Origin of the sequence: Hyalangium ruber (assembly GCF_034259325.1) — a bacterium.
GTDB lineage: Bacteria > Myxococcota > Myxococcia > Myxococcales > Myxococcaceae > Hyalangium_A > Hyalangium_A rubrum.
Genome location: NZ_JAXIVS010000001.1, coordinates 922747 through 1038089, shown reverse-complemented (window position 1 = coordinate 1038089; position 115343 = coordinate 922747). Strand labels below are relative to the sequence as shown.

Annotated in this window: 95 protein-coding genes (2 of these 95 only partly in view); 45 read left to right on the top strand and 50 right to left on the bottom strand. The window is 68.4% G+C overall.

Annotated elements, in window-relative coordinates:
- Together SYV04_RS04225 and pbpC are read left to right on the top strand one after the other, a co-directional pair.
- Positions 1–2207: the 3' portion of an alpha-2-macroglobulin family protein gene (locus SYV04_RS04225; RefSeq protein WP_321544279.1), read on the top strand. 3535 nt of this gene lie to the left of the window's left edge; only the last 2207 of its 5742 coding nucleotides appear in the window; its start codon lies beyond the left edge, outside the window; the stop codon is at positions 2205–2207.
- A gap of 9 nt (positions 2208–2216) precedes the next feature.
- Positions 2217–4589: a penicillin-binding protein 1C gene (gene pbpC / locus SYV04_RS04220; protein ID WP_321544278.1), complete on the top strand. Its 2373-nt coding sequence runs from the start codon at positions 2217–2219 to the stop codon at positions 4587–4589.
- Between the two features lie 3 nt (positions 4590–4592).
- Here the strand turns inward: pbpC and SYV04_RS04215 are convergent, their stop codons facing one another.
- A complete protein-coding gene (locus SYV04_RS04215; RefSeq protein WP_321544277.1) occupies positions 4593–5195 on the bottom strand; it encodes a DUF2378 family protein in 603 nt (200 codons plus the stop codon).
- A gap of 103 nt (positions 5196–5298) precedes the next feature.
- Here SYV04_RS04215 and SYV04_RS04210 point away from each other — a divergent pair, with 103 nt between their 5' ends.
- The 4 genes from SYV04_RS04210 to SYV04_RS04195 all read left to right on the top strand — a co-directional run bounded on the left by SYV04_RS04210 (position 5299) and on the right by SYV04_RS04195 (position 8377).
- A complete protein-coding gene (locus SYV04_RS04210) occupies positions 5299–5715 on the top strand; it encodes an MAPEG family protein (protein ID WP_321544276.1) in 417 nt (138 codons plus the stop codon).
- Positions 5716–5778: 63 nt separating this feature from the next.
- On the top strand, positions 5779–6363 hold the full coding sequence (locus SYV04_RS04205) for a TetR/AcrR family transcriptional regulator (RefSeq protein ID WP_321544275.1): 585 nt from the start codon (positions 5779–5781) through the stop codon (positions 6361–6363).
- 73 nt (positions 6364–6436) lie between these two features.
- Positions 6437–7189: an SDR family oxidoreductase gene (locus SYV04_RS04200; RefSeq protein ID WP_321544274.1), complete on the top strand. Its 753-nt coding sequence runs from the start codon at positions 6437–6439 to the stop codon at positions 7187–7189.
- 30 nt (positions 7190–7219) lie between these two features.
- The gene (locus SYV04_RS04195) at positions 7220–8377 is read left to right on the top strand and encodes an NHL repeat-containing protein (RefSeq protein ID WP_321544273.1); all 1158 of its coding nucleotides are present in this window, start codon (positions 7220–7222) and stop codon (positions 8375–8377) included.
- On the opposite strand, the gene SYV04_RS04190 is transcribed toward SYV04_RS04195, so the two are convergent.
- From SYV04_RS04190 to SYV04_RS04165, 6 genes are all read right to left on the bottom strand, one after another.
- Positions 8374–9216: an SH3 domain-containing protein gene (locus SYV04_RS04190; RefSeq protein ID WP_321544272.1), complete on the bottom strand. Its 843-nt coding sequence runs from the start codon at positions 9214–9216 to the stop codon at positions 8374–8376. The genes SYV04_RS04195 and SYV04_RS04190 overlap by 4 nt on opposite strands.
- A 92-nt stretch (positions 9217–9308) precedes the next feature.
- Positions 9309–12044: a PAS domain-containing sensor histidine kinase gene (locus tag SYV04_RS04185; RefSeq protein WP_321544271.1), complete on the bottom strand. Its 2736-nt coding sequence runs from the start codon at positions 12042–12044 to the stop codon at positions 9309–9311.
- Positions 12045–12314: 270 nt separating this feature from the next.
- Complete coding sequence (locus SYV04_RS04180) at positions 12315–13493, bottom strand: PPC domain-containing protein (RefSeq protein ID WP_321544270.1); 1179 nt, start codon at positions 13491–13493, stop codon at positions 12315–12317.
- Positions 13494–13755: 262 nt separating this feature from the next.
- The gene (locus SYV04_RS04175; protein ID WP_321544269.1) at positions 13756–14169 is read right to left on the bottom strand and encodes a hypothetical protein; all 414 of its coding nucleotides are present in this window, start codon (positions 14167–14169) and stop codon (positions 13756–13758) included.
- 85 nt (positions 14170–14254) lie between these two features.
- The gene (locus SYV04_RS04170; protein ID WP_321544268.1) at positions 14255–14692 is read right to left on the bottom strand and encodes a DUF1801 domain-containing protein; all 438 of its coding nucleotides are present in this window, start codon (positions 14690–14692) and stop codon (positions 14255–14257) included.
- Positions 14693–14709: 17 nt separating this feature from the next.
- Complete coding sequence (locus SYV04_RS04165) at positions 14710–16494, bottom strand: CotH kinase family protein (RefSeq protein WP_321544267.1); 1785 nt, start codon at positions 16492–16494, stop codon at positions 14710–14712.
- 296 nt (positions 16495–16790) lie between these two features.
- On the opposite strand from SYV04_RS04165, the gene SYV04_RS04160 reads away from it, so the two are divergent.
- Positions 16791–17264 carry a hypothetical protein gene (locus SYV04_RS04160; protein ID WP_321544266.1) on the top strand — a complete coding sequence of 158 codons (474 nt, stop codon included), beginning with the start codon at positions 16791–16793 and terminating at the stop codon, positions 17262–17264.
- A gap of 16 nt (positions 17265–17280) precedes the next feature.
- Here SYV04_RS04160 and SYV04_RS04155 read toward each other — a convergent pair whose 3' ends face one another.
- The gene (locus tag SYV04_RS04155) at positions 17281–20739 is read right to left on the bottom strand and encodes a tolB protein precursor protein (RefSeq protein ID WP_321544265.1); all 3459 of its coding nucleotides are present in this window, start codon (positions 20737–20739) and stop codon (positions 17281–17283) included.
- 185 nt (positions 20740–20924) lie between these two features.
- On the opposite strand from SYV04_RS04155, the gene SYV04_RS04150 reads away from it, so the two are divergent.
- A complete protein-coding gene (locus SYV04_RS04150) occupies positions 20925–22382 on the top strand; it encodes an LVIVD repeat-containing protein (protein ID WP_321544264.1) in 1458 nt (485 codons plus the stop codon).
- Between the two features lie 15 nt (positions 22383–22397).
- On the opposite strand, the gene SYV04_RS04145 is transcribed toward SYV04_RS04150, so the two are convergent.
- Complete coding sequence (locus SYV04_RS04145) at positions 22398–23240, bottom strand: hypothetical protein (protein WP_321544263.1); 843 nt, start codon at positions 23238–23240, stop codon at positions 22398–22400.
- A 287-nt stretch (positions 23241–23527) separates the two neighbouring features.
- Here SYV04_RS04145 and SYV04_RS04140 point away from each other — a divergent pair, with 287 nt between their 5' ends.
- Together SYV04_RS04140 and SYV04_RS04135 are read left to right on the top strand one after the other, a co-directional pair.
- Complete coding sequence (locus tag SYV04_RS04140) at positions 23528–25369, top strand: OmpA family protein (protein WP_321544262.1); 1842 nt, start codon at positions 23528–23530, stop codon at positions 25367–25369.
- Between the two features lie 77 nt (positions 25370–25446).
- The gene (locus SYV04_RS04135) at positions 25447–29262 is read left to right on the top strand and encodes an Ig-like domain-containing protein (protein ID WP_321544261.1); all 3816 of its coding nucleotides are present in this window, start codon (positions 25447–25449) and stop codon (positions 29260–29262) included.
- Positions 29263–29332: 70 nt separating this feature from the next.
- On the opposite strand, the gene SYV04_RS04130 is transcribed toward SYV04_RS04135, so the two are convergent.
- The 9 genes from SYV04_RS04130 to SYV04_RS04090 form a co-directional block, all read right to left on the bottom strand.
- Positions 29333–30646: a flavin monoamine oxidase family protein gene (locus SYV04_RS04130; RefSeq protein WP_321544260.1), complete on the bottom strand. Its 1314-nt coding sequence runs from the start codon at positions 30644–30646 to the stop codon at positions 29333–29335.
- A gap of 83 nt (positions 30647–30729) precedes the next feature.
- Positions 30730–31818, bottom strand: coding sequence for a serine/threonine protein kinase (locus SYV04_RS04125; protein ID WP_321544259.1), 1089 nt, complete (start codon positions 31816–31818; stop codon positions 30730–30732).
- A gap of 43 nt (positions 31819–31861) precedes the next feature.
- Entirely contained in the window at positions 31862–33598 is a 1737-nt protein-coding gene (locus SYV04_RS04120) for a hypothetical protein (RefSeq protein ID WP_321544258.1), read from the bottom strand.
- A 34-nt stretch (positions 33599–33632) separates the two neighbouring features.
- Positions 33633–35306 (bottom strand): hypothetical protein, encoded by a 1674-nt coding sequence (locus SYV04_RS04115; RefSeq protein ID WP_321544257.1) that lies wholly within the window; start codon positions 35304–35306, stop codon positions 33633–33635.
- Positions 35303–36082 (bottom strand): outer membrane lipoprotein-sorting protein, encoded by a 780-nt coding sequence (locus SYV04_RS04110; RefSeq protein WP_321544256.1) that lies wholly within the window; start codon positions 36080–36082, stop codon positions 35303–35305. The genes SYV04_RS04115 and SYV04_RS04110 overlap by 4 nt, the downstream gene beginning before the upstream one ends.
- 5 nt (positions 36083–36087) lie before the next feature.
- Positions 36088–37389, bottom strand: coding sequence for an ABC transporter permease (locus SYV04_RS04105; RefSeq protein ID WP_321544255.1), 1302 nt, complete (start codon positions 37387–37389; stop codon positions 36088–36090).
- Between the two features lie 4 nt (positions 37390–37393).
- Positions 37394–39502, bottom strand: coding sequence for an ABC transporter permease (locus SYV04_RS04100; RefSeq protein ID WP_321544254.1), 2109 nt, complete (start codon positions 39500–39502; stop codon positions 37394–37396).
- On the bottom strand, positions 39502–40245 hold the full coding sequence (locus SYV04_RS04095) for an ABC transporter ATP-binding protein (RefSeq protein ID WP_321544253.1): 744 nt from the start codon (positions 40243–40245) through the stop codon (positions 39502–39504). Before SYV04_RS04095 ends, SYV04_RS04100 begins: the two co-directional genes overlap by 1 nt.
- Positions 40246–40430: 185 nt before the next feature.
- Positions 40431–41042: a hypothetical protein gene (locus SYV04_RS04090; RefSeq protein ID WP_321544252.1), complete on the bottom strand. Its 612-nt coding sequence runs from the start codon at positions 41040–41042 to the stop codon at positions 40431–40433.
- Positions 41043–41304: 262 nt separating this feature from the next.
- Between SYV04_RS04090 and SYV04_RS04085 the strand changes: the two genes are divergently transcribed.
- From SYV04_RS04085 to SYV04_RS03975, 23 genes are all read left to right on the top strand, one after another.
- Positions 41305–41583 carry a hypothetical protein gene (locus SYV04_RS04085; RefSeq protein WP_321544251.1) on the top strand — a complete coding sequence of 93 codons (279 nt, stop codon included), beginning with the start codon at positions 41305–41307 and terminating at the stop codon, positions 41581–41583.
- Between the two features lie 158 nt (positions 41584–41741).
- A complete protein-coding gene (locus SYV04_RS04080; protein ID WP_321544250.1) occupies positions 41742–42308 on the top strand; it encodes a hypothetical protein in 567 nt (188 codons plus the stop codon).
- 104 nt (positions 42309–42412) lie between these two features.
- Positions 42413–42841 (top strand): tetratricopeptide repeat protein, encoded by a 429-nt coding sequence (locus tag SYV04_RS04075; RefSeq protein WP_321544249.1) that lies wholly within the window; start codon positions 42413–42415, stop codon positions 42839–42841.
- A 32-nt stretch (positions 42842–42873) separates the two neighbouring features.
- On the top strand, positions 42874–43269 hold the full coding sequence (locus SYV04_RS04070; RefSeq protein WP_321544248.1) for a hypothetical protein: 396 nt from the start codon (positions 42874–42876) through the stop codon (positions 43267–43269).
- Between the two features lie 7 nt (positions 43270–43276).
- On the top strand, positions 43277–44110 hold the full coding sequence (locus SYV04_RS04065) for a sigma-70 family RNA polymerase sigma factor (protein ID WP_321544247.1): 834 nt from the start codon (positions 43277–43279) through the stop codon (positions 44108–44110).
- Positions 44067–44558, top strand: a complete 492-nt coding sequence (locus tag SYV04_RS04060) for an ATP-dependent helicase HrpB (RefSeq protein WP_321544246.1) — start codon at positions 44067–44069, stop codon at positions 44556–44558. The genes SYV04_RS04065 and SYV04_RS04060 overlap by 44 nt, the downstream gene beginning before the upstream one ends.
- A 129-nt stretch (positions 44559–44687) precedes the next feature.
- A complete protein-coding gene (locus SYV04_RS04055) occupies positions 44688–45500 on the top strand; it encodes a type III secretion protein (RefSeq protein ID WP_321544245.1) in 813 nt (270 codons plus the stop codon).
- 65 nt (positions 45501–45565) lie between these two features.
- Entirely contained in the window at positions 45566–47485 is a 1920-nt protein-coding gene (locus SYV04_RS04050) for a hypothetical protein (protein WP_321544244.1), read from the top strand.
- Between the two features lie 24 nt (positions 47486–47509).
- A complete protein-coding gene (locus SYV04_RS04045; RefSeq protein ID WP_321544243.1) occupies positions 47510–48184 on the top strand; it encodes a FliH/SctL family protein in 675 nt (224 codons plus the stop codon).
- Positions 48185–48187: 3 nt separating this feature from the next.
- Positions 48188–49498: a type III secretion system ATPase SctN gene (gene sctN, locus SYV04_RS04040; protein ID WP_321544242.1), complete on the top strand. Its 1311-nt coding sequence runs from the start codon at positions 48188–48190 to the stop codon at positions 49496–49498.
- Positions 49499–49534: 36 nt separating this feature from the next.
- Positions 49535–50023 carry a flagellar assembly protein FliH gene (locus SYV04_RS04035; protein WP_321544241.1) on the top strand — a complete coding sequence of 163 codons (489 nt, stop codon included), beginning with the start codon at positions 49535–49537 and terminating at the stop codon, positions 50021–50023.
- A gap of 27 nt (positions 50024–50050) precedes the next feature.
- Positions 50051–50995 carry a flagellar hook-length control protein FliK gene (locus SYV04_RS04030; RefSeq protein ID WP_321544240.1) on the top strand — a complete coding sequence of 315 codons (945 nt, stop codon included), beginning with the start codon at positions 50051–50053 and terminating at the stop codon, positions 50993–50995.
- Positions 50992–52347 carry a type III secretion system cytoplasmic ring protein SctQ gene (gene sctQ, locus SYV04_RS04025; protein ID WP_321544239.1) on the top strand — a complete coding sequence of 452 codons (1356 nt, stop codon included), beginning with the start codon at positions 50992–50994 and terminating at the stop codon, positions 52345–52347. The genes SYV04_RS04030 and sctQ overlap by 4 nt, the downstream gene beginning before the upstream one ends.
- Before the next feature lie 94 nt (positions 52348–52441).
- Positions 52442–53071, top strand: coding sequence for a flagellar biosynthetic protein FliO (locus SYV04_RS04020; protein ID WP_321544238.1), 630 nt, complete (start codon positions 52442–52444; stop codon positions 53069–53071).
- Positions 53072–53082: 11 nt separating this feature from the next.
- Positions 53083–53910 carry a type III secretion system export apparatus subunit SctR gene (gene sctR, locus SYV04_RS04015; protein ID WP_321544237.1) on the top strand — a complete coding sequence of 276 codons (828 nt, stop codon included), beginning with the start codon at positions 53083–53085 and terminating at the stop codon, positions 53908–53910.
- Between the two features lie 10 nt (positions 53911–53920).
- A complete protein-coding gene (fliQ, locus tag SYV04_RS04010; RefSeq protein WP_321544236.1) occupies positions 53921–54187 on the top strand; it encodes a flagellar biosynthesis protein FliQ in 267 nt (88 codons plus the stop codon).
- The gene (locus SYV04_RS04005) at positions 54184–55002 is read left to right on the top strand and encodes a flagellar biosynthetic protein FliR (RefSeq protein ID WP_321544235.1); all 819 of its coding nucleotides are present in this window, start codon (positions 54184–54186) and stop codon (positions 55000–55002) included. The genes fliQ and SYV04_RS04005 overlap by 4 nt, the downstream gene beginning before the upstream one ends.
- A 13-nt stretch (positions 55003–55015) precedes the next feature.
- Entirely contained in the window at positions 55016–56080 is a 1065-nt protein-coding gene (gene sctU / locus SYV04_RS04000; RefSeq protein WP_321544234.1) for a type III secretion system export apparatus subunit SctU, read from the top strand.
- A gap of 31 nt (positions 56081–56111) precedes the next feature.
- On the top strand, positions 56112–56393 hold the full coding sequence (locus SYV04_RS03995; RefSeq protein WP_321544233.1) for an EscU/YscU/HrcU family type III secretion system export apparatus switch protein: 282 nt from the start codon (positions 56112–56114) through the stop codon (positions 56391–56393).
- Positions 56394–56443: 50 nt separating this feature from the next.
- Positions 56444–56923 (top strand): hypothetical protein, encoded by a 480-nt coding sequence (locus tag SYV04_RS03990; protein WP_321544232.1) that lies wholly within the window; start codon positions 56444–56446, stop codon positions 56921–56923.
- Between the two features lie 4 nt (positions 56924–56927).
- Positions 56928–57404, top strand: coding sequence for a SycD/LcrH family type III secretion system chaperone (locus SYV04_RS03985; protein WP_321544231.1), 477 nt, complete (start codon positions 56928–56930; stop codon positions 57402–57404).
- 100 nt (positions 57405–57504) lie between these two features.
- A complete protein-coding gene (locus tag SYV04_RS03980) occupies positions 57505–58077 on the top strand; it encodes a hypothetical protein (protein ID WP_321544230.1) in 573 nt (190 codons plus the stop codon).
- 128 nt (positions 58078–58205) lie between these two features.
- Positions 58206–58586, top strand: a complete 381-nt coding sequence (locus tag SYV04_RS03975; protein WP_321544229.1) for a hypothetical protein — start codon at positions 58206–58208, stop codon at positions 58584–58586.
- Between the two features lie 222 nt (positions 58587–58808).
- Here SYV04_RS03975 and SYV04_RS03970 read toward each other — a convergent pair whose 3' ends face one another.
- The 3 genes from SYV04_RS03970 to SYV04_RS03960 all read right to left on the bottom strand — a co-directional run bounded on the left by SYV04_RS03970 (position 58809) and on the right by SYV04_RS03960 (position 59817).
- The gene (locus tag SYV04_RS03970; RefSeq protein ID WP_321544228.1) at positions 58809–59030 is read right to left on the bottom strand and encodes a hypothetical protein; all 222 of its coding nucleotides are present in this window, start codon (positions 59028–59030) and stop codon (positions 58809–58811) included.
- Positions 59031–59145: 115 nt separating this feature from the next.
- A complete protein-coding gene (locus SYV04_RS03965) occupies positions 59146–59373 on the bottom strand; it encodes a hypothetical protein (protein WP_321544225.1) in 228 nt (75 codons plus the stop codon).
- 216 nt (positions 59374–59589) lie between these two features.
- Positions 59590–59817, bottom strand: coding sequence for a hypothetical protein (locus SYV04_RS03960; protein WP_321544225.1), 228 nt, complete (start codon positions 59815–59817; stop codon positions 59590–59592).
- Positions 59818–59963: 146 nt separating this feature from the next.
- On the opposite strand from SYV04_RS03960, the gene SYV04_RS03955 reads away from it, so the two are divergent.
- Positions 59964–60749, top strand: coding sequence for a carboxypeptidase-like regulatory domain-containing protein (locus tag SYV04_RS03955; RefSeq protein ID WP_321544227.1), 786 nt, complete (start codon positions 59964–59966; stop codon positions 60747–60749).
- Between the two features lie 40 nt (positions 60750–60789).
- On the opposite strand, the gene SYV04_RS03950 is transcribed toward SYV04_RS03955, so the two are convergent.
- The 3 genes from SYV04_RS03950 to SYV04_RS03940 all read right to left on the bottom strand — a co-directional run bounded on the left by SYV04_RS03950 (position 60790) and on the right by SYV04_RS03940 (position 63523).
- Entirely contained in the window at positions 60790–62715 is a 1926-nt protein-coding gene (locus SYV04_RS03950) for an Ig-like domain-containing protein (RefSeq protein ID WP_321544226.1), read from the bottom strand.
- Between the two features lie 136 nt (positions 62716–62851).
- A complete protein-coding gene (locus tag SYV04_RS03945; RefSeq protein WP_321544225.1) occupies positions 62852–63079 on the bottom strand; it encodes a hypothetical protein in 228 nt (75 codons plus the stop codon).
- A gap of 216 nt (positions 63080–63295) precedes the next feature.
- On the bottom strand, positions 63296–63523 hold the full coding sequence (locus SYV04_RS03940) for a hypothetical protein (protein WP_321544225.1): 228 nt from the start codon (positions 63521–63523) through the stop codon (positions 63296–63298).
- Between the two features lie 301 nt (positions 63524–63824).
- Between SYV04_RS03940 and SYV04_RS03935 the strand changes: the two genes are divergently transcribed.
- The 3 genes from SYV04_RS03935 (at position 63825) to sctV (ending at position 67307) form a co-directional block, all read left to right on the top strand.
- On the top strand, positions 63825–64289 hold the full coding sequence (locus SYV04_RS03935) for a tetratricopeptide repeat protein (protein ID WP_321544224.1): 465 nt from the start codon (positions 63825–63827) through the stop codon (positions 64287–64289).
- Between the two features lie 81 nt (positions 64290–64370).
- Positions 64371–65111, top strand: coding sequence for a tetratricopeptide repeat protein (locus tag SYV04_RS03930; protein ID WP_321544223.1), 741 nt, complete (start codon positions 64371–64373; stop codon positions 65109–65111).
- A 66-nt stretch (positions 65112–65177) separates the two neighbouring features.
- Positions 65178–67307 carry a type III secretion system export apparatus subunit SctV gene (gene sctV, locus SYV04_RS03925; protein ID WP_321544222.1) on the top strand — a complete coding sequence of 710 codons (2130 nt, stop codon included), beginning with the start codon at positions 65178–65180 and terminating at the stop codon, positions 67305–67307.
- A 51-nt stretch (positions 67308–67358) separates the two neighbouring features.
- Here sctV and SYV04_RS03920 read toward each other — a convergent pair whose 3' ends face one another.
- A complete protein-coding gene (locus SYV04_RS03920; RefSeq protein ID WP_321544221.1) occupies positions 67359–68492 on the bottom strand; it encodes an FHA domain-containing protein in 1134 nt (377 codons plus the stop codon).
- Between the two features lie 37 nt (positions 68493–68529).
- Positions 68530–69582 carry a tetratricopeptide repeat protein gene (locus tag SYV04_RS03915; protein WP_321544220.1) on the bottom strand — a complete coding sequence of 351 codons (1053 nt, stop codon included), beginning with the start codon at positions 69580–69582 and terminating at the stop codon, positions 68530–68532.
- Between the two features lie 101 nt (positions 69583–69683).
- Here SYV04_RS03915 and SYV04_RS03910 point away from each other — a divergent pair, with 101 nt between their 5' ends.
- Positions 69684–70199, top strand: coding sequence for a hypothetical protein (locus SYV04_RS03910; RefSeq protein WP_321544219.1), 516 nt, complete (start codon positions 69684–69686; stop codon positions 70197–70199).
- Here the strand turns inward: SYV04_RS03910 and SYV04_RS03905 are convergent.
- A complete protein-coding gene (locus SYV04_RS03905) occupies positions 70196–71008 on the bottom strand; it encodes an RDD family protein (RefSeq protein ID WP_321544218.1) in 813 nt (270 codons plus the stop codon). The genes SYV04_RS03910 and SYV04_RS03905 overlap by 4 nt on opposite strands.
- 90 nt (positions 71009–71098) lie before the next feature.
- Here SYV04_RS03905 and SYV04_RS03900 point away from each other — a divergent pair, with 90 nt between their 5' ends.
- Positions 71099–74203 (top strand): cyclic nucleotide-binding domain-containing protein, encoded by a 3105-nt coding sequence (locus SYV04_RS03900; protein ID WP_321544217.1) that lies wholly within the window; start codon positions 71099–71101, stop codon positions 74201–74203.
- Positions 74204–74213: 10 nt separating this feature from the next.
- Here SYV04_RS03900 and SYV04_RS03895 read toward each other — a convergent pair whose 3' ends face one another.
- Positions 74214–75392, bottom strand: a complete 1179-nt coding sequence (locus tag SYV04_RS03895) for a hypothetical protein (protein ID WP_321544216.1) — start codon at positions 75390–75392, stop codon at positions 74214–74216.
- 139 nt (positions 75393–75531) lie between these two features.
- Between SYV04_RS03895 and SYV04_RS03890 the strand changes: the two genes are divergently transcribed.
- A complete protein-coding gene (locus tag SYV04_RS03890) occupies positions 75532–77160 on the top strand; it encodes a bifunctional metallophosphatase/5'-nucleotidase (RefSeq protein ID WP_321544215.1) in 1629 nt (542 codons plus the stop codon).
- An 89-nt stretch (positions 77161–77249) separates the two neighbouring features.
- Here the strand turns inward: SYV04_RS03890 and SYV04_RS03885 are convergent, their stop codons facing one another.
- Both SYV04_RS03885 and SYV04_RS03880 read right to left on the bottom strand, forming a co-directional pair.
- On the bottom strand, positions 77250–79193 hold the full coding sequence (locus SYV04_RS03885; protein ID WP_321544214.1) for a lamin tail domain-containing protein: 1944 nt from the start codon (positions 79191–79193) through the stop codon (positions 77250–77252).
- A gap of 176 nt (positions 79194–79369) precedes the next feature.
- Positions 79370–81310, bottom strand: coding sequence for a lamin tail domain-containing protein (locus SYV04_RS03880; RefSeq protein WP_321544213.1), 1941 nt, complete (start codon positions 81308–81310; stop codon positions 79370–79372).
- A gap of 104 nt (positions 81311–81414) precedes the next feature.
- Between SYV04_RS03880 and SYV04_RS03875 the strand changes: the two genes are divergently transcribed.
- Positions 81415–82434 carry a stage II sporulation protein M gene (locus SYV04_RS03875; RefSeq protein WP_321544212.1) on the top strand — a complete coding sequence of 340 codons (1020 nt, stop codon included), beginning with the start codon at positions 81415–81417 and terminating at the stop codon, positions 82432–82434.
- On the opposite strand, the gene SYV04_RS03870 is transcribed toward SYV04_RS03875, so the two are convergent.
- The 5 genes from SYV04_RS03870 to SYV04_RS03850 are packed head-to-tail and all read right to left on the bottom strand — an operon-like array spanning position 82412 to position 88135.
- Positions 82412–83719, bottom strand: coding sequence for a DUF58 domain-containing protein (locus tag SYV04_RS03870; protein WP_321544211.1), 1308 nt, complete (start codon positions 83717–83719; stop codon positions 82412–82414). The genes SYV04_RS03875 and SYV04_RS03870 overlap by 23 nt on opposite strands.
- Positions 83716–84723, bottom strand: a complete 1008-nt coding sequence (locus SYV04_RS03865; RefSeq protein ID WP_321544210.1) for an AAA family ATPase — start codon at positions 84721–84723, stop codon at positions 83716–83718. Before SYV04_RS03865 ends, SYV04_RS03870 begins: the two co-directional genes overlap by 4 nt.
- Entirely contained in the window at positions 84720–86015 is a 1296-nt protein-coding gene (locus SYV04_RS03860; protein WP_321544209.1) for a DUF4350 domain-containing protein, read from the bottom strand. The genes SYV04_RS03865 and SYV04_RS03860 overlap by 4 nt, the downstream gene beginning before the upstream one ends.
- Positions 86008–87864, bottom strand: coding sequence for a DUF4129 domain-containing protein (locus SYV04_RS03855; protein WP_321544208.1), 1857 nt, complete (start codon positions 87862–87864; stop codon positions 86008–86010). The genes SYV04_RS03860 and SYV04_RS03855 overlap by 8 nt, the downstream gene beginning before the upstream one ends.
- Position 87865: 1 nt before the next feature.
- The gene (locus SYV04_RS03850; protein ID WP_321544207.1) at positions 87866–88135 is read right to left on the bottom strand and encodes a hypothetical protein; all 270 of its coding nucleotides are present in this window, start codon (positions 88133–88135) and stop codon (positions 87866–87868) included.
- A 166-nt stretch (positions 88136–88301) separates the two neighbouring features.
- Between SYV04_RS03850 and SYV04_RS03845 the strand changes: the two genes are divergently transcribed.
- On the top strand, positions 88302–89822 hold the full coding sequence (locus tag SYV04_RS03845) for a peptide MFS transporter (protein WP_321544206.1): 1521 nt from the start codon (positions 88302–88304) through the stop codon (positions 89820–89822).
- Between the two features lie 57 nt (positions 89823–89879).
- On the opposite strand, the gene SYV04_RS03840 is transcribed toward SYV04_RS03845, so the two are convergent.
- The 9 genes from SYV04_RS03840 to SYV04_RS03800 form a co-directional block, all read right to left on the bottom strand.
- Positions 89880–90137: a mersacidin/lichenicidin family type 2 lantibiotic gene (locus SYV04_RS03840; RefSeq protein WP_321544205.1), complete on the bottom strand. Its 258-nt coding sequence runs from the start codon at positions 90135–90137 to the stop codon at positions 89880–89882.
- A gap of 105 nt (positions 90138–90242) precedes the next feature.
- Positions 90243–92270 (bottom strand): S9 family peptidase, encoded by a 2028-nt coding sequence (locus tag SYV04_RS03835; protein ID WP_321544204.1) that lies wholly within the window; start codon positions 92268–92270, stop codon positions 90243–90245.
- A 94-nt stretch (positions 92271–92364) separates the two neighbouring features.
- On the bottom strand, positions 92365–93936 hold the full coding sequence (gene rho / locus SYV04_RS03830) for a transcription termination factor Rho (protein WP_321544203.1): 1572 nt from the start codon (positions 93934–93936) through the stop codon (positions 92365–92367).
- A 246-nt stretch (positions 93937–94182) separates the two neighbouring features.
- The gene (sppA, locus tag SYV04_RS03825; RefSeq protein ID WP_321544202.1) at positions 94183–96663 is read right to left on the bottom strand and encodes a signal peptide peptidase SppA; all 2481 of its coding nucleotides are present in this window, start codon (positions 96661–96663) and stop codon (positions 94183–94185) included.
- A 50-nt stretch (positions 96664–96713) separates the two neighbouring features.
- A complete protein-coding gene (locus SYV04_RS03820) occupies positions 96714–97922 on the bottom strand; it encodes a PEGA domain-containing protein (protein ID WP_321544201.1) in 1209 nt (402 codons plus the stop codon).
- A gap of 56 nt (positions 97923–97978) precedes the next feature.
- The gene (locus tag SYV04_RS03815) at positions 97979–99397 is read right to left on the bottom strand and encodes a PEGA domain-containing protein (RefSeq protein ID WP_321544200.1); all 1419 of its coding nucleotides are present in this window, start codon (positions 99395–99397) and stop codon (positions 97979–97981) included.
- Between the two features lie 124 nt (positions 99398–99521).
- Positions 99522–101450, bottom strand: coding sequence for a DNA gyrase/topoisomerase IV subunit B (locus SYV04_RS03810; RefSeq protein ID WP_321544199.1), 1929 nt, complete (start codon positions 101448–101450; stop codon positions 99522–99524).
- 12 nt (positions 101451–101462) lie between these two features.
- Positions 101463–103844, bottom strand: a complete 2382-nt coding sequence (locus SYV04_RS03805) for a DNA gyrase/topoisomerase IV subunit A (protein ID WP_321544198.1) — start codon at positions 103842–103844, stop codon at positions 101463–101465.
- A gap of 276 nt (positions 103845–104120) precedes the next feature.
- Entirely contained in the window at positions 104121–104813 is a 693-nt protein-coding gene (locus SYV04_RS03800; RefSeq protein WP_321544197.1) for a hypothetical protein, read from the bottom strand.
- Positions 104814–104925: 112 nt separating this feature from the next.
- Between SYV04_RS03800 and SYV04_RS03795 the strand changes: the two genes are divergently transcribed.
- A complete protein-coding gene (locus tag SYV04_RS03795; RefSeq protein ID WP_321544196.1) occupies positions 104926–105591 on the top strand; it encodes an MBL fold metallo-hydrolase in 666 nt (221 codons plus the stop codon).
- A gap of 9 nt (positions 105592–105600) precedes the next feature.
- Here SYV04_RS03795 and SYV04_RS03790 read toward each other — a convergent pair whose 3' ends face one another.
- Together SYV04_RS03790 and SYV04_RS03785 are read right to left on the bottom strand one after the other, a co-directional pair.
- Entirely contained in the window at positions 105601–107151 is a 1551-nt protein-coding gene (locus SYV04_RS03790; protein WP_321544195.1) for a hypothetical protein, read from the bottom strand.
- 72 nt (positions 107152–107223) lie between these two features.
- A complete protein-coding gene (locus SYV04_RS03785; RefSeq protein WP_321544194.1) occupies positions 107224–107964 on the bottom strand; it encodes a M50 family metallopeptidase in 741 nt (246 codons plus the stop codon).
- 117 nt (positions 107965–108081) lie between these two features.
- Between SYV04_RS03785 and SYV04_RS03780 the strand changes: the two genes are divergently transcribed.
- Positions 108082–110256 carry a S46 family peptidase gene (locus tag SYV04_RS03780; protein ID WP_321544193.1) on the top strand — a complete coding sequence of 725 codons (2175 nt, stop codon included), beginning with the start codon at positions 108082–108084 and terminating at the stop codon, positions 110254–110256.
- A complete protein-coding gene (locus tag SYV04_RS03775) occupies positions 110256–110909 on the top strand; it encodes a hypothetical protein (RefSeq protein WP_321544192.1) in 654 nt (217 codons plus the stop codon). The genes SYV04_RS03780 and SYV04_RS03775 overlap by 1 nt, the downstream gene beginning before the upstream one ends.
- Positions 110910–110922: 13 nt before the next feature.
- Here SYV04_RS03775 and SYV04_RS03770 read toward each other — a convergent pair whose 3' ends face one another.
- The 4 genes from SYV04_RS03770 to SYV04_RS03755 form a co-directional block, all read right to left on the bottom strand.
- A complete protein-coding gene (locus tag SYV04_RS03770) occupies positions 110923–111603 on the bottom strand; it encodes a Fe2+-dependent dioxygenase (protein ID WP_321544191.1) in 681 nt (226 codons plus the stop codon).
- Between the two features lie 2 nt (positions 111604–111605).
- Complete coding sequence (locus tag SYV04_RS03765) at positions 111606–113891, bottom strand: TonB-dependent receptor (protein ID WP_321544190.1); 2286 nt, start codon at positions 113889–113891, stop codon at positions 111606–111608.
- Between the two features lie 95 nt (positions 113892–113986).
- A complete protein-coding gene (locus SYV04_RS03760; protein ID WP_321544189.1) occupies positions 113987–115300 on the bottom strand; it encodes a PepSY-associated TM helix domain-containing protein in 1314 nt (437 codons plus the stop codon).
- 1 nt (position 115301) lies between these two features.
- A protein-coding gene (locus tag SYV04_RS03755; RefSeq protein ID WP_321544188.1) for an energy transducer TonB crosses the window boundary here: on the bottom strand, positions 115302–115343 show its 3' end. The gene runs 738 nt beyond the window's last position; 42 of the gene's 780 nt are visible here — the last part of the coding sequence; the start codon falls outside the window, past its right edge; the stop codon is at positions 115302–115304.

Sequence of the window (115343 nt, the reverse complement as noted above, 5' to 3'; positions counted from 1 at the left end):
TGGTGCCGCCAGGAGGCAACTCGCGCTCCACGGGTGGTGACGAGGGCGGCGCGGCGGGCCGGGTGCAGCCGGTCAAGCCGGTGGCGCTGTGGAGCGGCGTGGTGGCGGTGCCGGCCAGCGGCAAGGTGAGCATTCCCTTCCAGCTTCCGTTGTACCGCGGCGCGGTGCGGGTGATGGCCGTCACCACGAGCCCCAAGCGCGTGGGCAAGGCCAGCGCCCAGGTGGTGGTGAAGGACCCGCTGGTGCTCCAGGCCACGCTGCCGCGCTTCCTCACGCAGAACGACGAGATCCAGATCCCCGTGTTCCTCACCAACCTGTCGGGCAGCGCGCAGGACGTGAAGGTGACGCTCACGGCGGAGAACCTCCCGGTGCCGGGCCTGGCGATGCCGGCGGGCGCCATGAGCTCGCCGCTGCAGATGCTGGGCAAGAGCGAGGGCCGGGTGCGGCTGGAGGACGGCAAGGCCACCACGCTCGTCTTCCAGGCGCGGGCGGCCACGGCGGTGGGCGCGGCGCGGCTGAAGGTGACGGCCGAGGGCGGCGGGCACACGGCGTTCGAGCAGCTCGACGTGCCCATGCTGCCGGCGGGCCCGCGTGAGCGCCTGGTGCAGCGCATCGAGCTGGCCCAGGGCCGCACGGATCTGGCGCAGTACCTCCAGGGCTGGGTGCCCACCACCGAGCGCAGCACGTTCTGGGTGACGACCAACCCCTACGCCGAGTCCATGCAGCACCTGAGCTACCTGGTGCGCTACCCCTACGGCTGCATCGAGCAGACGACGTCCTCCACACGCCCGCTGCTGTTCGTCTCGCAGCTCATGGACAACGTGGACCCGACGGTGACGGCCAACAAGAAGGTGGAGGACATGGTGATGGCGGGCATCAACCGCCTGCTCTCCATGCAGACGCCCTCGGGTGGTTTCGCCTACTGGCCCGGCAACACCGAGCCGGTGGCCTGGGGCACCGCCTACGCCACGCACATGCTCCTGGATGCCCAGAAGCTCAAGTACCCCGTGCCGCAGGACCGGCTGGACGACGCGCTGGCGTGGATGGGCCAGGAGCTCAACCGCAAGGAGGGCGGCGTCAAGGACAACTATTACGGCCACGAGGCCGAGCCCTACATGCACTACGTGCTGGCGATGTCCGGCAAGGGCCGCAAGGCGCGGGTGCAGAAGCTCATCGACGGGCTGGCGGCGAAGAAGACGCTCGAGGGCGAGGAGCGCGAGCACGACCACATGCTCAAGGCCGCGCTCTACCTGGCCGGAGACCGGCGCTATGAGAAGGAGCTGCGCACGCCGGACCTCTCGCCCGTCACCGACGAGCGGCGCAACAACTGGTCGTTCTACTCGGACCGCCGCCGCCGGGGGCTCATGCTGAGCACCTTCCAGGACCTGTTCGGCAACGACGCGGCGGGAGAGCCGCTGGCCAACCAGGTGGCGCAGGCGCTCCAGGGGCACTCCAGCTACTGGTACACCACGCAGGAGCTGGTGTGGGGCATCACCGGCCTGGGCAAGCGCGTGTCCGGCGCGGCCTCCAGCTTCACGCCGCCCACGCTCATGGCGGACGGCAAGGAGGTGGCGGCCCAGGTGAAGGAGAACGCGAAGACGGCCCGGGCCTCCGACCGCACGTGGGCGCTGGCCCGCGCCAGCGAGCGCAAGGGGCTCACCCTGGATCTGAAGGAGAAGGGCGAGGGCAAGCTCTACCTCATCGTCAACAGCGACGGCGTGCGCACGAACAGCACCGTGAAGACGGGCGGGCAGGGACTGGCGATCAGCCGCTCGTACCGCAAGCTCGACGGCTCGACCTTCGGCGTGGGCGATGCGGTGAACCTGGCGGACATGGTCTACGTGGAGATCTCCATCAAGAACACCACCGGCGAGCGCGTCCAGAACATCGCGCTGGTGGACCGGCTGCCGGCCGGCTGGGAGATCGAGAACGCGCGCCTGGGCCGTGGGGGCAGCGTGGAGTGGGCGAGCGCCGATGAGATGTGGAGCGCCGACTACGTGAACATCCGCGATGACCGGATGGAGGTCTTCGGCAGCCTGGAGTCGGGCGAGACGAAGAAGGTGGTGTACGCGGTGCGCGCGGTGACGGCGGGCAAGTTCACGCTGCCGGCGGTGGAGGCGGAGGCGATGTACGACCCCCGCATCTGGGCGCGTGATGCGGGCCAGTCGGTGGAAGTGTCCGGCCCCTGGAAGGACTACCTGCTGTAGCGCGAACCCATGCGTCTTCCTCGCATCACGAAGAGACGGCTTGCCGTGGGGCTGATGCTCCTCCTCACCCTGGTTGGGGTGGGGCTGGCAGCGGCGTGGCTCGTGCCGCTGCCCGCACGGTTGTCGTCATCGCACTCGGTCGTCATCGAGTACCGGGACGGCACGCCCGCGCACGTGTTCCTCGCGCCGGACGAGCGCTGGCGCGTGCCCACCCGGACGCAGGACGTTGACCCTGCGTACCTCCGGGCGCTGCTGGCCCTGGAGGACAAGCGCTTCCCCTGGCACCCCGGGGTGGATCCGTTGGCCGTGGGGCGCGCGGTGGTGTCCAACGTGATGAAGGGCCGCCGGGTGTCGGGGGCCTCCACGCTCACCATGCAGTTGGTGCGTGTGCTGGAGCCCCGGCCTCGCACGCTCACCTCCAAGGTGATCGAATCCTTCCGGGCGATGCAGCTCGAGCTGCGCATGTCCAAGGAGGACCTGCTCGCGGCCTACCTCCAGTTCGTCCCCTACGGGCGCAACGTGGAGGGGGTGGAGGCCGCGGCGCTGGCCTACTTCGGGCACCGCGCCACGAACCTGAGCCCCGCGGAGATCGCCACCTTGCTGGCGGTGCCGCAGAACCCGAACCGGCGCTTCCCCACGCCGGAGAACGCGGCGCGGCTGAAGGCGGCGCGGGACGAGGTGGCGCGGCGGCTCCTGGAGGAGGGTGCGCTGCCGCTGGGGCCCACGGGAGCGGCGGCGGCCCCCGAGGCGGTGCTGGCCGAGGTGCGCTCCACTTCCGTGCCGAAGACCCTGACGGCCTTTCCCCGGGAGGCGCCTCACGCGGCCATGTGGCTGCGGGCACAGCGGCCGGACGAGTCCCGGCTGCGGACCACGCTGGATGCGGGCACGCAGCGGCTGGCCGAGCGGCAGATGCGAGACGCGGCGGCGGAGCTGGCCACGCGGGGCGTCCACAACGGGGTGGCGGTGGTGGTGGACCACGAGCGTGCGGAGGTGCTGGCGCTGGTGGGCAGCTTCGACTTCTTCGACAAACGGCACGGCGGGCAGATCATCGGCTTCGCCACGCCGCGCTCGCCCGGCTCGGCGCTCAAGCCGCTGCTCTATTCCATGGCGATCGACCGGGGCGTGGCGCTGCCGGAGTACCTGGTGGCGGACATCCCCGAGTCCTACGGCGGCTACATGCCGCGCAACTTCGACGGGCGCTTCATGGGGCTGGTGCGCATGGAGTACGCGCTGTCCCAGTCGCTCAACATCCCCTTCGTGCGGCTGCTGCGGAGCCTGGGCGTGGAGCGCTTCCTGGGCACGCTGCGGATGGCGGGCGTGGACAGCCTGCGGCCCGAGCCGGGCTACTACGGCCTCTCCGCGGCGGTGGGAGGCTTGGAGGTGACGCCGCTGGAGCTGGCCGGGCTGTACGTGGCGCTGGCGCAGGATGGGCGCTCCCGCCCGCTGAAGGTGCTGGAGGACGGCAAGCCGGACACCGAGCCCCGCGAGCTGTTCACCCCCGGGGCGGCCTGGCTCACCCGGCGGGCGCTGGCGCTGAGGGACCGGCCGGACTTCCCCTCGCGGCGCAAGCTCACGGGCATGCCCGCGCAGGTGCATTGGAAGACGGGGACGAGCTTTGGCCACCGGGACGCGTGGGCGGCGGGCTCGGGGCCTCGGCACACGGCGGTGGTGTGGCTGGGCAACTTCGACAGCTCACCCAGCGTACACCTGGTGGGCGCGGATGCGGCGGGGCCGATCCTCTTCGACCTCCTGGAGGCGGTGGGGCCTCGTGGGAAGGCCTCGGAGAGCGAGGACTCGGTGCCTCCGTCGGACCTGGCCCGGGTGGAGGTGTGCGCCTACTCGGGGCACCTGCCCACGGACGCGTGCTCCGACCGACGGGAGGTGTTCGCGCGGCGCTCGGCGGTGCCCACGCAGCCCTGCCCCTATCATCAGAAGGTGGAGGTGGACGCGAGGACGGGGCTGGCGGTGAGCCCTGTGTGCCGGGCCGGACGCGAGGTGGAGGAGCGGATGTACCTCACGTGGCCGGCGAGCATCCGCCGCTGGCTGACGGAGCAGCACCGCAGCCTGCCCACGCCTCCCGCCTACGCGCCCGGGTGCGAGCCGGGCGGCGCCGAGCACCCGCCGGAGATCCTCTCCCCGGCCGAGGGGCAGGTGGCGCTCCTCATCCCCGGCGTTTCTCCAGAGCAGCAGGAGGTACCGCTGGAGGCCGAGGCCGCGCATGACCGGGAGCTGACGTGGTTCGTCAACGGGAGCTTCCTGGGCAAGGCCCGCGCGGACGAGCGGCTGTGGTGGACGCCCGCACCCGGCACGCATGAGATCCTCGTGTCCGATGACCGGGGTCTCAGCTCTCGGCGGCTGCTGGTGGTACGCCAGCGTCGCTGAGGCTCAGGCGGACTCGCGGACGAGGTAGGTGGCGCGGCGGGCCTGACGGTCGACGCCGGTGAGCGTGAAGGTGGGGCTCTGCGCGCCGCGAATGAGCTCCGCCGACGCATCCAGGAAGCCGCGCATGAAGTTCGAATCCACGCCGGGGTGGCCGCCCAGGGCGGCGTGGAACTCCGGGAGGATCTCGACGCTCACCTCGAAGCCCCCACCGGGCAACTCGTTGGCGTGAGCCGCCAGGAAGTTGCCGCCCGTGCGGAGGGCTCTCGCCAGGTTGCCCACCGCGCGCTGCCAGCCCTGCACCCGGAGGTTGGCGAAGAGCGCCTTGCCCATGTTGGTGTGGGCGTAGCCGTGGGCGATCTTCTTGCCGATGGCGTACAGGGCCTCGGTCTGGGGCTGGTCCGGGAAGAGCAGCTCCGAGCAGGCCAGCACGACGTCGTACCAGACGGTGAGGGGGTAGGCGACCATGAGGGACTGGCTCAGGTCGATCCCCGCGGCCTCGATGCGCCGCAGGGCCGCGTCATTGAGCCGCCCCTGCATGGCGTAGACGATGAGCGCCTCCAGCATCTGGCTGAAGACCACGGGCTCGTTCTGGGGAGAGGCCGCCATGGGGGAATGCTGGTGAGTCGGGTTCCGGGCTGTCAAGGCTTGGCTGCGGGATGCGCCGGATGGTCTATGGTCCGGCGCTACCCTGCTGGAGGAGGTGAAGACGATGGCCAATCCGATTCTAGGAACGACGCTGATGTCCGTCCCGGTGACCGCGCTCTACGGAGCCTTCAGTGCCCTGATCTTGGTGGCGCTGGGCATCAACGTCAGCCGCGTGCGAGGCAAGTACAAGACGTTCCGCGGTGACGGAGGGCATGTGGAGCTGCAAGGGGCCATCCGCGCGCACGGCAACGCCACGGAGCACGTGCCGCTGATGTTGATCCTGCTGCTGGTCGCCGAGCTGTGCGGGGGGTCTTCGACGGTGCTCCACATCTTCGGTGGGGCGGTGGTGGTGGCGCGGCTGCTCCATGCGGGCGGTCTGATGGGGAGCATCCAGGCGGCACAGATCTCTGGCGCGCTGGGGACGTACCTCATCGAGGCGGGCCTGGCGATCTACGCCCTGGTGCTTCGTCCCTGGGGCTGACCTGGGGCCCCGACACATTCCGATTTGCTGGACAGGGCAGTCCAGAATCATTAGGTTTCCAGCATGGCGAGGTCCAAGGAATTCGACCGCGATGAGGCGGTGAAGCGCGCGATGGCCGTCTTCTGGGAGAAGGGCTACGAGGCCACCTCGACCGACGACCTGTTGCGAGCGATGGGCATTGGCCGCCAGAGCATGTACGACACCTTCGGCGACAAGCACCGGCTCTACCTGGAAGCGCTGCAGCGATACCAGACGGATGGGCAGATCGAGCTGTTCGAGCGGTTCCGAGCCTCCGCGTCACCATTGGCGGAGCTTCGGGAATTCCTGGTGGCTATCTCGAACGGCTCCCCGGCCGAGCGCATGCGTGGCTGCCTGGCCGTCAACGCGGCCACGGAGTTCGGCCGGGTGGATCCCGAGGTCGCGATGCTGATCGACGCCGGCACCACGCACTGCGAGGCGGTGTTCGCTCGGGTGGTGCAAGAGGCCAAGAAGAAGGGCGAAGTGGGCTCGGCGGTGGATGAACGGGCGGCGGCGCGCTTCATCCATTCGACGATCCGAGGGCTGCGTGTCAGCGCGAAGGCAGGAGCAAGCCGTGAAGCGCTTCGCGACATCGCCTCGTTCGCCATCGCGGGCCTGAAGGGCGCGTGACAGCAGGCCCGGCACAGCGCCGGGCTCTTTTTTTGAGTTGTTCTGGACTGATTAATCCAAAAAGGAGAAAGACATGAACCCTGAAGCTCCCTCCCATTCAGGCACCGTCGCGCTCGTCACGGGTGGTTCACGCGGCATCGGCGCGGCAATCGTGCGTCGGCTGGCAAAAGACGGCGCGGCGGTGGCCTTCACCTATTCGTCATCGCCAGAAAAGGCGGAAGAGGTGGTGCGTGAGGTCCAGGCCGCTGGGGGCAAGGCCCTGGCGATCCGCGCCGACAGCGCCGATGCCAAGGCGGTCCAAGCGGCGGTGGATGAGACCGTGCGAAAGTTCGGCCGCCTGGATGTGCTGGCGAACAACGCGGGCATCCTGCGCCTGGGCACCGTCGATGAGTATTCGCTCGAGGACTTCGATCGCATGGTGGCGGTCAACGTGCGCGCGGTGTTCGTCGCGGCACAGGCCGCCGCGAGGCACATGACCCGGGGCGGGCGCATCATCACGATTGGGAGCATCTCCGCGGTGCGTGCGGCCTTCCCAGGCTCCAGCGTCTATTCGATGACGAAGTCGGCGGTGGCGGGCATGGTGCGCGGCCTGGCGATCGATCTGGCACCGCGCGGCATCACCGTGAACAACGTGCAGCCCGGCCCGACAGCCACGGACATGAACCCCGAGGATGCGCCGTACTTGGAGGCCGTCAAGGGCATGATGCCGGTGCGCCGGCTGGGGGGGGCTGAAGAGATCGCCGGCATGGTGGCGTACCTGGCCAGTCCCGAGGCGGCCTTCGTGACCGGCTCGAGCCTGACCATCGACGGTGGTTACATCGCCTGAGGTGTCGAGCGCGTGTAACCTGTCGCGCTCATGTCGTCCCCAACTCCTCCGCGCCCCCAGACCCTGAAGGCGCGAGCGCGCCTCATCCTCCTGGGAGTCGGTACGCTCGCCGTGCTCGCCCTCGTGTTCTTCCTGAGGCGCTCGGGAGGGAGTGAAGGCGCGGAAGCCGCCGAGCGCAACACAGGGGCGGCGGCCAGCACGGCGGGGCAGAGCCAGGGCGGGCTGAAGGCAGGGGCCCCCGCTGGCTCTCCACAAGACAAGGGCAGGGCGCCGTCCACGCCGGCCACGGGGCCTCGCAAGCCAGAGAACCTGGCGGAGCTGGGCTGGGGCAGCGGTCCTTCCCAGCTCGGGCGAGAGCGCCTGCAGGAGGGCAACCCCGAAGCGCCCATGTCCATGACGGTGGATCCGTTCGGCAACGTCATGGTGCTGGATCAGGTCAATGGCCGGCTCCTGCGCATGGACTCGGAGGGCAAGGTCCAGGGCACCTTCCCCCTCACCCAGCAGACGCCGCAGGACATCGCCGTGGCCAGGGATGGCACCCTGGTGGTGCTCGACCGGCTGAGGGACAAGACGGTGGCCATCCTGGACCCGGCCACGGGCGCGCTGCGAGGCGAGCTGCCCGTGGAGGGCAAGGGCATCGACGAGCCGGGCCTGGTCACCGGCACGTTCGTGGATGGGGACTCGGTCTATGTCGAGCGGGAGCACGGCGCGCTGATCCGCATCGGCGACACCTCGGGCCGGGCCGACGCCGAGCGCCCGGAGATCCCCGGCCGCCCCACCCGCGATGGGCGCTCCTACCTGCTGGCCGGCATCATCGATAGGCGCGAGGGGCGCGTCTTCGTCAACGCCGTCGACCGCCAGAGCGGTCAGCACCGCTACACGCGGGAGTTCCGGCTCCGCTTTCCGCTGCTGACCATCGCCTTGCTCGACTCGGATCTCTCCGGCGTCATCTACCTGGGCGTTACGGGAGAGCTACCCACCGGGAAGGCCGAGCCCGCCTCCCAGCTCGGCCTGCGCGTCTTCTGCCTCGAGCAGCTGGACGGCAAGGTGCTCGGGCAGACGGATCTGCCCATCAACGCCATGCCCGAGGAGACTTTCCGAGACTTGGCCGTGCTGGATGAGGGCGGCGTGCTCTACCGCCACATCACCGAGGCCGGCGTCACGCTGATGCGGGCGAGCTGCCGCTAGAAGTGGCGGATGGCGTGGTAGGCGGTGGTGGCCGTGCGGCTGTTCTTCACGCAGCCGTACGCGCAGCCCTTGCACTCGTGCGCCAGGATGTTGCCCCAGCCATCACCGGACTCGTAGACGAAGGTGTGGCCGGCCGAGCCGTCGTTGTAGACGAGGGCGTCCGCCTTCAGCAGGCTGTCGCGGGAGATGGTGGACCACTGGCTGCTGTCGACGTTGAAGTGGATGGTGCCGTAGGGGTGGGAGTCGGTGGCGACGTTGGTGTTGCTGCTGGGCACCTGCCACACCTTGGCCAGGAAGCCGGAGCAGTCCGCGCCATAGCTGCCGGTGTGCGTGCAACTGCCGCAGTTGCCCGAGCACGAGCCCGCGGCCTGGTTCGGCTTCCAGGCGCCGTGGCCCCACCAGTAGGAGAAGCCCACGCCTCCGGGAGCGCCCTTCGTGCCGCCCTCGGCGCGGGCGATGGCCTCATTGCGCACCGAGGCCGTCTGCGTCACCACGCTGAGGTAGGTGCCCGAGGCCCAGCCCACCACGCCGCCCCAATACACCCGGTACCAGCCGCCGCTGTCGCAGCTCGGGTTGTCCCAGGTGATGACGGAGGAGCCCTGCGGCATCACCGCGATGATGCCGTAGCTCGTCGCCGGCCCGGAGCGCAGGTTCAGGCTGGTGGCCGTGGTGGACAGCATGGACTTGTAGCCCAGGCACCCGGTGAGGGCGCTCTCACTCGTGGCGAGCGTCTCATCCACGCCCTTCAGCTCGACGCTGTCCACCGAGGACTCGGCGCCGCCGCAACCGGCTGCGATGAGGGACAGGACCGCCAGACACTTCAGGAGATTGCTGCCCATGCGTGCTCCCGGGGAACAGGTTGTCGCTGGAATCGCCGGAAAGTAGGACAAACACTCTCCGTGCGACAACCTCTTCTTCCAGTCACTCTGACCTACGGGAGGGAATGGCTCAGCGGAAGACTGAAGCGGAAGGTGGCGCCGTGGCCCAGCTCGCTCTCCACCCAGATGCGTCCGCCATGGCGTTCGATGATGTCCCGGCAGATGTAGAGCCCCAGGCCCAGCCCTCCGAAGCCCGAGATGGGAGCGTTGCGCGCCCGGAAGAAGCGCTCGAAGAGCTGCGCCTGCTGATCCGCCGGGATGCCGATACCGGAGTCCGAGACCGAGACGATCGCCTCGGAGCCGGTTCGCGTGAGCGCCACGTGGATGGGACCTCCCTGAGGGCTGTACTTGAGGGCGTTCTCCAGCAGGTTCGTCAGCACCTGGGCGATGCGTCTGCGGTCTCCTTCGACGAGGAGCTCCTCCGGCCACTCCTCGTGTACCAGCCGGTGGTGGCTGGAGGGCGGACGGAACTCCGCCAGGACCTCGCGGACGAGCGCCCGGAGGGGCATGGGCCCGCGCACCACCGACAGCTGTCCCGCTTCGACCTGGGAGGCGTCCAGTAGATCGGAGATGAGCCCCGAGAGCCGGGCCACCTGGGAGAGCGCCTTCTCCGCGAGCTGGGGCGGGACGGGGTGCCCCGAAGCGCACCGCTGCTTGAGCACTTGCAGGTGGATCTTGAGGGGAGTGAGGGGAGTCTTCAGCTCGTGCGAGGCGATGGAGAGGAAGTCGTCCCGGATCTGGATGGCCTCGTGCGCCTCGCGCAACAGCCGCTCGCGCTCCTCCTGCGCGCGTCGCTCCTCCGTCACCTCGACCACCACGGCGCCCACGCCCACGATTCCGCCGCGCGGAGTCCGGATGGGGTAGTAGCTGACACGCCAGAAGCGAAGTGCGCCCGGAGTGGCGGGGACTTCTCCTGTCAGGTCCAGTCCGATGATGGGCTGGCCAGTCTCCAGGACCTGGCGCATGAGGGGCTCGACGGCGGCCGCCACGTGCGGCGTCATCTCGCGGAGCGTTCGACCCAGCTCCTCCTCTCGGCGGTGGCCGTGGAGCCCGGCCAGGGCGTCGTTGAGCCGGATGTAACGCAGGTCGCGGTCGAGGAAGCCCATGCCCATGGGCGCGTTGTTCAGGAAGGTGTCGAGCAGGGCGAAGGACTCCTCCAGCTGCGCGCGTGCCCGCTGCTCGGCCTCCAGCAACCGCTCCTGCGCCGCTTTGGCATGGCGCTCCTCGGTCACGTCTCGGTAGCTCCAGACGCGGCCGATGATGGTGTCTCCCAACCGTTGGGGCAGCGAGGTGCGCTCGAGGATGCGCCCGTCACGGAACTCGATCGTGTCGACATACTCCTGGTCGGAGACCTTGAACATCTCCTGGAGCTGCGCGACGAACCGCTCCGGCTCCTTCACGAGGGGCGCGGCGGCGGTGACCGATGCCATGGCGTCGAGGCCCGTGAGCAGGAGGTCATCGGGGAGTCCCCAGAGCCGCTGGAACCGCTTGTTGTAGGTGTTGATCCGTCCGTCCCGATCCACCGCGACCACGCCATCCGCGGTGGAGTCGAACGTGGCGCGCAGCAGCGAGACCGTCTGCTCCTGCTTCTCCCGGGCCTGGCGCTCCGCCGTGATGTCGCGGTAGCTACAGATGCGGCCGATGATGGTGTCCCCCAGCCGCTGGGGCCGCGTGATGCGCTCGAGGATGCGCCCGTTGCGGAGCTCGACGAGGTCGATCCCCTCCAGCTCGGGATCCGCGTAGATTTCGCGGACTCGCGCGGTGAAGCCCTCCGGATCCTTGACCAGGGGGAGTGCGAGACCGAGGGGCTTCTCGAGGTGCGGCTCCCCTTGCAGCACCTCGTCGGGGAAGCCCCAGATCTCCTGGAACTGCTTGTTGTAGGCGGTGATTCGCAGGTTCCTGTCCACCACGAACACGCCATCCGTGATCGAATCGAGCGTGGTGCGGAGCAGGGAGACGGTGCGCTCCTGCTGCTCCAGGGCCCGGCGTTGTTCGGTGATGTCCACCAGAAGGCCCCGGAGTCGGGTGGGGTGGCCTTCCTCGGCGAGTACCTTGATGGTGTTGCGTACCCAGACGGTGCCGCCGTCGGCGGCCACCATGCGGTATTCGAGCGCATAGGCCCTGCCCTCGCGGGTCCCCTTCTGACAGGATGCTTTGACCCAATCCCGATCCTCCGGGTGGAGGTGATTCACCCAGAAGTCCGGCTCCCGCCTCCACTGCTCGGAGGGATAGCCGAGGAGGCGCTCGGCCTGCTGGCTGATGAAGGTGATGCGGAAGTTGCTGGCAACGGCTTCCCAGACGACGCCATCGAAGGTGTCGATGAGCTCCTCGTACCGCTGCTGGAGCTGGGTGAACTCCAGGGCCAGCTCCTCGCGGAGGGCGGGGCCTGTCTTCGAGTTCTCGTCCGTGCTCAGGCAGGCACAGGCCCCCAGGAGCTGGCCTCCCTCTCCGAAAACAGGAAGGACGGGGGCTCTCACCTGAGCGGTCATGCCCACTGCCGCCTTGCCAGTGAGGGCGATGTCGAGTGCTTCCAGGAGCCAGGGGAGCGTGCCAAGCACTTCCTTGGCAGAGCGTCCTTGAGGGGCCTTGCCGGTCCACCCGCTGGCGAGCGTCAGTGCTTCATCCACTCGGGCGATGCGCTGGTGACGGTCGACAATCAACGTGGCGTGGAGGGAGGTGCCTACCTGCAGGAGCGTCTCGGGAAAGGGGGGGAGGGCAGCGTGAGAGGCGTCAGGCGAGAGGGGACCATCATGCGATGCCTCGCTCCCATGCATGTTGGCGGTCCTCATGCGTGCCTCACCCTCGGTGACCCGTTGGCCGCGTCCCTACGATGAAGGTGTAACACCCCCCTGGCGCTATAAAGTCGGGCTCCTTCTGAGAGGGCAGGCGCTCCTGAGGACGGAGAGGCGCATCGGCGCGCTGCCAATGGAGAGGGTGGTCGGTTGCTGGAGGCGGCCCTTGGCTCGCGCTTCCATCGGAACCGGAGGCCGCTGGAATCCCAGCGGCCTCCGGTCCCGGCCAACCTGCGCGGCTATTGATTTACAACCCGAGAGTTCGGCTCAGTATCGGCCCGTCAGGGTAATCCCCGACGCCGCGGCGTAGCCGTAGAGCCGCACGTAGTAGGTGCCCGCCGCCGGAGAGTAGATGGTGCAGACCTCGGTGTTGGTATTGCCCGCGGACTTGCAGTCATGCATGGCCTCGGTCGGCGTGTAGCCGGAGCGCACATACAGGTCCGCGTCACCCGTTCCGCCGGTGGTCTGGAACGTCACGCTCGACATCCCGGCGGGCACGGTCAGCTTGTAGATGCAGCTCCAGGCCTGAGACGCCGCGCTGACCCCGGTCTTGGGAGTGCCATTGGAGAGCGTATCGGTGACGTTGCAGCTCGTCGGGGAAGAGTTAGGGGTGTACGAGCCCCTCAGGCTGATGCCCGTCGAAGAGCCGTAGCCATACATCCGCACGTAGTAGGTACCCGTCACCGGGGCGGCGATGGTGCAGGTCTCGGCGCTGGTGCCGCCCGCGGACTTGCAGTCATGCGAGCTCTCCGTCGGTGTGGTGCCGAACTTCACATACAGGTCCGCATCACCCGTCCCTCCAGTGGTCTCGAACTTCAGGTCCGTGGCCCCCGTGGGCACGGACAGCGTGTAGATGCAGGACCAATAGCCGGCCACCGTGGTGACGCCAGTCCTCGTCACGCCATTGGAGAGGCTGTAGGTGGTGGTGCAGCTCGCCGGGGGCGGGGAGCCAGGGGTGTACGAGCCCTTCAGGGTGATGCCCGAAGATGCGGTGTAGCCGTAGAGCCGCACATAGTAGGTGCCGGTCTGCACGGTGGTGGGGCTGCAGGTCTCGACGCTGGTGCCGCCCGCCGACTTGCAGTCATGCTCGCTGCTCGTCGGTGTGGAGCCGAACTTCACATACAGGTCCGCGTCACCCGTCCCGCCGGTGGTCTCGAACTTCAGGTTCGTGGCTCCCGCGGGCACGGCCATCGTGTAGATGCAGGACCAACCCTGATCCGCCACTCCGAGCCCGGTCCGCGACGAGTTGTTGGAGAGCGTATAGGTGGAGCTACAGTCCGCGGCGCTCAGCTCCACTTCGTTCAGCGGTTCCTGGGCCACCTGGAACTCCTGTCCTGGCTCCGCGGACTCCAGGACCACTTCCTCATCGCCGGCCATCTCGGGACCACAGGCCACGAGGGCCGTCAGGCACGACATCATCACTGTCTTCGCAAACGTAGGGTTCAATGCTGATCTCCAAGAGTGTCGGAGCTGCGTGCTCCGTCCGCCGCTGAGCTTTTCGTCGCGGCGAGACAGCACCCTGATGCATCGGTCTGACAATTCGTAGCACTCGCGGGCCGAGGGAAATCGCCTCTTCTCCATCCCATCGAATGTCTATGTTTTCTCAACTCACAAGACCCATCCGGGAGGGGATGAGGCTCACTTCACTTTGCGAGCCCCAGGGCGCCGGCGGACATTGTCTTTGAGAGGGATTGGACGCCGGCTCCAGTCAGCCGGTACGCAAGGCTCTGGTGACCTCGAAGAGGGAGTCTGTATTCGTCCCAGGGCGGCGCTCTGGGACAGGCGCGCAGCCCCCGAGCCAGTCCCATTTCTCTCCCTCCCAGAGCTGCTCGCGCCAGTTCAGGCGCGCCGCGGCTTCGCGTGCTTTGGCGCCGTGAGCGATGAGCGCCCAGCCCACCCGAGACTGCTTGCACTCCCCGCTCTTGAACTTCAGCAGCCGGCGCTGTCCGCGTGCCTCCTCGAGGTCCGCGTCCCAGAGCGCCTGATGCTTGGGTCCTGCTCCCTGGTAGTCCACCCGGTTCCGGTCACACCAGGCGATGACATCCTTCGCCCGGACCAGCTTGGTGCCCTTGGACAGTTCCGTAACCGCGGCCACGAGGAGGGTGGAGGTGAGGACACGCATGGGAGGTTCACCTGGGCTGGGAGCGATGGTGACCAACCTACAGCGTGAGCCGAGTGGGAATGGCCATGAGGCCTTCATCTCTTTGTCATGGTTCTGTCATGACGCCGATCCACTGGCGCACGATGGCCTCCAAGGCCGCTCGCTTGGCCTTGACGTCCTTGCTGTCCCCCAAGGTCACGAGACAGCGATCCTTGGCGAGCCACTCGAGCAGGCCCTCGGGATCCTCGATCTTCAGCCCCTTCTTCGCGGTGTCCTTCACCTTGGCGCCCGTGTGGAGGATGAGCCGGACGCGGTCCTGGGGGCGCAGGTTGAACGTCGCGAAGTGGTCTGTTGTCCGGAAGCTCGGCGCGTTCCATTTGATCCCTTCGCTGATCTCGGGACTGATGCCGAGGATGATCTTCCGGACCGCCTCGATCTCCTTCTTCATCGGATGATCCAGCGCGCGCAGGAACGTGGGGACGTCGGGCTCTGTCTGCGAGCCCTGGGTCGGCTTGGCGGGCGCGCGCTTCGTCTTGGGGGGCATGCGTGTTCTCCAGGGTGTCAGCGGGCCTCCCACTCCCGCTCGCCACGAACGTAGCGCTGTCCTGCCGGCAGGGGGCCGTAGAAGAGCAGGTCGAAGACGCCCACCACGCCCACCCCGTCGAACACACCAATCTCGCCCTTCTCCGGGAACCTCAGGCCCAGCTCCGCCGCCATCAGGCGCAGGGTCTGTTTCGGCGCGAGCGTCACGTTCGGGAGCACGGCGCCCGTGGGCTGCGCCACCAGTGAGGCCAGGCTCACGCGCAGGTTGGTGGTCAGCGTCTTACCGCCCAGGGACACGGGCTGATTGCCTCGGTTGCCCAGGACGATGAAGCCCGCGCGCGGGTCGAACTCCTCGATGACGAGCCCCGGCTTGCGCGCCTCATAGCGCTTCAGCTCCGCGAGGACGAACTGGCGGCGCTGGGTGACGAAGTCACGCATGAAGGTCCGGCCGGCCCGGAACTTCTCGTAGCTCATGAACGGATCGCCCTTCATGTGCGGATCCACCAGCGCGTGGAGCGCGTCGATGTGCGGGTGCATCACCTCCGGCCTGAAGAGCTCGTCCAGCGCCTTGTGGAGACGGGCCTCCAGTCGCTCGCGCAGCTCCGGGTTCATCACCACGCGAGTGCCCAGGTTGGAGAACACCGGCAGGTAGCCCGGGTACTCGTTCTTGCGCCGGTTGTACATCGTCTGCGTCCACCCATCGGTGATGGTGAAGGGGAAGAGCGGGTGGTCGACGAGCGGCTCCGCGCCTTGCAGCGGAATGGTGTGCCACCAGCGCGCATCCACGTTGTTGAGGTCCCACGGCACGTAGGCCCAGCGCCCCGTCACCCGGTCGTGGATGAAGTAGCTCTCCGAGTCCTCCACGTAGTTGTTGGCCATCAGCGCGTCCATCACCATCGAGCGCAGCAGCCACTCCACCTCCAGGTGCTCCCCCAGGGTGGCGGCGAACTCGGGCTCGGGGGTGTGGTTGATGATGTCCAGGACCTTGTGGAGCTCGGTGTCCGGCTCCTTCTCGTTCGTCTTCTTCACCCAGTCGCCCTGGTAGGGCACCTTCCACGTCTTGAACTCGGAGTCCTTCCAACCGCAGCGATAGATGCTTGCGTCGTCGTCATCGAAGTCGTGCGCATCGAGGAAGGACTTGTTCACCTGCTCGATGTCGAGGAACGGCCCCTGGTACACGCCGTTGAGCCGGATGCGGACGAACTTCGCGCGTGGGGCGGGCACGCGCATGGCGGCCAGCACGTCATAGGCGAGCTTTTCGGCCAGCAGCGAGGCGTCGGCGTACTCCGCCACGAGGTTGAGGGAGGTACGCCCCTCGAACTTGGTCCCCTTGGGGAAGCTCACGTTCCAGCTCCGCTTGGGGAAGTAACGCGCCGAGGCCCCGCGCAGGCGCACTTTCACGTTGTAGCTGGTGCCTCCGGCCTTGAAGACGGCGTCCTGTTCCTCGGTCCACACGTCCTGCTCGAACTTCCGCATCGCCTCGGGGGGAATGAGGAGCTCGTATTCCTGCACCGACGCCTGTACCGGGGGCAGCTTGAAGGGCTGCTCGAGCTCCGGAACGGGCGGCGGTGGAGGAGGAGGCGGCGGCGGTGGAGGAGGAGGCGGCGTTTCTGGCACCGGGGGCGGATCGACCACGGGCGGTGGGCCCGCGGGGGGCTTGGGCGCCTCGGGAGGAGCCGGTGGCCCCTCGTTTTCCACCAGAGGCGTATCACCAGTCAGAGGAGGGCCATCGCCCGTGCCCCCGACCTGGCAAGCAAACAGGAGGGGCAGGCAAGCGGACAGGAACAGTCGCGAGAGTTTCATCGAGCAACCGTTCAGCAAGGCGTATGCCCTGCCGTACAAGAGGTCCGCTCCTCTATCCGAGCCTAAGAGAGGCAAAGGTGTCGGTCAGGCACGTGCGCGGCGCTTCCCGGACGTGCCGCGAGGTGGCCGTATCAGGGGAAGAGGACGACATGACCTGCGAAACGGTTTTCCCCACCGCTTGCCTGCCTGCCCCCCGATGAGGGGGCCGAGGCAGCGGGGGAGGGAGCGGGGGGGTGAGGCGCTGTCCTGGTGGCGCTCCTACCTTTGGGAGGCACCTGAGACAGCGAGGAGCGCGGATGGAGTCCTGGAACCAGACGTCGACGGATGCGATGCGCTCGCACGTTCCGGCTGAAGTGAACAAGCGGATCGATGAGCGAGTGGAGCGGTGCGTGCGCCATATGGCCCAGCAGGACCGGGCGGAGATCAGCCGCTACCTCGTGAAGCTTGAGCGGGAGTGGGACATCAACCGGGCGGTGACGGTGGTGGGCTCGCTGGTGGCGGTGGGCGGACTGGCCCTGGCGCGCCGGGACGGCAAAGGGTGGCGAGTGCTCGGAGGGGTGGCCGCGGGGCTGCTGCTGCAGCATGGCCTGCTCGGCTTCGGGCCGCTGTCCCGCCTGGTGCGCGTGCTGGGCGGCGTGCGCTCACGGCGGGAGATCGACCTGGAGAAGTTCGCCCTCAAGGCGCTGCGCGGGGACTTCGAGCGCATCCCGAAGAACGACGGGGGGCCACTGGCCCGCGCGAACGCCGCGCTCGTGGCCGCCCAGTCCTGAGCCGGCTCCCGCGTGGTTAAAGCCCCGGTCGCGTCCCACTTGTGAAGCCGGAGCCGAGGCTCGGCGGCCGTACGGGCCGGTCGCCGCGATGGTCGAAGAAGCCATTGAGCCCCGCCAGCCCGATCGAGAAGTTGGTCACCCAGCCGTCATCCGGTTTGCCGTTCCGGTTGCCGATGTCCATCGGTCGGGCGAAGTGCAGCCGCATGAGCAACGGTCCGAGCGCGATGTTGAAGCCCGCTACCAGGTCCAGGGTCCTGCGGGCCCACAGGCGATCGGCCGTGTTGCCCACGCCGCCCGCGTCCACGCCGGCGATGGCCTCCAGGTCGCTGAGGAAGGCCACGCGGATGAGGTCATTGAGCGGCACCTGCAGCTCGATCGTCGAGTAGACGAAGTTGCGGCCGAGCAGCCAGTCCTCGTCGCCGAAGTTCACCCCGCGCAGCGTGTCGAAGCTGGACAGGAAGTAGGAGCGCGCGTACCGGCCGCCGAACGCGGTGCCGCCCGCGGCGCGAACGAAGATGTTGGCGCGTCCGTAGATGGGGAAGTAGCGCTCGAGGTCCAGCCGCAGGTTGGTGTAGGCCTCGTCGTTGAAGGGCTGGGTGCCCACGGTGGCCTCCAGCAGCGCCGAGCTGCCGGAGAGCGGGCCGGTGGCGTAGTGGTAGCGGATGTCGTTGTAGCCCAGCTGCCCGGTGAGCTCCGCCTGGAAGCGCACGTCGTCGTTGGCGTCGATCCAGGGCGTATACAGGTCCCTGCCCGCGTTGTTGAACGAGGGGTTGTTCAGGCGGAAGGCCGTGTCCGAGCCGAGGAAGTACGAGGCGCCGCCGAGCGTCAGGTCTCCCTGCAGGTAGACGAAGCTGTTGAACGGGTAGCGCAGGCTGCCCACCGCGCCGAAGTAGCGCTCACCGGAGAAGAAGGTGACCCCCTCGCTCAGGAATGAGTCGTCGATCCGGAAGCGCAGCGACTGGAAGAGGCCCGTGCCCCATGTCGAGCGATGCTCCTGGTTGACGTAGAGCAGCACGCCGTCACTCAGCTCGAACGAGCCGTAGACCGCCAGGTTGAGCACCATGGCATGGTCGCGCATCTTGTCGCTCGCCATGGCGAAGACCTGGCCGAAGAAGCCTCCGCTGCCCGCGCCGGCCAGGCCGAAGATGGGACCCACCTCGATGTTCTGTCGGGCAAAGGGCCGGTAGTCCTCGGAGTCGGTCAGCGGTCGCAGCGCCAACGGCGAGGGAGGCGCGGCCGGGGGAGAGGCCTCCGTGGCCAGGCTCAGCATCTTCGGCGGGCGCAGCATCGCGGGCCGCCGCTCGCCGGACTGGTGGAGCAGCATCCACAGCCCTCCCTCGGGCCCGGGACCCGGCTCGAAGACGCCCGTGGTGACGTCCGTGCGTCGCGTAACGGAGCCGTCCGCCATCAGCTCGTGCAGCTCCGAGCTGCTCTGGTTGTAGGCCACGAAGAAGATGCGGCCATCCTCCAGGGCCAGCGGGTCCGCCTCGTCGCGCTCGCCCGTGGTGAGGCGCTCCACGACGCCAGGCGCTTCAGGCTTCACGCGGAAGAGGTTGAAGTGGCGGTGGGAGGTCGCATCCGAGGTGAAGACGATGCCGCTGGGGCCCCAGGTGAGCTGCCGCTCGGCGAAGATGTCGTCGGTGAGCTTGACCGGCTTGGCGTCCTCACCGTCCTTCAGCGCCAGCGCGTACACGTCGCGGATGCCCGCGTCGTTGATGCCGATGAAGGCCAGCCACTGCCCATCCGGGGAGAAGGCCACCGCGGGCACTCCCAGCAGTGCGTGTTGGCCCACCCGGTACGCGGTGCGGTCTCCCAGATCCAGGTCCACCGCGAAGACCGTCCGCTTCTGGTGGCCGGTACGCACGGCGTTGCGGCGCACCAGCCCCTGCTCCTCGCGTTGCTCGGCGGTGCGTGTGTAGCCCTGCACGTAGATGACGTCTCGTGCGTTCGACTCGGCCACGTACGCCAGCTTGTCCTTGGCCAGCGCGAAGTTGCGCCCGAAGATCGGATGCAGCGATTCGGTGCCCGGCTCCCCGTCGTTGGCGACCTTCAGCGCGCTGTCGGGCACCTCCGGATCCACCAGATACAGTCGGCTCTCGCCCGTGTCCGGCATGATGGTGCGGTAGAGGATGACCTTCCCGTCCGGCGAGCTGTTCATCGCGGTGGTGATGCCGGTGCGCTCCTCCAGCAGCTCCATCACCGGCCCGGACTGCTCCGCGGCCAGGTAGTCCTTGAAGGCGCGCCGCTTGATCCAGTTCTCGAAGCGGGCGGAGATCTTCTTCGGCTCCTCCCCGGTGAGGCGCTCCAGCAGCTCCTCGAACTTCAGCGACGGCGCGTCCTTGCTGCCGCCCACCAGCCGGGTGGACTCCTCCAGCACCCGCTGGGTGAAGCCCGCGCCGTACGCCTCCTCCATGAAGGCCACGCGCGCCTGGCCCATCTTGTAGATCCACAGGTAGCCGTAGGGCCCGGGGGAGAAGAAGTCCAGGTAGGCATAGCCGCGCATCAGGTCCGGGTTCACCATCAGGTCCCGCACCAGCATCTCCGCCTCCGGGTCCAACCCGCGCTTGGCGTAGAACTCGGCCAGGCCCTCGATGAACCACAGCGGGATGCTGCCCAGCGGATCCCCGAACGACTTCTTGTTCTCCGCCAGGGTGCGGACCTTCTGGATGGTGAACTGGTGGGCCAGCTCGTGGGTGCTGATCTCCTCGAAGAGCTTGTGGTCTCCCAGGTACGGCAGCGAGAGCTTCAGGTCCTCGGTGCTGGTGACACCCAGCGTGCCCTCCTGCACGAAGAAGACGTTGGTCTGCAGGAACTCCTGGTAGCTGTTGTAGAGGATGTAAGGGAACGTCTGCGTGGGCACGTAGTGGAACTGATCCACCAGGTAGCGGTACGCGTCCTCGATGACGGGAGCGGCGCGCTCGGCCACCAGGCGCTCGCGCTCGTAGAAGTAGAAGCGCACGCCGCCGGTGGCCGCGCCCAGCGAGGTGGCGTACTTCGGCCCCGCGTCCGCTGAGCCCGTGCCGCCGTCAGCGCCCAGGGCCGCCACCAAGGGGGGCAGGGGCACCGGGGGCATGTCCGAGGCCACCACGCCTCCATCCGGCGAGCCCATGCCGCCGTCCGCGATGGCCACCTCCGTTGCCTCCACCCCGTTGCCGGGAGGCTCGGAGGTGAGCTCCTTCGTCTCCTGGGGCGGCTCGGAGCCTGGAGTCTGCGGGCCGCCGATGTTCGGGGGCGTGGTGGGCGCCGAGGGGATCGGGCCTCCGGGAACACCGGGCGGCATCAGGTCGGTCCCGTCCCGAGGCTTGGCTTCGCCCTGGGCGGCGGGGCCCACGAGGATGTCCACGTGGCGCCACTCGAAATCGAAGGTGTTGACGGCGCTCTTCTCGGCGCGGCGAGGAATGACGAACACCTGTGCCAACGCGGCCCCTGGCAACAGCAGCAGGAGTGCGGCGGCGATGGCGGGGCGACGATTCACGGTACGACCTCGGGGGGTCTCGGGGGACGGGCGACGGAGCGTACGTAGTGATGGAGGCTCGCTCTCGGGAGGGGCGGGCACAAGTGTTACGTGGACTTTTGCTCATCTCTGTACGGACCAGCCCCCTTGCGGCCACCCCTTCGGTAGGGCTTTCGTCCTGCCTTGGTGCCCGATATGCAGAGGCCATGACTCGCCTCCTTGCATTGTTCACCGGAGTCCTGCTGCTCGTGACGGGGTGCGGGAAGACCGAAGAGCCCCCCGCCGCCGAATGTGATTACGAGGATCTGGACCTGACCCAGTGCGACACGTCCACCCTGGGCTCCCTCCAGGCCGACGGCATCTGGAACATGAACCTCACCTTCGCGGAGGGCGACACGGCCCCGGCAGTCATCCGCTTCTCGGGGGAGCCGCAGATCGCCGGCCTGCCCATGAGCGACAAGCGCGTCGAGTCGGACGTCTTCCTGCTGACCAGTGAGGTGCAGACGGTCGAGCAGGTCCCCCGGACCGTGCGCTACCTCTTTGCTGGCTGCCGCGCGTCGGCGCCGACGCAGGTACAGGGCACCTTCCGTCGCTGCACCAGCGGCAAGAAGGACCTGGAGGGCACCTTCGAGGCCAAGCGCGTGCTGCGCCGGGAAGGGGAGGCCGAGGCCTCCGGCGTCGAGCTCGTCTCGGAGCTCGCCCTGCCCAACGGCAGCGCCCGGGACATCTTCTTGGCGGGTGGGTACGCCTACGTCGCGGCGCGGGAAGCGGGGCTCTACATCTTCGACATCTCGAACCCCCAGGCGCCCACCCTGGCGAAGGCGCTCGAGCTCAACCCCACCGACAACGACGCCTGGCACCAGGTCTGGGTGAAGAACCAGACGCTGTATGTCGCCAGCTCCAAGCGCGGGGTGCTGGTGTTCGATCTGACGAATCCGAAGGATCCGGTCTCTCCCAAGGGATATCCGACGCCGGGCGTGGACGTGCGCGCGCTGGCGATCGATGGAGACTTCCTCTACGCCGCCTCTCCCTCGCCCAACGCCGAGGTGCTGATCCTCGACCTCACCAAGCCGCGCGAGCCGGTGGTGGCCAAGCGCTACTTCGTCGAGGAGACGGATCCGTCGCTGGGGGACCTGCCGTGGGACGTGGCGGTGAGCGGTGGCCGGCTGTACGTGAGCCATGGCTTCTACGGGCTGGCGGTGTCCAACGTGGCTGACCCCCGGCAGCCGAAGCTGCTGGGCCGCTACGCGTACACGGGGGCTGATACGCGCACGGCCCTGGTGGGGACCTTCGGCTTCCGCACGCTCGCCTTCGAGGCGGGAGAGGGGTGGGGCGCCCACCTCAAGGTGCTGAACGTGAGCTCGCCGGAGCTCATCACCAAGGGTGGGGAGTTCAAGCTGCGCTCGGAGGTCGCCCCGAGCAGCATGGCGCTGGTGGGCACGAAGCTCTACGTGGCGCACTACCAGGATGGCCTGCGCGTCCTCAACGTGACCGAGGCCGACACGCTCGAGCCGCTGGGCTACTACAACACGTGGCGGGAGTCGGACGGCCGCCGCGGCAACTCGTTCTTCGAGGGCGCCAGTGACGTGGAGGCCCCGGGGGACGGGTACCTCTATGTCGCGGAGACGTCTCGCGGCCTGGTCATCCTGCGCGAGCAGCCCTGAGCGCGCCGCCGTCCGTCACGGGGGCAGGACGGCGGTGTCCTGCCGGTCCAGGGCGTGGCGGCGGGCCGCTCGCAGTTCCAGGTGGGCCTCGTAGAGGGCGCCACGGGCGAAGTAGGAGTCCCGGCGGCCCGCGGCCTCCAGTGCGTAGGCAATACGGGACCGGGCGCTCTCGATGAGCTGCACGGTCTGCCCCTGACCGGCCTCGGTGGCGTTCTGGAGCACCTCCGCTAGCGCCGTGTCCGCCGCATCCAGCGCGTCGCCCACGTCCAGCTCTCCCACCGCGAGGGCTTGATCGGCGGCGAGCAGCCAGATTCCGGCGTCTTCCAGCCGATCCAGGCGTTGGGTGCGCAGCCGCTCCTGCTCCTGGGCACGCTCCTGCATGCCGGAGAACTGCTCCTGGAGGAGCCCCGTACGGGCGGCGGACTCCGCCTGCTGGGCCTCGAGCTGCGTCCGCAGCGACTGGACCTGGGTGCGCAGCCGCTCCATTTCGCCGCGCATGTCGCCCGAAGGGCTGGGAGCGGCGGGGGTGGCTGTCTCCTCCTGGCCAGTGTCCGAACCGGCCCCACCGATTCCGGGTTGTTCCGGTTGCGCGGCTCCGCTCACGGCCGCCCCGTCCGAAACCGGGACGGAGAGGGGAGAGTCGGGCGTCCCGAGCTCCAGCACCGGCATCTGGACGCCATCGGCCGCTTGGGCCTGGCCTTCGTCGGTGGCCTCCGCTTCGTCGAGGGCACGCTGCCAGGCATCGCGCAGCTCGAGGGCGGCGGGATCCTGGGTGTCGGCGTCAGGGGGCAGGGAAGGGGTGACCCCGGGCGACTGCCCGAGCCACAAACCAAGGGAGAGCGTGAGCCAAGGAGTCATCGCCCAGAAAGCTGTTCACTCCCGGACGCCACGCCACCGGGGCGCGCTCCCGATCGTCTCCCCCCTTGGCCTCCAGGCGGGGCAAGCGATGACACGGAAACGTTCCGCTGACATGTCAGTGACGCTCTCTGACATGTCAGTGGGCCTGTCGACAAAACATGCAAGCGCTTTCAAACAATGGGGTTCCCTCTAGGACGCTCCAGTGTCTCTTTCTGGCGTGAGATGTGCAGTCGTGCTCCTTTGGCGCCGGGGCATTCCTTGGCTCCCACGACATTGGAGAGGGAACTTTGTCTTCACGACATCTTTCACGATGGCTAGGAGGAGCATTCGCGCTCCTGGCCACAACGGCGCTGGCTCAGGATCAGCGCATCCCGGGCTTCGAACTCGAGAAGCTGCAACTCAACCCCGGCGCACGAGACAGCCTCGTCCTATCGACAGGCGATCTGCTCGAGCAAGGGCGTTATCGCCTCGGCGTCACCGCGCACTGGGAGCACAAGCCGCTCGCCCTCTTCGAGGGGGATGAGGAGGTCCAGGTCGTCGTCAAGGACCGGGCCACGCTCCACCTGAGCGGCGCCTACGCCCTGCTGGACTGGCTCGAGCTGGGCGCGCAGGTGCCCGTGGTGTTGCAGTGGGCCAACGACCTGTCCTCCATCGGGCTGACCAAGCCGTCGTCGGCGGCGCTGGGCACCCCATGGATCCAGGGTCGCGCCAAGCTCCTCTCCGAGGAGGGTGGGAGCGCGCTGGACCTGGGTGTCCACCTCGGGGTGGGGCTGCCGCTGGGCAGCAGCGAGGCGCTCACGCGGGACAAGAACATCGTCTTCATGCCGCGCCTGGGGCTCGGCAAGCGGCTGAGCGACTCCTGGCGCGTGGGCGCGGACGTCGGTGCGCTGGTTCGCACGGAGACGTATGCGCTCTCGCCGGGCGTGACGGATCCCAAAGACGAGCTGGGCACCGAGCTGAACGGCGGCCTCAACATCTCCAGCATCGGCGAGGGCCTGCGGGAGGAGCTGGTGGTGCGTGGCACGCTCCCGCTGGCCAGTTCTCCCGCCTCCATGGAGGTGCTGCTGGGTCTGCGCTACCCGGTGGGCCCGGTGGAGCTGTACGCGCTGGGTGGCCCGGGCTTTGGCAGGACGCCCGGTACGCCGAGCTTCCGCGTGCTGGCGGGCGTGGCGTTCGGGTCCGATGCGGCCAAGAACCTCTGCGTCGAGGGCTCTTCGGCGCCTCCGGAGGTGTGCCCCGAGCTCGACGCGGATGGGGATGGGGTGAAGAACGCGGCCGACGCATGTCCCACGCAGCCCGGGCTCGCCGAGCTGAAGGGCTGTCCGGACAAGGATGACGACGGGGACGGCCTGCTCAACCTGGCCGACCGCTGCCCCTCCGAGGCGGAGAACGTCAACAACTTCCAGGACGACGACGGCTGCCCGGATGATCCGGACTCGGACGGCGACGGCATCTCCGACTCGAAGGACCGCTGCCCCCGCGAGGCGGAGGACAAGGACGGCTTCGAGGACGCGGATGGCTGCCCGGACCGTGACAACGACAAGGACGGGGTGGCCGACCAGGCCGACGCCTGTCCGAACGAGGTCGGCCCCGCGGAGAACCGTGGCTGCCCCGACAAGGACCGTGACAGCGACACCATCGTCGACCGGCTCGACAACTGCCCGGACGAGGCAGGCACGGTGAAGAACAACGGCTGCAAGGAGAAGCAGCTGGCGGAGATCACCACGGGTCGCATCCGCATCATGGACTCCGTGTACTTCGACACGGGCAAGGACATCATCCAGCGCCGCAGCCACAAGCTGCTCGACAACGTGGCGTCCATCCTCAAGTCGCACCCCGAGATCGAGAAGGTGCGCGTCGAGGGGCACACCGACAACAAGGGCAACGAGGCGGCCAACCTCGATCTGTCGCAGCGCCGCGCGGAGGCGGTGGTGAAGTACCTCGTGAGCCGGGGTGTGGCACGCGAGCGGCTGGAGCCCAAGGGCTTCGGGCAGACGCAGCCCATCGCCGACAACGTCACGGAGCGAGGCCGTTCGAAGAATCGCCGCGTGGAGTTCAAGATCGCCGGTGCCCCCGAGGACGCGCAGCCCGTCCAGGGCACGCCCAACCCCGAAAACATTCAGAAGTGAGACCGACCATGAGCACTCGTTTACCCCTAGATTGTTCCTTGAAAACGACCCGACAGGCCTCACGTGGGGCCCACCCCGTGACAGCGCTCGCGCTGTTCCTCCTGCTCGCCGCTGGCTGCGGGACGAACATCCAGGAGCCGGTCTCTTCCTCCGAGTCCCAGTTGCTGATCGCCGTGTGCGGCGACGGCATCTTCGACCCGGGAGAGACCTGCGATGACGGCAACACCGTCCAGGGCGATGGCTGCAGCCCCACCTGCGCTATCGAGGTCGGGTATGTCTGCAGCGGCGCGCCGTCCGTCTGCAACACGGTCTGCGGCGATGGCCAGCTCGTCGATGCCGAGCTTTGCGACGATGGCAACACCACCGCCGGAGATGGCTGCAGCGCCAGCTGCACCATCGAGCCGGGCTATGGCTGCACCGGTTATCCGTCGGTGTGCGCGGTGGCGTGCGGCGATGGCATCAAGGCCTCGACCGAGGCGTGTGACGACGGCAACACGAACGCGGGCGATGGCTGCTCCGCGACGTGTACCGTGGAGCCCGGCGCCACCTGCCAGACTCCTCCCGTGAGCGCCTTCTTCACCCGGCGCGGCATCGCGAACTGCACCCAGGTCGAGAACCTCCCGACGCCCCCGCTGCCCCCGGGCGCGGTGCAGCCCTCCCTGAGCACGCCGGCCCGCTACCGGGTGCGCTACGTCTCGGGTGCGGTCAGCTACTCGAGCGGTGCCAACTGGTACCCCGGCATCATCGGCATCAACTACACCAACAACGACGGCGGCCAGGCGTTCTCCATCGGGTTCAACCCTCCACTCCTGGGCTTCGACAACCGGAATGATGCGATCAATCTGGGCTTCACCCTGTTCCGGGATTTCGACGCGGTGTCCGGCAGCGTGTCCCTGGCGCTCATCGACGTGGACTGCCCGTCGGTCAACAACAGCGATAACGCCGTGAACGTCCGGCTGGATGCGATCTCGGTCTGCCAGCAGACGCCGGTGATCACGAGCACTCCTACCTCGACCGGTCCGGGAGCCACGATCGGTGGTACCGCCGTCCCTGGCGCCTCCGTGCAGGTCTTCCTGGATGGAAGCACCACGCCTCTGTGTACGGTGACGGCCGATGCGTCGGGCCAGTTCACGTGCCCCGCTCCGGGCCTGTCCGAGGGGACGCACACGGCCGTGGCCACCTCGACCATCGTGGGCAACTCGGCGACCTCTGCTCCCGTGACGTTCACCTTGGACTCGGTGCCTCCTGCGGCGCCCGTCATCACGGGTCCGACGCCGAACCAGGTGCTGACGGACACCACGCCGACCATCACCGGCACGGCGGAGATTGGCTCCACGGTGACGGTGTACATCGACGGGAGCACGACGCCGGCTTGTACGGCGGTGACCAATGCCAGCGGCGTGTGGAGCTGTGACGTGGGCACGGCGCTGCCCGAGGGCCCGCACACGGTGACGGCGACCGCCACGGACACGGCGGGCAACACCAGCCAGCAGTCCAACACGGTCCCCTTCACCATTGACACCGCGGCGCCCCCCTCGCCCACCATCACGGGTCCGACTCCGGGCCAGGTGCTGACGGACACCACGCCGACCATCACCGGCACGGCGGAGCCCGGCTCCACGGTGACGGTGTACATCGACGGGAGCACGACGCCGGCCTGCACGGCGGTGGCCAACGCCAGCGGCGTGTGGAGCTGTGACGTGGGCACGCCGTTGCCCGAGGGTCCGCACACGGTCACGGCGACCGCCACGGATGATCTGGGCAACACGAGCCCGCCGACCAGCCCGGTGCCGTTCACGATCGACATCTCCGCGCCCGCGGCGCCTGTTATCACGGGTCCGACGCCGAACCAGGTGCTGACGGACACCACGCCGACCATCACCGGTACGGCGGAGATTGGCTCCACGGTGACGGTGTACATCGACGGGAGCACGACTCCGGCTTGTACGGCGGTGACCAACGCCAGCGGTGTGTGGAGCTGTGACGTGGGCACGGCGCTCGCCCAGGGCCCGCACACGGTGACGGCGACCGCCACGGACGCGGGGGGCAACACCAGCCCGCCCTCCAACACGGTCCCCTTCAGCATTGATACCCAGGCGCCCGCGGCGCCCGTCATCACGGGCCCGACGCCGAACCAGGTGCTGACGGACACCACGCCGACCATCACCGGCACGGCGGAGGCTGGTGCCACGGTGACGGTGTACATCGACGGGAGCACGACGCCGGCCTGTACGGCGGTGGCCAACTCCAGTGGTGTGTGGAGCTGCGATGTGGGCTCGGCGCTGGCCGAGGGCCCGCACACGGTGACGGCGACCGCCACGGACACGGCGGGCAATACCAGCCCTCAGTCCAACACGGTTCCCTTCACCATTGATACCCAGGCGCCCACGGCGCCCACCATCACGGGCCCGACGCCGAACCAAGTGCTGACGGACAACACGCCGACCATCACGGGGACTGCGGAGCCCGGCTCCACGGTGACGGTGTACATCGATGGGAGCACGACGCCTGCCTGTACGGCGGTGGCCAACTCCAGCGGCGTGTGGAGCTGCGACGTGGGCACGCCGCTGCCCGAGGGCCCGCACACGGTGACGGCGACCGCCACGGACGGCGCGGGCAACACGAGCCCGCCGACCAGCGCGGTTCCCTTCACCATCGACACCTCGCTGCCCTCCACGCCGGTCATCACGGGCCCGACGCCGAACCAGGTGCTGACGGACACCACGCCGACCATCACTGGCACGGCGACGCCTGGCAACACGGTGAACGTGTACATCGACGGGAGCACGACGCCTGCGTGCACGGCGGTGGCCAATGCCAGCGGCGTGTGGAGCTGTGACGTGGGCACGCCGCTGTCCCAGGGCCCGCACACGGTGACGGCGACCGCCACCGATGGCCTGGGCAACACCAGCCCGCCCTCCAACACGGTGCCGTTCACGATCGACACGGAGGCGCCTACCGCGCCGGTCATCACGGGGCCGACCTCGGGCCAGGTGGTGGGGGACAACACCCCGACCATCACGGGTACCGCGGAGCCGGGCGCCACGGTGACGGTGTACATCGACGGGAGCACGACTCCTGCCTGCACGGCGGTGGCCGATGCGAGCGGGAACTGGAGCTGCGAGCCCACCACGGCGCTGCCGGACGGACCGCACACGGTCACCGCGACCGCGACCGACCCGGCGGGCAACACGAGCCCGCCCTCCAACACGGTCCCCTTCACGGTGGACACCTCGGTGCCCAACCTGCCGCCGGCGCCCGTCATCACGGGTCCGACCTCGGGCCAGGTGGTGGGCGACAACACGCCGCCCATCACCGGTACGGCGACGCCAGGTTCCACGGTGAACGTGTACGTCGACGGTGGGACGACGCCGGTTTGCACGGCGGTGGCTGATGCGAGCGGGAACTGGAGCTGCGAGCCGAGCCAGCCGCTGCCGGATGGGCCGCACACCATCACGGCCACGGAGACCGATGGCGCGGGCAACACGAGCCCGCCCTCCAACGCGGTGTCCATCACGATCGACACCGTGCCGCCGGAGACAACCATCACCCGCGGTCCTCCTGCCTCCACCACCAGCAGGGAGGCGGAGTTCGAGTTCTCCTCGAACGAGCCGGGCGTCCGCTACGAGTGCAGCCTGGACGGCGGGGCCTTCGGTCCGTGCGAGGACTCGTACACGGTCGGGGTGGGCGAGCACACCCTGAGGGTCCGGGCGATCGACGCCGCGGGCAACGTGGACCCCACGCCGGCCGAGCACAAGTGGACGGTGACGGAGGGCGGGGGCTCTGGGTCCGAGCGCTCGTTCGGCGGTGGCGGGTGCAGCGCCGCGCCGTTCCCGGCCGCCTGGCTGGCGATGATGGTGGTGGCGGCCATCCGCCGCCGGTCGCGCCGCTAAAGCAATGCGCCCGAGCCCCTGGCCACGTGAGACCAGGGGCTCGGGCGGTAGTTCCGGCAGTGTTGGCAGCTCAGCGGTGCTCGAGCACCTGGCGGGCCGCGCGCAGGCCAGTCTCCATGGCACCGTGGACGGTGCCCTCCTCGCCGTCGGTGTTCGTGGCCTCTCCGGCGAAGAAGAGGGTGCCCTGGACGGGCGTGGCAATCTCCTCCAGGGCGTCCAAGGCGCCCGAGGGGATGACGCAGTAGCCGCCCAGCGTGAAGGGCTCTTTCTGCCAGTTGACGACGCGCCAGCTCTCCAACTCCGCGCGCATGGACAGGAGCGGGAGGTTGAAGATGCGAGCGAGCGTCTTCAGCGCCTTGAGGAGGACCTGCTGCTCCGGCAGTCGCGAGAGCTCCAGGGCTCCCGGGCCGCCGACCCAGCCCACGAGGTGCCGGGAGCGATGGGGCTCCAGCGTCCACCAGGTGGGGATGGGCAGGGCCGGGGCATGGAAGAAGCCATAGCGGCGGGTTGCCGGCAGCTCTCGCCAGAAGTCGGAGCGGAAGCGCAGGAGTACCTTCATCAACGGCCCCATCTCCAGGCGGCTCCAGGCGCGCTCCTTCGCCGGAAGGCGTGGCGTGAAGCGCACGGCGCCCCGTTGCGGAGGACGGGCGCGCAGCACGCCCACGGGCAGGGTGATGATGGCCCGCCTGGCGTCGAAGAGGCCCAGGGGTGTGCCCTCGCGGTTGCGCGCTCGGACACGCACATGCCCTCGGGACCATTGGATCTCCTCGGCCACGGCGTTGAGCCAGAGCGTCCCTGGGCGCTTCAGGAGCTTTTCGGCCAGAGGCTCGAGCACCCGGCCATAGCCCTCCAGGACCCGAGAGGGGGTGATGCCTCCGAGCGCCTCGGCGGCCTGCTCCATCTGGGCGATGGCCACCGCGCTGGCTGTATCGGCGGACGCCGCATAGAAGCCCTCCACATAGGAGCGGGCGAGGGCGACCTTGGCGGGAGGCCACCGCTCGGTTTGGGCGAGCTCACGCAGCAGCTCTCCTACGGGGCGGTCCGGAGGCTCCGCCTCGGCCAGGGCTTGGGTGCTCTCGAAGTCCTCGCTCCACTCGTGCAGTTGCCCGCGCCAGAAGAACACGTGGCGGTCATTGCACGGGCGCACCGTGAGCTTCTCGCGGTGGGTGAGCTTGCGGAGCAGCGGTGGCTTTCCGTGGAGGAACTCCGCGCCCAGCTCCAGCGGTGTGCCGGTGAGCGGATCCGCGACGGTGTGGACGCGGCCGCCCACGCGGTCTCGCGCCTCGAGGACGGTGACGCGCAGGCCGGCACGGGTGAGGCGGTCCGCGGCGGCGAGCCCAGCGGCGCCCGCGCCCAGGACGATGACATCGGAACGGCGGTCCATGACTCTTCCTGTGCCGGAGCGCGCCGCCAGGCCATCCCGAATTCAGGAGGGCGTCGCGCGCGAGACATTCGTCCCCGCAAGGCCTACGCGATGTAGGACGGGGGCTTGGTGGGATTCAGCCGCCTCCTGACCTTGTCGGCAATCTCGTCATCGTCGATGCCCGAGGCGCTTCCGTAAAGCGCCTCGAACTCTTCCACCACCCCTTCGTGCTCCATCCCCTCCCGGGCGTACTGGGAGAGAGTGACGATGAACCACTGCAGCGTGGTTTGTGTGTTCTCCTTCCGGGCTTGATCGATCACCGTGCGGAGGTTGGAGGAAATGCGTTTGGGCCAGGGAACGGTGTGGCCCACGTTGTTGCCGAGGAGGCAGCGCCTGATCAGGTTGCCCAGCATGCGAACGTCTTTGGCGATCAACTCCTGGCGTGCTTGCGTGTCCCCAGCGAGTTTCTTTGCCTCGCCGTAGTCGATGAGGAGGTATTTGCCCTTCTGGTCGATCATGACGTTGGCGGGTTTGATGTCGCCGTGGACATATTCTGCCTTGTGCATGTAGAGCAGGATGTTCGCCACCGCGACCCCCACCTCGCAGGCAAGGCCGACGCTCGTTGGAATGAGGCTCTTGACCTCTTTTCCGACGATGAAGTCCATGACCAGCGAGGCTTCGAACTGACGGCGCACTTTGGGGATGCCCGGATGACTGAGCGCCCGCATCACCTCATATTCGGCCTTTGCTTCCTGGGGGCTTTCAGCCAGTTTGACCGCGTAGCGATTCTTCGACACGTCTTCGCCCAGATAGACCTGCCCGAATCCACCCTTGCCGAGTAACCGGATGCAGGTGAGGCCCAGCTTCTTCAAGGCGATGTCGCCGGGGTTGGAAGCGGGGACCACGACGGGAATGGACACCACGGAGGGTTGCTGTACGAGCGGAGCAACGCTCTTCTTGGCTTGCTGCTCCTTGTAGAACTGGCTCTTGGCGAACTTCAGCGCGGTGGGGACGTGGAGCTCCTGCACCTTCCGGGCAAGGTCGCCCAGCCCCACGTTGCCGTTTCCACCCGGTGCCAGCGCATCGAGTGCCTCCTTCAGGTGTGGCGCGCCGTCTGGGTAGCCAATGCGCGTTGCCAGAGCTTCGGCGACCTCCTGCGAAGAACTCCCACTGACATCGCCAACGACAATCATCCCGGTCCTCCGCGGCCCCTGCGTGAGCCAGGGCGCTGGGGCATTACGGAGGGAGAGTGTCGCTCTCCAGGTACTCGCCCACCAGATTCTCGAGCCACGCGTCGCGCTCGGCCGCTGGCAGCCCGGCAAAGGCCACCTCCACCCGAGTGGGTTCACGCAGGTCAGCAAGCCCCGGCGCCAGCCGCGCATCGACCGCGAGCATCCTCCCCGTGCGCAGGTTCGTCACGTACCAGGTGGCCACTGCGGCTCCCTCGAGCGACGCCGGAAGTTGCACGAGCACGGAGTCCGGATCCAAGCGGACCCAGGCAGGACGGGGAGGCGCTGGGAGCACCCCCTCTGCTTGGACCTCCTCTGTAGGAGGAGGCCGAGGCATGGGCGCCCGTGCTGGCGGCACGTGGAGGTAGGCGCCCGCGACACGTCCCGGGCTCAGGGGCTGTTGGCGCAGGAGCCGACGCTGAAGGGAGCGGAGAACGTCGGGGAGCCTCGTGGGGGGCACCGTGCCAGGGGCATCGAAGCGCCGGCTCAGGGCGAGGTCGAAGTCCGCGGGGGGATCGCCCCACTTCAGGTGCCAACCCCCAGTGTCTCCGTGTGTGCGTCCCGCCCCCGCATGGAAGGCATGCGCCCCCGCGACCCAATCGAAGAGAGGCTCGGCCTCCAGCGCTCGCAGCGTCGCCTCCAACTCGGCTTCTCCGATGCGTGGAGCGCCAACCCACCACTCGGCGACGACCCGTACGCCCGCCTCGCGCAAGCGCCGCATCGCATCGCGCAGTGGGTTCCAGGGCCATTGGGCTCCGTCCAGATCCAGCAACCCGTTGTGGCGGATGAAGCAGAAGCCCACCACCGCCAGACGGCACCCGCTCTCCACCAGGGCATCCACTTCGTACAGCGAGGGGAAACGGACGTGCCCGGCCCACGGGGCCCCCCCGGTGAACTTCCGGATGTCCGCCGCCAAGGCGCTGCCGAGGCTGTGTCCTCCGGGGCGTCCAGGGGCGCTGCGAGGGTAGGGGCGTTCGAGCTGCATCCAATCGATGCCATCCCAGCGCTCGTCGGGTGGCGAGGTCACTTGCAGGCCCAGCCAGGCGGGGATCCAGACGAGGGACTCCGGTCCTGGCGCTGTCCCCGGCGGAACCACCCGCCAGCGCAGGGGCGCATCGTCCTCGGGGAACGTGGCCGGCTGAAACACGGAGAGCCGTCCAAGGACTTTCCGGTGGGCCACCGCGTAAGGACCGGCCAGCTCCAGGGCCACCGTGGGGGGACAGGCCCGAGCAAGCCACACCGCGGCCGGCAGCTGCGAGGGCCCCACCAGCCACAGGCGCACGCGCTTCGCCTGGGCGATGCGCTCGGTGGCCAGGGCCAGCTCTTCCAGATAGGGGACGGGACGTCCGGCGACTCGGAGAACGTCCGTGCTCCGCTCCGTGGTGCCGCTCTCGAGTTCCAGGGTGTCGAGCTGGAGCCGGACTCCGGAGGGAGGCCCCGACAGGGCCTTCAGCACGGCGTCGAGCGCTGTCAGGTGCGCGAGTCCGTCCGCTTTGCTCCGCTCCAGGAGCGTCTGCGCGGTGCGAAGCAGGATCAGCTCCCGCATCGTCTGCGCCGTCACGGGGCTCGTCGCGCGCTCCTCGACCGCTTGGGCAATGGCCTCTGGCGCGGAGATGCGGCGGAGGAAGTCGTGCCCGATATCCACCAGCCGCCAGCCCGGGGGCACCTCCGGTGCGAGGGTGGCGTCCCGATGGGGTGGCAGGACCAGCAGGCTCAGGTCGGCATTTGCGGTTTCAGTGCTCACGTTCGAGCCGGCGCCCAGAGCCCAGGCATATCCGTCAAAGGTTGATGCGCAGGCCTCCACCCACCTGCACGATGGGCGCGGGCAGCAGCGGCCGGCCATTGACCTCGAACGGCGGGTAGTCGAGGGCGAAGCGGAACTCGCCGCCCTTGGTGCCGTAGTTGACGGCCACGTACGCCTCGATGCTCAGGTACGAGAGCGCGCGGTGGAGCACGTCGAGCCGCGAGGTGAAGGACCGGTCCGACAGGTTGCCCAGGTTGGACAGGATGAACGACGTCTTGTCCCAGGAGCCCGGCCCGGCCAGCACCGTATAGAGGCCGCCGTAGTGCTTGCCCACGTAGAAGGGCTGATACTGGCCCTGGGCGATGAGGTACGGGTAGGCGATGGACGTGCTGTAGCCCGTCGAGTTGTAGAAGTACTCGACGCCCACGGTGGCGGTGTCGTTCTCGTTGTAGGCGAACGTATAGGTGAAGCCGCCGGACACCTGGGGCGTGAGGCCCTCGGGGAAGTAGCTCTCGATGGGCAACTGCCGCAGATCGTCCAGGGAGTCGATCTCCAGACCCTGGGCCTGCTCGATGAGCTGCTCGAAGGTGATGCCCTCGGGCAGCCGGTACAGGGGCGTGTCCGAGCCCTTCCGAAGGGCGGCCTCGGCATAGACGTCGAGGGGCCCGAGCGCCGAGGAGAGGTCCAGCCCGAAGCGGGGCTTGCGGCCGCGCTGGAGCACGGCGCTGGCGCCCATCTCCGCCTGGCCCAGCACCACCTCGGCGCGAGCGGCGCCACCGATGCGGCCGAGCGTGGAGGAGGGCCCGGCGTTGTCCAGCAGGGCGATGCCGTAGAAGTTCCACCCCTTGTCCTCCCAGGGCACATGGAGCTTCACCATGGAGGCGCCCGTGCGCGCATCGAAGATGGCGAGGGGATCCCTGCGCTGGGGAGACAGGAAGTCGGTGGGGTTCCAGAAGCGCGAGGTGCCCCACTTCACGTGCTGCTTGCCGGCGGTGACGAACACCGTGCGCGCGATGTCGAAGCGCAGCCAGGCCTGATCCAGCAGGACGCGCGGGTTGGGCGGGACCGCGACGCTGGGCGTGTTGGGACTGCCATCGCCGGGGTTGGTGCCCAGAAAGCCCGTGCCCTGGGACGAGAGGGTGGGATCGAAGGTCAGCCGGCCCACCACCATGCCGCGCAGCCGGTCCGTGGGGCGGGCATCGAAGTAGCCATCCACGAGCGTGGGGGCGGAGAACGTGGTGCTGCCGAAGGAGACACCCTCGCTGCCCTGCGCCAGGGCGCGCAGGTAGAACTGGCCGCCGATCTTCAGTGGATCCTCGGCGTGCTCCTCCGAGCCCAGGGCCTCCTGGGTCGGTGTGCCGCTGAGGGCCTGTTCATCGCGCGTCTCCTCCCGGCCGGCCTGGTCCACGCCTGGAGGCTGCGCGGGCGGAGCGCTCGGGTTGACCGTGCCCGAGGGCGTGGGCGCATCCCCGGAGGGCTGCTCCCCCTCGGACGGGCCACCGAAGAGGCTGTCCTCGCTCGGGCGAGAGGAGGGCGGGGTCTTCTCCGGAGTGGCCGGGGGCTGCGCGGCGGAGGCCGGCGTGGGCGGCTGCTCCTGCTGCCCGCCACCGAAGAGGGCATCCTCGTCGGGCCGAGACTGCGCGGAGGCGGGCAGGGTGGCGAGCGCCGCGGCCAGGGCCGCGGCGGCGGAGAGCGAGCGCGGGTTCATCGGCTCTTACTCTCGAGCCACGCCTTGGTGAAGATGTTGGCCTCGAGCGGGCGCAGGTCCACGGTCTTGATGAGGATGATGGTGGAGTTGGCCTTCTCCACCTCGTCGTAGATGCGGATCTGCTGCGGGTACCACACCTCGGCGCCCTTGGACTCGCTGAAGAGCTTCTGCCACTGCGGATAGTAGAGCGTGCGCATCAGCCGGCCGGAGAGGGCGAACTCCTGGCGCTTGAGGATGTTGTTGGTGTCCTTGTCCACCCACATGTGGATGACGGGGTAGGCCGCGTCGATGTTGGGCTTTACCTTGAGCGCCAGCTTGTGCGCCTTGAACTTGCCCAGCGCCTCCTCGCCCTCGTACGAGGGCTCATACTCCTCGGCCAGGCGCGACTCGTCGAAGTCGGCGCGGCGGCTGTCGGTGCCGGCGATGCGCTCGCGCTCGGTGCGCCGCTCCCACTTGCCCACGTTGGGATCGTAGCTCCACAGGTTCTTGTCCAGGCGCAGGTAGCCCTTGCCGGCCTCGCCCTTGGGCTTGGTGAAGAGGATCATCAGCTTGTCGTCCGCGTCGCGCCGGTAGACGAGCGCCTCGCGCACGGTGTCCGCCTTGTCCTTCTCCTTCTGCTCCAGATAGACGAGCGACTTGTAGTCGCCGCCGTTGCGCTGGCGGTCGTCGATGACCTCCAGGATCTTCTTCATCTCGGCCGCATCCAGCGCGAACGCCGCCGGAGCGGTCAGCAGCACCGCGGCGAGCGCGGCGGACAGCAGGTTTCGAGGCGTCATAGGGCTCACCCGATGTGGTGCATGGCCGTCACGGGCTTCATCCGCGCGGCGAGGAACGAGGGAATGATGCTTACGATCATCGCGCACACGGTGATGAGCGCGACAGCGAACACCACGGAGCCGGGCTCCACCTTCAGGAACCAGTGCTCGGTCAGCAACATCACCTGCACCACCTCGGGCGCCTTCACCTGCTGAGCGTTGACGAGCAGGCAGAGGGCGGTGGCGGTCGCGGCGCCGGTCAGCGTCGCGGTGAGGCTGAGCATCAGCGCCTCGGTCATGAACATCACCAGCACGCGCCGGCGCTGCATGCCGATGGCCCGGAGCGTGCCGATCTCCCGGGTGCGCTCGCGGATGGCGATCCACAGCGTGTTCATGATGCCCACGGCGATGATCACCAGCAGCACGAAGGTCAGGAAGCCGGTGATGAAGCCCAGGGCCTGCACCACCCACCGCACGAAGGAGATCTCGTCCTCCCAGTTGGTGATGTCCAGCTTCTGCCCCGTCCAGCCCTCGCGGTTGACGACCTCGAACTTCATCCAGAAGGCGCGCGGGTCATTGTCCATCAGCGTGTAGCCGGCTGCCGGCAGCTTCTCGCGCAGCCGCTGCTGCACCGCGGGGATGGTCTGCATGTCCTTGAGGTACAGGTACACGGCGCCGGTGGTGTCGTCCTTGAGCTGGTAGAGGTCTCTCAGGCTCTTGCTGGGCACGAAGGTGTTGAACGAGCTCATCATGCCCACGTTGGCGGCGATGGCGACCACGCGCACATCCAGCGTGTTGTTGGTGCCGCGCATGGTGGGCGAGGACAGCGTGAGCACGTCGCCCACGCGCACGTCGAGCTTCCGGGCCTGCTCCTCGAAGATGAGGATGGTGCCCGGCTCCTTCAGGTCATCCAGCTTGCCGGAGCGCACCTGGATGACGTTGCGGAAGCCCGTCTCGCTCTCCACGTCGATGCCGCCCACGCCCACCTGCATCGAGCCCGTGTCGGACACGAGCTTGGCCCAGCCGCGGCCACGCTGGGAGACGTAGTCCAGCTCGGGGACCTCTTTCTTGATGAACTCGATGAGCTTCGGGTAGCCGGTGACCACGGGCGCGGCCTGGCCGGCCGTCACCTTGTAGAAGCCGCCCACGTTCACATGGCCGCTCATCAGCGTGGTGGCTGACTCGAGCATGGTGGACTTCATCCCGTTGGTGACGCCCATCAGGATGATGAGCACGGCGGTGACGCCGGCGATGGCGCCACCCAGCAGCAGGGTGCGCCGCCGGTGCGCCAGCAGGTTGCGGAAGGCGATCAGAAGGATCTGGGACATGGGTTCACTCGTCGGTCTGCATCGCCGTGACCGGCGACACCCGGGTGGCCATGAACGCCGGGTAGAGGGTGGAGAACAGCGAGACGCCCAACACCAGGAAGAAGGCGGTGAGGAGGTTGTCGAAGCCCAGGGTAGGCAGCAGCCGCGGGCCGCTGAAGAAGAAGTACAGCTCCTCGCTGGCCGCGGGGATGCCCACGTTGCCCAGGTAGGAGATGAGCGCGCTGCCGGCGCCCGCGCCCAGGCCGCCGAACACCATGCCCAGCACCACCGTCTCCAGGAGGATCATCGTCAGGATGAAGGTGCGCTGAGCGCCGATGGCCCGCATGGTGCCCACCTCGCGCACGCGCTGGATGGTGGCCATCATCACCGCGTTGTTGATGATGGCCAGCACCACCACGAAGAGGATGACGATGATGCCCCAGAGCACCATGCGCATCATCAGCGCGAACTGACCGATGAGGCCGGCGGCCTTCTGCCAGCTCACCACGCGCAGCTTCTGGTCCTTCAGCTCCTGGGACGCCTGGAGCTCCTTCAAGGTCTGGTCCAGCTTCTCGGGGTCCTTGAGGATGATGGCGGCGCTCAGCACCATTCCCTGTTCCACCTCCTGCTTGGAGTAGACGCGCTTGAGCAGGTCCTCGGAGCGCACGGCGGCGCCGGTGGTGTCGATCTGCTCGCTCTCGTTGATTTGTCCCGGGGTGGCGTCGGCCACCAGCGTGTTGCTCGCGGACTCGCCGAACAGGGCCTCCTCGGCGTTCTCGCGGCTCACCTCGGCCGCGCCGCTCTTCTTCTTGAGCTGGGCGATCTCCGCCCGCTTGTCCTCGGTGAGGTAGCCGTACAGGTCGCGGAAGGAGACCAGGTCCATCAGGTTCATCGCGCCCGCCAGCGGCGACTTCTCCAGCCCGCTGAACTGGTAGGTGCCGTAGACGGGCACGTTCACGCTCTGCACGTAGCCGGTGCGGGTGAAGGCGGTGATGGTGATGCTGTCACCCATCTTCAGGCGGTACAGGTCCAGCAGCGGCACGAGCTGCTCGTAGAACTGCTTGTAGCGCTCGTCGAAGTTCTCGTCCGTCACCGCGAGGAACGTGCTCAGCAGCTTCGCGACGTCCGTCTCCTGGCTGCCGAGGATGGCCTGGAGCCGCGCCGTGGCCTCCTTCGTCTTGATGGGGTCGAGCTGGTAGACGATCTCGCGCGTCTGCGTCGAGTTCTCCTTCACGTAGCGCTGCAGCAGCGGGTCGAGCGCGATCGTCTTCTTGTTCGTGTCGCGCGCCTCCTTGATGAGGTCCATGCGGCGCGCCGTCTTCAGCTTGAGGAACTCCTCGTAGAAGAACTTGGACAGCAGCATGCCGCGCTGGCCGCTGGGCACCGCCTGCCCGTCGACGATCTGCATGCGATCGAAGCTCTTCTGGAACGCGTCCAGGTCCGTGCCCACGTAGCGGACGTAGAGCAGGTCGCCGTCGGCCACCTGGGGCGCCAGCCGGTTCTCCAGGAACTCGAGCGAGGCGAGCGGATCCTTGTCGAAGTCCGCCCAGAAGGCGTCCGAGCGCGCGCGAGCCAGCGCCTCGACATCGGCGGGGTCCACCGCCTCCTCGCGCATCAGCGCGCTGCTCGTCTTCAGCTCGGACTGGAGCAGCTCGGCCAGCTGGCGCACGTGCGCCTTGAGGCTGTCGATCTGCGCGCGCCGCTCGGGCGTCTCACCCTCGGCGGCGTTCTTCCGGTACAGGTCCCTCAGCCGCGCCAGCGTGAGGTCCACCGTGTTGCCGGAGGTGATGAGCGCGCTGTTGGTGCCCATGGGCACCACCGTCTGCACGTTGGGGTGCTTCTCCAGCGCGGTCTTGATGGGCAGGAAGCTGTCGACGGCGGCGATGTCCGTCTCACCGCCCATGCCGCCGAACAGCGACAGCTCCTCCTTGGACTTGTCCGAGTAGACCTGGATGTGCCCGGAGATGGAGCCGATGATCGAGCGGCTCATCGAGTTGTCGATGCTGTCCAGCAGGGCGCCGAAGAACACCACCAGGAAGGTGGCGAAGAAGATGATGCCGCCGATGATGAGGTTGACCCAGCTCTTGAACAGGTTGCGGAAGGCCACCTGCAAGAGCAGCGTGAGCGTGGACATCAGTGCGCCTCCGCGGTGGAGGCCATGCCCATGCCCGCCTCGGCGGGGGTGACGCGGTCGAGGATCTTCCCGTCCGCGAGCCGCACCACGGCGTTGGCGTGGGTCATCACCTTGGTGTCGTGCGTAGAGAAGATGAAGGTGGTGCCGCGCTCGCGGTTCATCTCCTTCATCAGGTCGATGATCTGCTGGCCCGTCACCGAGTCCAGGTTCGCGGTGGGCTCGTCCGCCAGGATGATTTGCGGCTGAGTCACCAGGGCGCGGGCCACCGCCACGCGCTGGCGCTGGCCGCCGGACAGCTCGCTGGGCCGGTGCTTCGCGTGGTTCGCGAGGCCCACCTGCTCCAGCAGCGCCATGACGCGGTCGCGCCGCTGGTGCGCGCTGAACTTCTTCTGCAACAGCAGCGGGAACTCCACGTTCTGGAAGACGCTGAGCACCGACACCAGGTTGAAGCTCTGGAAGATGAACCCGATGGTGTGCAGCCGCAGGTCGGTGAGCCGCCGCTCCGACAGCGCCTTGGTGTTCTGGCCGGCCACCTTCACCACGCCACCGGTGGCGGTGTCCACGCAGCCGATGAGGTTGAGCAGCGTCGTCTTGCCGCTGCCGGACGGGCCGGCGATGGAGATGAATTCTCCGGGGTACACCTGCAGCGAGACGCCGCGCAGGGCGGGCACCACCACCTTACCCAGGTGGTAGTCCTTGGTGACGTCGTTGATGGAGACGATGGGCTCTGTGACGGTGGACATGTCGGGAGTCCTTTCGGGACTTCTGGAACCGGCGCGGAGCGCAGCTAGCCGGTTCGGCAGGACCCCGTCAACGCTCAATCAGGCTGAGCGGATGTCCCCGATCTGTGACGTCCACCTTTACGGTAAGAGAACGCCCACGGCCCCCGTGAGGGACCGTGGGCTTCCCCGCACAACCTGGAAAGGCGTTAGTAGTCGCCAGTCTTGTTGCCCGGGTCCACGCCCGTATCAGAGCCGAGGTCCGAGCTGGTGCCCTTGTCGCCGATGTCCGGCGGCGTCAGGTCACTGCCGCTGCCACCGGTGTCCTGGTCCACCGGCGCCGGGGGCAGGAGGTCGGTGTCCTGGTTGAGCCCGCTGCCGCCCGTGGCGTTGTCGGCCTTCTGGATGCTCGTGGCGATGTTGTCCGTCTTCCGCACCTCGAAGCTGGCGCGGATCTCATCGCCTTCCTTGAAGTCCTGGGCGCGCTTGAGGTTCGGGTCGGCGAACTGCGTGTCCTTGTTGATCGTCAGCGGCACGACTGCGCCCGCGTGCTCGACCCAGACCATCTTCTTGCTGCTCTTCACCACGCGGCCCATGAGCTCGTTGGAGCTGAGCTGTTGGCCGGCGCCTTGGTTCATCTGGCTCGCGCTGCCCTCGGTCACCGTGCCCGAGCCGCCCATGCTCCCGGAGCCCCCCGTGCTGCCCTGGGGCTGCGTCTGCTGCGTGTCGTGCTTCTTCCCCTCGCCGCCATTCGCCAGCGCCATGCCAGAGCTCATCAGCGCCACAGATGCGAACACTCCGATCAGCTTCTTGGTCGTCATGGAAGTCTCCCCCTATGTGAGTGATGTGGCGGAGGTGGTGCGTGACCTCCGTCAGGAAAAACCTAGGTGCGCTGGGGGAACGGGACACCTCTCCCTGGGCCATGCCGGGTGCATGCTCGCTGCCCGGCCGTCGCTTTCGGGCCACATTGCCGAGGGGCTGGTGCGGCGCGGCTTGAACAGCAAGGGGCTTTTCCCCTAGCGTCCCGGGGTCCTCATCGCGCCGGCTGCCCGAGCGGCGCCCTGACAGGAGACCCTTCCCACGATGCCTCCCCCCAAGTCCCAGCCCGCCCCCGAGCCCGAGGCTCTGCCCACGCCCTCCTATCCCGCCGTGGAGTCGTTCATCGAGAACGCCTCGCCGGAGGAAATCCAATCGCTCTTCAACCCCATCAAGGAGGGCCTCAACGCCCTCAAGGGTCCCCGGGCCGAGCAGGGCAAGAAGATCCAGACCGCGTTGGCCAGCGCCGAGGAGCTGCTGGGCCTGTTGCTGGAAACCCGCGAGCGTCTGATCGCCGAGTCCAAGGGCCCCAAGGGGCGTCGCTGATCGCGTAAGTGCCCGGAATTCCAGCGTGTGCCAGTTTCGTGACGCTGGAATGATGGGGTAGAGGCAACCTGAGCCCTGGATCAGCGATAATCCCTGTTGAGAGCGCCGGAATGGCCGGGCTCTAAACCATTGATGGTCCGAACCCTGGAGGAAGAATCATGAAGGTCGATGGATTGATGGGGCCTCAGCCGCGCATGTCTACCAACCTCTCGCTGGAGCGCCAGACGCAGAAGCGCGACTTCGGCGCGCGAGTGGAGGCGGGCGTGGGCGCTGCGGCAGGCGCGGTGTCCAGCGGCGTCGGCATGGCCACGGGCATGTTCAGCGGCTCGGGCATCGTCTCGGCGGCGGTTTCTTCGATGTCCGTGCTGTCCTCGGGCGTGCAGGGCAGCACCAGCACCCCGTACTCCACCGCGCTGCCCGGCGGCGCCGGCGGCTCGGGTGGCACGGGCGTGCCCTCGCTGAGCACCACCGTGGGCGGCACGGGCGGCGTGGCCATCCCGGGCATGGGTGGCTCGGGCGGCTCGTCCACCAACCTGATTGGCAGCACCAACGGCACGGTGGGCACCGAGTTCAACGGTGAGCTGTCCGGCATGTTCCAGGAGCAGAAGAACCTGCTGAAGATGCAGGCCCAGCTGCAGCACGAGGGCCAGCGCTTCACCGCCATTTCCAACGTGATGAAGACGCGGCACGATACGATCAAGAACTCGATCGGCAACATCCGCTAAGCTCACGGGCCAGCGGGTAGTCGGGTTCGGAGCAGGAGGGGGGGCGGCCGTTGTGCCGCCCTCCGTCCTTCTCGGACCTGGAAGAAAAAAGGAGAAGCACGCTCATGGCGGAGTCGGAGATCACCGGCAGCATCGTTCCAGTCGCACGGCAGCAGGCGATGATCCTGCTCGAGACCGGCTACATCTGGCTGGACATGGGCAAGTTCGACAAGGCCAAGGAGGTCTTCTCGGGCGCGGCGATCCTGATGCCCAAGAGCGAGGTGCCGCAGCTGGCGCTGGGCGCGCTGGAGTTCTCCCAGGGACGCCACGACAAGGCGCTGCAGGCCTACCGAGCGGCCCAGCGGTTGGCTCCGGAGGCTTCGCTGCCGCGCGCGCATGCCGGCGAAGCGCTACTGTTCATGGGCAAGGTGCCCGAGGCGGTCAAGGAGCTGAAGGCGGCCATGGATATCGAGCCCGACAGTGACGGGGCGCGGCTGGCTCAGGCCTTGATGGATGCCAAGGAAGCGGGGGCGTTGCCTCCGCCGAAGAAGTAGCGGTACCAGTTCAGCGGTAAGGAGGAGCGGCGATGTCTGTCGGTGGAGTCGGACGAGGGGGCGGTAAGGGCCGTGCAGGTGGCGCCAAGGGTGCGTCTGGCAAGGCGCCCGCGGGTGGTGCCAGTTTTGGTGGCAAGGTCGACAAGGCCGAGTCGCTCGTAGGCCCGTCGGGACTGGTGGGCTCTTCCAACGTTCAGGGAGCCCAGGCCGCGGACCCCATCGCCTCGCAGGCGATGGCCATCGCCAAGCAGCTCAAGAACGGGGGCTTCAAGAGCAAGGAAGAGGCGACGCGTCAGCTCGTCGCCGAGGTCCTCAAGGAGAAGCTGCACATGAAGTCTTCCGCGCTCTCGTCGAAGATCGCCGACGCGCTGCAGGAAGACCCGCGACTCAACCAGGTTCTAGAGCGGCTGTGGTCTAAGGCTGAGTGAGCGGCGCTTGGGGTTCGGGGACGACAAGAAGGCGATTCTCGAAAAGTACGGGCCCTATGTGCGCTCGCTGGCGGCGACTGTCCGCAAGCAGTTCAACGCCCAGCTCGAGATCGACGAGCTCGTAGCCTACGGTCAGATTGGCCTCCTCGAGGCCGCCGACCGCTTTGATCCCAAGGTTGGCGCCAATTTCCTTACATTTGCTCACTACCGCATCAAGGGCGCCATTTTCGACGGCCTGAGGAAAATGGGCATCTTGCGCGGCTCGGACTCCCGGACGGCGTATGCCGGGGAGCGCGCGGCGGCCTATCTCGGAAATCTTTCCGACAGAGAGCAGGGCGGAGGCAACCGCGGAGGGTCATTCGACGATGATGTGAATGACATCTCCAACGCGGTGACGGGGCTGGCGATGGTGCTGGCCACCAGCCTGGAGGGGATGGACGCGGCGGGGTACGTGGATGAGTCCCTGCCGGCGGATCAGCGGTTGGAGATGGAGCAGTTGAAGCGGCGGGTAAGGGCGGCGATCGATCAGCTCCCGGACAAGGAGCGGCAGCTCCTGCAGGGCTACTACTTCCACGGCAAGACGTTGGAAGAGGCGGGAGCGGAGATCGGACAATCGAAGAGCTGGGCGTCGCGGCTGCATGCGCGCGCCATCGAACGGCTCAAGGAACTTTTGGACGAGGAGGAAGTTCCCACTTCCTCTGACGATGCAAGGAGGCAGTCACATGGCGGCTCCGATGGCCGGCGTCTCGGCCGCTCAGATCGCGCAGCAGAAGCTGCAGGATCAGGGCGCGCAGCAGGTGAACAAGCAGGGGCCCTCGAAGTTCGACGGGGCTCTCGCTAACAAGGCTCAGGGCGCGGGTGGGCCCGAGCAGGTCCAGGCCTCGCAGGCGGCCCAGAAGGCCCAGGCCGCTCAGGCGGCCCAGGCCACCCAGCGGGCCGACCAGGTGCGCCAGGTCGAGACCGTCAACAAGACGGACAAGGCGGGCCTGAACAAGGTGAACGGCGCTAACAGCGAGTCGCTGACCGCGCGCGGCGCCGAGCCCGTCAACGCCAAGGCCGAGCCCCAGAAGGGCAACATGATGACCACCATGTTGGACTCTCTGGAGAAGGGCCAGGGCAACCTGGAGAAGCTCATGAAGGCGGGCGCCTCCGGCAAGCAGTTCTCCAACGCGGAGCTGCTCAGCCTCCAGGCCTCCATGTACAAGTACACCCAGGAGCTGGACCTGACGAGCAAGGTCGTCGAGAAGGCCACCAGCGGCCTCAAGGACGTCGTCAAGACCCAGGTGTAGCTCGCTCGTCCGCTCTGCATTCGAGCGGCGCTGGCAAGGGCGGTCCCTCTGAGTGGAGGGGTCGCCCTTCCTGTTTTCCGGGCCCCATGTTGGAACGGGGCGCTCGCGCCGCTAAGCTAGGCCCCGCACATGACTTACCGATCGTTTGCCCGCGTCGCCCCGCTCCTGGCCTTGGTCCTCGTGACGGGCTGCTCCATTGATCTGCAGCACGGCCTGACGGAGCAGGACGCCAACGAAATCTACGTCCTGCTGAGCAAGAACGGCATCAACGCCACCAAGGTGAAGGAGGGCGAAGGGCAGGACATGAAGTTCAACATCGTCGTGCCCAAGGCGGACGCGGCGCAGGCGGCGGAGCTGCTGCGCAGCAACTCGCTGCCCCGGCCGATGGAGAAGGGCTTCAACCACTTCGCCAAGGGCAGCATGGTGCCCACCGCCGCCGAAGAGCGCGCGATGACGCTCAAGGCGCTCGGCGGCGAGGTCTCCAACGCCCTCAACAAGATCGACGGCGTGCTCGAGGCCAACGTCATCGTCAACATCCCCGAGAACAACGACCTGACGCAGCCGGAGAACAAGCCGCTGCCCTCGTCCTCGGTGATGATCCGCTACCGGCCCAGCCTGGAGGGCAAGGCGCCCCTGGGCGAGAAGGAAGTGAAGCAGTTCGTCGCCTCGGCGGTGCAGGACCTCAAGCCGGAGAACGTCACCGTGCTGCTGACCCCGGCGCTGGCGCCCGCGGCGGAGACCAACCCCGAGAGCCGCCTGCAGGACGTGTTCGGCCTGCGCATGACGGCGGCCAGCGCCAGTCAGTTCCGCGTGCTGGTGGCGGTGGTCTCCATCTTCGTCCTCGGCATGATTGCCCTGTCGGCCTGGGTGCTCATGCGCGGAGGCTCTTCCGGTGGCGCGGCGCGGCCTGCCCGCGCGCGACCGCCTCGTTCCGAGGCCTGAGACGCTCCTGACGGAGTGTCCGCAGCCTCCTCGATCCCGGTGCCCTGAGGCCCGCGAGGTGCGCGTTGGATCAACTACTCACCTCGCTCAACAAGCGGCAGACGATGCTGCTGCTGACCGCCATCACCTTCGGCGGTCAGGAGGGCGTGGCCGCGCTGGAGCAGCTGGCGCCTGAAGAGGCCGAGCTGCTGCAGCACCGCGCGCAGGGGATCATGCAGATCCCGCGCGAGAAGCGCATTCCCCTGCTGGTGCAGGAGATCAAGCGGCTGGTGAAGGATCGGCGCGGGCAGCTCTGGAGCGCCGAGCCGGAGAAGCTCGCGGCGCTCCTGCAGAAGGAGCGTGGGGCGCTGGTGGAAGTGGTGCTGCGCGCGTTGCCCTCGGTGCTGGCCGAGGCCGTGCGCGCCCACATGCCGCAGAAGCCGGTGAAGCTGACGCGCGAGGTGCGGCCGCAGGTGCTGGACATCGTCCGCTGGAAGCTCGAGGAGCGGCTGGCGCGCAGCGCCGGTGGCCAGGTGAGCTTCAAGTTCAGCGACGTGCTGATGCTGCAGCCGCGAGAGATGTTCACCGTGTGCGATCGGCTCGGCGCGCGAGTGCTGGGGCCGGCGCTGGCGGGGCTCGCGGACACGCAGCGCGAGCCGCTCATCGCGCAGCTCCCTCCGGACATGAAGCTGCTGGCCTCCAAGTCGGTGGCGGCCAACGCTCCGCGCAAGCTTCCCGAGGAGGAGGCCAAGGCGCAGCTCGAGGTACACGACGGCCTGAAGAACCTCTCGAGCGCCATCCGCAGCGCGGGAGTGCAGCGCCTGGCCCGCGCGTGCGTGGCGCAGTCGGCGGAGTTCGCCGCGCGCATGGTCGAGCGGCACCGTGGAGAGTTCGGCTCGCTGCTGGCCAAATGGGTGCGGGACGAGCGCACCAAGCCCTCCTCGCGTGCGAACGATGGCGGACGCTCGGACATCGTCGCGGACCTGGAGCGGCTGGCGGTACGAGGTCTCATCGAGCGCCCGGTGCGGCTCACCCCGGCGCGCCCGGCCCTCAACCCGCCTCCGGTGCGGAGCAGTGGCGCCCAGCCTGCTCCGCCTTCTTCGGGCCGGGAACCCGCGCCCTCGGTTCGTGAGCAGGCTCCCTCGAATCGTGAGCAGGCCCCCTCGGCTCGGGACTCCGCTCCACCGTCCCGGACCTCCGGGCGCGAGGCGCGTCCGAGCGTCCCGCCTCCTCCCGCGCCTCGGCGCGACATCATGGCTGAGCGTGAGGCGCGTCGCGCGGGCGTCGCGAGCGCCTCCAGTCAGGCCGAGGGCGGCGTGCGCCGCGATCCCATGGCCGAGCGCGCGGCCCGCCGTGCCGGAGCGCTCTCCTTCCGGGATCCTCGGGAGAACGCGGAGCCGCTGGGGGAGGGCTCCCCCGAAGGCTCGCGCCGGCAGCCCCGCGTGGGAGTCCCGCCGGAGCCAGGAACCTCCCGCCGGGGCGCGATGGCGGATCCGGCGGGTGCTCGCGTCGGTCCTCCTCCGGTGCGTGAGGGCTCGCGGACCCAGCGGCCCCTCCCGCCCGAAGTAGGGGAGGGCTCTCGGACCAGCCGGCCCCCACCGCCCGAAGTAGGGGAGGGCTCGCGGACCAGCCGGCCCCCACCTTCCGAAGTGGGAGAGGCCTCCCGGGCTGGCTCCTCCCGGCGGCCTCCGCCCGAGGTCGGTTCCCGGGCGGGCGGTGCCTCCGAGCGAGTGTCTCCTCGCCCGGTCGAGCGCTCCGGTGGCGCCCAGGATCCGGAAGCCTCCCGGGTCATCTCCTCGCCAGGTGCTCGGAGCCGTGGGACGGGCGTACGTCCCGAACTCGCGGGGGAAGAGCCTGAGCGCCCGCCGCGCGTGCTGACGGCCCGGCCCTCGTCGTCCTCCTTGCAGGCCATTCCCTCGAAGGGGGAGGGGACGAGCGTCGGGCGTCGGCCCCGGAACCCGCCTTCTGGTAACTCGGGGCGTGGACCTCGCGGCGGAACGCGTTAGCATCCGGGCGACAAGGAGCAGTCCATGGCGATCGGCAAGGTGATCAAGGGCGACGGGTCGGCGGAGCCTGCCGCCGTGACTTCGGAGCGGCCCGGTCCGCGTCCAGCGCGCGCCGGCGTGATGAACGCCGAGATCTTCGATGCGCGCCAGTCCGCCCAGGGCATCATCGAGGAGGCCCACCGCGAGAAGGAGCGCATCCTCGCCGAGGCCCAGCGGGAGCGCGAGGACGTGCTGGCCAAGGCGCGTGAGCAGGGCCGCCAGGAAGGCCTCGCCCAGTCCACGGAGATCCTCCTGCGTGCCAAGATGCAGGCCGGCGAGATGCTGGCCTCCCAAGAGAAGGACGTCATCGCCCTGTCCTGCAAGATCGCCGAGAAGATCATCGGCCGGGACCTGGAGCGCCAGCCGGAGCTGATGGTGGACATGTGCGCCACCGCCATCGAGCAACTTCGCAACGCGCGCGCCATGGTGCTGCGCGTACATCCCAAGACGGCGCAGGTGCTGCGTGCCCGCAAGCCGGAGCTGATGGAGCTCATCGGCCGGGCGGTGGACCTGGCCATCCGCGAGGATCAGGACGTGGCGCCGGTGGGCTGCATCGTCCAGACGGAGTTCGGCACCGTGGACGCGCAGCTGCCCACCCAGTTCGAGATGCTGCAGAACGTCCTGCTGCCCGACCCAGGCAAGCGGGAAGGACCGGCGTAGGCCATGGCGATCGATCTCCAGCGCTACTACCAGTTGCTGAAGGACGCCTCGCTGGTGCGCGTGCGTGGGCGCGTCACCGAGCTCACGGGCCTGGTCATCAAGGCCAGCGTGCCCAACGTGCGCGTGGGCGAGGTGGTGCTCATCAAGAGCCGCGTGCGTGGCGCGGTGAAGGCGGAGGTGGTGGGCTTCCAGGGCGATGAGGTGATGCTCATGCCCCTGGGCGAGCTGTACGGCATCGGCCCGGACAGCGAGGTGATTCCCACCGGCAAGCCGCTGACCATCAAGTGCGGCGAAGGGCTGCTGGGCCGCGTGCTGGGTGGCACGGGCGAGCCCATCGACGGCAAGCCGCTGCCGGAAGGGCTCCTGGACTGGTCCGTGGACCGCGACTGTCCGGACCCGTTCACCCGCATGCGCATCGAGCACCCGCTGCCCCTGGGCGTGCGCTGCATCGACGGGCTGCTCACGGTGGGCGAGGGGCAGCGCATTGGCCTCTTCGCCGGCTCCGGCGTCGGCAAGTCCACGCTGATGGGGCAGATCGCCCGAAACACCAAGGCGGAGATGAACGTCATCGCCCTGATCGGCGAGCGTGGCCGCGAGGTGCGCGAGTTCATCGAGGACGCGCTGGGCGAGGAGGGCCTCAAGCGCTCCGTGCTGGTGTGCGCCACCTCCGACCAGCCGAGCCTCGTGCGTCTGCGCGCCGCCTACGTGGCCACCGCCATCGCCGAGTACTTCCGCGAGCGCGGCGGCAACGTGATGTTCATGCTGGACACCGTGACGCGTCTGGCCCGCGCCCAGCGTGAAATCGGCCTCGCCGTCGGTGAGCCCCCGGCCCGCCAGGGCTACCCGCCCAGCGTGTTCTCCATGCTGCCGCGCATCCTCGAGCGCACCGGCAACTCGGACAAGGGCAAGTGTACCGCCATCTACACCTGCCTCGTGGCCGGCGGTGACATGGAGGAGCCCATCGCCGACGAAGTCCGAGGTATTCTCGACGGCCACTTCATCCTCAACCGTGCCCTGGGCGAGCGCAACCAGTGGCCCGCCATGGACGTGCTGGCCAGCCTCTCCCGTGTGATGAGCGGCATCGTCTCGAAGGACCACAAGAAGGCGGCAGGCAAGCTGCGCGAGACGCTCGCAACCTACGAGAAACAGCGGGATCTCATCCTGCTGGGCGCCTACCAGATCGGCACCGATCCCCGGACGGACTACGCCATCGACAAGTACGACGCCATCATCGACTACCTCAAGCAGGACACCCACTCGAACTCGACCTTCGAGGAGACAGTCAACCGTCTCATCACCCTTTTCGAGGACTGACGCTCGCGGGGTTTTCCGGGTTAGAATGGGCTCCCCATGCCCCCGTACCGGTTACAGACCCTCATGGAGATGCGCGCCCGCGCCAAGGAGGAGGCGGAGCAGGCCTTCTCCGAGGCGCTCAAGGCCCTCGAGCGCGAGAAGGCGGAGCAGAAGCGCCTGGAGGAGGATCTGGAGCGCCGCAAGGCCGAGCGCAAGCAGAAGGTCATGGCCTACCTCAACGAGGTGATGGCCAAGGGCGCCGGCATCAACGGCATGAACATGATGAGCCGCTTCGAGCAGCGCCTGAAGGATGAGGAGGCGCAGGTGGCCCTCGACATCGAGCGCCAGAAGGAAGTGGTGAAGGTGGCCGAGCGCACCGTGGAGCGCAAGCGCGAGCTGATGGCGGAGGCTGCCAAGGAGCTCAAGGCCATCGAGAAGCACAAGGAGACCTGGCAGAAGCAGGTCAAGCACGAGCGCCAGCAGCGCGAGGAACTGAACCAGGAAGAGATTGGAAGCGCCTTGTTCCAGGCGCGCCAGCGCAAGTAACCTCTCCTTCTTCCGCAGGGATACGCGATGAGCCGAGTCGAAGACGATCGCCAGGCAGAACGGGCCACCCAGCGCCTCGTCCAGGAGAAGCAGCTGGCCGAGGCCAAGGGCAAGCAGCGCAAGGAGGGCGAGGCGGCCTTCTCCAAGCTGATGCAGCAGCCCCAGGAGCAGAAGGCCCAGACGCAGAAGCAGGACACCAAGCAGAACCTGGCGCAGTCGGTGCTCGCGCGGGCGCTCAAGGAGTCGGGCGCGAAGGAAGGCGCCGCCACGAAGCAGTCCACCCAGCGCCAGGAGGCGAAGTCCTTCGACGAGCGCGTGCAGGCGGGACAGTCCGGCGAGGCGGAGCGGATGACGCAGGGCCGGCAGACCGACTCGGCCCAGGGCGGCCAGGTGGCGGTCAGCCGCAAGGACGACCAGCACGTCACCGAGACCCGCGCCGAGTCGCGCGACTCGGACTCCAAGGCCGATGGCGAGGCCTCCAGCGAGCGCAACGCGTCGGCCAAGGCCTCCTCCGGGCGCTCCAAGGGCGAGCTCAAGACGGACGCGGACTCGGGCGGCGGCCAGGGCGGCGGCAACAAGGACAACAAGCAGGGCGGTGAGGCGGCCGCGGCGGCGGGCTTCCGCTTCAACCCGGCGCTGATGGCGCCGGTGCCCGTGGCCAAGCCCAAGCCCAACGCGGGCTCGGACCGGCTGCGCGCCATCGCCAACGAGATCGCCCAGAAGATCGTCGAGCGGGTGCGCGTGGGCACCAACGGCGCGGGCGCCGCCGAGTTCCAGATCGATCTGCGCAGCGACGTGCTCAAGGGCCTGTCGATCAAGCTGTCGGCGAAGAACGGGAAGATCTCCGCCGTCTTCAGCGGCAGTGACCGCGACGTGCTGAAGATGATCGAGGAGCAGAGCGAAGGGCTCAAGAGCGCGCTGACCAGCCGCGGCCTGAAGCTCGAGACGCTGCGCTTCGAGGCCCGCGCATGAGCTTGAGCCGGGATGACGAACCCGGAACCTACGAGCGGACGATGGTGGTGGACCTCCGCCAGATTCGCCCGGCTCCGGCCTGGAAGCCGTTCCGGTTCCAGAACCTGGAGCGGGTGGACCGCACGCAGAGCGGGCTGTCCGCCCGGGCGCAGCGGCTGCTGCCGCTGCCCAGCTCCGTGGAGACGCTGTACTCCCGGCTCAAGGCGCTCTTCGACGCCGAGCCGCGCTTCTCGCTCGTCTCGGTGCAGATCCGTCCCGCCACGGAGCTGCGCCGCCACCTGGGCGAGAGCTCCTTCCTGACCGTGCTGGCGCCCGGCGCGCACAAGAGCCGGGTCATCATGGAGGTGGAGCTGGCGCTGGCCCACAACGTGGTGGACATGCTGCTGGGCGGGGCCGGCGAGACGGTGGGGCTGCGGCCGCTCACGGACATCGAGGAAGGGGTGATGAGCTTCGTCATCCTCGAGGCGCTCAAGGCGCTCACCCCAGGGCTGGAGCCCAACGTGCCCCGCCTGCGCCTGGAGTCGGTGGCGCGTGGCCTGGACGAGGTGGCCGCCAAGCTGGGCGAGGACGAGCTGGTCATCGCCGTCCACCTCAATGCCACCATCGGCCCCTATACGGGCATGGTGCGCCTGGTGATTCCTGGCTCGGTGGTGAGCGCGGCGGACGAGGGGCGCAAGCTCCCCGAGCGGCGCATCCGGCTGCGCTCGGACATCAAGGCCAACCTGAAGATGCTGTCCACGGTGCGCACGTGGCTGCGCGCGGAGATCGGCCAGGCGGAGGTCGCCAGCAGCGACCTGGCCTACATCCGCGTGAAGGACGTGGTGCTGATGGACGCGCTCACGGCGCGCCCGGACCGCGGAGAGAAGGGCACGGCCACGCTGCGCGTGGGCAGCGGCAACTCCCGGGTGGAGGCCGAGGTCTTCGTCGAGGACGGCCGGTACAAGGCGCGCGTCAAGAACATCATCATCGGGGAGCCGGCCTTCCAGCGGGTCATCCCCCCGACGCCCGGCGAGGGCGAGCCCGGCGCCTCGCGCGCCGAAGAGGAAGAAGCTTTCACCAACCCGGAGAACGAGGTACCTCCGGAGTCGGAAGGGGATGCCTTGGACGACGCGAACAAGCCAGAGGGTGGCGAGCTACTGGCCGACATCCCGCTGCAGATCGCCGTGGAGCTCGCGCGGGTGCCTGTCACCGCCGACGAGGTGGTGGCGCTGAAGGTAGGCCAGGTCATCGAGCTGCACCGCTCCGCGGGCGAGCCGGTGGAGCTGTCGGTCAACGGCAAGGTGGTGGCCCGGGGTGAGCTGGTGGAGGTGGAAGGTCAGCTGGGCGTCCGGGTGATCTCCCTCGCCGGCTAGCCGCGCAGGTTGGAGGGCAGGCAGGGGGGCTCCCCGGAACTGGCGTGGAGCCATGGCGGTCTCGCGGTGGAATGGACTAGCCTCGCTCCCAGTCATGGCGGTTTTCCTCGTCTCCCAATCACGTCCGGCCCTCCTGGCCAGCGCCCTGCTGCTGCTCGCGCCCACGTTCGCTGGGGCGCAGGCCCCCGCGCAGCCTGCCGCGGCGGCTCCCATTCCCGCTCCGGCCCCCGTCGCCGCACCGGCTCCGGCCACGCCAGCTTCCGAGGCACCGGCACCTGTCGCAGCGCCCGCGCAGACCGAGAAGGAGCTGCCCGACCCGTTCGCACCCTCGGCGACCGCCGAAGAGCCGGAGGGGCTGGGCTGGACGCTGGCGCGCACGCTGTTCCTGCTGGGGGCGGTGATTGCCTCCATCTACCTGACGCTCAACGTGGGCCTGCGCCGGCTGATGGGGCTGCAGAACGTGGGAGCCGGGCGCCAGTCGGTGGTGACGGTGCTGGAGCGCGTCCCGCTGGACCAGCGTCGCACCCTTTTCGTGTTGAAGGCCGCGGACGAGTACCTGCTGGTGGGTGGCGGTGAGGGCGGTCTGCAGCTCCTGTCGAAGCTCGATACCCAGGCCGTCGAGCGCATCCGCGCCGAGAGCCCCCGGGCCAACGTCGTCCCCCTGAGCCCTTTTCTCCAGAAGCTCCTCTCCCGCCGGACCGGCTCCCAGCCTCCTCAGTCCTGAAGATCGCTCCCGTGACTCTCTCGTCCGCTCGTTCGACCCTCTCCCGAATCACCCCCTGGCTCTTCGCCGCCGCGATCGCGCTTCAGCCGGCGGTCGCCCTCGCCCAGCGCCGCAAGGGTGGGGGGCCTGACGCCGTTCCCGAAGAAGTCATCAACTCCGCGACGAACGAGTCGTTCGCCTCGCGGCCGCTCATCCTCATCCTGGCGCTGGCGGCTCTGTCGCTCGTGCCGTTCATGTTGATGATGGTGACGAGCTTCGTGAAGATCTCGGTGGTGCTCTCCATTGTCCGCTCGGCGCTGGGCACCCAGCAGATCCCGCCCACCCAGGTGATTACGGGCCTGGCCATCATCCTCACCGTCTACATCATGGCCCCCGTGGGGCAGGAGATGTACCGGGCCGCGGCGGTGGACATCTGGGCCAAGGGACCCAGTCTCCTCTCCTCGGAGACAGTGGGCACCATGTTGGAAGCGGCCAACCGCTCCAAGGAGCCGCTGCGCGACTTCCTCATCCGCAAGGTGAAGGACAAGGACCGCGCGCTCTTCTTCCACCTGGCGAAGAAGATGCGCAAGGCGGAGGACCGCGAGAGCATCGGGGACAAGGATTTCATGATCATCATCCCCGCCTTCGTGGTGTCCGAATTGAAGGAGGCCTTCCAGATCGGCTTCCTGCTCTTCGTGCCCTTCATCGTCATCGACATGGTGGTGGCCAACATCCTCCTGGCGCTCGGCATGCACATGCTGTCACCGACCACCATCTCCATGCCTTTCAAGCTCTTGCTCTTCGTCCTCGTCGATGGCTGGTACCTCATCGCCAAGGGCCTGGTCATCGGCTACCTGTAGGAGACGCGCCATGCACCAACTGTCCGTCATCACCCAGCAGGCGCTCTACTTGGTGCTCGTCGCCTCGGCGCCGCCCGTCATCATCAGCCTCCTGGTGGGCTTCATCATCGCGCTCTTCCAGGCCACCACGCAGATCCAGGAGCAGACGCTCACCTTTGCTCCCAAGGTCATCGTGGTGTTCATGGTGCTCGCCATGACGGGGCCGTGGATCGGCCACCAGCTCGTGCGTTTCACCTTCCACGTCTTCGACCAGTTCCCGGCCCTCATCGCGCGATGAACGTCTCGGACGTCCTCTCACAGCTACGAGCGGAGACCAATCTCTCGCTCGTCATCTTCACGGTGGGCTTGCTCATGTGCCGGGTGATGCCGGTGCTGATCTTCTCCCCGTTCCTCGGCGGCGAGGTGGTGCCCACCGAGGTGAAGATGGGCGTGGGCATCACCCTGGCCATCGTGATGTTCCCCGCGGTGTCCGGCACCATGGGCGCGCTGCCCACCACGGCGCTGCCCTACATCGCTCTGCTGCTGAAGGAGATCTTCATCGGGGTGACGTTGGCCTTCATCGTCAACGTCGTCTTCGACGCCGCACGTGTGGCCGGCACCCTGGCCGACACCATGGCCGGCAGCAACAACGCCCAGCTCTACGTGCCCCAGCTCGGCCAGCAGGTGTCGCTCCTCTCCAGCCTCAAGGTGCAACTGGCCGTGGTGCTCTTCCTCACGCTCAACGGGCACCACATCGTCATCGAGGCGCTGGCCGACAGCCTCGTCGCCATCCCCCTGGACAAGTTCCCCCAGTTCAGCGGCGGCGTCTGGCCGTTCTTCGACCTGATGATCCGCGTCTTCGCGGACCTGCTGGCGATCAGCCTCGCGCTGGCGGCCCCCATCATGCTGGCCACCTTCCTCACGGACCTGGCGCTGGGCGCCATCAACCGCGTGGCCCCGCAGATCCAGGTCTTCTTCATCTCCATGGCCATCAAGCCGCTGGTGGGCGTGATCGTCGCCGCCATCGCCCTGCCGCTGCTCATGGGGCGCTTTCAGAGAGAGTTCGTCTCCATGCTCGCGTCCCTCAAGCAGGCGCTGAGAATCCTCACCTGAGGCGGGGTTCGTCATGTCCGACGAAAAGACAGAAGAACCCACACAAAAGAAGCTCGACGACTCACGCAAGAAGGGTCAGGTCTGGAAGAGCAAGGACCTGACGGCCGTGTTCGTCTTCCTCGTCGGCCTGGGCGCCCTCAAGAGCACCTGGGACATGATCGAGGAGGAGGTGAAGACGCTCTTCCGCTTCACCTTCGATCACATCGGCAAGCCCGAGATGCTCGATGTGGCCACGTATCAGCTCATGGAGATGTCGGTGCGCACCGTGGTGCTGCTCACCATTCCGGTGGCCTTGAGCGGCGCCATCATCGGCGGGTTGGTGGAGTTCCTCCAGGTGGGGGCGCTCTTCACCATGGACCCGCTGATGCCCAAGTTCGACAAGCTCAACCCCATCGGCGGCTTGAAGAACATGTTCTCCAAGAAGGCCGTGGTCGAGCTGATCAAGAATCTCACGAAGATCTGCATCGCCGCCTACGTCGTCTACGGTGTGGTGCGCGACGCCATGGGCATGGTGGTGCAGACGGTGAATCAGGACGTGGTCGGCATCATGGCCGTCATGGGCGAGCTGGTGTACCGCGTGGCCGCCCGGGTGGGCCTCGTCTTCATCCTCTTCGGCATCTTCGACGTCTGGTGGCAGCGCAAGTCCTACATGAAGGACATGATGATGTCGAAGGACGACGTGAAGAAGGAATACAAGGAGAGCGAAGGCGACCCGCACCACAAGGCCCACCGCAAGCAGATGCACCAGGAGATCATGGAGGGCGCTCAGATGGAGTCCGTCAAGAGCGCCGACGTGATCGTCACCAACCCCGACCACGTCGCCGTGGCGCTCAAGTACGACCGGGAGAAGGACGCCGCCCCCCGGGTGCTGGCCAAGGGGCTCGACTTCAAGGCCGAGAAGATCAAGGAACTCGCCCGGAGCGCGGACGTGCCGCTCTTGCGCAACGTGCCGCTGGCGCACGCGCTTCTCCGGGTGGACGTGGGGCAGGACATCCCCGAGGAGCTGTACGACGCGGTGGCCGAGGTCCTCAACTTCGTCTACGGGTTGAAGGGCGGCGGGGCCCCGGCTCGCGCGTGAAACCCCTCAGGGGCTATCATGGGAGGCGGCCATGAACGACGAGACCGAGATCGCCATCGCGCTGAAGTACGACAAGGAGAAGGACTCCGCGCCGCGCGTGGTGGCCAAGGGCCTGCGCCTGAAGGCGGAGAAGATCCGGGAGATCGCCAAGCAGTACAACATCCCGGTCATGAAGAACGTCGCCCTGGCCAACGCCCTCTACCGCATCGACGTGGGCAACGAGGTGCCGGAGGAGCTGTACGACGCGGTGGCCGAGGTCCTCAACTTCGTCTACGCCTTGCAGCAGGAGCAGCAGGCAGGCGGCCGGCGGTAGGAGAGGGCTGGACGGACGAACCCCTTCTGGAGTGAGGTTGGGTCAGCACCATGGCGAATATCAATAATCAGCCCCCGAAAGCGCCCCTCTGGCCGTGGGGTGGTCCGCGCAGCGTTCGCGAGAAGCTCGTCGACCCCTCGCAGCTCAACCGCAAGAAGGCGGGCAAGGCCGGCAACCCGAAGAACCCGGCCCTGGCCTCGGCGGCGCTGCTGGACTTCATCGGGCCGGCGCACTCCTCGGAGGAGATGCGGCTGCCCTCGCCGCCCAACCCGCGCAACAACGACGCCCCGCTCGAGGGCTTCTCGGACCGGCCCCACCTGGAGTCGGTGGCCGAGCGCGGCGAGAACGACCAGCGCCGGCTGCTGGAGCGCGGGCTGGCGCGCATCAACGCGCCGCCGGACCGCATGGACCGGCTCAAGGCGCTGCTGCAGCGCGAGGCGCAGATGCTGGCGCTGGTGGGCCACGTCCACTCCGAGGTGCAGGAGATCCGCCGCCGCATGCACGAGGAACAGAAGGACGAGGGCTTCTAACGCCATGGCCGCACCGGATCCCAACAGCCCCCAGGAAGAGGCCAAGCTCGTCGCGGCGCTGCAGAAGTGGGCCGATGGCAAGGCCACCCTGCGCGAGGTGCGCGGCTACTCGGACGAAGAGCTCTACGCCATCGCCAAGACGGCCTACTTCTTCTTCTACCAGGGCCGGGTGAACGAGGCCCGCACGCTCTTCCAGGGGCTCTACGCGGTGAACCCCACGGACGCCTACTTCGCCAAGGCGCTGGGCGTGGTGGAACTGGCCGCCGGAAACGGCCAGGGCGCGCTGGCCGCCTATGACGTGGCCATCAAGCTGGCTCCCAACGACGGCCAGGCCTACGTGGGCCGCGCCGAGGTAAAGCTCAGTATGGGACAGAAGACGCAGGCCATGGACGACCTGCGCCGCGCCGCCACGCTGGCGCCCGAGGATGACCCCGTGACGCGCAAGGCCAACGCGATGATCTCCGCGCTCTCGCGCCGCTGAGGCGGGCGGACCGCACGGAAGGGCACGTCTAGGTGGATCTTTCCGGGTGGAAGGGTCTTTCTGCTAGGCTGCCTGCTCCCCTACACGGAGGATGGATTTCATGTCGAGTGAGCAGAAGAAGCCGATCGTTGATCCGTCTATGGCTCCCCCCGAGGCTCCGCCCGAGCTGCTCGAGAAGCGCGAGAAGATCGCCGCCGAGATGGAGAAGATCGCCAAGACCTCCACTGGCTCGCTCCAGCAGGTGCTGCGCAAGACGGCCGCGCTGTTGAGCAACACCAAGCAGGGCGCGCAGATCGACGTTCAGCTCTACAACGACGTGAAGGAGGCCTTCCTCCGTTACTCCAAGGACGCCGCCGCCGGCCCCACGCCCGACGTCCTCATGGAGGCCCTGGAGTGGATGAGCGCCTACCTGTCCACGCGCGGCTTTGCGCCCGCGGAGCAGCAGGCCGCGGCTCCGGCTCCCGCCGCCACTGCGTCGGCTCCGGCCTCGGCGCCCCGCGCCAAGGGTCCCCAGGATGGCTTCGAGTCGGGCAAGGGTTCCAAGGCCATGTCCCTGGGCAACCCGGACGCGCCGCCCTCGAACCAGCCTCTGGATCCGAAGACCGAGCAGAAGGAGATCGAGTCCTTCAAGAACTGGATGAAGAACCCCAGCCTCGGCAAGCTCAAGGGCTGATGACGCCGCGCGTCAGCGTTGGGGAGGGCTCCGCGCACCTCGGAGCACTCCCTGATCGCAGGTGCGCAACTTTTCCGGCGCGGTCCCGATAACTCAGTAAGACCTTCGACTTTCAAAGGGAGACTTCCATGGGAAACACTATCTCGGGCTACACCTCTCCGACTCCGCCGGCCGCCCCTGCCTCTTCCTCCGCGCAGGCGAGCGCCGATCAGCCGGCCGCTCCGATGTCGAAGGATGCGGTCGCCGGCGAGATCAACAAGTTCTTCGAGTCTCGCAAGAAGGGCCTGGGCGAGGGCCGCGCGACGCACATGCGCGACGAGATCAAGAAGGACATGGAGAAGTGGCTGGCGGAGAACCCGAACGCCTCCGAGCAGGAGATCGGCGACAAGTTCAAGGAGGTCTCCTCCAAGAAGTACGGCTACGAGTTCTCGAACAAGCTCCGCGATGACGCGTTCGTGGGCAAGATGAAGCGCCGCATGAAGGAGCTTCTGTCGGACCGCTGGGAGTAATTCCTCCAGAGCGTTCATGAAGCGGGGCCCTCTCGAGGGCTCCGCGGGCATACCCCTCGGCCGTTCGGTTCCTCGGTGCTCTTCCCGCACCTGGACCGAGCGGCCGATTCTTTTTTGCCCAGCGGGCGTCTGCGAGGCCGAAAAGCAACCGGCCCCACACCCGGGGCCCGAAGGGGGCCGCCTGGCGTGAGGCCGGAGGAACCGCGGTAAGGCGCGCAGCGGTTAGCGCAGGTTGTTGATCGACGTCATCTTCGAGCCGTTCTTCAGCACGTTGCTGCAGAAGGAGACGGTCTCGGACTGCTTCTGAAGCATGAGCTGAGCGTAGGCGCGCTTGTAGTCGTCGCCGGTGAGGCCGGACAGCGTGTCCTGCTCGACCTGGCTCAGGCCGGTGCTGGACCGCAGCGCGGCGAGCATGGCTGCGTCGGAGACTTTGGAGATGTCCATGGTTTCTTCCCAGGGAATGCGAAGACCCGCATACGAAACCGGCCACGCCACCGGTTGCCTCGAGGGCAACCGGGATGCGCGGCCGGCTGGGACTGCTTCGGGACTTCAGCGACCGTTAGCGGAGGTTACCCACGGTGGCCATGATCATCTCGTTGCGCTTCTTCATGACGTTGGAGACGAAGGAGACGGTCTCCTGCTGCTTCTGGAGCATGAGCTGGGCGTAGGCGCGCTTGTAGTCGTCACCGGTGAGGCCAGCCAGGGTGTCCTGCTCGATGGAGGTGAGCTGGGTCGAGGGGCTCTTGGCGTCGCGGATGGCGTTGTTGGCGTTGTTGGTGATCGACATGGCGGTAACTCCAGAAGGCTGATTGGGGTGGGGTACTGCCTACAAACTGATTATCGGGAAGCCGGACTGAGAGTTTCTTCCGGATTTCCAATTTCATTTTCCGTGAAGTTCCGGTCCCGGATCAAGCCGGGGGCCCAAAAGCGACCGGCCCCGTGAGGATCGCCGGGGGGGGCGAGCCACACGAGGCCGGAAGGGACAGCGAGAGAAGCGGAAGGCTTAGCGGAGGTTACCCACGGTGGCCATGATCATCTCGTTGCGCTTCTTCATGACGTTGGAGACGAAGGAGACGGTCTCCTGCTGCTTCTGGAGCATGAGCTGGGCGTAGGCGCGCTTGTAGTCGTCACCGGTGAGGCCGGCCAGGGTGTCCTGCTCGATGGAGGTGAGCTGGGTCGAGGGGCTCTTGGCGTCGCGGATGGCGTTGTTGGCGTTGTTGGTGATGGACATGGCGGATTCCTTTTGGAGAAGTGGGTGGAGCAGCAACCCTTACAAATGGATTATGGGACGGACCCCCTGAGGAGTTTCCTCCGATCATTTTTTCGGGGATTTTCTCTCAGGGTGAACCTTCGATGCTTCCAACCAAGGTAGGTGTTATGCGCACATTCTTGAGAGGGGTATGGACGTTCTGGCTCGCCGCGGCCCTGGTGGCCTGCTCTGGCAATGGCTCGTCCGTCCCGGACGGGGGCTCGGACAACCCGGGGGGAGGAGGGGGCTCCGGGGGCTTGGAGGGCGGGGTGGTGAAGGGGCTGGTCGTCGACACCCAGGGCAAGCCCCTGCAGAACCTCAAGGTCGTGGTGGAGAACACGGTCTTCCTCGCCTCATACGTCTTCGGGACGACGGGGCAGGACGGGCGCTACCGGGTCGAGGTGCCCAACGGGAGCTGGAAGGTCTCCATCCAGATGGAGCGCCCGTTCCAGGGCCGCACCTACAAGATCGACCTGGCCCCCGAGAACCCCAACGCGTTCGCGGGCACGGAAGGCGCGGTGCGCAACTTCACCTGGAAGCTGACGGGCCCTCGCGCCGAGCAGGATCGGTTCTACGGGGCCTCGGTGAACATCTACCGGGTGCCGGGGGACGAGGTGTACTTCGAGCGGCAGGACGTGGAGCTGACGTTCACGCCCGATGGCCCGTTGATCGACGGCAGCACGGGGCAGGCGGTGACGGCCAAGCCCCCGGCTGGCTCGGACTCGGTCCGGGACATCGCACTGGGCCGCTACGTCATCACCGCGCGCCTGGCGCCCGCGGGCCAGACGCCCAAGCCGATGCAGCTGCGCCTGCGCAACACCGAGACGCTGCAGGACTCGGTGACGGCGATCTTCAACACCCCGTTCCCGGATGCGGCGATCCACGAGCTGGATCTCGAGCTGAAGGGCCCGTGAGCCCCGGCGGCGGCGCTTGCCGCCAGGGCTGGCGCCTCGGTCAGAGCGTCCCGAGGAGCAGGAGCTGGAACTGGGACTCCGCCGAGGGGCCGAAGCGCATGCGCAGCTCGGGGTAGCTCCGGGCCGCGAAGTCCACGTAGTAGCGGATGTGGTTGGGGCACGCGTCCGGAGCGTTGCCCTGCCGGACGATGGCGGACTCGCCCGTCGCGTCCGTCATCGTGGTCAACACGCTCGTGCTGAGGAACAGCGAGTACTCGGCGTGGGTGCTGGGGATGAACTTGGTGAAGCCCTGGAACTGCGTGCCGCTGGCGGGCAGCGTCACCGAGTAGCGCTCGCGGAGCACGTCCGTGCGGGGCGTCGCGCCGGTGATGGTGCTGGTGGCGGTGACGGAGATGAGGTTCGTCTTCAGCAGCACGTCCTCGCACGCCTGGTTGAGGTCCACGTCGTTGGGCAGGGTCTTGAAGTCGAGCCGGCCGTCCTGCAGCACCGGGTGCATCGTGTCGAGCAGGTTGCCGGAAGGATCCCGGAGCGTGGAGAGGTCCAGGCTGTACTGGCGGAACTGCTCCAGCGGAGGCCCGCCCGTCGGCGGCGGGTTGAGGGTGAAGGTCAGCGTCCGGCGATTGGTGGACCACTGGCCGGTGAGGGTGCGAGGCGGGATGGTGCCATCCCCGGTGGAATACAGCGTGCCATCCATGAAGGCGGTGTTCATCGGCTCGCTGAACTGGAAGGTGATGACCTTGCGCTGGCCCACCGTCGGCGGGCTGCCGGGCTTGACGTAGAGCTCGAAGGCGTAAACCTCCTGTGCGCCCTCGGCGGGGTTGGAGCTCACCACGTAGGGCCGGGTGCGATCGGTCGCCGTGGCGAAGGTGATGGCGCCGCTGGTCAGGTAGACGTTCGGGTTGAAGGCGTTGCCTGCCCGATCCTTGAAGCCGGCGAACTGCACGCGCAGGGTGGCGCCCGGGCGCAGGCGATCCAGCACGTCGAAGGTGGCGATGAACCCATCCGACGACCAGGTGGCAGCCAGAGGGGTGTTGCCGTTGTCCACCAGGGTCGCGGTGCCAACGGGGCTCATGGGCTCGCTGAAGGCGACGTAGATCAGTGAGGTGCTGTCGGCGGGCACGTTCTGCTCACCGGGCGCCGGGCTGGTCTCGGCCACCGTGGGCGGGGTGACGTCGGGGCCGGTGCCGAAGTCCAGCTTGCCGTCTCCCAGGTAGGTGGTCTCGTCGAAGGCCTTGCCGATGAGGTTGCGGAAGCCCTGGAGCCGCACGGAGTAGACGCCGTTGTTGACGAGCCCGGAGATAGGGGCCGTGAGGGTCTGCTTGTCGGCGCTCCAGGTGGGCGTGCCCAGGGTGAGGCCGCCGCCCGGAGTGAGCGTGCCCACGCTGGTGTCCATGGGCTCGTTGAAGGTGAGGGAGACCTGGGCGGTGCTGAGGGGCACCTGGCTGGCGCCCTCGATGGGAGCGGCCTCGGCGACGCGCGGGGGCAGCCCGTCGCTCACCGTAAAGGTGAAGGTGAAGGGGGCGGGCAGGGGATTGCCGGCCGCATCCGCGAAGTCGACCACGTTGAGGGTCAGCTTCGTCTTCAGCGGCAGGCCCTGAGCGAAGGTGAACGTCACCGTGGTCCGGGCGGTGTTCCAGAACTCCGGGCGCACCTGGATCAGGGTGTTGCCCGGGGAGATCTGCAGCGTCCCTCGGTCGGCCCGCATCGGCTCGTTGAACGTCACGGTGATGACGCTCTCGGGGGGCACGGCGATGGCGTTGTTCGGGGGCGTGTGGCTGCTCACGGAGGGAGGAAAGAGATCGACCGTCCCCGAGTCCGGGACGCCCGAGTCCGGAGTGCCCGCGTCGGGGATGGGCGGCACGTAGGGTGTGCCCGAGTCGGGGACGGGATCATCCCCGCCTCCACAGCCCGTGGAGAGCATCAGGGCGCAGGTGGCGCACAGGAAGAGGAGGGGCAAGCGGCGCATGGAGGGTTCCTCGAGGCGGGCGGAGTCGCGCGCTATGGAACAGTGGGGGACGTGAAAAAAGCAACCGGCCCCGTGAGGATCGCCGGGGGGGGCGAGCCACACGAGGCCGGAAGGGACAGCGAGAGAAGCGGAAGGCTTAGCGGAGGTTACCCACGGTGGCCATGATCATCTCGTTGCGCTTCTTCATGACGTTGGAGACGAAGGAGACGGTCTCCTGCTGCTTCTGGAGCATGAGCTGGGCGTAGGCGCGCTTGTAGTCGTCACCGGTGAGGCCGGCCAGGGTGTCCTGCTCGATGGAGGTGAGCTGGGTCGAGGGGCTCTTGGCGTCGCGGATGGCGTTGTTGGCGTTGTTGGTGATGGACATGGCGAATTCCTTTTGGAGAAGTGGGTGGGAGCAGCAACCCTTACAAATGGATTATGGGACGGAGCCCTTCCGGAGTTTCCTCCGATCATTTTTCGGAGATTTTCTCCCGGGCATGATGCGGTGCGTCAAAAGAGGGCCGAAAAGCAACCGGCCCCGTGAGGTTCGCCAGGGGCGAGCCACACGAGGCCGGAAGAGACAGCGAGAGAAACCGAGGGCTTAGCGGAGGTTACCCACGGTGGCCATGATCATCTCGTTGCGCTTCTTCATGACGTTGGAGACGAAGGAGACGGTCTCCTGCTGCTTCTGGAGCATGAGCTGGGCGTAGGCGCGCTTGTAGTCGTCACCGGTGAGGCCAGCCAGGGTGTCCTGCTCGATGGAGGTCAGCTGGGTCGAGGGGCTCTTGGCATCGCGGATGGCGTTGTTGGCGTTGTTCGTGATCGACATGGCAGTCTCCTTCAGAGAGGCGGGGTAGGTGGGGAGCAGCAACCCTTACAAATGGATTATGGGTCGGACCCCTCCCGGAGTTTCCTCCGATCATTTTTCGCCCATTTTTCCCGGGGCGCAACGAATGGGGCTCCGCGCTCGATGATTCGAAGGCCGATGGATCACGAAGGGTTCGTGATCCCAGGCGCGTGCAACAGGTCTTGCCGGGTTGGGATGGCTTCCATGATCTCGGCGGACCGTGATAAGTGACCCAGGCCCGCGAAGAGGTGGGCTCCGCTCATTCGTTCTAGGATGACCGCCGATGGCGAACTCCGACGACGCCTCTACCGCACAGCAGGCGGGCACCACTGGCCCCGAGATGCTCGAAAGGGCCATGGATGCCTTCCAGCTGTACGAGCAAGGCAACTACGAGGACGCCCGGCACATCTTCGAGGAGCTGGCGGAGCGCGACCCCGCCGAGGCGTATTACCGGACGGCCCTCGGTGCCATCTGCCTCGCGGAAGATGACCTCGATGTGGCCCTGGAGCACTTCCATCACGCGCTGCGGCTCAACCCCAAAGACTCCGCCGCGCTGGTGAACCGAGGAGAGGTCCACCTGCGGCTGGGCAACATCATGGAGGCAGCCCAGGACTTCGCTCGAGCCGTCGATCTGGATCCCGAGAACAAGGATCCTCTCACCATGCGTGCGCGTCTGCTGGCGGCCGCGGCCATCGAGACCATCGAGGCCGCCCAGCGGAGCGCCAACTCCGAACAACCGAAGAAGTAGGCCGCTGGCGCCGGGGCTCCCGGCGCTCCTTGGACCATGGCCAATTCGCAGGGGTCCGGCAGGAAGAAACCTCCTGCCCCCGTGAAGATCCACCACTTCGAGAAGCGTGCCCCGCGGCCCAAGTCGCGCCGGGAACGTGATGAGGAGGAGCTTGCCAGCGCTCGCCCCACGGTGCCCGAGCTCGCCCTCCGGCCCCCACGCAAGGGAGGCGCCGCCGCCGACCCCGCGCCGCCTCTGCCCGCGCCCAAGGCCGAGCCGCCTGCCGCCGCCCAGGCCGCCGAGCCCCCTCCACCCGTGAAGCCCGAGCCGCCCCCCGCCAAGGTGGAGGCGCCTCCCGCTCCGAAGGAAGCGCCCGAGGCCCCTGCTCGCGCCTCTCGTAAGTCTCGTCGCTCCCAGGCGTCCCGGGCACCGCCCCCCTCGGAGGTGGAGCCCGCTCCGGGCTCCGTCGCCGAGCGGCTGGCCACCGCGCGCCGCCTCTTTACCGAGGGCAAGCTGGACGAGGCGCGCACCGTACTGGAGCGGCTCGTCACCCTGGGGGTGGCCACCGCCCCGGTCCACACCCAGCTGGGCGCCATCTACCTTGCACAGGGAGCCACCGAGCGAGCGCTGGAGCGCTTCGAGGAGGCGATCTCCAAGGATCCCCAGGAGCTCAGCTCCCTGCTGTACCGGGGCGAGGCCCGCCTGGCCCGGGGCGATCTGCTCCTGGCCCAGCAGGATCTGCAGCGCGTGCTCGAGGAGGGCACGGCTGGCAGCCCGCTGGTCCAGCGAGCACAGCAGCTTCTCCAGGTGGCGGAAGAGCAACGGGACCGGAAGCGGCGCTAAGCGGCACGCTTCCACCCCCAGGGACTTGGGGCGCGGGCGTGGGGCGGACTAGGATGGTCTCCGCCGATGGCATCCAATCCGAACAGCTTCCTCTCCAAGTATTCCGACATCGTCCTGGCCTGCGTGGTGGTGGCGATCGTCGGGATGATGATCGTCCCGCTGCCCACCCTGCTGTTGGACGTGCTGCTGACGTTCAACATCAGCATCTCGGTGGTGCTGCTGCTCATCTCGCTCTACGTGCCAACGGCGCTGCGGCTGTCGGTGTTTCCGACGCTGCTGCTCATCACCACGATGTACCGGTTGGCGCTCACCATCTCCACCACGCGACTCATCCTGCTGACGGGTGACCCGGGCGAGGTGGTCGTCGCCTTCGGTAAGTTCGTGGTTCAGGGCAACTTCGTCGTCGGCGCCATCATCTTCATCATCCTCACGGTGGTGAACTTCATCGTTATCTCCAAGGGCTCGGAGCGCGTCGCCGAAGTGGCCGCGCGCTTCACCCTGGACGCCATGCCCGGCAAGCAGATGTCCATCGACGCCGACATGCGCGCCGGCTCCATCGACATGGAGGAAGGCAAGCGCAAGCGCCGCGACCTGGAGCGTGAGAGCCAGCTGTTCGGCGCCATGGACGGCGCCATGAAGTTCGTCAAGGGCGACGCCATCGCCTCCATCATCATCACCGTCATCAACATCGTCGGTGGCCTCATCATCGGCGTGATGCAGAAGGGCATGGAGGTGGGCGCCGCCGCGCAGAAGTACGCGCTGCTCACCATCGGTGACGGTCTGGTCGGTATGATCCCCGCCATCCTCATCTCCACCTGCGCCGGTATCATCGTGACGCGCGTGGGAGGCGATGAGGAGGGCAACCACCTGGGCAAGGACGTCGGCACGCAGCTGACCGCCTACCCGAAGGCCATCGGCATCGCCGGCGGCATGCTCTTCCTGCTGTCGGTCATCCCCGGCCTGCCGACCATTCCCTTCCTGGCGCTGGGCGGCGCGGCGAGCTTCGGCGCCTGGAAGATGCTCAAGAAGCAGAAGGAGGAGGCCGTCGCGGAGGAGGGCGGTGGCGGCATGGTGCCGACCGAGTCGGAGAACGGCACTCCGTCCTCCAGCGAGCCGGCGCCCAAGGAGCCCATCAACCCCGAGTCCGAGCTGTTCGTCCCCGTCGTTACCCCCATCGTTCTGGAGGTGAGCGACGCGCTGGTGCCCTATGTGGACTCGCGGCAGGACAGCGGCAAGTTCCTCTTCGAGCTCATCCCGTTCATGCGCGACGGCCTCTTCGTGGAGCTGGGCGTACGCTTCCCGGGCGTGCGCGCGCGTGGCAACTCGGGCCTGCCGCCGGGCGCCTACCAGATCCAGATCAACGAGGTGCCCGTCGTCACCGGTCAGGCCACCATCGGCCACGTGCTGGTGAACGACACGGTGGACCGGTTGAAGCTGATGAACATCCAGGGCTTCGAGGCCATCAACCCGGCCACGCGCCAGCCGGCTGCCTGGGTGCCCGAGCAGTACCGGGACACGCTCGAGGCCGCGGGGCTCACCACCTGGGACGTGCCCGGCTACATCATCCTCCACCTGGCGGCCATCCTCCGCCGCAACGCGCGTGACTTCCTGGGCGTCCAGGAGGTCCAGACGATGCTGGACCAGTTGGAGAAGGCCTTCCCCGCCATCATCAAGGAGGTGGTGCCGAAGGTCGTCAACGTGCTGAAGCTCACGGACATCCTCCAGCGCCTCGTGGAGGAGGAGATCTCCACCCGAGACCTGCGCGGCATCCTCCAGTCGCTGTCCGAGTACGGGCAGGTGGAGGCCGACAACGTGATGCTCACCGAGCACGTGCGCGCGGCCCTGCGGCGCTACATCTCCCACAAGTACGCGCGCGGTACCGGCACCCTGGTCGTCTACCTGCTGGATCCGCAGATCGAGGAGGCCATCCGCGGCTCGATCAAGCGCACCTCGGCGGGCACGCACCTGGCTCTGGAGCCGGAGCTGGCCCAGGAGATCGTCCAGGCCGTGAAGGCCGAGTGCGGCCACCTGCCGCCCAGCGCCCAGCGCCCCGTCATCCTCACGGCGATGGACATCCGGCGCTACGTGCGCAAGCTGCTGGAGTACGAGTTCAACCCGCCGTTCTCCGTGCTCAGCTACCAGGAGCTCGCGCCGGACCTCAACATCCAGCCCGTGGCGCGTATCTCCACCCGGTAGTTCCTGGGCCGTGCATGCGCCCCTCTCCCTTCGGGGGAGGGGCGGCGTGCTTCAGGCGCCGACGATCAGCGCGATGATGAGGCCGATCGCCAGCAGGGCGAACAGCCCCATCAGCGCCAGCGGCACCATCTTCTGCACGTCGAATCCGCCGATCCGGCTCGTCCCGCTCTCCATGGGCTCCTCGCGCATGGGGCGCGGCCGCATCACGGGCGGCGGGGGCGGCTCCTCGGGCGGGGGCGGTTCCTCGGGCGGCGGCTCGGAGGCCAGCGGATCCGGCTCGGCCGGCGGGGGTGGCTCCTCCTCCTTGGGAGGCTCCTCCGCCTTGGGCGGTTCCTCCTTCGGAGGCTCCTCTTCCTTCGGCTTCGCCACGCGCTTGGAGACCGAGGAGACCTTGTGTGCCGGCAGGCTCTGCGTGTGCTCCTCTTCCTCCTCGCCGCCTCCCTCGTCCACCGGCTCCTCGGGGATGACCACCGAGGGCCCCGCCGCGTCGGAGGGGTCCACATAGAGCAGGCGGACGTTGCCGACCTCGATCTCGTCGCTGTCCTTGAGCGTCTTGCGGTTGACCTTCTTCTTGTTGACCTTGATGCCGTTGCGGCTGTTCAGGTCCTCCACGTGGGTGCCGGACCAGTCGCGGCGCAGCTTCACGTGGCGGCGGGAGATGAGGTCGTCCTTGAAGATGACGTCCGCCGTCTCGTCTCTCCCGATGATGATCTCCTGGGCGTCGTTGATCTCGATGCGCTCGCCCTCGCGGGGGCCGTTCATCACCCGGAAGTAGGGCCCCTCGCCGCTGGCGATGCCGCGCATCGCGTCCTTCACCAGACTGCGCGCCACGAAGGACGTCTTCTCCGAGCCGATGTTCTTCGGCACGTCCGCCACGTGGGTGAACTTCACGTCGAACTGCGCGATGGCGATGACGTCCCCGTTCTTCAGCCGGTGCTTCTCGCCCTTGGGCAGCGGCTTGCCGTTGATCTGGGTGCCATAGGCGCTGCCCAGGTCCTCCAGGAAGAAGAGGTTGCCCTCCTGGGAGATGCGCGCGTGGTTACGTGACACGGCCTGCTGCGCCAGCACCACCTGGCAGGTCTTGTCGCGGCCCAAGGTGATGCTCGCCTCGTCGAGCAGGTGCTCGATGGGCTTGGCGGCACTGCCGGCCTCACTGCGCTGGGTGACGGTGAGCCGGACGCTCATCGCGAAGGCATTACCGGGGGAGAAGGGGAGTCAGAGGTCAGAAGCTGTCGTCGGCCAGGAACTTCTCACAAGTCTGGGTCTCGGTGGGAAACTCCTCGGCGGAGCCGTACTTGAGGAAGTTCTTGCAGGCGATGGTGGCCGCGTCCTTCTTCTGGGCCTCCTTGTAGATCTCGAAGAGGCCGTAATGGCAGGGCGCGTACTTGCCATCCAGGCGCAGGCACTTCTTGTAGGTGCGCTCCTCCTCGGCCACCAGCCCTTGGCCGTTGTACTGCTTGCCCAGGACGTAGAGGGAGGGGGCGGTGTTCTCCGCCGTCTGCGTGTCCTTCAGCTCCTTGAGGGCCGAGTCCGTCAGGGCCGCCTTGCGCTGGGCGATGGCCAGGTTGTTGAGGCACTGGGGGTTCTTCGGGTCCAGGTTCACGCAGGAGCCGAAGGCATCCTTCGCCTCGGTGAAGCGGCTGAGCTCCATCAGGGTGGCGCCGTAGTCGTGCCAGAAGGTGGGCACGTCCGGCGAGAGCTGCACCGCGCGGGCGATGTGCTCGGCGGCTTCCTCGTACTTGCCCTGCTCGTAGGCGATGGCGCCCAGGCTGTGGTGCGCGTCGGCGATGTTGGGGTTCACCGCGATGATGGTGTTGAACTCCTTGCGGGCCTCCGGAATCTTGTCCAGCTTCATGTAGGTGAGGGCCAGGTTGTAGCGGGCCTCGAGGTAGTCCGGGTTCACCTTCAGGGCGCGCTGGAAGTTGTCGTGCGCCTTCCCGTAGGAGCCCTCCTGCAGGTAGATGAAGCCCAGGTTCTGGTAGGCCTGGGCCTGCTCCTGGTTGTAGCGCAGCGCCTTGATGAAGAGGTTCTTGGCCTCGTCCATCTTCCCGTACTTGAGCTTGATGAGGCCCTTGTTCACCCACAGGTCCGCGTACTGGGGCGAGAACTCCAGGCCCAGGTCGCAGTAGACCTCGGCGCGCTCCAGATCATTGATGGAGAGCTGCTGGGCGCACAGCTCGTTGTTGAGGAGCGCGCGCTCGTGTGGGGCGGGGGTGGACAGACAGCCGATGGCGGTGACCAGGGGCAGGGTACAGAGGAGACGGACAAGACGCATGGCCGGGGGAGTGTAGGGGAGGCCCCACGGGGGGATCAATTCCCCTGGGGATGAAATCCAAGCTGTTTTCCAAGGGTTACGCCGCTAGAGTCCGCCCCACCATGCGTACGCTCTTCTGTGCCCTTGGTCTCACCGTGGCCCTGCTGTGGGCCGCCCCCGCTCACGCCCAGTTCGCCAACCGCAGCTTGGGCCTGTCGCTGGGGTACATGGACTTCAACCGCACCGCCGGCCTGGAAGGAGGCTTCTTCCTGGGACTCGACGCCAGCCTCTATATCGAGGGCGGCTTCGACCTCGTGTCCCTGACGAAGATCACCTTCCCCAAGGATCCGGCCACCGGCAAGCGGGTGGTGGGCCTGGCCCCCTCCATCGGCATCCGCTACCTCTTCCTGGAGGAGTCGTTCCGGCCCTTCGCGGGCTCGGACATCAGCTACCTGTTCGTGCTCCGGGAGGGCACCACCGGGCAGTATGTGGGCATCGGCCCCAACGTCGGCTTCGAGTACTTCGTGAGCGACTCGGTGAGCCTGGGCCTGCGAGGGCAGTACAACATCTACATCGCCCTCAACGAGGACACGCAGAACTCGTTGACGTTCGGCGCCACCGCGGCGGCCTACTTCTAGGCGCCGGCGATCGCGCGGGACCGGGCTCCCGGCAGCTTTCGCTTCGAGCCCGGCGGCGGCAGCAGCGCGGCGGCCACCAGCAGCGTCCACTTCTCGTCCGAGAGGTGGGCGGGCTTCGTCATGGCCAGCACCTCCTGGAGCCGGGTGCCGAGCGCGGAGAAGAGCTGGAGGCGGGCCTCCAGGCGCAGCTCCTCGCGGCGCAGGGCGGCCGAGAGCACCACTTCGCGCTCCTCGGTGGAGAGCTTCTTCACCCGGGCGACGAAGAGCGGGTCCGCCAGGAGCCCCTCTTCTCCGGAGGTGCCCAGCGCGGAGGGCACCTTCAGCCGGCGCTCGCGCACGACGATGGTGCCCGCGAGCATGTCTCCCAGCCGCTGGTGTGAGCGGGAGACCAGTGCGGTGATGCCGCCCACCAGGTACAGCAGCGGCAGCCTGTCCACCGGGCGGGCGAGGTTGCGCAGCGCCGCATGGTAGAAGCCGATGCGCACGCCGCTCTCCTGGATGACGCGCAGGTTCATCACCCGCTTGCCCACCGTCTGCCCGCTCCAGGCCGTCTCCAGGGTGATGGCGTAGCCCCAGTCCACCAGGAAGTAGACGACGATGCTCAGCGCGCTGGCGACGCCGGGGAAGAAGGCCATCACCAGGTTGAGGACGATGAGCACCGCCGAGGTGCCGAAGATGACGATGAGCGCGTCCAGCAACCAGGCGAGGAAGCGCGAGTAGATGCCCGCAAGGGTGAAGCGGAACTCCACGTACTCGGGGGTAAGGACGGTGTGGTTTCCGTCCAGGAGCGTGTCGGAGGCGGGCGTCACCCCCCCAGTCTAGGCCAGACTGCCCCGCGAGCGGGTGAGCGTCATTGTGGGAAAGTCCGCGCGCTGGGTTAATCTGAGGCTCTCCTCATCGTGGCAGAGTCCGAGTCCTCCTGGGGCCAGCGCCTATGGCCCGCGGCGACCTTCCAGTTCGCCCTCATCGCCGGTGTGACGCAGCTGAAAACGGCTGCCAACGCCCTGGTCCTGTCACGCTTCGAGTCCCAGGCCCTGCCCTACCTGTACCTGGTGGGCGCGCTGCTGACGGCGGCGCTCACGGTGCTGCCCCGCCGGAAGGCGAGCTCGTTCACCGAGTCGCCCGGCATGCTCACCGCCGTGGGCGGAGTCATCGCCCTGGGCCTGGCCGCCGGCGTGTCCGCGGGCCAGCGCATCCCCGCGATCGCGCTCTACCTGTTCGCGGATGCCTTCACGACATTCGTCTCCCTGCGTTTCTGGGGGCGGATGTCCGCGGCCTTCGATGCCCGCGAGTCCCGGCGCGCCTTCACCGCCCTCAATGGCTTTGGCATGGGCGGCGGCATCGTCGGCGGGCTGCTCGTGCAGGCCATGGCCGTGCGGCTGGGTACCCCCATGGTGGTGGCCAGCGGCGCCCTGGGCCTGCTCGTGGCGGGCATCGTCTTCCGCTACCACACGGGCACGGTGTCGGCGGCGCCTCGTTCCCGGCACGCAGCGACGACGGCGGCGCCTTGGCTCTACTTCGCCCAGAGCCCCTATGCGCAGGTGCTGGGCGCGCTGGGCGTCGCCTTCGCCGTGCTGTCGGCCTTCGTGGACTACCTGTTCCGCCTGCGCGTGGAGGGCACCCTCAGCGAGGACGGGCTGGCGGCGCTGTTCGGCTCGCTGCAGCTGTGGATCGGCCTGTTCTGCGTGGGCTTCCAGCTCGTGCTGGCGCAGCGGCTGCTGGGGCGGCTGGGGCTGCTCAGCTACCTGGCGCTGGTGCCGCTGGTGCTCGCGCCGCTGGCGGGCGCCACGCTCGTCACCCCGGACCTGTGGCCCGTCTACCTGCTGCGGCTGGTGGAGACGGCGGTGAGCTACTCCATCCTCCCCGTGGGCATCCAGCTGCTCTACGCGGCGGTGCAGGATGAGCAGCGCGAGGCGGTGCGCAGCGCGGTGGATGGGCTGCTGCGCAAGGCGGGCGTGGTGCTCGCCGGCGTGCTGCTGATTGGCGCGGGCCGGGCGGCCACCGGTACCACCATGGCCGTGGCGGTGGTGGGGTTGTGCATGGCGCTGGGCGTGCTGCTCCTGCGCCTCAAGCCCGCGTACGTGGAGGCGCTCGAGGAGCAGGTGGGCGCCCCCGTCGAGGAAGAGGTGGTGGTGGGCGGCGCCACGCAGAAGCTGCTCGTGGAGGCGCTGGGGGCCAGCGCTCCGGAGCGCGTGCTGCGCGCGGTGGACATGATGTCCCAGGGCGAGGTGCCTCTGCGGCAGCACCTGCCCGCGCTGCTGAGCCACCCGAACGAGCGCGTGGTGGAGCGCGGTGTGGAGCTGGCGCTGGAGCTGGGCGCCTACGAGACGGCGCCCACCCTGGAGCGGCTGGTGGAGACGGGGCCCCGGCGCCCGAGAGACCAGGCCGTGTGGGCCCTGGCGCGCCTGTCGCCGGAGCGCGCCGAGCGTCTGCTTCCGGCCCTGCTGGAGCACCCGGACGTGGGGCTGCGCTGCGCGGCCATCGGGGCGCTCATGCACACCCAGGTCAACAGCGCGGCCACCGCCTCGCTCAGCGCGCTGCTGGCCCGGGGCGCCCAGTCTCCCGTGGCCGAGCGCCGCGAGGTGGCCCGGCTGCTCGGGCGGCTGAAGGACGCGCGCTTCGCCTCGGCGCTGGCGCGCTACTTCTCCGACGCGGACTCCTCCGTGCGGCGCGTGGCCATCCAGGCGGCGGGCGTGGGCGGCTACCTGGAGCTGGCGCCCCGGCTGCTGACGTTCCTCACCTGGCGCGAGGAGCGGCGCCGGGCGCGCGAGGCGCTCGCGGAGCTGGGCGATCGGGTGATGCCCCTGCTGGAGGTGACGCTCAACAACCGCTCGGCCCCGCTGGCCATGCGGCTGCAACTGCCGCGCGTGCTGCGGCTCATCGGCACCTCGGATGCGCTGCACGCCTTCCTCTTCTCCAACGTGCGTGACGATGCCTTCCTGCAGTTCCGCCTCGGCGCGGAGATGTCGCGCCTGCGGGACGAGCACCCGGAGCACCCGGTGGATGCCTCGCGCGTGCGAGAGGCCATCGAGCGGCGGCATGACACCTACCGCGAGCTGGTGGAGGCCTACCGGGACCTGCGCGCGGCCCTGGGGGACACCTCGCTGCTGACGCGGGCGGTGGGAGACCGGCTGGACCAGGCGCTGGAGCTGTCCTTCTTCCTGCTGGGGCTGCTCTACACGCCGCAGACGATGCGGCGCGTCCACCAGCACCTGGTGGGCACGGACGTGCGCCGTAAGGCCTACGCGCTGGAGTTGATGGAGAACCTCGTCGCCGAGCAGGACCGCGAGCGGGTGCTGGAGCAGGTGGAGGCCCACCACCGCGAGCTGCCCCTGGGCGCGGCGGGGCGGCTGGAGTCCCACCTGGAGGGGCTCATCCAGAGCGAGGACGGGGTGCTGCGCGCCTGTGCGCGGCACGTGGCCCGGCGCCAGAGCTCCCTGGTCGTGCCGCCCCCGCAGGAGAACGACATGAGTGAAGCGACCGTACAGAAGATGTTCGCCTTGGAGGGCGTGAGCGTCTTCTCCCAGAGCGATGTGGACGACATCGCGGCGGTGGCGGCGGTGGCCCGCGAGGTCCGCTTCCGCGCCGGCGAGCGCATCTACAGCCAGGGAGACCCCGGAGACGCCCTCTACGTCATCGTCGAGGGCTCGGTGGACCACTTCCGCGACGAAGAGCACGTGATGCGGAACCAGGCCAAGGAGACCTTCGGCGACGTGAGCCTGCTGGATGGAGCGCCGCGCCCCACCGACGTCGTCGCGGTGGAGGACACGCGCGTGCTCGTCATCGACCGGCGTGACTTCCTCGATCTGCTCGCCGACCGCCCGGAGCTGCTCACTGGCTTCTTCCGCGCGGTGAGCCAGCAGATCCGCACCCTCATCGACCTGCCGTCATCCCGGCAGAGCGGGGAGCTGCTCGAGTCGGCGCCGGCCCCAGCGCCGGCTCCCGCGGAGAACGCGCTCACGACCACGAGCACCCAGGAAGTGCTGCTGCCCTCGAAGCGCTGAGCGCAGGGCCTCAGGCCGCGGAGGCGGTGGTCGGCGCGGGGGCTTCCACGGGGGAAGCCGGAGTGCTGGCGGCCCGGTGTGCCACGAGCAGGTGCGCGGCCGCCACGGGGATGAGCGGGCGCAGGAAGCACTTCACCAGGGGCAGCATCGCCAGCGCCCGCACGAGCGCGAGCCCGGCGAAGGCCCAGGGCTGCTTCTCCACCTCGATCGCGGGCGAGAAGACGGACAGGGTGCGCCGCTCCCAGAACCTGCCGTAGCCCTGCAGCGTCTCCCAGCGGAAGCCGGGCATGCGCGTGGTGAGCCATGTCCAGGCGCGCAGGAACCAGGGCGGGCGCCCGGAGGTGCTCTCCCAGGCCCGGGCGCTCTTGCCCGCCGTGAACACCACCAGCCAGTACGCGCTCCACACGGGGATGAACACGGCGAGCAGGTTCTGCACGGAGCACAGCGGCGCGGCCAGCAGCAGGAGCACGGGCAGCCCCGCCGCGAAGACCACGAAGCCCCGGATGCGGCGGGAGACCTTCTTCTGCATCCACGTCACGTCGAGGCGCACCCGGGGGGTGAGCGGCTCGTCCTCCGGCTCCACCGCCGTGAGCAGGCTCGCATCCCGCGAGATGGCGTCGTGATAGTCGCGCGACAGGGCGATGACCACCCACTGGACGATCTGCATCGTCGCGAACAGCGCCGCCCACAGCTGGAGCTGGCGGGCGAAGAACCCGAGCCTCTCCTGGGGCTTCTTCACTACCGCGGCGGCCGGGGGTTTCGGTGGAGCCTCGGCGGGCGAGGTGTCCTCATCGATGACGACCTTGATCTCGGGAGTGGAGATTCCCGCCGCGGCGAGCTCCTCTCGGACCTGGCGTACGGCCTCCTGGGCTTCCCGCCTCGACTGCCGCTGGAGGCGGGCCTGCGCGGGTTTCTCGATGGCCTCCGCCGGAGCCTCTTCCGGCCCCAAGTCCAGGTCCACCCTGTCGAAGGCCGAGCGCTTGAAGAAGAAGACCAGCCCGAGGATGACCAGGCACTGGATGATGGCCACCCGCCTGTAGCGCCGCCACGCCACCGCATCCGTGCGCAAGGCACGCGCGATGTGGAACGGCAGGCTGAGCCCATGGAAGAACTGCCGCACCGGGTTCCCCGGAGGGGGCGTCTGCCGCAGCTGGAAGTGTGTCGCGCCACTGCGCACATGACCCCACACGGAGTGAGCCCAGGTCTCACCGCGGGTGGCGTCCTTCGCTCTCTGCTCCGACTGCTCCGACACGCCCCGAACGGTACCACAGGCCCGGAGGTCCACTGGGAACCTGCCTGCCTGCTGGAAGTGTGCTAGAGGCGCGCCCGTGAGCCCGATCTCTTTCCGAGCCTTCGTTCGTCGTGAGTCTTCCTCCCTGAACGCCCCGGGGGGCACCTGGCGTCGCCGCGCCGCGGGCACCCTGGCGTTCGCGCTTCTCGGAGGCCTCGCCGCCTGCGAGAAGAGCACTCCTCCGGCCCCGCCGCCGCCCACGCAGACGGCCGAGACCGATGCCGGCCCCAAGCCCGCCGCGGGTCCTCAGACGGTGACGCTGCTCATCACCGGCGGTGTGGGTGGCAAGCTCTTCGCCGAGGGCGAGGGCGAGACCAAGGGTGGCGCGGCGGAGGCGCTGGGCCGCTGGGTCGCCGAGGAGAAGCACTGTGCCGGTCCGGTGTACCCGGACGGCAAGGGCGCCTGCCCGGAGGCCTCCACGCTGGTGCTCGGCACGGGTGACCACTGGAACGGCCCGGCCATCTCGTCCTTCTTCGTCGGCGAGACGACCTCGGCGGTGATGGCGAACATGGGCTATGCCGCCTCGGCCCTGGGCAACCACGAGCTGAACTTCGGGCGGGAGCAGTTCCTGCGCAACGCCAGCGCGGGCAAGTTCCCCTTCCTCGCCGCCAACCTGAAGGTGAAGGACGCGGCGCTCGCCAAGGACATGGAGCTGCCGGCCTTCAAGGTCTTCGACCGCAAGGGCCTCAAGGTGGGCGTGGTGGGGCTCACCTCGCCCAAGACGGTGACGGCCGCCATGTCCGGCCGCGTCGAGGGGCTCGAGATGGTGGGCACCGAGGAGGCCCTCGCCAGCGCCGTGCCGCAGGCCCGCTCGGCCGGCGCGGACGTGGTGGTGGTGCTCGCGGACATGTGCCCCACCGAGCTGCAGCCGACGGTGGAGAAGCACCCGGAGTGGAAGCTGGCGCTGGTGGCCGGTGGCCGCTGCCCGCAGCCGCTGGACACCAAGGCGGGTGACACGGCGCTCATCTCCCTGGAGCGCGGCTTCGACAAGTACCTGCGTGCGCAGATCACCTTCGAGCCGGCCAAGCCCGCGGGCGAGAAGGTGACGAAGGTGGAGACCTCGTTGGTCGAGGTGAAGGGCGGCGCGGGCGCTCCGGCGCCGGACGCGAACACGGTGCAGCTCATCAGCCAGTTCAAGACGGAGCTCGACAAGCGCCTGGGCGAGCAGATCGGCTTCACCAAGGCCGGCATCAAGCAGGACTCGCCGGAGATGGCGCGCTGGGTGGCGGGCGGCATGCGCGAGCGGCTGGGCGTGGACGCGGTGGTGATCAACCGCAAGGGCATCCGTCAGGGGCTGCCGGCGGGCCCCATCACCCTGGGGAGCATCTACTCGGTGCTGCCCTTCGAGAACTCGCTGCTGCAGGTGAAGCTGAAGGGCTCGGACCTGGCGACGCAGCTGGCCAAGCCCGAGGCGCTCGTGTCGGGCTTCACCTCGGCGGGCAAGAACAAGTTCAAGGACGCCAAGGGCAAGCCGCTGGACCCCAAGCGCGAGTACAACGTGGCGACGGTCGAGTACATCTACTTCGGCGGTGATGGCTTCGAGTTCGAGAAGCTGGCGCCGGAGCCTGTGGAGACGGGCATGGCCTGGCAGACGCCGGTCATCGAGTGGACGCGGGAGCAGACCTCCACCGAGCAGAAGCCGCTCGAGAAGTCGCTGCCCAAGTAGTCCGCGCGCCCGGTCGGCTCGGGCTGAAAAGCACAGGGGCGGGACCCGGAACCAGGGCCCGCCCCTTTTTCATGCCCGAAGGCCCGGCGTCAGAACGCGGTGCCGTTGGTGCGCGTGCCGGGCGAGGCGGTACGCGTCGACAGGGTGGTGTGAAGGACAAAGGCGCCGGAGGCCGAGGCGTCGGGGCCGCGGTTGAGCGACACCCCGTCCGTGGACGCCTGCGAGCCGGTGTAGGCGTACGAGGTGACGGTCTTCTTCGACGCGTTCTTGAGGGACACCGTGTCACCGGTGTTGTTCAGCGAGAGCACGCCGGTGGAGGCCGACATGGCATTGGTCAGGCCACTGGGGATGGCCGAGCCGCTGGCGAACACCACCAGGGCCTTGCCGGGCGCCAGGGTGGTGCCGGTGGGGAAGGTGTGCCGCGCCGCGGCCCCGTCCCAGAGTTTCCAGCCGCTGAGGTCGACGGACGTGCCGCCCACGTTCACCAACTCGACGAACTCACCGCCCTCGTCGGAGCCTGGCTCGTTGGCGAGGATCTCGTTGAGGATGACCTGGCCTGGGCCGGAGGCGGTGACGGTGAAGACGCCGTCGCTGGTATCCATCGGCGTGCCGTTCTGGGCATCCGAGGCCCGGATGCGTGCCTGGGTGGAGGCGGTGTTGGGCAGCGTCCACGTGTAGCTGCCCGTGGAGGCGGCCACGCTGCTGGCGATGACGGTCCAGGAGCCGCCGTTGAAGAGCGTGTACTCGAGCTTCACGTTGGACACGTTGCTGGAACTCCAGGTGATGGCCTTGCTGCTGCCGCCGCTCCAGCTCTCGCCGCCATTGGGCGAGGTCAGGGTGAGGAAAGTGGCGGGCGGGGCGGAGGTGGTGGCCGAGGCGGTGTTGCTGACGGGGGACTCGTTGCCCGCGGCATCGAGCGCGGACACCTGGTACCAGTAGGTGGTGCTGCTGGAGAGGCCCAGATCCGCGAAGCCCGGGGTGCCGGAGGTGCCGGCCGGAGCGAAGCTGCTGCCGTTGGTGCTGCGGTAGACCCGGTAGCCCGTCACCCCTACGTTGTCCGTGGCTGCGCTCCAGGACAGATCGATCTCGGAGAAGGAGGCGGCGCTCGCCACCAGCGCGCTTGGCGCGGTGGGCGCTTCGGTGTCGGGGGTGCCACCCTTGGAGAGATAGGTGGTGGAGGTGTTGGCCTGGGACACGGTGAAGCTGCTGCCGTTCGCGCTGGTGAGCGCGATGTGGCCCAGCTTCTGGTTGATGGAGGGATCCTCGGTCATCCACACGGCCGAGCCCACATCAGCGAGCCGGGCCAGGCACTCCGGGGTGGGGTGCCCGTAGGTGTTGCCGATGCCCACGGAGATGAAGGAGACGGTGGGCAGCAGGGTGGCGAGGAAGGGGGCGTTGGAGGAGTACTTCGAGCCGTGGTGGTGAACCTTGTAGAGCTCGACTTCCCCCACCCGGGGCGCCATCCCCGTCTCGATATCGGGCGTGGCGCCCGTGAGGTCTCCGCCCACGAGCGCGTCGAAGGCGCCATAGGAGATCTTCACCGCCACCGACTTGGAGTTCTCATCGCTGTGGGTGCTGCCCGAGTTGACGACCTCCAGCGTCACTTCGTTACAGAGCGAGAAGGTCTGCCCCAGGCTGGCGGTGTGGCGCCGGGCCCCGAAGTGGGTGGCGTACTCGTCATAGGCGCCGGAGGAGTAGGTGCCGCCATGGTCATACACGGCGTCGATGGGGACCGCGTCGGTGCCCACGTCCACCTCGTCGATGCCGCCCATATGGTCGGCGTGCAGGTGTGAGACGAAGACCATCTGCAGGCGGGTGACGCCGATCGACTTGAGGTAGGCCTTGATGGTGGTGCCCGAGCCGGTGGGACCGCCGTCGAACAGCACGGCGCAGCCACTGGGAGCCACGAGCACCGCTGAGTCCCCCTGGCCGATGTCGATCGTGGTGAAGCGCAGGTTCTGCGCCAGCGCCAGCGTGGGAAGGAGGGCCAGACAACAGACCAGGGGCGCCAGGGATAGCCGCGGTGAACGCATGCGCTCGACTCCATTTTCGAGGGGGATGCAAACGTTCTACGGAACTGTATTTAGGGGATCAATTCGGTTTACTCGAATTCTCAGAAAATGAAAAAATCCCAGACAAGGGGTTGAAAAGAACAGGGGCGGGACCCGGAGTCAGGGCCCGCCCCTTTTTCATGCCCGAAGGCCCAGCATCAGAACGCGGCGCCGCTGGTGCGCGCGCCGGGCGAGCTGCTGCGCGGCGACAGGGTGGTGTGGAGGACGAAGGCGCCGGTGGCCGACGCGTCGGGGTTGCGGTTGATCGACACGCCGTCGACGGAGGCCTGAGCGCCGGTGTAGGTGTACGAGTCGACGAGGAGATTCTTCGCGCCGGTGCGCAGAGACACGGTGTCACCGGTGTTGTTCAGCGAGAGCACGCCGGTGGAGGCGCCCATGGCGTTGGTCATGCCGCTGGGGATGGCCGTGCTGCTGGCGAACACCACCAGGGCCTTGCCGGGTGCCAGGAGGGTGCCGGTGGGGAAGGTGTGCCGCGCCGCTGCTCCGTCCCAGAGCGTCCAGCCGGCGAGGTCCACGGTGACTCCGCCCGCGTTCACCAGCTCGATGAACTCACTGCCCGTGCTGGAGCCCGGCTCGTTGGCGAGGATTTCGTTGATGATGACCTGGCTCGGGCGGGAGGCGGTGAGGGTGAAGACGTTGTCGCTGGTATCCACCGGAATGCCGTTCTGGGCATCCGAGACCCGGATGCGCACCCGGGCGGAGTCGGTGTTGGGCAGCGTCCACGTGTAGCTGCCCGTGGAGGCGGCCACGCTGCTGGCGATGACGGTCCAGGGGCCGCTGTTGAAGAGCGTGTACTCGATCTTCACGTTGGACACGCTGCTCGAGCTCCAGGTGATGTTCTGGCGGCTGCCGCCCTTCCAGATCTCTCCGCCATTGGGCGAGGTGAGGGTGAGGTGGAGGCCGGGCTCGGCGGGAGTGGTGGCCGAGGCGGTGTTGCTGACGGGGGACTCGTTGCCCGCCTCGTCGAGTGCGGACACCTGGTACCAGTAGGGGGTGTTGCTGGAGAGCCCCAGGTCGGCGAAGCCCAGGGTGCTGGAGGTACCGGCCTGAGAGAAGCTGCTCCCGTTGTCACTGCGATAGACCCGGTAGCCCGTCACACCCTTGTTGTCGGTGGAGGCGCTCCAGGACAGATCGATCTCGGAGAAGGAGGCGGCGCTCGCCACCAGTGAGCCCGGCGCGGTGGGGGCCTGGGTGTCGGGGGTCTTGGAGGGATAGGTGGTGGAGACGCTGCCCTGCGACACGGTGAAGCTGCTGCCGTCCGCGCTGGTCAGCGCGATGTGGCCCAGCTTCTGGTTGATGGAGGGATCCTCGGTCATCCACACGGCCGAGCCCACATCAGCGAGCCGGGCCAGGCACTCCGGGGTGGGGTGCCCGTAGGTGTTGCCGATGCCCACGGAGATGAAGGAGACGGTGGGCAGCAGGGCGGCGAGGAAGGGGGCGTTGGAGGAGTACTTCGAGCCGTGGTGATGGACCTTGTAGAGCTCGACTTCCCCCACCCGGGGAGCCAGCACCGCCTCGATATCGGGCGAGATGCCCGTGAGGTCCCCGCCCACCAGCGCATCGAAGGAGCCATAGGAGATCTTCACCGCCACCGACTTGGAGTTCTCATCGCTGTGGGTGCTGCCCGAGTTGACGACCTTCAGCGTCACTTCGTTACAGAGCGAGAAGGTCTGTCCCAGGCTGGCGGTTTGGCGCCGGGCCCCGAAGTGGGCGACGTACTCGTCATAGGCGCCGGAGTCGTAGGTGCCGCCGTGGTCGTACACGGCGTCGATGGGCACCGCGTCCGTGCCCACGTCCACCTCATCGATGCCGCCCATGTGGTCGGCATGCATGTGCGAGACGAAGACCATCTGGAGGCGGGTGACGCCGATCGACTTGAGGTAGGTCTTGATCGTCCTCCCCGAGCCGGTGGGGCCACCGTCGAACAGCACGGCGCAGCCGCTAGGGGCCACGAGCACCGCTGAGTCCCCCTGGCCGATGTCGATCGTGGTGAAGCGCAGGTTCTGCGCCAGCGCCAGCGTGGGAAGGAGGGCCAGACAACAGATCAAGGGGACCAGGGATGGCCGCGGTGAACGCATGCGCTCGACTCCAGGTTGGGGGTGCAAGTGTTGTAGGTGCCCGGCCTTTCGAGCGTCAAATCGGGTCAGGCAAAACCTGGAGGGGATGAACTAGAGTCGCTCCCATGGAAGTGGCCGAGTTCATCGAGTCGCGGCGCCCCCGGTGGGAGAAGCTGGAGAACCTGCTCGACAAGGCCGAGGCCGGAGGCCTGCGGGCGCTCAGCCTGGAGGAGGCTCGCTCGCTCGGGAAGATGTACCGGGCCGTCTCCAGCGATTTACTCTGGGTGCGCTCGCGCAGCGGCTCGGCGGACGTGAGCGCCTACCTCAATGACTTGGTCGGCCGCGCCTACGCGATCACCTACCCAGGCAAGCGGCCTCGCATGGCGGACGTGTGGGGCTTCGTGGCGCGCGGCTTCCCGGCGCTGATGCGGCGCGAGTGGCGCATGTACATCGCCTCGCTGCTGATGTTCATGGCCGGCACCGGCTTCGGCTACCTGGGCATGGTGATGGACCCGGACGCCGCGCACTACCTGGTGCCCGAGGAGCACCTGAAGCTCGACCCCGTCGAGCGCGCCCAGGACGAGGCGGCGGGCGATGGCATGTCCGTGGGCCAGCAGGCGAACTTCTCCGCGTTCCTGTTCACCCACAACATCCAGGTGGCCTTCCTGGCGTTCGCGCTGGGCATCACCGTGGGCATCGGCACCGCGTTGATGCTGTTCGTCAACGGGCTGTTCCTGGGCGCGCTGGCCCAGGTCTACACCGCCAAGGGAATGGCCGGCTGGTTCTGGGCGTGGATCCTCCCGCACGGCATTCCGGAGATCACCGCCATCTGCATCGCGGGCGCGGCGGGGCTGGTGATCGCCCGAGGCATGGCGGCGCCCAAGGGGCTGCCCCGGGGCATGGCGCTGCGGCAGGAGGCGGTGACGGCGGTGAAGCTGCTGTTCGGCACGCTGGCGCTGTTCGTGCTCGCCGGCTTCATCGAGGGCACCGTGTCGCAGATCCACCCGCCCAAGCTGTCGGTGGCCTTCAAGGTGTCCTTCGCCCTGGCGGTGGGCACGGGCGTCTACGCGTACCTGTGCTCGGACTTCCTGCGCGCGCGGCGCGAGGAGGCGGCGGTAGCGGCTACAGCACTCCGCGCGCCTTGATGTCGAGGTAGCGGTTCACGGCGGCCAGGCTCAGCTCGTCGGGCAGCACGTCGATCATCTGCACCCCGCCCATGCTCACCCGGGCCTTGAGCGTCTCGCGGTCCGAGAGCAGCTCGGAGGCCACCGCCTGCTGGAAGGCCTCCTCCGGGCCGGGCGGCGGCTTGCGCAGCAGGCCCAGCAGCGCCGTGTCCTTCACCGACAGGCACAGCGGCACGTGGCGACGCGCCAGCCGCCGCAGCGGGTCGATCATCGTGGAGGCCTGCTCCTCGTCCAGGAAGTCCGTGAAGACGCACAGGAGGCTGCGCCGGTTCAGCCGGATGTTCAGCTCCTTGAAGAGCGCCAGGTAGTCCACGTAGGTGAGGCTCGGGGTGGCCGAGTAGAGCGTGTCGATGATCTTCCGGTACTGCCCGCGCCCGGCCTCCGGGGGCAGGTACGCCTTCACCCCATCGGCGAACACGGCTAGGCCCACCCGGTCCCCGTTGCGCACGGCGACGAAGGCCAGGAAGAGCGCCGCGTTCACCGCGTGGTCCAGCTTGGTCAGCCCGTCCACCTGCGCGGCCATGGAGCGGCCCGCATCGACACATATAAGGATGGACTGGGAGCGCTCGGACTCCATCACCCGGGTGACGGGCTTGCTGCGGCGGGCGGTGGCCTTCCAGTCGACGTCGCGCACCGAGTCGCCCTGGGCGTAGTCGCGCAGGCGGGCGAACTCGCTGCCCCGTCCGTCCCGGCGAAGCTGCCGCAGGCCCAGGTTCACCAGGTCCAACGCCGCGCCGGACAGCAGCAGCCGGGTGGCGCCGCGCAGGTCCGGGAACACCGCCGCGTTCTCCTGGGCGGGGAAGGTGCGCTCCTGGAACACGAGCCCCAGCGGGCCTCGCACCCGCACGTGGATATCGCCGAAGCTGAACTTGCCCCGCTTGGAGGGCGTCACCCGGTACACCCAGCGCGTCTCACTCTGCGGCGCGAGGGTGAGCGGGGCCTCCTCCGGCGAGGCGGTGAAGGCCTCCGGCACGTCATCCTTCACGCGCACCTTCACGGCCTGGTTGGAGCGGTGCAGCAGCTGCAGCTCCACCCGGTTGGGCGCGCCCACCGAGAGCTTCTGGGGCAGGAGCCGATGCACCTCCAGCCGCACCCGGCGCGCCAGCGCGAAGTCCACCGCGGCCAGCCCCACCACCAGCACGTCCAGCGCCAGCACCAGGCCGCCGAGCCCGGGCTTGAAGCCCGCCACCATCATTGGAATGGCCAGTGTGGCGAGCAACGCCCACAGGCGCGTGGTGGGAATCACCGAGGAACCTCGACGGATTGCACCACCTCCCGCAGCACGTCCCCCGGGGTGGCGCCGTCCAGCTCCGCGTCCGGCGACAGCAGCAGCCGGTGCTTGAGCACGGGGCCCGCCAGGAAGCGGATGTCATCCGGCGTGACGAAGTTACGGCCCCGCAGCGCCGCCAGCGCCTTGGCCGCCAGCAGCAGGTGGACGCCCGCGCGCGGGCCCGCACCCAGACGGATGCGCGTGGAGGTGCGCGTGGCCGACACCAGCTTGCGGATGTAGCCGAGCACCGGCGGCTCCACCGTCACCTCATTGAGGGCTGCTCGCGCGCTCATCAGCCCGTCCTTCGCCACCGCCGCGCCCACGCCGGCGCGCGCCAGGTCTCCCGCGTCGAAGCCCCGGTGCACCGAGGCGAGGATGGCGTCCTCCTCCTCGGGGGCGGGGTAGCCCACCTCGATCTTGAAGAGGAAGCGGTCCAGCTGCGCCTCGGGCAGCGGGTAGGTGCCCTCGGACTCCACCGGGTTCTGCGTGGCGAACACCGTGAACAGCGGCGAGAGGACGATGTGGCGGCCCTCCAGCGACACGCTGCGCTCCTGCATCGCCTCCAGCAGCGCCGACTGCGTCTTGGCCGGGGCGCGGTTGATCTCATCGGCCAGCAGCAGGTCCGTGAAGATGGGGCCGCGCACCAGCACGAACGACTGTGTCTTCAGGTCGAACACGCTGGTGCCCAGGATGTCCGAGGGCATCAGGTCCGGGGTGAACTGGATGCGCTTGAAGTCCGCGCTCACGCTGCGCGCCAGCGCCTTGGCCATCAGCGTCTTGGCCACGCCGGGCACGCCCTCCAGCAGCACGTGGCCGCCGGCGATGAGGCCGCAGAGCATCAGCTCCAGCGCCTCATCCTGGCCGACGACGGCCTTGCGCACCTCGTTCAGCACGCCCTCGCGGATGGTGTTGGCGGCCTGCACTGCGTTGCCTTGGCCGGTCATGGCGAAGGAAGGGGCGGGGACGGGGGGGGCGTTCATGACTCCTCGACGGGGGTGACGGTGGGCGCGCGCTGGGGCCCGGTGGGATGGATGCGGTTGCGCAGCTCGGCGGCGCGGGAGGCCAGCTGCTGGAGTTCCTTGTCGCTGGCGATCTCCTCGGAGCGCCGAGCGATGGCGCGCAGGCCCTGGGAGAGATCCTCCCGGCCCCGCGCGGTGAGCCCCTCGGCGACGGAGGAGGGCGCCGAGTGCGCGGGCAGGCCGGCGTACAGGGCCAGCTCCTGCGTGAGCCCCTTGGAGATGAGGCCGGCGGCGAAGGAGTGGTGGCGGCCCTCGCGGTAGAGGCGGCTCATGGCGAACAGGGCATCGGTGGCGCCCACGCGCACTGCTTCGGGGGGCGGGCGTGGGCGGCCGAAGCGCTTGAGCGCCACGGCCCACAGGGCCACGCCCAGCAGCAGCTGCGCCACGGCGAAGTGCAGGCCATAGCGCCGCGCGAAGTCCACCACCGAGCGCTCGTTGGTGAAGCCGTGGTGGAACTCGCTGAACTCGTAGGGGCCGGGGCCCAGGGCGTTCAGGGCGCTCAGCCAGAACTGCGCGTTGTCGGCGCGCGCCAGCGCCTGGTTCATCGCCAGCTCCGGCGCGCCCACCACCAGCACCTTGCCCAGGCCGTAGGGAACCACCGCCGCCACCGGGCGCTCGAGCTGTGCGTCCTCCAGCAAGAGCACCGCGTCGTTGGGCAGCGTCAGGTAGGCCTGCACCTTGGCCTCCACGCGCTCCACGCCCAGGGTGTACGGCGTGGGCTGCGGCGGCACCAGCGTGCGCATCTGCAGCGAGATGTCCGCCTTGGCGAGCTTCACCTGCAGGGCATCGAGCAGCGGGTTCTCCTTCGAGCCCCAGGGGACGTAGACGAGGGTGTGCCCCGCCTTCACGTACTCGAGCAGCTTCTCGCGCTCGTCCTTCGTCAGCTCGGCGGCGTGCAGGGCGTTGAGGCCCTCGTGCGGCACCTCCTCGTCCTCCAGCTTGGAGTCCTTCTCGGAGGCCAGCAGCGTCTCGTCCAGGTCATCCTCGCGGCTGCCCTCTACCTCCACCGCCAGCAGGAGCACCGTGGCGGTGGACTCCTCGTCGAGGAGCTGCAGGTCCGCGGCGCGCCGGGTGACGGGCAGACCGCTCTCCTCGGCCAGCACGAAGAGGGCGCGTGCCCCGTCCTGCGCGGCGCGGTAGGTGGAGAGGGTGTCGGCGAAGCCACCGCGCGAGGCTCCTCGCAGCAGGAAGCTGCCGAGGATGACGGTCATCACCAGGCCGCCGACGACCAGCAGGGGGAAACGGTCACGCACCGGCGGCCTCCTGGGGCGCGGGCGCCGAGAGCATGGGCTGGGTGAGGGCGCGGAAGTCGCGGTAGCCGTCGGCGCCCACGGGCAGGTTGCCGTACCAGGCGAAGTCGAAGCGGCGCGTCAGCTCCCGGAAGGGGGGCAGCCAGTCGCGGCGGCCCTTGAAGTTGCGCAGGTAGTCCCAGTTGCTCAGCGTCGAGTCATAGAGGATGGCGCCATCGCGGTGCAGCCGCGATAGCAGCGCCAGGTAGAGGCTGCGCACCGCCTCGCGGTACTCGCCCCGGGCGGCCAGCTCGTCGGCCAGGTGGGCCCAGCCCTCGGGAGGGCGCGACAGGGCGCTCAGCGGATCCTGAGAGAGCGCGGAGGACTGCAGCGTGCTCACCTCCAGCTGGGCGCCCTCGTCCTGCTCCCGCTTGCCCAGGGCGCGCAGCAGCACGGCGGCCAGCACCGCCAGCACCACGCCGATGACGATGACCACCAGCGCGTTGGCCGCGCTCGCGCCGCTCACCGGCAGGGGATCCCGAGCGGGCGGCGGAGGCCTCTCCCGCTCGCGCTTGAAGAGCTCCTCCAGCCAATCCATGAAGCGCTTCCACCAGCCGGGGGGCTGCCGGGGCGTCTCTTCCTCCTGGGCCTTCTCCGGCCGGGCGGGGTCCACCGCGAACTCCGGCCGTGAGAGGATCTCCTTGGCTCGTGCGGCGGAGGCCTTGGAGTCCGCCTGGGCCTGCTCCAGCCGCGCCGTCTGCGACGCGAGCGACAGGCCCTGCCGCAGCGTCTGGGTGGCCTGCTCGCAGTCCTCGTTGTCGTAAGCCTGGCGCTCGACGGTGCGGACCATCCGCCCCAGCTTCTCCTGCTCGGCCGGGCCGAGGTGCTGGGTGGACTCCAGTGCGTCGCTCAGCTCCTCCTCGCTGTACTCACAGTCGGAGGCCACATCCCGCAGCCGCTGCTGCAACACCGAGGGAGGCACCACCTCGGCCTCCTGCGCCCGCGCCGCCGTACCGCCAAACAGGACGCACAGCAGCACGAGCGCCGCGCTCCGGGCCGCCGCGCGCCCCGTGCTCCGGTTGGGCAGCTGCTGAACGGCGGCGAGCAGATCCAGCCCCTCCTGGCGCACCCGCCCATCCACCAGCAGCAGGGTGGAGGAGGCCGCCTTGATGGGCTCGAAGAGGGTGAAGGTGACCGCGGCCAGGAACAGCAGCCAGGAGGGGTTGTCGATGGAGGTGAAGCGCTCGGCGAAGGTGAAGTCGATGGCGAGCAGCTTCCGGGCGAGCCAGAAGAAGAAGTTGGTGGCGATGTGCAGGTTGAAGAAGGTGAGCACCTGCACCAGCAGCATCATCCGCACGCCGACGGCGGTGGCGCGCGCCGGCCCGAGCAGCCGCGAGCACAGCCCATACAGCTTCATGGGGCTGCCCCGGCCCTGCACCATCACCGCGTAGCCGACGACGTGCGCGGAGAGCAGGAAGAAGGACAGGCCCAGCGAGAGGCTGAGGGTGAAGAGGTTGAAGAAGAAGAGGTAGCCCACGGCGATGATGAGGCTGGGGGCGCGGGCCAGGGCGGTGCGCAGGCTGACCAGGGCGTTGGGCTCCTTCTGGCCCAGCAGCAGCTCCTGCGTGTAGTGGCTGGCGGCGCCCTGGAAGATGCCTCGGGCGAACCACGCCAGGGTGAGCCAGAGGGTGGGCAGTCCCAAGGCCCGGTGGTGCGTCACCGCGTCGATCAGGTGGAAGAGGGCGCCGGTGACCAGGGCTCCCGCGGGCAGGGTGAGCGCCCACACGCCCGTGTTGCGCGAGCACAGCCGCAGGGCGGCATCCAGGATGGCGACGGCGCCTCGGGGGCGGAGCTCGAGCGCGGAGACGGCCATGCTAGCGATCCACCAGCTCGAGCAGCAGGCGGAGCCCCCCGTAGAAGATGCCCACGGTCATCAGCGCGAGCACCACGTTTCCCGGCGACCAGTCAGCGCGGACCGCGGGCCCCTCGAGCACCTTGAGGCGCTTCTCCAGACAGCTGGCGCAGCGGTTGATTCCCTCGAACTGCGTGGTGCATTCGCGGCAGATGACGCGCCGGCACTCGACGCAGATGCCGAGCCCCGCGCGATCCGGGTGGTAATGGCAGCGGCCCGACCCCTGGAGCATGGTCGCAGCCTACGCAATCCCGGGCAGGTTCGTCACCCCTCAACCGGGGTGGGCGGGGGCCCTCCCGAGGAGGGAGCGCTCTCGCCGCCGCCCTGAAAAGAGCACAGTCCCCTTGTTGGGCCGGAGCATTTGTGCGAGGAGCGGCGAAGACGCTCAAGGAGACTGCATGGCATCTGCCGAGCCCGCGGAGTGGAAGGGACCGCCCTCGAACAAGACGTTCATGGGGCACCCGGTAGGCCTCTTCGTCCTGTTCTTCACCGAGATGTGGGAGCGCTTCTCGTACTACGGGATGCGCGGGCTGCTGAAGCTGTACATGGTGAACTACCTGTTCATCACCGCCCGCCAGACGCTCCAGGGCAAGGCGTATGACGGGGTGGGCAATCCGGACGACGTCATCGGCTGGAGCTTCTTCAAGTGGTTGTTGCCGGCGGTGGAGCCCTCGGAGATCCAGGCCTGCGTCGCGAACAAGGCCAAGAGCATCCTCGCTGACAACGCAGGCATGGCGCTCGAGACCGCGCAGAACATCGCCACCCAGACGTGCAGCGTCGAGCCGAATGCCTCACTGCTCTACGGAATCTACACGGGCCTCGTCTACCTGACCCCCGTGTTCGGCGGCCTTATGGCCGACAAGTACCTGGGCCAGAAGAAGTCGGTCTATCTGGGCGCCATCGTCATGGCGCTGGGGCAGTTCGTCCTCTTCGGCGCCGACAACCTGTTCTTCATCGGCTTGGCGCTGCTCATCATCGGCAACGGTTTCTTCAAGCCCAACATCTCCACGCAGGTGGGCAACCTCTACCCTCCGGGTGATCGCCGCCGCGATGGTGCCTTCACCATCTTCTACATGGGCATCAACCTGGGCGCGTTCATCTGCAACTTCGTTTGCGGCACCCTGGCGGCCGTGTACGGGTGGCGCTACGGCTTCCTCGCCGCGGGCATCGGCATGTGCATCGGCCTGGTGGTGCAGTTCGTCGGCCGCAACACCCTGGCCCCCGACACGCTGCAGGAGCGCAAGGGCGGCGCCAAGGTCGAAGCGCCCAAGCAGCCGCTGACCTCCGATGAGTGGAAGCGCGTCTGGGCACTGGCGGGCCTGTGTGGCCTCAACATCGTCTTCTGGGCGGTCTACGAGCAGCAGGGCAACACGATGCAGACCTGGGCCGACGAGAACACGTTCTGGCCGGACTGGGCCTCCTCGACGTGGTTCCAGTCGGCCAACCCCCTCTTCATCTTCATGTTCGCCCCGCTGCTCGACATCTTCTGGTCAATGCAGAACAAGAAGGGCAAGGAGCCCTCCTCCGTGGCGAAGATGGCCATCGGCTGCCTCATCCTGGGCATGTCCTTCATCGTGATGGTGATCGGCGCCCGCGTGGTGGGCGATAGCAAGGGCAGCTTGTTCTGGCCGGTCTTCTGCACCTTGCTGCTGACGATCGGCGAGCTCTACTTGTCGCCCATCGGCCTGTCGCTGGTGACGAAGGTGGCGCCGGTGCGCATCGTCTCGCTGATGATGGGCATCTGGTACCTGTCGAGCTTCTTCGGCAACCTGCTCTCGGGCTTCATCGGCCGCTTCTACACGACGATGTCGAAGGACGCCTTCTTCCTGATGCTCATGGTGCTCGGCGTGGCCGCCGGTGTCGCCATCGCCCTGTTCAACAAGCCGCTGAAGAAGGCGATGGGCGCGCAGTCGTCCTGATGTACCGATGGGCGGACCGCCGGGCACACGCGTGCCCGACGGTCGCCTCGCGCGCGGCTACTCCACACAGATGCGGTAGCTCGGGGGCACGCACGCGACGATGCCGCACGAGTTGAGCGTACAGGCCAGGGGCCCCTTGGTCCGGGTATCTCCACAGGGGGTTACTCCGCCCGTGATGTCGCTCAGCTCCGACTCGCCGAGCTCGGTCAGGGGGGCTCCGGCGGGACTCTCCGGTAGCAGGGCGCGCTCCTCGGCGGAGAGGCTCGCGCGGTACTCAGGGTTGCGCCACGCTTGGACGATGCGTTCCTTGTTCATGTCTCAGGCTCCGGGTGGGGGTTGCGCCTGAAGTCGAGTCCAGGCCCCCGGAGTGAGGGCGGTTCATCCCAGGTGTGATGAACCGCCGTCCGCTCGGTCCCTGACTCAGGGCGCCTGCGTGGGGCCGGCGTGCTTCTCCAGGAAGCGGGCCGAGCGCGCGAGGAACTCGATCAGGTTCTCCTTGCGCGCCAGCGAGTGGCCCTCGTTCTCCGCGACCATGTACTCGACGGGGATCTTCCGGTCGCGCAGCGCGCGGACGACCTGGTCCGACTCGCCGCGCGGCACGCGCGGATCATTCGCGCCCGCGTAGACGAAGAGCGGATCGACGATCTTGTTCGCGTCCTCCAGCGGAGAGATGGAGCTGAGGAAGGCCGCGTCCTTGTCCGGGTCTCCCATCTCGAGCAGGAAGATCTCCCGGATGAGGCCGCTGGTGGTGGCCATGAACGTCTTCATGTTGGCCACGCCGAACAGGTTCACGCCCGCGCGCCAGAGCTGGGGCATGCGCGTGAGCCCGATGAGCACCGTGTAGCCGCCATAGCTGCCGCCGTAGATGATGACGCGGTTGGAGTCCGCCCAGGGCTGCGAGGCGGCCCAGCGGCCCGTGGCCTCGATGTCCTTGAAGGCCTCGACGCGCCCACGCCCGTTGTCCGCCTCCTCGAAGGCGCGGCCGAAGCCACCGGAGCCACGCACGTTGGGCTCCACCCACGCGTAGCCCTGCGCCACGAAGAAGGCGATGGACGCGGACCACTTGACCTTGGAGCTGCCCGCCGGCCCGCCGTGGTACGAGACGATGACGGGCAGCTTCCCCGAGCGCTTCTTCGGCAGGTACACGTTGATGGGCAGCGTGAGCCCGTCATGGGAGCGGATCTCGGTGATGCTCGTCTCGATGGCGGGCACCTCCGGGAGCGAGGGGCGCGGCTCGGTGCGCAGCGCGGCGACCTTGCCCGTCTTCGCGTCCACCACCCACGCGTCGGCGGGCGCGGAGGGCGTGGACCAGATGGCGGTGAAGCGCTTGCCGTCCTCGGAGAAGTCCATCACGCCGCCCTGGCCGAGCGGCAGGGCGACGGGAGCGCGCGGCTTGAGGGTGCGCGCGTCGAGCAGTCGGACCTCGCTGCGGTTGCCCGCGTCGAGGGAGAGCGCGATCGCATCCCCGCTCCGAGCCACCGCGACGCCGCCGATGGTGGCCGTGGTGGGGTTCTTCTCGACGTAGCGGGCAAGCTCCTTGCCGCTCTGCGCGTCGAGCGCGAGCAGCCACGCCTGCTCACCGCCGCCATCGGTCGCCACGTACACCGTCTTGCCGTCCGGGGAGAACCGGGCGGAGAAGATGGTGACCTTGCCGCTCTGCGGGTAGAGCGGCCGCGTGTTGCCGGTGGCGAGGTCCAGGTGCTGCAGGTAGTTCTCCGAGCCCGACAGGTAGCGCAGGAAGAGGGCCTGCTTGCCGTCGCGGCTCACGTCGGAGAGGAAGCCCGGCTTGTCGTCCCGGAGGACCTGCCGCGAGGGGCCGCCGGCGAGGGGCACGGCGTACACGGCCGACGAGGCCTCGTTCATGCGGCGGGCGCTGAAGTAGACGGTGTCCGGCGCGAGGTCCGGCACGAAGGCGCCATCGCGGTTGAGCTTCTCGCCCGGGGTGAGCTCCACGGGCTGCGAGCCGTCGAGGTTCACCTTCCAGAGGGACCAGTTCTCATCGGCGCCCTTGTCCGAGCGGAACAGGAGCGACTTGCCGTCCGGGGTGGTCGCGGTGATCGTCATGCGCTCGCTCCAGTTGAGCAGGCGCTTCGCGGGAGAGTCGGGGCGCGCGGCGTCGGCGATGTAGATCTGCGGCAGGCCGTCGCGGTTGGAGGAGAGCAGCACCTGCTTGCCGTCTCGCGTGAAGAGCGCCTCGGAGTTGATGAAAGCATCCACCAGCGGCGTCACCTGGCGCGCGAACTCGGCCACGCGCGCGGCGTCCGCGCTGGCGACCGGGTCGGGGGCCTCCTTCTTCGTCTCGGCACTGCTGGCCGGAGAAGCCGGAGGGCTCACCGCGGCGGGAGCGGCGGGGGCCGGGGTGGAAGCGGCGTCAGGCTGCGGTTGCGGCGAACTCGCGCAGGCGGCGAGCATCGCGGCGAGGACAAGCGGGTAGGGGAAAGTGCGCATGGGCGCGGAAGCTAGCGTGCCGCGTCTGCCCTCGCTACCCGCCTGACAGGCGAGGCGACGACGGTGAACATCTCCGTCGTCGCCTGGCAGCGGCCTACAACTCCTCGAGGAACTCGTCGTTGTAGGTGTAGCGCGTGAGCCGCTTGCCGAGCGCCTCCATGGCCTCGACGGGCTTCACGGAGAAGAGCATCTGGCGCAGCTTCTTCACCTTCTCGTACTCCTTCTGGGTGAAGAGCTTCTCCTCCTTGCGCGTGCCGGACTGGGCGATGTTGATGGCGGGGAAGATGCGCTTCTCGGCCAGCAGTCGGTCCAGCGTCACCTCGGAGTTACCGGTGCCCTTGAACTCCTCGAAAATCACTTCGTCCATGCGGCTGCCGGTGTCGATGAGCGCCGTGCCGATGATGGTCAGCGTGCCGGCCTCCTCGGTGGCGCGCGCGGCGCCGAAGATGCGCTTGGGGCGCTCCAGCGCGCGGCTGTCCACGCCGCCCGTGAGCGTACGGCCCGAGCTGTCCACTTCCTTGTTGTAGGCGCGCGCCAGGCGGGTGATCGAGTCCAGGAGGATGAGCACGTCCTTGCCGCTCTCCACCAGTCGCCGGGCCCGCTCCAGCGCCAGCTCCGCCACCTTGAGGTGGTCACCCGTGGGCCGATCCGAGCTCGAGGCCAGCACCTCGGCCTTGATGCTGCGGCGCATGTCCGTGACTTCCTCGGGGCGCTCGTCGATGAGCAGCACCATCACGTGCATCTCGGGGTGGTTGGTGATGACCGCCTGGGCGATCTTCTGGAGCATGATCGTCTTGCCCGTCTTCGGCGGGGCGACGATCAGCGCGCGCTGACCCTTGCCGATGGGGGAGATCAGATCCAGCACCCGGGTCACCATCTCGCGGTGGCCGTGCTCCAGCTTGATGCGCTCGAGCGGATCCACCGAGGTGAGGTCCGCGAAGTGCGGCAGCCGCGGGTTGCTCTCCAGCGGGCGGCCGTCCACCGTGTCCACCTTCTGCACCAGGCCCTTGGTGCCCCGCATCTGCGCGAACGCGGTGACGTACTGGCCCTGGCGCAGCCGCAGCTTCTGCACCAGATTCTTGGGCAGCTCCGCGTCATCCGGCGAGGGCAGCAGGTTCTTCTTCAGCTGGCGCAGGAACGCGTTGGGGCCCTTGGCCTCGGTGTCCAGCACGCCCTCCACGGGCGCCAGGTTCTGCTGAGGCGCGGCGTGGCCCTGGTGGCCCCCGCGGTGCTCCTGGCGCTGGCCCTGAGGCTGGCCGCCCGGGTGCTGCGGGTGCTGCTGGCCCTGCTGGGGCTGGCCCTGCTGCTGCTGGGCCTGCTGGGCCATGCGCTGCTGGTACTGCTGGAGCTCCTGCGGCGTGAGGAACACCTGCACCATCTGCCCGTCCGGGCCCGGCTGCATCCGGTAGGCCTGGCCTTCCGGGGTGAAGTGGACCTGGGCGCCACGGCGACGGCGACGGCGGCGGCGGCGGCGGCCTCCCCCCGGGCCTGCCTGTCCAGCGGCGCCCGGTTGCCCTGGGCCGGCGGCGGCATCTCCGCCCTCATCGGGACCCTCGTCGTCGCCTTCGTCCCCGCCGTCGTCGTCCATTCCAGGAGACTCGGGCCGAGCGGCCGCGGCGGGCGGGAGGGGTTCACGGGGATCGTTGTTGTCGGTGTTCTCGCTCATGAAATTCCAGAGGCTGTGCACGCAAGAGGCCCCGGTTCGGCCGGGGGCGCACGGTTCGACGTGTGGGACAGGGAGCCTGACGCGGGATCTTCGAGGCGCCTGCGCTCGACGCGCCGGGTTCTCGTCGACCGAACCACCGGTCCCTGGAGCCTTCAGGCGGCCCGAGAGCCGGCCCGAAAGCACACCTACATTAACAGAGACCGGCGTGGGGCTTGGAGAATTTCGTGAGGGTGTCGGCCAGGGAACTCAGTGGATGCGCAGGGAGAAGGGCAGCTGGGCCTTCATGCCCGGCTCCAGCCCCTCGGCGGTGAGCCCTGCCTGCCGCAGGAGCGTCTGCATGCCTGGGGGCAGGGCAGGCTGGGGCTGGGGCAGCAGCCGCGTCAGCACGTTCGGCTCACCGCCCAGGGAGGACAGCAGGCCCTTGGGCTCGCCGTACACCTCCAGGTCCAGCTCCTCGGCCGCGTCCACCCGGGCGCGGGTGCGCGCCGCCTCGACGGCCTCGGCGAAGCCACCCAGTCGGTCCACCAGCCCACGGGCCTGGGCGTCCTTGCCGGACCACACCCGCCCGCGCGCGATGGCGTCCACCTTCTCCTTCTCCATCTTCCGGGCCTCGGCCACGTAGGTGATGAAGTCGTCGTAGGTCTGGTTCACCCACGACTGCACCGCGGTCTGCTCCTCGGGCGTCCAGGGGCGCCAGTAGTCCATCAGGTCCGCCAGCGGGGCGCGCGGGAGGTTCTCCTGGTTCACCCCCAGCTTGTCCCCCAGCAGGCCCTTGAGCGCGGGCTTCAGGTAGAAGACGCCGATGCTGCCGGTGATGGTGGTGGGGTTGGCCAGAACCTCATCCGCGCCCATGGCCACGTAGTAGCCGCCCGAGGCCGCCACATCGCCCATGGAGGCGACGACGGGCTTGTGCCGCTTGGCCTCCAGCACCGCCCGGTACATGAGGTCCGAGGCGAGCACGTCCCCGCCGCCCGAGTCCACCCGCAGCAGGATGGCCACCACGGAGGGGTCTTCCTGGGCCCGCGTCAGCGCGAGCACCACCGTCTCGGCCCCGGCGATGCGCGAGGCGCCGAGCGGATCCTCTCGGCTCTTGCCTCCGGCGATGGCGCCCAGCACGGGGATGATGGCGATGCGCCGGCGGATGCCCCAGCGCGTCTCCCGCTCGCTGCGCGGCGAGTAGCTGGCGTTGTAGGTGGCGCCGGGGGCGAGGTCGCGCACCTTCTGCTCCAGCTCCTCCTGCTTCTGGATGACGCTGTCCACCAGCCCCAACGCCACCGCGCGCCGGGAGGGGATGAGGCCCACGGCCCACGCTTCGCGCAGGCGCCCGGGGGGCAGCTTGCGTCCGTTCGTCACCGACTCCTCGTACCAGGCCACCTGCGTGTCGAGGTACGCGTTCACCGTCTCCCGCTCCGCCTCGCTCATCTCCGTGCGGGTGAGCTGCTCGGGCGCGGTCTTGTACTCGCCCACCCGCGCCACGTCCCAGGTGACGCCCAGCTTCTGCATCGTCCCGCCCAGGCTCATGACGCCCGCCGTCAGGCCGTTGATGAGCAGCGAGGACTCCGGCAGCGCGTGGATCTGATCGGCGGCGGAGGCGACGAAGTAGCACTTGTCGTCGCACGAGAGCAGCACCGCCATCACCTTCTTGCCGTTCCCCTTCAGGCGCAGCACGGCCTGCCGCAGCTCCTCGGCCTGGCCCCAGTCCACCCCGCCCATGCCCTCGATCTTCAGCACCACGCCGCGCAGCTCCGGATCCTTGGTGGCCAGGTCCAGGAAGCGCATCAGCTTCAGGTACGGGTCGGCCCCCGTCACCCCGAATAGCGCCAGCGGAGGGCTGACGCCACCCGCGAGCCGATCATTGAGGTCCACCATCGTCACCACGCCCGAGGACAGGCGCAGGCTGCGGTAGCGCTCGCTCGACAGGCGCACGCCCAGCACGTGGTCCCAGCTCGACTCCGTCCGGCCGCCCGCGTAGGTGACGCCGAAGCCAGAGGTGTCCAGCGTGGCGGCGAGCTGGAAGGCCACCTCCTCGCCGCCGCGCAGGCCGTGTGACAGGCCCGCGCTCAGCCCCACGCCCGGCACCAGCTCCGCCTTCAGCGCGTAGGCCAGGCGCCCCCGGTCCAGGTCTCCGGAGCGGAAGAGGTAGTCCACCCCCAGCGTGTACCGCTCTCCGAAGGGGCGCACGCCGATGCCCACGTCGAAGGTGCGCGGCAGGGTGTGCGGGCCCCGCGTGGGTGCGTTGATGTCGCGGGCCACCACGCTGTAGGAGAACTCGCGCCAGGGCCGCGCCGACAGGCCGATGTCCCAGCTGTAGAGCTTCTCGAACTCCGCATCCTCGGAGGAGAAGGCGTGGTAGGTGGCGCCGAGCGCCAGCGTGTCCGTGCCCAGCGCGAAGCCCAGGGAGCTGCGGCGGTAGTCCAGCGCCGTCTGGTTGCGGATCCACTCCACGCCGAAGCCCAGGCCCACGGTGCCCAGCAACGTGGCGCCGGCGAACAGGCCGTTGCCGACCTGATCCAGCGCGCGGTTGCGCTCATGCACGTAGAAGAGCTGGGGGGAGCCGACGTAGCGCAGGCCACCCGGGTTCAAGGAGAGGGCGGTGGCCTCATCCACGATGGCGGTGGCTTCGGGGGGCAGCGTCACCCCTCGCGAGCTCACGGCCGGGCGGAGGATGGCCGGAGTCTGCGCGAGGGCGAGGGAGGGCAGGAGCAGCAGCAGGGCCTGGAGGCGCATACGCCTCGGACTCTAGGCTGCTCCCGCTCCAGGAGGGCAAGCGTCGCGCGCTACCACTCTTCGGTACCGTTCACTGTATCCAGCGGATCGCCGTCCTTCTTGCGCTTCTCCGTCACGCGCCGGCGGCCACCCTGGTCCTCGCCGTTCCAGTCTTCCATGCCGTGGCGGTTGTCCAGCGGGTCCGAGCTCTTCACCTTTTGCTCCCCGCCGCCCATGCCGTTGTTGACCAGGTAGTTCACCAGGCGAACCATCTCCGCCTTCTCCTGGCCGTACTCGTCGCCCTGCAGCACCACGCGCCGGCTCGCGATCTTCTTGCCGTTGCGCAGGTCGAAGAAGCCCACGACGACCTCGGTGCCGTTGGGGCCCAGGTCCTTCACCGTGCCCACCAGGCCGCGATCGATCGACAGCGACTTGCCCATCGCCACGGCCGCCTGGCTCGGCGTCGTCTTGATGATCTCGGTGGCCACCTTGTCCAGCTGCGAGTCGTACTTCTTATAGTTGTTGGTGGGGGTCAGCTCGGCGTTGACCTCCACATCGTCCGGCGTCACCTCCAGGAGCTGCCCGTGCTGGCGGAAGCCGGGGCGATCCAGACGCAGCATGTGGTTGCCCACCTGCATCGTGCTCACCGTCACCGGCGTGTAGCCCTGGAACTCGCCATCCACGTAGACGCGCGCGCCCGCGGGCCGCGACTTCACGACGGCGCTGCCGCGCAGCGCCGCGCTGCGGCTGGTGGCCACCTGGGCGCGCAGGGAGATGAAGTCCTTGTTGTAGCGCTTGGGGTTCAGCTCAAAGGTGGGGTTGAGCGCCATCAGATCGATGAGGTTGAGCTTGGCCTCCTCGATGTCGCCCCGCTGGTGCAGCACGGCGGCGTACAGGGCCGTGGCCTCGCAGAGGTCCGCGCAGGAGCGCATCGCGCCGATGGCCTGGTGCAGCTCCTTGAGGGTGGCGCGCAGCTTGCGCTCCGCGTCCTCGTACTCGCGCGCCTCGTAGGCGGCCAGGCTCTCCTCCAGGCCCTTGCTGCCTCGCTTGAGCGAGGCCTCGGCCTCGTCATCCGCCGGCATGCCGAACAGCTCTTCGGGCTTGCGAACGGTGAAGCCCGAGAACTGCTCGAGCGCCTCGTTCATGTACGTCTCGAACTTCACGCTGTTGGACTCAGCCCCTTGGTCCATGGGGATGAGCAGCGCGCTGACGCGCCGCGGCGTGGGCGGCGGCGCGGCCAGGGCAACTGCGGGGAGGAGGGCGAGCACCAGGGCTTTCATTCGGACACCTCGAGAGCTGCCGACGAACACGTGGAGGCAGCCATTCAATCCTGGCCCTAGAAGCCCCACCCAGGGAAACCGGAGACGGGGCCGTTGGGACGCCCGCCACGGTCCTGGGTGGCGTAGATGATGCCGCCAGTCACCACCGCCGCGCCGCCGACCACCGCCGCCCAGAACCAGGGCTTCTTCATGACCTGGACCGTGCTCGAGGAGGAGGAGGCAGACTCCGAGCCCGGCAGCATCGCGCCGGTCATGAAGCTGTAGACGCGGTTGGCGGCGGCCACGGTGCCGACCTCGGGATCCTTCGACTGGAGCTCGATCTCCACGCCGCGCATGCGGTTCTTCGTCTGCACGTCCCACACCTGCAGCTCGGCCTCGGCCGGGTTGGTCTTCTTCTGGGTGACGGCGGCGAGCACCACGTAGCGCGCGCCTACCTTCTCGGCGATCAGGCTGGCCTCGGGCGGCATGCGGTCGGAGTCGAAGGCGCGCTCGGTGGTGGCCTTGGCGGCCGCGTCGATCACGGCGGCCATGGCCGGCAGCGGCTCGAGCTGGGGCTTCAGGTCCGCGCTCTTGCCCGGCGCCACCTGCGGGTAGGAGGCATAGGGCACGTAGCCCGGCAGGGAGATGACCACCGGGTGACGGCCGGCGTGGACCTCCACGTTCTTCAGGGGCGTGACGCCCAGGTCCTCACCGCGCACGGTGACGCGCGCGCCCGAGGGCTGCGAGTCGATGGTGAGCGTGCCCTTGCCCTGCGCGTTGAACTCCTGCTGCGCGTCGGTGAAGGCCGTCTGCACGTCCGCGCCGAACATCGCCGTCTCGGGCTGGGCGCCGGGGTTGGCGGCCAGCGCGCGCACGAAGGAGCGCTTGGCGGCCTCCTTGTCCCCGTTGAGCAGCTGCGAGGCGCCCAGGAAGATGAAGGTGTTGCCCAGCCGCTCCGGCTTCAGCTCGCCCGGGTACTTCTCATAGGCGTCCGCCGCCGCGAGGAACTTCCCGGCCGCGGCCTCGGGATCCAGGTTGTCGTACTGCTCCTTGCCCTGCTCGTAGAGCGCGTCGGCCTCCTTCAGGGAGGCGGGCTCGGGGGGAGGGAAGGCGGAGGCCAGGTCGATGACCTGCACGTCCGGTTTCTGGCCCAGCAAGTCATGCAGCTCCGCCTGGATGCGCGCGGCGGACGGCTGCGCGTTGGCGGTGCGGGCCACGGCGAGCACCACGGTGCTGTTGGCGGCGGGCTTGGCCGGGGGCGGCGCGGGCTCCGCCGGTTTGGTGGCGGTGGGCTCGGGCGCGATCTGCGAGGTCGGCGCGGGATCTTCGCCAGGATCCGAGGGCGCGGGCTCCGCGTCCGGCTCCTGCGTCATCGGCACAGGCTTGGTGATAGCCGGCTTCTTCGACTTCGACTTCTTCGAACGGCGAGAAGTCTGGGCTTCGGCGGAGACGCTCAGGGCGAGCGCGAGGACGAGGAAAAGGCGTGTGGTGTACACGGGCGCGGATGCTACCCGAGCAAGGCCCCCGGACACCATTCCTGACCGGGTTTCCAGGCCTTCTCCTACCCAACCCCCGGAGATCCGGAGGGGAGCCACGCTCGGAGGCCCCCTCCAGGGGTGATCAGACGTCCAGCTCCTGGACCTCGCCGGCGCGCTCCATGATGAACTTGAAGCGAGCGCTCACGTCCTTGCCCAGCAGGTCATTGATGACCCGGTCCGTCTCCAGGGGGTTGTCGATGGTCACCTGGAGGCTGAGACGGTTCTTGGGGTCGAGCGTGGTGCTCTTCAGCTCGTCGGCGGTCATCTCACCCAGCCCCTTGAATCGCATGATGTTGGGCTTGGCGTTGCCCTTGGTCTTCTCCCGGATGATGCGGTCGCGGTCCGCCTCATCCAGCGCCCAGTACGTCTCCTTGCCGATCTCCACCTTGTAGAGGGGCGGCTGGGCGATGTGGACGGCGCCGCTCTCGATGAGCGGGCGCAGGTGCCGGTAGAAGAAGGTGAGCAGCAGGGTGGCGATGTGGTGGCCGTCGCTGTCGGCGTCCATCAGCAGGAAGATGCGGCCGTAGCGCAGCTTGGAGATGTCGAAGTCGCTGCCGATGCCGCAGCCCAGCGCGCTGACGATGTCCTGGAGCTCCTTGTTGCCGGCCACCTTGTCGGTGGAGGCCTGCTCGGCGTTGAGCACCTTGCCGCGCAGCGGGAGGATGGCCTGGGTGCGCCGGTCGCGGCCCTGCTTGGCGGAGCCACCTGCGGAGTCACCTTCGACGATGAACAGCTCGCTGGTGCTCGGCTCGGTGGAGGAGCAGTCGGCCAGCTTGCCGGGCAGGTTGAGCCGGTGGCTGACCGCCGTCTTGCGGCTCACCGCCTGGGAGGCGGCGCGGCTGGCCTCGCGCGCGCGGGCGGCGAGGATGATGCGGGCCACCACCGCCTCGGCGATGCTCTTGTTGTCGTTGAGCCACTTCTCCAGCGCGGGGCGCAGCACGCCGTCCACCTGGGCCGTCACCTCGGGGTTGTTGAGGCGGCCCTTGGTCTGGCCCTGGAACTGCGGCTCCACCACGTAGACGGAGAGGATGGCCGTCATGCCCTCGCGGATGTCCTCCGCGGTGAGGGTGACTCCCTTGGGCGTCAGGTCGTGCGTCTCGATGTAGTTGCGCACCGCCTTGACCACCGCGCCGCGCAGGCCCGCCTCGTGCGTGCCGCCCTGCGCGGTGGGGATGCCGTTGACGTAGGAGCGGATGGTCTCGTCCGTGGCCTCCGTCCACACCAGGGCGGCCTCCAGGCGCACCCCGTTGTCACGCGAGTGGTAGAAGCCGGTGCTCGCCGGCGGCACCACGGGCTTGGCGCGCTCGGCCACCCACTTGGTGAGGTACTCGGCGATGCCGCCGTCGTGCTTGTAGGTGACGTGGACGTGCGGGTGGGCCGTGTCGTCCTTCCAGACGACCGTCATGCCCTTGTGCAGGTAGCTCTTGGCCTCCAGGCGCTCGCGGATCAGCTCCGCATCGAACTTCTGCTTCTCCCCGAAGATCTCCGGGTCGGGCTCGAAGGTGATGGAGGTGCCGGTGCCACGCGCCGGGCCCTCCACCTTGAGCGGGCTGGTGGCCTTGCCGCGCGCGTACGTCTGCACGTACTTCTTGTGGTCGCGCTTGATCTCCACCACCAGCTTGCGGCCCAGGGCGTTGACCACCGAGCTGCCCACGCCGTGCAGACCGCCCGAGTGGATGTAGTTGCCCTGCTCGAACTTGCCGCCCGAGTGCAGCGTGGTGAGGATGACCTCCACCGCGGGCTTCTTGTACTTGGGCATCATGTCCACGGGGATGCCGCGCCCGTTGTCCACGACGGTGACGGTGCGCCCATCCTTGTGGAGCGTGACTTCCACGGTGGTGGCGTGGCCGTTGATGACCTCGTCCACCGAGTTGTCGAGGATCTCCCAGAGCAGGTGGTGGTAGCCCACGCTGTCGGTGCCCCCGATGTACATGGCCGGGCGCTTGCGCACCGGCTCCAGGCCCTCGAGGACCTGGATATCCGCACCTGTGTACGTGTCCTTCTTCGCCATGGCGTTCCTCGGCTAGTCCTTCTTCGGCTCGGGCAGCGGGATGAAGGTGACGGTCCGCGTCACTTCCTTCACCGCGTCCTTGCGCGACATCTCGTGACCCTTGCCGCCGCGACCCGTCACCTCGTACTTCGCCGGGTGCAGGCTCAGCTTGCGGCCCTTCTGCGTCTCGTAATCGATGGCCCTGTCCTTCTGGCCCGGCGCCACCGCGAGGAACTCGACCACGCGGTCACTCTCCTCCACCTTGATGACCATCACGCCCTTGCCCGGCCCCTGCAGCTCGTTCACCTCGGCGACCTTGCAGACCAACGCGCTCGTCTTCTCGGTGAGCACCGCCAGCAGGTCCTTCTCGCCCACCGGCTGCACGCCGATGATCTCGTCACCCTCGCCCGTCTTGGCGTAGCGGCGGCCGGAGCGGGTAGAGACCTCCGTGTGGCCCTCGAGCAGGAAGCGCAGGCCCAGGCCGTCCTTGGTGACGGCGATGAGCTTCTCGGGGCGCGGCAGGCGGCCATCCAGCGACAGCGCGCCGACGATGCGCTCGCCGTCGTCGAACTTGAACAGCTTCTGCACCGGGTCGCCGTAGCCGGTGGAGGCCGGCACGTCGTTGAAGCGGGTGACGTAGGCGGCGCCAAAGTTGCTGAACAGCACCAGGTTCGCCTTGAGGCTGCCGGCGAGTACCGTCATGACGGCGTCGCCCTCGCGCAGGCGGGTGCTGGAGGGGTCCTTCACCTCGCGCACGCGCTTGATCCACCCGTCGCGGGTGAGCACCACGTGGGCGTCCTCGTCGGCGATGAAGGCCTCGGCGCTGAACTCCACCTCCTCCGAGCCGGCGCCGCCGATGCGGGTGCGCCGCTTGTCCTGGTAGGCGGCCTTGATCTCGGCCAGCTCGTCCTTCACCGTGCCCCAGATCTTCGGCTTGCTCTTGAGGATGCCCTCGATGCGTTTGACCTCGGCGCGCTTCTGCTTGAGCTCGTCCTGGATGACGAGGATCTCCAGCCGGGCCAACTTGTAGAGCTTCATCTCGAGGATGGCGTCCACCTGGAGCTCATCCAGCTTGAAGCGGGCCATGAGCTTCTTGGCCGCGTCCTGCTTGCCCTCGGACGCGCGGATGATCTTCAGCATCTCATCCAGCGCGTCGTAGACCTTCTCGAAGCCCTCGAGGACGTGGACGCGCTTGAGCAGCTCGCCCAGCTCGTGCTGGAAGCGCTTGGTGACCACCTCGAAGCGGAAGTCGAGGAAGTAGCGGAGGATGCTCTTGAGATCCAACCGCTTGGGCGCGCCCACCTCCGGGTTCTCGGTGGGCACCAGGCAGGTGAGGTTCACGCCGAAGTTCGTCTGCAGCGGCGTGTGCTTATACAGGTAGGCCATCACCAGCTCAGGGCTGGCGTCCTTCTTGATCTCCAGGACGATGCGCACTTCCTTGGTGGACTCGTCGCGCACGTCCAGGAGCAGCGGCAGCTTCCGCTCGCGCACCAGGTCGCCGATCTTGGCCACCAGGTTGCTCTTGTTCACCGTGTAGGGAATGGAGGTGATGATGATCTGCGTGTTGCCACGCTTGGTCTCCTCCACCTCGTGCTCGCCGCGGATGCGGACGCTGCCCTGGCCTGTCTCGTAGATCTCCCGCAGCTCGGCCTTGCTGTTGAGGATCTGCCCGCCGGTGGGGAAGTCCGGACCCTTGATCCACTTCATCAGGTCCTTCACCGCCAGGTCCGCGTTGTCGATGAGCGCCACCAGCGCGTCCACCAGCTCGCCCAGATGGTGCGGCGGGATGTTGGTGGCCATGCCCACGGCGATGCCGGTGGTGCCGTTCATCAGCAACTGCGGCACGCGCGAGGGGATGACGATGGGCTCGAAGAGGCTGCCGTCGTAGTTGGGACGGAAGCCGACCGTCTTCTTGCCCAGCTCCCCGAGCAGCTCGCCGGCGATGCCCGCCAGGCGGCACTCGGTGTAGCGCATGGCCGCCGCGGCGTCGCCGTCCAGCGAGCCGAAGTTGCCGTGGCCGTCCACCAGCGGGTAGCGCAGCGAGAAGTCCTGCGCCATGCGCACCAGCGCGTCGTAGATCGCCGTGTCGCCGTGCGGGTGGTACTGGCCCATGATGGTACCGACCACCTTGGCCGACTTCTGGTACTTGGCCTCCTGGGTGAGCCGGTGGTCGTGGTACATGCCGTAGAGGATGCGGCGCTGCACCGGCTTGAGGCCGTCGCGCACGTCAGGCAGGGCGCGCGAGGTAATGACCGAGAGGGCGTAGTTGATGTAGCGCCGGCGGGCCTCCTCGGCCAGCGGCGCCGGGACGGAACCACCGCCCCCGCCGCCGCCCGCGGACGCGGACGAGCCATTGCCCCCGTTGCCCGAGGCCCCCTGCTTCTTGCGTGTCTTGGTATCGGCTTGTGCGAGCATGCTCATGTGTTCAGGCGAGGAACATCCATCTCCGAACGCGGCGCGCGCCTCGCGCACTCCTCGCTCCCGGCGGATGTGTGTCTGGCGGGCCCCCTACCATGGCCTTCTGACAGAGGGAACAAAATCGAGGGGTTAAGACCCCTCATGGGGTCTTTAACTATACAGGCGTTCAGTGGGTCGCGCCACACAAAGCAACCCGTAAGGCAGCGAAAACACGGGCGTTGAGGCCCGCCTGCCTGGAGTCCGACCGAGACTTGGGGTGTGTGCGGGAGGTGACTACCCGTTGTCGCCCCGCATGGGAGTGCCGGCCTCCTTGGCCTTGCCCCAGCCCTTCTTGCTGCCCCCGCCGCGGAAGATGCGGACGTTTCCGCTCGAGCCCCCGCCGAGCATGCCGGCGATGGAGCCCTGGACCGGCTTGGCGGCGGGCGGGTGGTAGAGCACGCGCACCTTGCGAGCGGAGGGCAGGGCGGGGGCCGTGGCGTCGACGAGCAGGTAGACGGTCTTCTCGTCGAGCTGCACACGCTCGGGGTCCTGCCGGTGGTCGAGGTCGGCGAGCGCCTCGCCCTCGTCCACGTTCTTGGCGTCGTTGGTGAGCAGGCGCACCTTCACGCGCAGGAAGGTGTCGGGGCTGGTGCCCTTGTACTCGCGCGCGCCCTGGACGATGACGGCCATGTCCGCGCCCGTCTTGGGGTCGCCCTTGCCCAGCTGCATGCCGGTGGTCGTGTTGCTGTCGGTGTCGAGGTAGAGGGTGGCGTTGGCGCAGCGGTTCTTGCAGGCCTCGCCCCAGGGCTCCTTGTCGAAGCGCAGGCGCATGGCGAAGTCACTGCCCTGGGGGCCGATGGTGGCGTCGGCGATGACGGGGCGCTCCTCGTCGGCGGGCGGGGTGTAGCGGAAGGTGGAGCGGGGAGGCGCGGCGGCGCTGGCGCCAGCGAGTAGGGTACAGGCGAGCGTCAGCAGCGGCTTCTTCACGCGAGGGCCTCCTGGGGAGTCGTTGGAGCACATTAGATGTGCGAAGTGGGGTGCATCTCAAGGTGGCTCTTGAGGATTAGAGTCCGAGGTGGGTTCACACGAGGAGGCACGCATGTCCCAGGAGGCGCCGTACGTCCGCCAGCTCAAGCTCGGGCCGATGGACAATTTCGTGTACCTGGTCGGGGCGCAGGGCTCGCCGGAAGTGGTGGTGGTGGACCCGGCGTGGGACGTGCCCGCCATCGAGCGGGCGGTGGCGGAGGAGGGCAAGCGGGTGGTGGGGGCGTTCGTCTCGCACTGCCACAAGGACCACACCAACGGTCTGCCCGAGCTGCTCTCGCGCCATGACATCCCCGTCTACGCGCAGCGCGAGGAGGTGGACTTTTCGGAGGACCTGCGCGCGCTGGCGGGAGAGGCGCTGCGTGCGCTGGGCCCGGGCGACGCGGTGCCGGTGGGGGCGCGGAACTTCAAGGCGCTGCATACGCCGGGGCACACGCCGGGCTCGCACTGCCTGCTGGCGGGGGACGCGCTGGTGTCGGGGGACACGCTGTTCATCAACGGCTGCGGGCGGTGTGACTTGAAGGGAGGCAGCCCGGAGGAGATGTACCGATCGCTGAGCCAGGTGCTGCTGCGCGTGCCGGACGAGACGCGGCTGTGGCCGGGGCACGACTACGGGCAGGTGCCGGTGGCGGAGATGGGCGAGGTGCGGCGCACCAACCCGTACTTCTCGTTTCCGGACGTGGCCTCCTTCGTGGCGTTCCGGATGCGCCCGCGCCGGTGAGCGGGAGGTTCAGGCGCGCAGGACAGTGACGCGGCGGCTCGCGCGCGTCACGGCCGTGGTGGCGTGGGTTCGCTCGGCCAGAGGGGGCTGTCCGTTGCGGCGGTCGAAGATGATCAGCCATCCGCTGGAGAGCCCCAGTCCCGCCAGGTAGCCATCGAGCTGGGCCAGGCCTTCGTCCAGGGGGTCTTTCTCCCCGTCGCGCCACACCTTCAGCTCCATGGCCAGGGTGTCGGGCCCATGGCGCAGGCACACGTCCATTCGTCCCGTGCCGATCGCGTACTCGCGCTCCAGGGAGCCGCCCCCGTTGGCCACGCGGTGCAGGAAGGCCATGAGCACCAGGTGGGGGGCGATCTCGTGGTAGGGCGCGGTGCTCAGGAGCGGCTGGCCGTGCTGCCGCCAGAAGGCCATGAAGGCCTCCATGAGGCGCTCGATGTCGAGGCGGCCATCGGCGCGCAGCCATGTGGCCGGGAGCCGAGGAAGCGAGGCCATGGCCGTGTTGGCCAGCACTCGGGGGATGATCTCCCGATAGATGGGGTTGGCTACCTCCAGACCTCCCGTCGCCGCCATGCGGACCAGCCCCAGGTCCTGAATGAAGCGCAGATCATCCTCGGGCACGTCGCCCAGGGTGAGGCCGGCGAGCATGGGCTCGAGGATGTGGCGCACTCGGGGCTCGCGCAGGCGCTCGGCCAGGCTGTCCAGGTGGGTCTCCCGACGCTCGATGAGCAGGGCCTTGGCGCGGTCGATGTCCGCGCGGCGGACAGGCTGGGCCGTGTTGGGGACGAGCTCCTCGACCGCGACCTTGGCCAGGGCGTTGACGAGCCAGGGCTGGCCCTGGGTGAGTTCGAAAGCGCGGGCCAGGGCCTCGGGCTCGAAAGGCTGGCGGGTGTCGGCGGTGTGCTGGGCGTAGAGTTCGGCTACTTCCTCGGCGGTGAAGTTGCGCAGGGTGAGCGAGCGCACCTTGATGTTGAAGGGACTCGCGGTGCCCAGGGTGTCGCTGTCGCCAACCTCCACCTTGTAGTCCCGGACGTCGCGCAGGCCGATGAGGCACAGCGCGAGGGGGAAGTGCTCGGGGCGATTGCGGTAACCATCGCGCAGTTGCCGCAATACGGAGATCAGCACCTCGTCGCGGAGCGCATCGATCTCGTCCAGGAAGACGATCAGCGGTCTGGGTGCGGCCTCCGTCCAGGCCGCGAGTGCGGCGGCGATGCGGCTGCCGGGAGGCGCCTCCGGGAAGGAGGGCGGGCACAGCTCCGGTGGGAGTTGGGAGCGCGTCGCGTTTCGCCAACTCTCGAGCACGGCCGCCTCGGCGGCTCCCACGTCGCGAGGGAAGGCGGCGCCCACTTCCATGGAGACCAGCGCAGCGACGTGGCGCCCCTCGGTTGTCAGCTCGCGAGCCAAGGAGAGCAGGGCCGTCGTCTTTCCCACCTGACGGGGCGCGTGGACGACGAAATAGCTCTTCTGGTCAATCAGTCGCCGCACCTCGGGCAAGCGCCGAAGGGCCGGGAGCATGTAGTGGTCGGCCGGGTTGCAGGGGCCGGCGGTGTTGAACCAGCGAGGCATGAGGACAAGGTATCACCGTCCGATGCCTGCCACCGTGACTCGTTGGGTTTGCGGGGGTAACCAGTCACGTCATCAGGAGCGCCGGGCGGAGGACAGCGGAGGCATGCGCATCTGCGAGGAGCGGTGCTCCCCATGCATCGACTTGTACGCGGCCCAGCCCAGCAGCGCGATTCCCAGCAGGGTCCAGATCGCCGCCCAGACGATGGCGGGCACCCACGTCTGCTGGGCCAGCAGGGCCGCATCGCTGCCCGCCCGTACCTGGCTGTTCCACAGGTCATCCCGGAAGTCGAACAGCGCGTAGAGCGCCGTGAAGGCCGCCAGGAAGAGGTTGACCACGTCCACCACTTCGCTCGGCAGGAACTTCGCCGCCAGCCCCAGCACCACCGAGGTGCCCAGGCAGAAGAGCAGGGTGAACGAGTCGCGCGCGTACAGCACCCCCATCACCGCCAGCCACACGCACGCCGCGCCCAGCACCCAGCGACACAGCCGGAAGCGGAACGTGGCCAGCAGCAGCACCGCCCCCATCACCGCGCTGCCCAGGTAGCCCGCCGAGAAGACGACGACCTTCCGAAGCACCCCGGGCGGCAGCGCCGAGAGGCAGGCACCCGACTCGTCCATCCGCAGGGTGATGGAGTCCACCTTCCCTCCGACGAGGAGGCTGGCGAGCGCATGGCCACTCTCATGCATCATCACCACCAGCAGCTTGAGCGGCAGCAGGACGCGCGAATCCCAGAAGTACCAGCCCACCCCCAGGAACAGCAGGAGGAGGGCCACCCGCTTCGTGTCCAGCCTGGCTCCGCTCGCAGTCTGCATCGTCTCTCCGTGCCTCCAGTCACCCCTCAACACGCCTGCCCGCCCCATCTTCCGTGAAAACGGCCCCCGCGCGTACGGGGGTCGCCTCCGGGCGGAAGACGGGGTAGGGAAGGGCCCATGAAGAAGACACTCCTGCTCCTGGCTTTGGTTGCAGCCCCGGCGCTCGCCGGAGAGGGCAAGTGGACTCCCCAACAAGTCCTCGAACTCGATCCCGCCTGGCTCAAGGCCCAGGGGCTCCAACTGCCTCCCAAGCGGCTGTGGGACCCCAAGCGGGGAACGGGGCTCCTGGCGGGGGCTGTGAACGTGGGTGGGTGCTCGGGGGCCTTCATCTCCTCCACCGGCCTCGTCATCACCAACCACCACTGCGTCTTCTCCATCGTCCAGGAGCACAGCTCCCCACAGCGCGACCTGATCAGCCAGGGCTTCCTCGCCACGAATCGTGAGGCGGAGCTGCCCGGCAAGGGCTCCCGCATCCAGGTGCCGCGCAGCTTCACCGACGTGACACAGCAGGTGCTGGCGACGGTGCCCGAGGGCGCCGATGACCTGGTGCGCTTCAAGGCCATCGAGCGCAAGCAGAAGGAGCTGGTCGCCGAGTGCGAGAAGCGCCCGGCCACGCGCTGCCAGGTGTCCACCTTCGACGGCGGGCTCCAGTACGTGCTGGTGGACGCGGTGGAACTGGCGGACGTGCGGCTCGTCTACGCCCCGCCGCGCGCGGTGGGCGAGTTCGGCGGCGAGGTGGACAACTGGATGTGGCCGCGCCACACCGGCGACTTCGCCATCGTCCGCGCCTATACCGCGCCGGACGGTACCTCGGCGCCGTACAGCGCCCAGAACGTGCCTCACAAGGCGGAGTTCTTCTTCCCGCTGGCCACCCAGGGCGTGAAGCCCAACCAGTTCGTCATGGTGCTGGGCTATCCGGGCATCACCTTCCGCGCGATGTTGGCCGAAGAGATGGCCGAGCGCCAGGCGCGCTTCTACCCGCGCGTCATCGACGTGTATGGCGAGTACATCCGCATCCTCGAGGAGGAGGGCGCCAAGGACCCGGCCGGGAAGATCGCCGTGGCCTCGACGCTCAAGAGCCTGCACAACCGCTACAAGAACGCGGGCGGCCAGCTCGAGGGCCTCAAGCGCGGGGCCATCATCGAGAAGCAGCGCGAGGCCGAGGAGGCCGTGGCGCGCTGGGCAGAGAAGAAAGGCAAGCACCCGGAGGGGCTGCGCGCGCGGAGCGAGCTGCTCGGCCGGCTGAAGGACACGGGCAAGACATGGGAGCGCGAGTTCCTGCTCAACAACCTCCGGGCGGGCGCCAAGGGGCCGACGATGGCGGTGACGCTGGCGCGGCTGGCGCGCGAGCGGGCGAAGCCGGACCTGGAGCGCGAGCCCGAGTTCATGGAGCGCGAGCTGGCTCGGTTGAAGGACCAGCTCGAGCGCGAGCAGAAGAACCTCTTCCTGCCCGCGGAGAAGCACCTGCTCAAGGCCTTCGTGCGGCGGGCCCAGGCGCTGGGGCCCGAGGAGCGCATCGCCGCCGTGGACAAGCACTTCGGCCCCACGTTCTCGGAGAAGGACGTCGCGGCGAAGATCGACGCCCTGTACGCGGGCTCCAAGGTACTCACGCTCGCCGACCGGTTGGCCATGTTCGGTGAGACGGAGGCGCAGCTCGTGGCGCGCAAGGATCCGCTGCTGGCCTTCGGGCTCGAGCTGGCCACCGAGGTGACCGCGCTGGACGCGCTGAAGGATCGCCGCGAGGGAGCGGCGCAGCGGCTGCGCCCCGAGTGGCGCCGGGCGGTGCTGGCCCACGCGGGCAAGCCGGTGGCGCCGGATGCCAACAGCACCCTGCGCGTCACCTTCGCCAAGGTACAGGGCTACTCGCCGCGCGATGGCGTCTTCTACACGCCGCAGACCACCCTCTCCGGCGTCGTGGCCAAGCACACGGGCCAGGAGCCCTTCAACGTGCCGGACAAGGTGCTCGCCACGGCGGAGGCCCAGCGCTTCGGCCCGTGGAAGGACCCGGTCCTCAAGGACGTACCCGTGGACTTCCTGGCGGACGCGGACACCACGGGCGGTAACTCGGGCAGCCCCACGGTGAACGGCAAGGGTGAGCTGGTGGGCGTCAACTTCGACCGCGTCTGGGAGAACGTCTCCAACGACTTCGGTTTCAACCCGGACGTGGCGCGCAACGTGAACGTGGACGTGCGCTACGTGTTGTGGATGTTGGACCAGGTCGAGGACGCGGATGCGCTGCTGCGCGAGTTGGGCATCCGCAAGGGCCCGCCCGTGGCCCAGGAGAGCCGCTGATGTCCGATCCTTCGACGCCCACGCTGCCTGTCTTCCAGCCGGAGGAGCGGGTCTGTGGCAACTGCAAGCTGTGGAGCCCGCACTCTGTGGACCACCGAGGCTGGGTGGGGCCCTGCCGCGTGTACCCGGGCCGAGGGCTGTTTCCGCCCTCGGCGCCCATCTGTGACAAGTTCGCGCCGAAGGGTGGGGTGAGCGCTCAGGCCGCGACCGAGGCGCCCTCGCGCTCTCGGGCGGTGCGCACCGTGGCCCCGGTGGTACGGCGCAAGAGTGACCCGAATGAGATCGTCGATCTGGGTGGAGACCTGAACATGACGCGTGAAGAGCTGATGGAGATCTTCCGGGAAGCGGCGGGAGAGGGCGATGCGCCTCCGCTGGCGGGCAAGTGGGAGGGCGGCACCATGCGCCTCATCCCCGGCAAGACGGACCTGCAGAGCAAGGACCTGCCCATCGACAGCCTGTTCCACAAGGTGGTCATGGTGCGCGATCGACTGCGCACGCTGGAGCAGAAGCTCAACGCGCACCCGAAGCTGTCGGACGCCGAGAAGGTGGAGATGCAGAGCTACATCACCCGCGTCTACGGCTCGCTGACGAGCTTCAACCACCTGTTCCGCGAGAAGAACGACCAGTTCGTCGGCGCCAAGGGCGAGGAGTAGCGCCCGCAGCGGCTCAGGGCTCGGCCCACTGCCTGAGCAGGTTGTGGTAGACGCCCGTCAGCATGACCAGGGAGGGGCTCTTGGGCACCTCCCGGTTGAGCTGCATGATCGCGGTGTCGAGATCGAAGAGCAGCGCCCGCTGGCTCACGTCGCGGATCATGCTCTGCACCCAGAAGAAGGATGCCAGCCGGACGCCCCGCGTGACGGGCGTGACGTGGTGCAGGCTCGAGGCCGGGTAGACGATGAGGTCCCCCGCCGGCAGCTTCACCGCGTGGCTGCCGTAGGTGTCCTCCACGACGAGCTCTCCCCCGTCGTAGCTGTCGGGGTCCGAGAGGAAGAGCGTCGCCGAGACGTCCGTGCGGATGCGCACCGGCGTCCCGGAGATCGGACGGAGGGCGCCGTCGACGTGCGAGCCGAAGGTCATCCCCGGCTCGTAGCGGTTGAACAGCGGCGGGAAGACCCGCTGCGGCAGCACGGCCGAGATGAACAGGGGGCTGCGCTCGAGCGCCCCCAGCACCACATCTCCCAACGCCCTCGCCGCCGGGCTGTCGTCCGGCAACTGAAGGTTCTTCTTCACCTGCGCAGACTGGTAGCCGGAGGTGCTGCGGCCGTCCTCCCAGTCCGCCTTGCCGAAGACTTCTCGGCAGTGCGCTACCTGCTCGGCGGTGAGAACGTTGGGGATGTGTACCATCATGGCTAGAACCGATACGTGCCCGCCAGGCTCACCGTGCGCCCCTCGGCGGGAACCGCGTGTCCCGCGTAGTACTGCGCGTAGTAGAGCTTGTCCGTGAGGTTGTTGAGGTTGAGCTGCAGCTGCACCTTGCCCCACGTGTAGCCAGCATAAGCGTCGAAGCGCCAGAAGTTCGGCACCTTGGTGAACGCCGCCGTCGCAGACGCCGGGTTGTTGACCGTCGTCACGCTCTGGTAGATGGCGCCGCCGCCCAGCGTGAGGTTGTCGATGACCTCATACGTCGTCCAAAGCGAGACGCTGTTCTTCGGCGTGTTCGGCAGCGGCTGGCCTTCCAGGTAGTCGTTGGTGTGGTCCAGGATCGCCGAGTAGATGTGGGTGAAGTTCGCGAACATCCTCCAGCGATCGGTGACCGTGCCGGCCACGCCCACGTTGTAGCCCTCTGCGCGCTGCCGGCCTTCGAGGATCTGCGGAGGCCCGTTGGGATCGGTGTTCGGCACGCGCCCATTCGTCTTCTCGATGCGGAACACGGCCGCGCTCAAGCCCAGCCGATCCGACAGGAGATCCGCCTTGGCGCCGACCTCGAGGATGCGGTTCTTCTCGGGCTCCAGGCTCTCCAGGCCCGTGGCGAGCGTGCCAGCCTCCGCGGACGGGTTGGAGGAGGTGCCGTACATGCCGTAGACGCTCGTCTTCTCCATCGGGTGCAGGACGACGCCAGCACGCCAGTTGAGGAAGCTGTCCTCGTTCTTCAGGCGGGTGCGCGCCCCCGCGTTGTTCGTCGAGGCGTAGTCCGTGCTGAAGATGTCGTAGCGCAGCGAGCCGACGAGCTGCAGATACTGGGTGATTCCGAGCTGCTCCGAGGCATAGGCCGCCAGCGTGCGCTGGATGCTCGTGTTGGAGGTGGAGAAGACCCGGTTGACCGAGCTGAGATCCGGCTCGGGATCCGGGTCGAGCAGGTCCGCGGGCAGGTTCGTGCCGCTGGGCTGGTTCGTCGCCTCCAGGTTGAAGCGGGTCTGGTCCCGCGTCTCCCGGGACCACTCGATTCCCACGTTCGCGGTGTGCTTGAGGATGCCGGTCTCGAACTCTCCGCGCAGATCCAGCTGATCGACCAGGTAGGTGTTGTCCGTCGCGGTCTCGAAGCGCTGCCGCCCCACGGTCGTCGGTGCCCCCGCGGGCGTCAGGCCGCGCGGTGCCGTGGGCCGTGCGAACCGATCCACGCCTCCGTAGCGCAGGGTGTTCGTCAGCTGCAGCGCCTTGCTGAACCGGTGCTGAATGCGCCCCGTGACGATGTGGGCATTGACCCGCTCCGAGTCAGAGCCCTGCACGCCGTAGAAGGTCTCCCGGGGGACATCCAGCGTGCTCGAGACGGGATAGCCCTGGAAGTAGGGCTGGCCGTAGTCCGGGACGCTGTCTTCCCGCTGGTAGAGGTAGTCGACATCCGCCGAGGTGTTCTCTCCCAGCTCGTAGCGCAGCGAGGGCGCGATGGCCGCGCGGTTCGACTCCACCACGTTGCGGCTCGCCACATTCGCGAGCTGCCCCGCCGCGTTGACGCGGACCTGGAGGCGATCGGAGACCGCCTCGTTGAGGTCGAGCGCCAGCCGTCCCAGAGGAGCCGTTCCGCCGAGGATCGACACTTCCTGGAAGGAGCTTCGCTGCGGCTTCTTCGTGGCGAGGTTGATCGCGCCTCCCGTCGAGCCGCGCCCGAAGAGCACGGCGGACGGACCGAAGAAGACCTCGACACCCTCGACGTTGAAGGTGTCTCGCGTGTACCAGCCGAGGTCACGCACGCCGTCGCGGCTCACGTCGGTCTGCGCCGAGAAGCCTCGGAGGATGAAGGAGTCACCCTGGCGGCCGGCCTCACCCGCGCTGACCGTGATGCCCGACACGTTGCGCAGCGCCTCGCGCACCGTCGTCGCCTTCTGCTCCTCGAGCACCTGCTCGGGCACCACGGTGACGGTCTGCGGCGTGTCGATGAGCGGCGCGGGCAGGCGCGTGAGGTTGCTCTCCTCGACGCGGTAGCTCTCGGCTTCACCCTGCACATCGAGCGTGGGGATCGTGTACTGGGCCTCGGGCGGCGCGGGCTGCGGCGCGGGCGCCGCGCGGCTCTCCTCCGTGGCCGGAGCGCTCGGAGTCTCCGTGGGAGGCGTCGCCTCCTGGGCGAGCACGCCGCTGCTGACCAGTGCCGACGCCAACCCGACGGCCGCCGGCCCCCAAGGGCTCAGCGAACCGCGCAGGCCTCCCGAGGTTCCCTTCATCGACCGAATGCCCGCTTTTCTCATCTTCGATGCGCTCACGTGTACCCCTCCGTCTAGATGAATTTCTATTTTGAATATGATTGTCGAAATCAATAAGGCGCCGGCCCCAGCCCCGTGCGAGCGGGGGTGGGGACTCAGGCGGACGTCTCTGACTGCACCGGCGTGGTGCCTGGCTCCGGGGTGCTCGGCTCCGGAGAGGCGCCCGTCGTGGACCGGCGGCGGAAGAAGCGCCGCCAGGACAGGGTGAAGCCGGTCCACATCAGGAAGGCTCCGGCCAGGGAGGCGACTCCGGCGACGAGCTGGCCCACCCACCCGAGCGCCTGTCCCGTGTGCAGGAAGCGCAGCCACGTCCGGATCTTCCGACCCGTGTTGTAGTCGGCGAAGGTCTCCTGGCGCAGGACCTGTCCGGTGAAGGGATCGAGCGAGAACTGCACCGAAGCGAAGAGGGGCCACGCTCCCTGCTCCTTGACGGAGAAGTTCGTCGCCTGTCGGCCTCCTCCACCGCGAGCCTCGTTGCCGCCCGGGCCACCCGGACCGCCTGCCTGGGGACCACCTCCAGGACCGCCCGCCTGGGGACCGCGAGCGCCGCCAGCGCGAGGGCCTCCGCCCATGCGCAGGGTGATGCTCTCCCAGGCCGGCACCTGCTTCTGGGCCTCGGCGAAGAGGGCATCGAGGCTCCGTTGCGTGGCGCCCGCGGGAGGCTCGGGGACCTTGACCGTTGCCTGGGCCGACGGGCCTCCGCTGGCGGGGGGCTCGTTGCCCGTGAGCGTGAAGATGAGGTCCGAGACGCCTTTGTAGGACATGACCACGCCCGACGCCGTCAACACGACGAGCACGGGCATGGTCCAGAAGCCCGCCACGTTGTGCCAGTTGAAGTCTCGCGCCTTGCCCTTCAGCCCGCCCTTGAACCAGACGACCGGACGCAGCGTCTTCCGCGTCCACTTGCGAGGCCACCACAGGTACAGGCCGGAGAGGGCGAGGAACAGGAAGGCGGCGTTGCAGACACCGGTGATCGCCTTGCCCACGGCGCGATTGTCGTCCCGGGTGCCGAGCCACCGGTGCCACTCCTCCATCACATGGAAGAAGGAGCGCAGCCCCAGGGCGCCCAGCTCCCGGACTTCGCCCGTGTAGGGGTTCACGTAGACGCCGCTGTCGCGGCCGGTGCTCACCTGCACGGCGGACATCGGGTCGGGGTACACCGTCACCCCCGAGGGCTGCGCCTCGGGACGGGCTGCGCGAACCCGGGCCACCAGCTCGTCGATTGGGAGGCGAGGGGCGTCCGGCGCGGGCGCTTGCACCCGTCGCGCATCGCTGTCGGCCCATTGGGTGAGCTGCGGCGCGAAGGCGAGCGCCGCTCCCGTGAGGGACATGATGCCGATGATGATCCCGGCGACGAGGCCGGAGACCAGGTGCATCCAGAAGAGGATCGAGCGGAAGGTGCTTTTCATGTCACTTCAGGGAGAACTGGACGGGGATGTCGATGATCACGCG

Coding starts and splice junctions, on each gene's coding strand:
- SYV04_RS04190 (WP_321544272.1), bottom strand. CDS start 9,216: ATGGGCAGCAATCTCCTGAAGTGTCTGGCGGTCCTGTCCCTCATCGCA.
- SYV04_RS04020 (WP_321544238.1), top strand. CDS start 52,442: ATGGCGGTTTTCCTCGTCTCCCAATCACGTCCGGCCCTCCTGGCCAGC.
- SYV04_RS03795 (WP_321544196.1), top strand. CDS start 104,926: ATGTCCCAGGAGGCGCCGTACGTCCGCCAGCTCAAGCTCGGGCCGATG.
- sctV (WP_321544222.1), top strand. CDS start 65,178: ATGGCATCCAATCCGAACAGCTTCCTCTCCAAGTATTCCGACATCGTC.
- SYV04_RS03875 (WP_321544212.1), top strand. CDS start 81,415: ATGGAAGTGGCCGAGTTCATCGAGTCGCGGCGCCCCCGGTGGGAGAAG.
- SYV04_RS04150 (WP_321544264.1), top strand. CDS start 20,925: ATGACTCGCCTCCTTGCATTGTTCACCGGAGTCCTGCTGCTCGTGACG.
- SYV04_RS03970 (WP_321544228.1), bottom strand. CDS start 59,030: ATGGACATCTCCAAAGTCTCCGACGCAGCCATGCTCGCCGCGCTGCGG.
- SYV04_RS03945 (WP_321544225.1), bottom strand. CDS start 63,079: ATGTCCATCACCAACAACGCCAACAACGCCATCCGCGACGCCAAGAGC.
- SYV04_RS04205 (WP_321544275.1), top strand. CDS start 5,779: ATGGCGAGGTCCAAGGAATTCGACCGCGATGAGGCGGTGAAGCGCGCG.
- SYV04_RS04125 (WP_321544259.1), bottom strand. CDS start 31,818: ATGATTGTCGTTGGCGATGTCAGTGGGAGTTCTTCGCAGGAGGTCGCC.
- SYV04_RS03835 (WP_321544204.1), bottom strand. CDS start 92,270: ATGCGCACTTTCCCCTACCCGCTTGTCCTCGCCGCGATGCTCGCCGCC.
- SYV04_RS03850 (WP_321544207.1), bottom strand. CDS start 88,135: ATGCTCCAGGGGTCGGGCCGCTGCCATTACCACCCGGATCGCGCGGGG.
- SYV04_RS04075 (WP_321544249.1), top strand. CDS start 42,413: ATGGCGGAGTCGGAGATCACCGGCAGCATCGTTCCAGTCGCACGGCAG.
- sppA (WP_321544202.1), bottom strand. CDS start 96,663: ATGCGCCTCCAGGCCCTGCTGCTGCTCCTGCCCTCCCTCGCCCTCGCG.
- SYV04_RS04005 (WP_321544235.1), top strand. CDS start 54,184: ATGAACGTCTCGGACGTCCTCTCACAGCTACGAGCGGAGACCAATCTC.
- SYV04_RS03855 (WP_321544208.1), bottom strand. CDS start 87,864: ATGGCCGTCTCCGCGCTCGAGCTCCGCCCCCGAGGCGCCGTCGCCATC.
- SYV04_RS04160 (WP_321544266.1), top strand. CDS start 16,791: ATGGAGTCCTGGAACCAGACGTCGACGGATGCGATGCGCTCGCACGTT.
- SYV04_RS04080 (WP_321544250.1), top strand. CDS start 41,742: ATGAAGGTCGATGGATTGATGGGGCCTCAGCCGCGCATGTCTACCAAC.
- SYV04_RS03955 (WP_321544227.1), top strand. CDS start 59,964: ATGCGCACATTCTTGAGAGGGGTATGGACGTTCTGGCTCGCCGCGGCC.
- sctN (WP_321544242.1), top strand. CDS start 48,188: ATGGCGATCGATCTCCAGCGCTACTACCAGTTGCTGAAGGACGCCTCG.
- pbpC (WP_321544278.1), top strand. CDS start 2,217: ATGCGTCTTCCTCGCATCACGAAGAGACGGCTTGCCGTGGGGCTGATG.
- sctU (WP_321544234.1), top strand. CDS start 55,016: ATGTCCGACGAAAAGACAGAAGAACCCACACAAAAGAAGCTCGACGAC.
- SYV04_RS03920 (WP_321544221.1), bottom strand. CDS start 68,492: ATGAGCGTCCGGCTCACCGTCACCCAGCGCAGTGAGGCCGGCAGTGCC.
- SYV04_RS04105 (WP_321544255.1), bottom strand. CDS start 37,389: ATGTCCCAGATCCTTCTGATCGCCTTCCGCAACCTGCTGGCGCACCGG.
- SYV04_RS03790 (WP_321544195.1), bottom strand. CDS start 107,151: ATGCCTCGCTGGTTCAACACCGCCGGCCCCTGCAACCCGGCCGACCAC.
- SYV04_RS03915 (WP_321544220.1), bottom strand. CDS start 69,582: ATGCGTCTTGTCCGTCTCCTCTGTACCCTGCCCCTGGTCACCGCCATC.
- SYV04_RS04035 (WP_321544241.1), top strand. CDS start 49,535: ATGCCCCCGTACCGGTTACAGACCCTCATGGAGATGCGCGCCCGCGCC.
- SYV04_RS03950 (WP_321544226.1), bottom strand. CDS start 62,715: ATGCGCCGCTTGCCCCTCCTCTTCCTGTGCGCCACCTGCGCCCTGATG.
- SYV04_RS03910 (WP_321544219.1), top strand. CDS start 69,684: ATGCGTACGCTCTTCTGTGCCCTTGGTCTCACCGTGGCCCTGCTGTGG.
- SYV04_RS04085 (WP_321544251.1), top strand. CDS start 41,305: ATGCCTCCCCCCAAGTCCCAGCCCGCCCCCGAGCCCGAGGCTCTGCCC.
- SYV04_RS03995 (WP_321544233.1), top strand. CDS start 56,112: ATGAACGACGAGACCGAGATCGCCATCGCGCTGAAGTACGACAAGGAG.
- SYV04_RS04215 (WP_321544277.1), bottom strand. CDS start 5,195: ATGGCGGCCTCTCCCCAGAACGAGCCCGTGGTCTTCAGCCAGATGCTG.
- SYV04_RS03980 (WP_321544230.1), top strand. CDS start 57,505: ATGTCGAGTGAGCAGAAGAAGCCGATCGTTGATCCGTCTATGGCTCCC.
- SYV04_RS03840 (WP_321544205.1), bottom strand. CDS start 90,137: ATGAACAAGGAACGCATCGTCCAAGCGTGGCGCAACCCTGAGTACCGC.
- SYV04_RS03785 (WP_321544194.1), bottom strand. CDS start 107,964: ATGCAGACTGCGAGCGGAGCCAGGCTGGACACGAAGCGGGTGGCCCTC.
- SYV04_RS04055 (WP_321544245.1), top strand. CDS start 44,688: ATGACTTACCGATCGTTTGCCCGCGTCGCCCCGCTCCTGGCCTTGGTC.
- SYV04_RS04110 (WP_321544256.1), bottom strand. CDS start 36,082: ATGACGCCTCGAAACCTGCTGTCCGCCGCGCTCGCCGCGGTGCTGCTG.
- SYV04_RS04115 (WP_321544257.1), bottom strand. CDS start 35,306: ATGAACCCGCGCTCGCTCTCCGCCGCCGCGGCCCTGGCCGCGGCGCTC.
- SYV04_RS04045 (WP_321544243.1), top strand. CDS start 47,510: ATGGCGATCGGCAAGGTGATCAAGGGCGACGGGTCGGCGGAGCCTGCC.
- SYV04_RS03960 (WP_321544225.1), bottom strand. CDS start 59,817: ATGTCCATCACCAACAACGCCAACAACGCCATCCGCGACGCCAAGAGC.
- SYV04_RS04165 (WP_321544267.1), bottom strand. CDS start 16,494: ATGAAACTCTCGCGACTGTTCCTGTCCGCTTGCCTGCCCCTCCTGTTT.
- SYV04_RS03820 (WP_321544201.1), bottom strand. CDS start 97,922: ATGAAAGCCCTGGTGCTCGCCCTCCTCCCCGCAGTTGCCCTGGCCGCG.
- SYV04_RS04170 (WP_321544268.1), bottom strand. CDS start 14,692: ATGCCCCCCAAGACGAAGCGCGCGCCCGCCAAGCCGACCCAGGGCTCG.
- SYV04_RS03805 (WP_321544198.1), bottom strand. CDS start 103,844: ATGCTCGCACAAGCCGATACCAAGACACGCAAGAAGCAGGGGGCCTCG.
- SYV04_RS03760 (WP_321544189.1), bottom strand. CDS start 115,300: ATGAAAAGCACCTTCCGCTCGATCCTCTTCTGGATGCACCTGGTCTCC.
- SYV04_RS04210 (WP_321544276.1), top strand. CDS start 5,299: ATGGCCAATCCGATTCTAGGAACGACGCTGATGTCCGTCCCGGTGACC.
- fliQ (WP_321544236.1), top strand. CDS start 53,921: ATGCACCAACTGTCCGTCATCACCCAGCAGGCGCTCTACTTGGTGCTC.
- SYV04_RS04200 (WP_321544274.1), top strand. CDS start 6,437: ATGAACCCTGAAGCTCCCTCCCATTCAGGCACCGTCGCGCTCGTCACG.
- rho (WP_321544203.1), bottom strand. CDS start 93,936: ATGAGCGAGAACACCGACAACAACGATCCCCGTGAACCCCTCCCGCCC.
- SYV04_RS04070 (WP_321544248.1), top strand. CDS start 42,874: ATGTCTGTCGGTGGAGTCGGACGAGGGGGCGGTAAGGGCCGTGCAGGT.
- SYV04_RS03935 (WP_321544224.1), top strand. CDS start 63,825: ATGGCGAACTCCGACGACGCCTCTACCGCACAGCAGGCGGGCACCACT.
- SYV04_RS03865 (WP_321544210.1), bottom strand. CDS start 84,723: ATGAACGCCCCCCCCGTCCCCGCCCCTTCCTTCGCCATGACCGGCCAA.
- SYV04_RS04175 (WP_321544269.1), bottom strand. CDS start 14,169: ATGCGTGTCCTCACCTCCACCCTCCTCGTGGCCGCGGTTACGGAACTG.
- SYV04_RS03990 (WP_321544232.1), top strand. CDS start 56,444: ATGGCGAATATCAATAATCAGCCCCCGAAAGCGCCCCTCTGGCCGTGG.
- SYV04_RS04030 (WP_321544240.1), top strand. CDS start 50,051: ATGAGCCGAGTCGAAGACGATCGCCAGGCAGAACGGGCCACCCAGCGC.
- SYV04_RS03965 (WP_321544225.1), bottom strand. CDS start 59,373: ATGTCGATCACCAACAACGCCAACAACGCCATCCGCGACGCCAAGAGC.
- SYV04_RS03775 (WP_321544192.1), top strand. CDS start 110,256: ATGTCCGATCCTTCGACGCCCACGCTGCCTGTCTTCCAGCCGGAGGAG.
- SYV04_RS03780 (WP_321544193.1), top strand. CDS start 108,082: ATGAAGAAGACACTCCTGCTCCTGGCTTTGGTTGCAGCCCCGGCGCTC.
- SYV04_RS04195 (WP_321544273.1), top strand. CDS start 7,220: ATGTCGTCCCCAACTCCTCCGCGCCCCCAGACCCTGAAGGCGCGAGCG.
- SYV04_RS04090 (WP_321544252.1), bottom strand. CDS start 41,042: ATGACGACCAAGAAGCTGATCGGAGTGTTCGCATCTGTGGCGCTGATG.
- SYV04_RS04130 (WP_321544260.1), bottom strand. CDS start 30,646: ATGGACCGCCGTTCCGATGTCATCGTCCTGGGCGCGGGCGCCGCTGGG.
- sctQ (WP_321544239.1), top strand. CDS start 50,992: ATGAGCTTGAGCCGGGATGACGAACCCGGAACCTACGAGCGGACGATG.
- SYV04_RS03940 (WP_321544225.1), bottom strand. CDS start 63,523: ATGTCGATCACGAACAACGCCAACAACGCCATCCGCGATGCCAAGAGC.
- SYV04_RS03985 (WP_321544231.1), top strand. CDS start 56,928: ATGGCCGCACCGGATCCCAACAGCCCCCAGGAAGAGGCCAAGCTCGTC.
- SYV04_RS03770 (WP_321544191.1), bottom strand. CDS start 111,603: ATGATGGTACACATCCCCAACGTTCTCACCGCCGAGCAGGTAGCGCAC.
- SYV04_RS03845 (WP_321544206.1), top strand. CDS start 88,302: ATGGCATCTGCCGAGCCCGCGGAGTGGAAGGGACCGCCCTCGAACAAG.
- SYV04_RS03975 (WP_321544229.1), top strand. CDS start 58,206: ATGGGAAACACTATCTCGGGCTACACCTCTCCGACTCCGCCGGCCGCC.
- SYV04_RS04095 (WP_321544253.1), bottom strand. CDS start 40,245: ATGTCCACCGTCACAGAGCCCATCGTCTCCATCAACGACGTCACCAAG.
- SYV04_RS04145 (WP_321544263.1), bottom strand. CDS start 23,240: ATGACTCCTTGGCTCACGCTCTCCCTTGGTTTGTGGCTCGGGCAGTCG.
- SYV04_RS03885 (WP_321544214.1), bottom strand. CDS start 79,193: ATGCGTTCACCGCGGCTATCCCTGGCGCCCCTGGTCTGTTGTCTGGCC.
- SYV04_RS03810 (WP_321544199.1), bottom strand. CDS start 101,450: ATGGCGAAGAAGGACACGTACACAGGTGCGGATATCCAGGTCCTCGAG.
- SYV04_RS04185 (WP_321544271.1), bottom strand. CDS start 12,044: ATGAGGACCGCCAACATGCATGGGAGCGAGGCATCGCATGATGGTCCC.
- SYV04_RS04100 (WP_321544254.1), bottom strand. CDS start 39,502: ATGTCCACGCTCACGCTGCTCTTGCAGGTGGCCTTCCGCAACCTGTTC.
- SYV04_RS03880 (WP_321544213.1), bottom strand. CDS start 81,310: ATGCGTTCACCGCGGCCATCCCTGGTCCCCTTGATCTGTTGTCTGGCC.